Raw genomic sequence first — 115,343 nt, forward strand, 5'->3', positions numbered from 1 at the left:
CTGGTCTAACTTACTCAAAGGAATACCCCTGACGAGGAGTATTCATATTACTGGCTGTGTTTCGGCACGCTGTTGAGTTCTCAAAGAACACGCGCACACCGCAGCTCATCTCCGCGAGGAGGGAACTTCCGGGGCTGTGTCAGGCTTAGAAGTCTTTCGCCGCGCTCCGTTCCGGTGTTTTCCGGCCCGTTCCGCGCTGGCAGAGAGAAATTTACACGCCGGTCCACCGAGATCCAAATCGGGGGTCATTGACGGCGTAACCGCAGGTCAGACACCACGCGGACGGCCCAAACCAGCCGTGATCGACGCGCAGTGTGACCGGGACCACGTCGACAAGTTGCAGCCGGAGATCAACGAGGTGCGGCCGGCAGGTGCACGGTCACCGACAAACCACCCGTCGGCACGGCCACTGCCTGCGCAAACCCGCCGTGCGCCGCCACCGCGGCCCGCACGATCGAGAGACCGAGACCCGTGCCGGACTGGCTGGTGCGGTCCTTGACACCGCGGCGGAACGGCTCGAACAGCTCCTCGACGCGGTCCGGCGGGATGAGCTGACCGGACGACGACACCCGCAGCACGGACCACTGAGGCCCGGTCTCCACCACGGTCTCGATCCACCCGCCCACGTGGTTGTGGCGGACCGCGTTCTCCAGCAGGTTCCCCGCGATGCGCTCCAGCAGTGCGGGATCCCCGACCGCGAGCGCCGGCGCGCACCGGAACACCGTGCGCAGGTTCCGCGCCTCGGCTTCCGCGCGCACGGCCTTCCACGCGGACTCGACGACGGCGGAGAGATCGACCGGCTCACGCACCGCTAGCCCGACCCCATCCGTGCGCGCGAGCAGCAGCAGCGCCGACACCAGTTGCTCCGCACGCTCCCCCGCCGCACGCACGACACCGGCCATACGGCGCAGCTCTTCCACGTCGGCATCTGGGTCGGACAGAGTCACGTCCAGCTCGGTGCGCACCACCGAGAGAGGGGTACGCAGTTCGTGCGATGCGTTCGCCACGAACCGGCGTTGCGAGTCGAACGCCGCTTCGAGCCGGTCGAGCATCGCGTCGAACGTGTCCGCGAGCTCGGCGACCTCGTCACGCGGCCCTTCCAGCCGCAACCGCGACCCCAGCGACTCCGCCGACAACCGGCGCGCGGCACCCGTGACGTCATGCAACGGCTTCAGGACGCGGCCGGTGAACGTCCACGACAAGACAGCAGCGGCCACGACCATGCACGCGAACGCGATCAGCCCCGCGCGCAACAGGTCCGTACGGGCAGCGGCCGTCAACGCCTCCGTCAGCACCGCCACGTCGACGTTGACCCCGTCCACGGTGACCTGACTGCCTGAGGGGAACGACGGCGACGAGTCGAAGACCCGCCCGACCAGCGTCCACCCGAGGAACAGCAGCACAGCGCTCACCACCGCGACCAGCGCGGTGGTGAGGAGCGTGATCCGGAGGCGGAGCCCCGGCCCGCGCCGTCGCATAGGTGTCCTTAGGAATCAGACTTCAGCGGGTCCGATCGACGCGCTCGGCACCCGGTACCCGGAGCCCACCACGGTGTCGATGATGCCCGGTTCCCCGAGCTTCTTGCGCAACGTCATGACGGTGACCCGCACGGTCGTGGTGAACGGGTCCGCGTTCTCGTCCCACACCCGCTCCAGCAGCTCCTCGCTGCTCACCACGGATCCCTTGGCCGCGAGCAGGACCTCGAGCACGCCGAACTCCTTGCGGGTCAGCTCGATCGGCTGCCCACCGCGCGACACCGTGCGCCGCGCCGGGTCCAGTTCGACGTCCTGAGCCGACAGCACGGGCGGCGTCGCCGGGGTCGCACGGCGGGCCAACGCCCGTACGCGCGCGACCAGCTCGGGGAACGCGAACGGCTTCGCGAGGTAGTCGTCCGCGCCCAGCGACAGCCCGGCGACACGGTCCTCGATCGTGCCGCTGGCCGTCAGCATCATGACCCTGGTGAGCGCACCCGAGCTGAGGATCTCCTTGCACAGCTCGTCGCCGGACATCCCTGGCAGGTCGCGGTCGAGCACCACGACGTCGTACCGCGTGACGGTCGACTTCTCGTGCCCGGTCTCGCCGTCGTAGGCGACGTCCACGGCCATACCTTCACGCCTCAGGCCGCGAGCGATCGCGTCGGCCAGGGGCGCCTCGTCCTCGACTACCAGAATCCGCACGCCTCAAAGGTGCCATACCGACCTGAGAGGGCGCTTAACGGCACCTTCACGCCCGTGGGTGATGCACGAGCACATGGGTGAGCATCTGCCGGTCGTCCTCGGGCAACGGTGCGAGCAGGTCCGCGCTGCGCTGGATGCGGTGATCAGGACTTCCGCGCGGGCCGGTCCACCACGACCGTCGAGGCGGCCTGCAGTGCGCGGAGCTCCAGCAACGCCGGGTGCTCCTCCGCCAGGCGTGCGGCGTTGAGCAGCGACCGCAACGCGGCCGTCTCCCCACGCGCCCGCTCCAGCGCCGCACGTCCCTCGGACGCCGCCACCAGCTCGGCCAGCGCTGCCCGCCGCAGCTCACCTGGCATCACGACATCGCGAACAGCGACGTCGGACACCGCGACACCGAGCTCCTCGGCGCGGAGAGCAACCGCAGCCAGCACCTCGGCCGCGATGGCCTCACGCTCAGCGTCAACGGCCGTGTGTGCGCGTGGGAGCACCGCACCGCGCAGTGCCAGCTGCACGGCCGTGTAGAGCTCGTCCTCCGGTGAAGCCGACTCCACCACGAACTTCGTGGCCGACGACACCGCCCACCGGACGACGACGGTGACACGCACCAGCACGCCGTCCGCGGTCGGCACATCCTGGGCCGCAGGGGTCATCGTGCGCGGACGGATGTCGACGCGCTGCAGCACCGAACGCCGCCAGGGCAGCCGGTGCTCTCCAGGCCCGAGCTCACCCACCAGCACGCCGCGGTCGAACCGGACGCCGCGCTCCCACGGGAACAACGTGTGCTTCATCGTCTCCACACCTCCGTCCGGACAGGCCACGACCCCGGCCGGCGGAACGAAGAACGGGAGTCCACAAGGGACTCGCAAAGCTCTTCATCCCCGTGTGCGACCGGGGTCGTGGTTTCAGGGATCGAACCTGATGCTTCTGTAAAGGCACCCGCCGTCCGCTCCGATCGTGAAACCGGACCGGGAAACCTGCCGGTCACAGAAGCGGACGCGAGGTGGAGAGTAGCCGACCTACTTCTCTGCGGGCTCGTCAATATCGACGGGCAGGCACTCCAGCCGCGAGGCCCACTCCGTCACGCGTCGCGCGACGTCCTGCGCCGTGATGCCGACCAACGCCAGCACCTCGGCACGCGAGCCGTGGTCGTGGAACTGCTGCGGCAGAGCGATGTCGCGCAACGGCACGTCGACGTCGGCGTCGCGCAGCGCGGCCGCGAAGGACGAACCGAAGCCACCGTGGCGGCCACCGTCCTCAACGGTCACGACGAGCTTGTGCGCCGCGGCCATCTCCACGATGTCCACCGACATCGGGTAGATCCACCGCGGGTCGACGACCGTCACGCCGATGCCCTGGTCCTCCAGGCGTTGCGCGGCTTCGAGCCCGAGTTCGCCCAACGCGCCGACGGTCACCAACAGCACGTCCGAACCGGACCGCCGCAACACGTCGACGGAACCCACGCGCTCAAGCGCGGGCAGGTCGGGACCGACGGAAGCCTTGGGGTAGCGGATCACCGTTGGCGCGTCGGAGATCTGCACGGCCTCGCGCAGCTCCTCGGCGAGCGTGCCGGCGTCGCGTGGCGCGGCGACGTGGATGCCGGGGACGACGCCGCAGATGGACATGTCCCACATGCCGTGGTGCGACGCGCCGTCCGGGCCGGTGACGCCCGAGCGGTCCAGCACGACCGTGACGCCCTGCTTGTGCAGTGCGACGTCCATCAGCAGCTGGTCGAACGCACGGTTCAGGAACGTCGCGTAGATGGCGACGACCGGGTGCAGGCCACCGATGGCGAGACCGGCGGCGGAGGTCAGCGCGTGCTGCTCGGCGATGCCGACGTCGTAGAAGCGCTCGGGGAACGCCTTGGCGAACGCGTCCAGGCCGGTCGGTCCCTGCATCGCGGCGGTGATCGCCACGACGTCGGAGCGCTCGCGGCCGATCTCCACCAGGGAGTCGGAGAACACGTGCGTCCAGGTCCGGCCGGCCGGCTTGACGTCCTCGCCGGTGATCGGGTCGATGACACCCGTGGCGTGCATCTGGTCCGCCTGGTGGTTCTCGGCCGGCGCGAACCCCATGCCCTTGCGCGTGACCGCGTGCACGATCACCGGGCCGCCGAACGACTTCGCGCGCTGCAGCGCGGACTCCAGCGTCGTCAGGTCGTGGCCGTCGACCGGGCCGATGTACTTGAGGCCGAGGTCCTCGAACATCGCCTGCGGAGCCAGCGCGTCCTTGATGCCGCGCTTGGCGGCGTGCAGGGCGGCGTAGAGCGGCTTGCCGAAGAACGGCGTGTGCTGCAGCGCGCTCTTGCCCTTCTCCAGCACGCGCTCGTAGCCCGGACGCAGGCGCAGCGTCGAGAGGTGGTCGGCCAGACCGCCGATGGTCGGCGAGTACGAGCGGCCGTTGTCGTTGACCACGATCACGACCGGACGCGTCTTGTCCGCCGCGATGTTGTTCAACGCCTCCCAGCACATACCGCCGGTCAGCGCGCCGTCACCGACGACCGCGACCACGTGGCCGTGGGCGCCGGTGATCTGCTTCGCCTTCGCCAGACCGTCGGCGTAGGACAGTGCCGTGGAGGCGTGCGAGCTCTCCTGCACGTCGTGCTCGGACTCCGACCGCGACGGGTAGCCGGAGAGGCCTCCCTGCTGGCGCAGCCGGTCGAAGCCGTCCCGGCGACCCGTGACGATCTTGTGCACGTACGACTGGTGCCCCGTGTCGAACACGATCGGGTCCTGCGGCGAGTCGAACACGCGGTGCAGCGCCACGGTCAGCTCGACGACACCCAGGTTCGGGCCCAGGTGCCCGCCCGTCTTGGACACCTTGTCGACCAGGAAACGCCGGATCTCCTCGCACAGCTGCTTCAGCTGCGCCTCGTCCATCCGTTTCAGATCAGCCGGTCCATACACGGACTCCAGCAGGGTCACCACGCCCACCTCACTCCTGAAGACTGCGGCTCAGTCTACGGAGACTCGACTGAGACGCTTTGTCACCTCGTCTCAGGTACGAGCAGGGCGATGCACTCCACGTGGTGCGTCATCGGGAACGCGTCGAACGCCCGCAGATCCTCGAGCCGGTAGCCCTGAGCTGTGAATTCAGCCAAGTCACGAGCCAGCGCGGCGGGGTCGCAGGCCACGTACACGACGCGTTCGGGACGGCGCCGTGCGACTTCAGCCACAACGACCTTGCCCGCGCCTTTGCGCGGCGGGTCGAGCACCACGACGTGAGGGTCCTCAACGGGCAGTGCGCGCGTCACGAGACGCTCCACCTTGCCCACGACCCACTCGATCTGCGGCATGCGCCGGAGGTTGCGGCGACCGTCTTCCACGGCACCCGCGAAAGACTCCACGACCAGCACGGACCCGGTGTCGCCGACCTGCCGCGCCAGCACCGACGCGAAGAGCCCCGCGCCGCCGTAGAGATCCCATGCGCGCTGGCCCGGTCCGGCCGCTGTCCACTCCCCCACGACCGACGCGAACGTGTCCGCGGCCGCCGGGTGGACCTGCCAGAAGCCGTCCGCCGAAATTCGCCACTTTCGTTGGGCGGCGGTCTCGACGGCCGTACCGGTTCCGGCGCGTCGCACGGTGTGTCGGCCGCGCACCTCACCCACATGCAGGTTGCCGTCACCGTCCCGGGTGATCGTGAGCTCGGGGCTTCGCCACTTCCGGTTGGCCACCGCCTCGACCATGCCGGGCCGGGAGATCACACAGTGGTCGATCGGAATCACATCGTGGGAACGGGTGCCGCGGAAACCCGGCCTCCCGTCGCCGTCGACGGCCATCCGGATCCGGGTCCGCCACTCCAGCGGCCCGCCCGGCAACGCCTCCACGACGACGTCCCGTTCGATCTTGCCCAGGCGCGCGAGCTGCTCTCGGACGACCTGGGCCTTCAGCCGGCGTTGCGCGTCCCACGACACGTGCTGGAAGTCGCAGCCACCGCACATCCCCGGTCCGCTGAACGGGCACGGCGGCTCCACGCGGTCCGGTGACGGCCGCAGGATCTCCACGGCGTCCGCGCGGCAGAACGACCCGCCGTTGTCCTCGTAGACCGACACGATGACCCGCTCACCGGGCAACGCGTGCCGCACGAACAGAACGCGTCCCTCGTGCCGTGCAACGAAATGGCCCCCGTGCGCGACGGGGCTGATCTCAACCTCGAACTCTCGCCCAGTCCAGTCTTCTTTGGCCAAACTCATCGGTCGTCGAGTCCCCTTCGGACGGCACCGGGTGCGATGACGTCCTTGTCGCGCACCTTGGTGGACGACGCGAGCTGCCACGGCACGCTCGTCACCATCACACCCGGCTGGAACAGCAGCCTTCCCTTGAGCCGCAACGCACTCTGGTTGTGCAGCAGCTGCTCCCACCAGTGACCGACGACGTACTCGGGGATGAACACCGTGACGACGTCGCGCGGGTTGTCCGACTTCACCCGCTTCACGTAGTCGAGCACCGGCCGGGTGATCTCGCGGTAGGGCGACTCGATCACCTTCAGCGGGATCTTGAAGTTCTCCTTCTCCCACTGCGCGACGAGCTGGCGGGTGTCGCCGTCGTCGACGTTGACCGTGACGGCCTCCAGCACGTCCGGCCGCGTGGCTTTGGCGTAGGACAACGCGCGCAGCGTCGGCATGTGCAGTTTGGACACCAGCACCATCGCGTGGTTGCGTGCCGGCATCGTGCGCACCCGCTCCTGCTGGCGCAGCTCCTCGGCGACGGTGTCGTAGTGCTTGCGGATCGCTGTCATCAACGCGTAGATGGCGGCCATCGCGGCGATGGCGATCCACGCGCCCTTGGTGAACTTCGTGATGAGCACGATGATCAGGACGGTCGCGGTCATGACCAGACCGAACGTGTTGATCGCCTGTGAGCGGCGCATCCGGGTGCGGAGCTGGGAGTCGGTCTCGGTCTTGAGCAGCCGCTGCCAGTGCCTGATCATGCCGAGCTGGCTCAGCGTGAACGACACGAACACGCCCACGATGTAGAGCTGGATCAGCCGGGTGACCTCGGCGTCGAACGCGATCACCAGCACGACCGCGAACCCGGCCAGGAACAGGATGCCGTTGGAGAACGCCAGCCGGTCGCCGCGGGTGTGCAGCTGGCGCGGCAGGTAGCGGTCCTGGGCGAGGATCGAGCCGAGGACGGGGAAGCCGTTGAACGCGGTGTTCGCGGCGAGCACCAGGATCAGCGCGGTGACGGTCGTGATGAAGAAGAAGCCGGGCGGGAAGTTGTCGAACACCGCGTGCGCGACCTGCGCCACCATCGTCTTCTGCTCGTAACCGGCGGGGGCGCCCGCGAGCTGCTCGGCCGGGAACTCCGCCATCCGCACGCCGGTCAGCTGGGCCAGCACGATCAGGCCCATCAGCATGATCACCGCGATGAGGCCCATCATCAGCAGCGTCGTGGCGGCGTTGCGGGACTTGGGCTTGCGGAACGCGGGCACGCCGTTGCTGATGGCCTCGACACCGGTCAGCGCCGCGCAGCCCGACGAGAACGCGCGCAGCACGAGGAACACGAACGCGAGCCCCATCAGGTGGTCCTGCTCGGCGTGGATCTCGAACCCGGCACTCTCCGCGCGCATCTCGTCACCGAGCACGAACGCGCGGAACAGGCCCCACGCGATCAGGGCCATGATGCCGATCATGAACGCGTAGGTCGGGATCGCGAACGCGCTGCCGGACTCGCGGATGCCACGCAGGTTGATCGCCGTGAGGATGACGATCGCGGACACCGCGAACAGGGCCTTGTGCGTCGCGACGAACGGGATGGCCGAACCGATGTTCGCCATCGCCGCCGAGATCGACACCGCGACGGTGAGGATGTAGTCCACGAGCAGGGCGCTCGCCACTGTGAGCCCTGCTCTGCGTCCGAGGTTGACCGTCGCGACCTCGTAGTCGCCGCCGCCCGACGGGTAGGCGTGCACGTTCTGCCGGTAGCTGGCGACGACGGTGAGCATGACCACGACGACGGCGACGCCGACCCACGGCGCGATGGCGTAGGCGCTCAGGCCCGCCACCGACAACATCAGGAAGATCTCCTCCGGTGCGTACGCGACCGACGACATGGCGTCGGAGGCGAACACCGGAAGGGCTATTCGTTTGGGCAGGAGGGTGTGAGCGAGGCGATCACTGCGGAACGGCCGTCCGACCAGGAGGCGTTTGGCAGCGGTGGCGAGCTTGGACACGGCCAGAGCGTAAGGGGTCCACTCACCGGGACGGGCTAATGCTCGGTAGGTTCTGCTCAGAGTTCGCCTGAGGAGGCATGTCGTGCACGTGGTGATCATGGGATGTGGCCGGGTGGGAGCCTCCCTGGCCAGGGCCCTCGAGCGGCTCGACCACCAGGTCGCCGTGATCGACAAGGACCCGCAGTCGTTCCGCAGGCTCGGCAGCGACTTCCAGGGCCAGCAGGTCGTCGGCAACGGTTTCGACCGGCACGTCCTGATCGAGGCCGGCGTGGAACGCGCCGGCGCGTTCGCGGCGGTCTCCAGCGGCGACAACTCGAACATCATCTCGGCGCGGGTCGCGCGGGAGACGTTCGGTGTCGAGCACGTCGTCGCCCGCATCTACGACCACAAGCGGGCCGCCGTGTACGAGCGGCTGGGTATCCCGACCGTGGCGACGGTGCCGTGGACGACCGACAGGTTCCTGCGGATGCTGCTGCCCGAGGGCACGGCCACCGCGTGGCGCGACCCGTCCGGCACCGTGGCGGTGATGCCGGTCGGGGTCGCCGAGTCCTGGGTCGGCCGCCCGGTGTTCGAGCTCGAAGGGGCCATCGGCGCCCGCGTGGCGTTCCTGATGCGGTTCGGCACGGGTGTGCTGCCGGACGCGAAGACCGTCGTGCAGGCGGACGACACCATTTACGTGGCGGCGCTGTCCGGCACGGTCACCGACGTCGCGACGGCGGCGCTGCAGGCACCGGAGGAGAGCTGATGCGGATCGCGATCGCTGGTGCGGGCGCGGTGGGCAGGTCCATCGCGCAGGAGCTCGTCTCGGACGGGCACCAGGTCATGCTGATCGAGCGGGACCGGGCGCACTTCGACCCCAACTCCGTCGAGCAGGCCGAATGGGTGCAGGCCGATGCGTGCGAGCTGTCCTCTTTGGAGGACGCGGGCATGCAGCTGTGCGACGTGGTGATCGCCGCGACCGGTGACGACAAGGTCAACCTTGTCGTGTCACTGCTGGCGAAAACGGAGTTCGCGGTCCGTCGTGTCGTCGCGCGCGTGAACGACCCGACGAACGAATGGCTCTTCACCGAGTCGTGGGGTGTCGACGTGGCCGTGTCGACGCCGCGGTTGCTCGCCGCGATGGTCGAGGAGTCGGTGACGATCGGCGACGTCGTGCGGCTGCTCACGTTGCGGCAGGGGCAGGCGAACCTCGTGGAGATCACCCTCGACGAGTCCACGCCGTTCGCCGGGCGTGCCGTGTCGGAGCTGACGCTGCCGCGCGACGCCGCGCTGGTGACGATCCTGCGCGGCGGGCGGGTCATCGTGCCGCAGCCGGACGACACGTTCGAGGGCGGCGACGAGCTGTTGTTCGTCACCACCGCCGCCGTCGAGCAGGACATCAAGAAGGCCCTCGGGTACTGATGATCGGCAAACGGGGCCGGGTCACCGGCAGGGTCGGGCCTGGCCTCGTGGGCGAGGTGATGATTTCGGTGCGGGGTGGCGCGGAGGCCTTTTACGCCTATCCCGCGGACGAAGCAAGTGTGATCGAAATCGGTCAGCAAATCCTCGTCGTGGACTTCGAAGAACCCCGGACGGTCTACGTCCAGCGGTGGCGTCCGTTGTAGAGTTCTCCTTGGTGTGCCGGGAAGCCTGGTCGGCGACGTTGTTGTCGTGGGAGGCTCCCCGAGTGAGGTCTCCCTGGTGTTAGGGGGATGGCGAAATGGACGAAACTCTCTTATTCGGCATCGGTGGCGCGATTGTCGCGGTACTGATGATGTTCTTGCTCCTGCGCGCTTTGTGGCGGGTCGCGGAGCCCAACGAAGCGTTGATCATCTCTGGTCTGGGCGCCCGCGGACTGCGCGACGCCGCGGACAGCCTGACGTTCAAGATCGTCACGGGCAAGGGCGTGCTGGTGCTGCCCGGTTTCCAGACCGCGCGCCGGCTGTCGCTGGACACGCGGGTGGCCGACCTGCAGGTCTCGTGCGTGACGAGCCAGGGCATCCCGGTGCACGTCCGCGGCGTGGTGATCTACAAGGTCGGCGACGACTACGCCTCGATCGCGAACTCCGCGCGGCGGTTCCTCGACCAGCAGGACCGCATGGACGACAAGACGCACTCGCTCTTCGCCGGACACCTGCGGTCGATCGTGGGCAGCCTGACGATCGAGGACATGCTGCACAACCGCGAGGCCCTGACGGCTCAGGTGCGGCAGTCGTCCGCGGACGAGATGAGCAAGCTCGGCCTGATCGTGGACTCCCTGCAGATCCAGGAGATCGAGGACACGACCGGGTACATCACGAACCTCGGCAAGCCGCACGCCGCCGCCATCGCGGCGTCCGCGCGCATCGCCGAGGCGCAGCGCGACCAGGAGGCCACCGAAGCCGAGCAGGTCGCCAACGCCAAGAAGGCCGCGGCATGGCGCGACTCGCAGATCAAGACGGCGGCCTACCAGGCGGAGATCGACCGGGTGAAGGCCGAGTCGCAGCAGGCCGGTCCGCTGGCCATGGCGACCGCGCGGCAGCAGGTCGTCGTGCAGGAGACGCGGGCAGTCGAGCTCGAGGCCGATCTGGCCGAGCAGAAGCTGCAGGCGCAGGTCCGCAAACCCGCCGACGCCCGTGCGTACGAGACGCGGACCCTGGCCGACGCCGAACGCGACGCGCAGATCGCCCGTGCCGAGGCGCAGGCGAAGGAGATCGAACTGCGCGCCGCCGCCGACGCGACGCGGGTGAAGACCGCGGCGACGGCGGAGGCCGAGGCGACCCGCGCGACCGGTGAGGCCGAAGCGGTCGCTGCGAAAGCGCGCGGCCTGGCGATCGCGGACGCGACCAGGGCGCAGGGTCTCGCGGAGGCCGACGCGACCCAGGCGCAGGGTCTCGCCGAGGCGGAGGCGATCAAAGCGCGGTCGGCGGCGCTGGCCGAGAACCCCGACGCGGTCGTCGCGCAGCAGCTCGCGGAGAAGTGGCCGGAGATCGTGGAGGCGGCGTCGAAGGCGTTCGGGAACGTCGACCACATGGTCGTGTTCAACGGCGCCGACGGGGTGTCGGACCTGTTGACCAAGGCGTTGTCGATGGGCGGGACCGGGCTCGGGCTGGCCCGGCAGCTGATGGACGCGATGCGGTCCGACAGTTCGGGTTCCGGCATCGACAAGGCGGACAACCTGGGCAACGGCGTTCCGGCGAAGCTCACCCAGTAGGAAGCTCACCCAGTAGGAAGCTCACACCGCAGGTCCGCTGGCGCTGATATATCGCATGTTGGATGTCGGATACTGGCTGGTCAGCGGTATCCGACATCCAATACATCACATGTGATACATCGGATATCGATCATCCGCGTCCGATATATCGGATATCGGGCGTCAAGGCCGAGATGCGATATATCGGATATCAGGCTGCGGAGTTGGGCGTGGGGACGTTCCATCGCTGGTGGTTGGTACCGCCCCCGGACGCGCAGTCCCACAGCTGCACGTTCGCGCCCTGCCACCAGTTGGCACCGGAGATCTCGACGCACCGGTTGGGGTTCCGCATCGTCCGCACCCTGCCGTCCTCCTCCGGGCTCGCCCCTGGGAGGTAGAACATCTGGCTGCCCCAGTCCCGCTGGCAGTCCCACATGTGCAGGGCGGCGCCGTTGTCGCCGTTGCCCCACGCGGCGGTCAGGCACTTGTTGCTGTGCGCGTTGCGCAGGTGCAGCGGCTGCTCGGGCTCCCAGCTCCACAGCTGGCTGGCCGCGCCCTGGCAGTCGACCATGAGCACGCCCGCGCCGTTGGCCGTGTTGAAATCGGACACCGTGAGGCATCGGTTGTTGTAGCGGGACGAGATCTGGAATCGCGCCACGGCGGCCACCGCCGACGCGGTGGTGGTCGTGACGATTCCCCCGGCGATCAGCACCAGCGCGGCGCAGATCGCGGCTTTCTTGCGCATGACTTACCCCCTTTTTGTGCCGGATTTCGGCACAGGAACATCCTCGGAGGGGGGCCACAGGTCGTGGTCATGAGCATGGACATGCTCAACTTGTGGGTATCTGCGCAACGAAAGCGACCACTTACCAGCTGTGAGCGATCAGTTGCCCCTGGTCGGGCGCGAGAGTGAGCTGAGGGCCGCGCTGCGGGCGCTGGCCGCGGACGGCGCGGTGTTGCTGTCCGGTCCTCCCGGGGTCGGCAAGACGCGACTGGCCGCGGAGGCGCTCGCCGCTGTGCCTCACCCGGTGGTGCGGTGCTACGCCACGATCGCCACGTCCCGGATCCCGCTCGGCGCGATCGCGTCGCACGTGCCCACGGACCTGCCCGCCGGAGCGCCGGGGCCCGGTCTGCTGCCCGCCTCGTCGGTGCGGGCAGCCGCCGAGCACCTCGCTCGGGGCGGACGGCGGGTCCTGTCGATCGACGACGCCCATCTGCTCGATGACACGTCGCTGTTGGTGTTGCAGCACGTCGTGCGCCACAAGCTGATGCGGGTCATGTGCACGGCGCGTCCCGGCTGGAGCCTCGAAGGGCTGACCGTCGTCACCGTCGACGCGCTGGACCAGGAGCGCGCGGACGCGTTGCTCACCGCCGCGCTCGGCGGGCCCGCTGACGCGTCGACCCGGCACCTGGTGTGGGCGAACAGCCAGGGCAACCCGTTGTACCTCAAGGAACTCGTCGCGGCCGGGCTGCACTCCGGCGCGCTCACCGAGACCGACGGCGGCTGGAACTGGAGCGGGCCGCTGGAGCTGTCCGGACGGCTCGCCGAGCTCGTCGACCTGACGCTCGGGCGACTCGCCGAGCCGCAGCGGCGGACGCTGGAGCTGCTCGCGTACGGGGAGCCGCTGGAGCCGGAGCTGATGCCCGTCCCGCAGGATCTCGTCGACCTGGGGTTCGTGCGCGTCGGTGACGACGGACGCGCGCGCGTCGCGCATCCGCTCTACAGCGCGCGCCTGCGGGCCACGTGTCCGACGTTGAGATCCAGAGCCCACCGAAGAGCCCTGGCCGACCGCCTCGAGACGGAGGGCGCCGACCGGCCCGGCGACGCGGTGCGGGTCGCGACGTGGCGGCTGGACAGCGGCGCGGCCGAGTCGCCGGACATGCTGGCGCGGGCCGCCGAACAAGCACTGTCCGCACAGGACTGGGAGCTCGCCGAACGGCTCTCGCGGGCCGCCGTGGCACGTGGGGCGACATCGCGCGTGGGGCTCGTGCTCGGGCTCGTGCTGATGTACCAGCGGCAGTGCGCCCAGGCCGAGGAGGTACTCGCCGAGACGATGGCTGCGGGCGGCGACATGCTCACGTTGATCCAGGTGGGCTGCACGCGCTCGTTCAACCTGTTCTTCGGCCTTGGTGACGAAGACGCGGCCGTCGCCGTGCTGGACGAGGTCACCGCGGGAGAGCTGCCGCCGGAGCTGGAGCACGCGGTCCTGTTCTTCGCGCTGACGTTCGCGCTGGAGGCCGCGCCGCTGCGGATCGCTCGGCTCGGTGGCGAGCTGCTGATCGCCGAGGGCGGCTGGGCGGCGACGGCGGGACGGCAGCTGCTGGCGTTCGCGGACCAGTTCGCCGGCCGCTACACCGAGGCGATCACGCGGATCGAGGCCAACCACGAGGCGGTCATGGCGACCGCCGGGCGGTTCCCGTCGCTGATGAACGCGGCGAACTGGGTGCGCAACGAGAGCATGCTGCGCTGCGGTGACCTGACCGGCGCCGAGAAGCGGGCCGCGCAGGCGCTGGCCGAGGTGATCGAGGAGGACCGCTGGTCGGTCACCCAGGTGCCACCGCGGGTGCTGCTGAGCCAGAGCGCGCGGTTGCGCGGGCAGGCCGCGTCGGCCGTGCGGATCACGGCGGAGGGCATCCCGGACTCCGCCGCGCTGCCGATGATGTGGGACGTGCTGCTGCTGGCGGAGTTCGCGGCCGGTGCCGCGCTGCTCGGGCAGTCCGAGCGGGCGGAACGAGCGCTGCAGCGGGCCGAGGCGGGGTTGCGGCCGGCGTGGCGGATCGCGCGGTTCGCCGTCGGGGTCGCGCGCTCGTGGGTGCTCGCGGGCGCGGGAAACGTGAATCAAGCGATGCAGGCCGCATTGGACAACGCCGCCGCCGCACGGGCCCATGGCGCGAACTCCGAGGAGATCGTGTCGCTGCACGACGCGGCACGGTTCGGGGCGGACACCTCGCCACGGCTGCTGGAGCTCGCGAAGTCGCGCAAGGACCCGCTGACGACCGCGTACGCGTCGCATGCGCAAGCGCGCGCGTTGCGTGACCCGGCGGGGCTGGAGGAGGTGGCAGCGGCCTTCACTGCGTGCGGTGCCACGTTGTACGCGGCCGAGGCGCTCGCGGAGGCCAGCCGGTTGTCCCGGCTGCACGACCGGCCGCGGGAGGCGGAACGGCTGGAGCGGCAGGCTTCCGCGCTCGCGGAGTCGTTCGACGGCGCCACCACGCCCGGACTGGTCGTGACGAGCACACTCGCCGCGTTGACGCCGCGTCAGCTGGAGATCGCGCGGTTGGCCGTGGCGGGACTGACGAACGTGGAGATCGCCGAACGGCTCGCCATCGCCAAACGGACAGTGGACAACCATCTGCACACGACCTACGCCGCAGTGGGTGTGACAGGGCGGGGTGGGCTGCGCGCGCTGTTCGGGCGGGGCTAGCGCCCACACTTTCGTGCCCATCCTTCTCCGACTCGGACGAAACTGTGTACACGCCCGACGAAGACTTGGGCACACTGCGAGTTGTGTGGCCGTTCGTGGGCAGGACGCGAGAGCTTCAGGACGTGATGTCCGCGCTCACCGAACCGAACGGCAACGGCGCCGCGCTCGTCGGCCCCGCAGGGGTGGGCAAGTCCCGGCTCGCGGACGAGGTCGTGGCGCGGCTGGAGCAGACCGGATTCACCGTGCGGCGCTGTTACGCGACGGTGGCGACGTCGCCGATCCCGTTCGGGGCGCTGGCCGCGATGCTGCCCGCGGACATGCGCACGGCCAACCCGCTCGGTCGTGCCGTTGAGCAGCTTCTGGCCGAACCGCAGCCGTTGGCGATCGTGGTGGACGACGCGCATCTGCTCGACGACGCGTCCATCGCGTTGCTGCACCACGTGATCCGCGAGGGGCATGCGCGGGTTCTCGTGACCTCGCGGCCCGGTGAGACGACCGAGCTGTGGCAGGAGGGGTTGTTGCAGCGGTACCCGCTCGGTGACCTGTCCCGGGCCGAGTCCGACGAGCTGCTGGAACGCGCGCTGGAAGGGCCGGTGGACTCGCGGTCGTCGACGTTGCTGTGGTCCGGCAGCGCGGGAAACCCGTTGTATCTCAGGGAACTCGTGGTGTCTGGGCGCGCGCTGGGGTCGTTGCGCGCGGTCAACGGCATCTGGTCGTGGCACGGCGCGATCGAGCTGGGCGGACGGCTCGGCGAGCTCGTGCAGGAAAACCTCGGCCGGTTGGAGCCGTCGCACCGGCTGGCGCTGGAGCTGCTCGCCTACTCCGAGCCGGTGGAGCTCGACCTGCTGGCGTCGCTGGTGCGGGAGGAGGCGCTCGACGACCTCGAGACCCGCGCGCTGATCCAGGTGGAGTCGTCGGGGCGGCGGACCGTCGTGCGGCTGGGACATCCGCTGTACGGCAGCCTGCTTCGCGCGACATGCCCCGCCTTGCGTGCGCAGGCGCACCAACGGGCGTTGGCCGCCGGTCTGGAGGCGACGGGTGCGCGTCGCCGTGAAGACCTGATGCGCATCGCGACATGGCGGCTGGACGGCGGCTCGCCCATTTCGCTGGACCTGCTGGCGGCGGCGGCCGAGCAGGCGTGGGCCGCCCAGGACGTGGCGCTCGCGGAACGCCTGTGCCGGGCCGCGGTCGAGGCCGGCGGGCTGGGACGGGTCGGGCATGTGTTCGGCGAGGTGCTGATGTACGGCCGCGCGCCGCACGAAGCCGAGGCCATCCTGGCGGACGTGATGCGCGGTTCGTTGTCGCCAGCGGACCTGGGCCGCCTCGGCGCCACCCGGTCGCTGAACCTCTACTTCGGACTGGGTGACGCGGACGCCGCGGCCGCGGTGCTCGACGCCGTCGACGTCCCAGATCTCCCCGTGGACCTGCGGGACTGGCTGCGGGTGGTCCGCATCCTCGAGGCAGCACAGCGCGGTCCCGTGACCTCGGTTCTTGAGAGCAGCTATCTGCCCGTGGCCCCGCACCTGTCCGTCTCCCTGAGACGGATCAGGGCGACGTGCTTTCTGCACGCGGGCCGGTATCGCGAGGTCGAGGAGGAGACCTCCGCCTGCGAGGCCGAGGCGCTGGCGCTCGACGACGAACCGGCGGTCTGGCCCGACACCAGCGCGTCGCGCCTGCGCTGCTTCGCGCTGGCGTTCAGCGGCCGCCTCAGCGAGGCGGAAAGCCTCGCCCTGAAGATGTACGACAAGTCGTTCGACGAGCTGGACTTCACCGGCACAACATCGCTCTACAGCCTTCTGTCGTTCTGCGCGCGCATGCGCGGCCACGGCTCCCAGGCCCTGAGGCTGGCCCGCGAGGCCTGTCCGAGAACCCCCGACAACCACCTGATCTTCGACACCATCGGACTGGCGAGCCTGGCCAGCTCCGCGGCGCTCTGCGGCGACGCCGAACTGGCCTGGGACGCCCTGGCCCGTGCCGAGGAGGCCCGCCGCCCGGCGTGGCGGCTGACCGGGACGACGGTATCGCTGGCACGTTCCTGGGTGTTCGCCGCCGCGGGCGACGTGCGTGGCGCGGCCGACGCGGCGATGGCGGCCGCCGACGAGTGCGCCGAACTGGGCGTGCACAGCTGCGAGGCCATGGCGTTGCACGACGCGGCCCGTTTCGGCGTCGACACGTCACTTCGTCTGGCGGCCCTCACGTCCACGATGGACGACCCGATGACGTCGGCCTACGCGGCACACGCCACTGCCCTCGCGCACGCCTCACCGACCGTGCTGGAGGCCACGGCGACGGACTTCCTGCGCCTCGGCGCCACTCTCTACGCCGCCGAAGCCCTCGCCTCCGCCGCCCGCCTGCACCGCACGCAGGACAACGTCCGCGCGGCCTCCCAGGCCTCGGCCCGGCAGGCGCTGCTGATGCGCGACTTCGACGGTGTCCGCACCCCGGTCTTGCGCGCGGACGGCCTGACCCACCTGACCCGCCGCCAGGTGGAGGTGGCCCGCCTGGCCACCTCCGGTCTGACCAACCAGCAGATCGCCGAGAAGCTCCACACCTCGAAGCGCACGGTCGACAACCATCTGCACGCGATCTACGGCGTGCTCGGCGTGACGGGACGCGACGAACTGCGGACCGTGCTCGGCCCGCGCTGACGGCGCCTCAGCCGGCCCGCAGCGCCTCCGAGAGACGCCGCACCGTCTCCTGGGCGGCCGACGCCAGATCGACCAGCCGGGACACGAGGAAGGCCTGCCACGATGACGGCCACAGCGGCGACCACCTCGTCCGCGAAGACCTCGCTGCCCAGGCAGCCGGGGTCGCCGCCAGGCCGGCAGAGCAGCGCGCCGAGTACGTCGGCGCGCTGCTCTGCCGGCCTGGCGGCGAGGGAGTCCAGCAGGTCCTGGGCGCCGTCGCTGTCGAACGGACAGGCGCCGAAGGTCCCGACGGGTCAGTCGCGGGACTTGTCGCGGGCCTCGGCGTCGACGACTCGCTTGAGCTCGTCCATGTCCGGCGTCAACAGGTCGTCGGCCGTACGAGCGAGCACTTCCTCCGCCTCGGCTTCGGCCGCCGCGGCCTCTTCAGCCGCCTTCAGGCGCTTGTCGGCCCTGCGGACCGCCCAGACGGTCGCCAGCAGGGCGATTGCCATCAACGGATAGCCCATGCCGAGACGTGCCACCGCCAGCCAGCCGACCTGGTCCTCGTCGTAGAGCCAGCGCTGCACCACGAAGCGCGCGAAGAAGACCAGCGCCCACACGAAGGTGGCGATGTCGTAGTCGCGGACCGAGGCCTTGTCGTCGCGCCAGGAGCGGTCCCTGCCGTTGAGGAACGTCCAGATCACGCCGGCGAGCGGCCAGCGCACGATGATGGACAGCAGGAAGGCGCTGCCGTAGACGACGCTCTGCCAGATGCCGAAGAGGAAGAAACCCTTGGCCTCGCCGGTCTTGTAGGCGATGAACGCGGCGATGCCGACGCCGAACACGGCGGAGATCGCCGGTTGGATCGTGCCCTTGCGGACCGCGAGGATCACGCCGATCACGACCGCGGCGGCGAGGGCGCTGATGATCGCGGCCATGAGGTTCTTGGCGGCGAAGTTGACGATCACGAAGACGACGACGGGCAGCGACGAGTAGAGCATGCCGCTCACGCCGCCCATCTGCTCGAGGACGGTGGGCTGCTTTTCTTCGGTCTCAGCTGAAGTCATGAAGCGTTCTGCAACTCGTAATAGGGGTTGTAGAGCACCTTGCGCCCGTCGCGCACGGCGATGCGGCCACGGGCCTTGATCGTCCGACCAGGCTCGATTCCCGCGATGCGACGGCGGCCGAGCCAGACGAGGGTCACGCCCTCGGTGCCGTCGTAGAGCTCGGCTTCCAGCGTGGCGGCCGCGTCCCGGGGACAGAGTTCCACGCTGCGGAGCCTGCCGAGGACGGTGACCTCCTCACCGGACTTGCAGTCGCAGGCCTTCACCGCGCCGACGGCCTCCGCTTTTCGCGAGAGGTCGTCCGCGTCGAGCTCGGCGACGTCGCTGGTCAAGCGACGCACCAAGCGGCGCCAATAGCCGCTCATCCCCGACTCCTGCATTGCTCAAGTGGCCCCGTGGTGTGGACCGTCTGTGAGTGAGGGTACGCAGGAGGACCGACAATCTCGGGCGTGCCTGTCGAGACTGTCGTCCTCCTGCCCGGAACCGCCTCGGACGAGGTTTTTGTCCGTTCCGTGTTCGCCGAGCCGTTGTCGCAGGTCGGCGCCGTTTTCACCGCTCCACGTGTTCGCACACTCAGTGAACGGTTGACGGCTCTCGAAAATGCCTTCACAGGCCACCCGATCGTGGTGGGTGGCGTCTCACTTGGCGCGCACGTGGCCGCGTCGTGGGCCGTGCGGAATCCGGAGAAGTGCGCAGGTCTGATCCTCGCGCTGCCCGCATGGACCGGCGCACCGGACGGCGCGCCCGCAGCCCAGGCGGCCAGGGTCAGCGCGGAGATCGTCACCGGTCAGGGCCTCGACACGGCACTGAGCGGCACGACCGGCTGGCTGCGCGACGAGCTGAGCAGGGCGTGGCGCGGCTACGGCGACCAGCTCGTGCCGCACCTCGAGGAAGCCGCGGACCACCCGGCACCCACGCTCGACGAGCTGAAAACCCTCGACGTGCCAACGGGAATCGTCGGGTGCACCGATGACCCGGTGCACCCGATCGAGATCGCGCGGGAGTGGGCGGACGCCCTCCCGCGCGCAGTGCTCACCACGACGACACTCGACGCCTACCCGCGCGCACTGGGGCGCGCGGTGCGGGCGTGGCAGCAGGCACGCCAGGAGACGCGCTAGCCCTGCTGCTGGATGTGCCGGGCGATCGCTTCCGGCAGCTCGACCGGCAGCGGGGTGCGGGGCGGCATCGGCTGCTCACCGCGCACGACCACGGTGCCGCGCAGCATCTCGCGCAGCGCCTCGGAGTTCTGCTCGAAGTGCTCCTCGGGACCGGCGGCGACACCGCGCAGCATCCAGCGAGGGCCGTCGATGCCGACGAAGAGGATCTGCACGCCCTGGTTGCGCGCGGTGATCTCCTCGCCCCACTCGCCGTTCTCGCGGTTGATGCGCGCGCCGTCCTCCTTCAGGCCTGCGATCAGCTCGGCGCCGACCTCCTTCCAGAGGCCACCCGACTTCGGCGCGGCGAACGCGCTGACCGTCAGCTGACCCACGGGCGTGAGGACGTGCACCGCGCGCACGGAACCGGACTGCTGGTCCATCTCGACCTGCAGCTGGGCCTCGTCGGGCATCGGCAGCAGCACCGATCCCAGGTCGAGCCGCTGCACGTCGTCACGGGGCGCCACCGTCGAGTCCCACGGGCCCTCGACGTCGTCGAAAACCTCGTCGTGCTCCGGACCGGTGTCGACCGCCCCCGCGGAGTGACGACCGCGCTTGCGGCGCCTTCCGAACATGAACTACCCCTCCGTCTGCGTGCTGGCGAGCACCACGTGCCCGCCGGTCGAGCCATAGCCTCCCGCACCGCGTTCCGTTTCCGGCAACTCGGTGACCTCGCGGAACACCGCGTGCTCGACGCGTTGCACGACGAGCTGGGCGATCCGGTCGCCGCGCGACAGCGCGATCGGCTCCCGCAGATCATGGTTCACGAGGCAAACGCGGATCTCACCGCGGTAGCCCGAGTCGATCGTGCCGGGCGTGTTGACCACGCTCAGCCCCACTCGCGCGGCCAGTCCGGAACGAGGGTGCACGAACCCGGCGTACCCCATCGGGAGCGCGATCGCGACACCGGTGCCGACCACCGCGCGCTCACCTGGTGGAATGACCACGTCCGACGTGGTGACCAGATCGGCGCCCGCGTCGCCGGGACGGGCGTAGGCGGGCACGGGAACCCCCGGATCGAGCCGGGTCAGCAACACCTCGACGCTGGACACGGCGGCCGAGATTACCCTGACGACGTGAGTGAGACTGCCGTGACCGCCACTACGACCTTCCGCGAGCGCCTGTACGTGACGCCGTGGATCTGGCCGCTGCCGCTGCTGGCGGCCGGGCTGCTGGCCGCCGAGGTGCACATGGGCTTCCCCGGTGTGCGGTCCTGGCTGCCGTACGTGATCCTGCTGCCGCTGACGGTCGTGCTGATCGTGCGGATGGGGTCGACGAAGGTCGAGGTGTCCGGCGGTGAGCTGAAGGCCGGTGACGCCCACATCCCGCTGAACCTGCTCGGCGACGTCGAGATCATCGCGCCGGAGGACCGGCGCAAGGCCATGGGCCCGCAGCTCGATCCCGCGGCGTACGTGGTGACCCGCGGCTGGGTGAAGCCGCTCGTACGGGTGACGGTGAACGACCCTGCCGACCCGACGCCCTACTGGATGATCAGCACGCGGCGGCCGGAAGAGCTCGTCGCCGCGATCAAGTCCTGAGAACACAACTGGGCGCCACCCGTGCGGGTGAGCGCCCAGTCTTCTTGTCTGACGTTGTTCCTGACGGACTCAGGCGCAGTCGCGGCAGATGTACACGCCGTTGTTGTCCTCGGCGAGCCTGCTGCGGTGGTGCACCAGGAAGCACTTCGAGCACGTGAACTCGTCGGCCTGCTTGGGCAGGACCTTGAACGTGAGCTCCTCACCGGACAGATCGGCGCCGGGCAGCTCGAAGTTCTCCGCGCTCGCGTCCTCGTCGACGTCCACGACGCCGGACTGCGTCTCGTTCCGCCGGGCCTTCAACTCCTCGAGGGAGTCCTCAGCGAGTTCGTCCGCCTCGCTGCGACGCGGCGCGTCGTAGTCGGTCGCCATCTTCTTCACCCCTGCGGTCTACGGAGACTGTTCGTGTCGCTGGTTAACGCTCCAGCGCCCTCTTTTGTGCCCCACGTCAAGGTGACGTAGGTCTCCCTCACCCGGTGGCAAGCCAACCCCCTAGACGTGACCGTCGGCTTGATCCACATGTGTGCGGAGCGCGCAGAGGGTAGCTCATTGTCCGAGTGACTCGACATCGGGTTACCCCTTACCGACCGGACGGGTGACACAACCTTTCTACGCTGGACCGATACCCTGTGCGCGAGCACCTGAACCCCGGCGTGCAACCTGACGCCGGGCCGGTACCGTCCTGACTGTGAGCAATCAGGCCGGTGCGGTGGGTTACTCCCGCCGAGGCGCGCAACAGCCGGGCAGGGCCTAGGCTGATCACAGGGGACGAAATACGGGGAGGGCTTCGGACGTGGGACCCGCATCGGGAAGCTTGACGCCCTACAAGCGGCGTCGGCCCGTGCCCGCGCTAGTCCTGTTCGCGGTGCTGTTGGTCAGTTCCGTGTTCGTGTGGGTGAAGGTGCTCGGCGCCGCCGGCGACGTGAACGCGGCCATCAGGTGCAACACACCCAGCCATGCCACCACCTCGGCCGATCCAGCCGCCCCGTCGACCCCGGAGCCCCCAGCGCTCGGCACCGTCCTGGAGCACGACGCGCTCGACCGCACCACCCCCGTCCCTGTGGGCGACGTCAACTTCAAGGTCGTCAACGCCTCGACCCAGCGCAACCACGCCAAGGCCGTCGCGACGATGTTCACCGAGCTGGGCCTGAAGCAGGCAGCCGACCCCGGCAACGACCCGATCTACCCAGCAGGCGACATGGGCTGCCGAGGCCAGATCCGCTTCGGAGCCCCCGGCGCGGCGGCGGCCAGGACGGTGTCACTACTCGAACCGTGCCTGGAACTCGTGCGCGACGATCGCCAGGACGCCACCGTCGACATCGCGATCGGCAAGAAGTTCGACGAGGTCAAACCCAACGCCGACGCCCGCAAGGTGCTCGACCAGCTCAAGGAGTGGGCGGAGCAGCAGCCGGAGCAGCAGGGCGGCCAGGCGGCGGCGGCCAGCCCACCGACCCTGAACGCGGACTACCTGGCCGGCGCCCGCGACGTGACCTGCTGACCTACCGCTCACCCGCCACTTCGTCGCACGTGCCGGTTTGATCTTCCGCACGCACGCGACCCCGTTACAGGCAACACCCAGCCGACCGATCGGCCTTGCCGCGCGGACTGGAAGCGAATCCGGGCTTGGCCATCCATTCGCCTGCCGTGGCTTCCACGCTGCCCGCACGACCTCCACGTCGCGCCCACCCCACCGCCCACCCGACGTCATGCCCCCCACGTCAGGCCGCTGCTCACCGGCCCCCTTATGCAAAATACGTTTGCGGACGTCCGCAAACGTATTTTGCATAACCAATATATTAGCGCTGTGACCAGCGGTTATATCTCAACAGCGTTGTAGACATGTCGACAACGCTGCCAACGCAGGGTGACTCAGACCTTGCCGAACCCGGACTCGACCAGAGCGCTGTACATGGCGTCGGCAATCCCCGGCGCCGCCGCGAACGTCGCGTCCTCCCCCAGCTCGGGCGACGACCCAGGCAACCGCACGACCGCACCGGCCTCCGCGGCGATCAACCCACCGGCGGCCCAGTCCCACCGCCCCAGCGCATGCTCCGCGTAGGCGTCGAGCCGCCCGGCAGCCACCGAACAGAGGTCCAACGAGGCCGCACCGGCCCGCCGCATGTCACGCACCCGCGTCGCCATCCCGGCCCAGGTGTCGGCCTGCCGCTGACGGCGCTCCGGCCGGTACGCGAACCCGTATCCGAGCAGCGACAGCGAGAGGTCAGTGGTCGCGGACACGCGCAACGGCGAGCCGTCCAGGAAGGCGCCGTACCCGCGGGCAGCGGTCCACACGCGCCCGGTCGCCGGCTCCACCACCGCGCCCGCCACCGACTCGCCGTCGAGCTGCGCGGCGATCGACACCGAGTACCAGGGGATGCCGTAGAGGTAGTTGACCGTGCCATCGATGGGATCCACGACCCACGTCAGCCCCTCGACGACCGTGCCGCCCTCCTCCTCGCCGAGCACCGGCTCGCCGGGACGCAACTCGGACAGACGCGTCCGGACGAGTTGTTCTGAAGCACGGTCGGCGGCGGTGACCACGTCCGTCGAGGTGCTTTTGGTGTCGAACGAGACGACGGCGGAAGCGCGCATACGCTGAACAAGAGCGGCTGCTTCCTGTCCGATGGCCGTCGCGATGTCAACGAGTGGCCGGGGGTCGAACAAGACCGGTTCCCTCCTACGTCACTAGCACGGGACTATCGGACATCGTCAGGCTAATGTCTGCGCACCACGTTTTCTGAATCGAAACCAGCTGGATCTAGTAGGAAGGACCACGGGGAATGGGCATCACCCGCGGGTTCGGTGTGGACATCGGCGGCTCCGGCGTCAAGGGCGGCCTTGTCGACCTCGAGGCAGGAGCACTGGACGGCGAACGCATGCGGATCCCCACGCCTCAGCCCTCGACTCCGGACGCGGTCGCCGACGTCGTCGCCGAGATCGTCGAGAAGTTCCAGTGGGAGGGTCCTGTCGGCGTCACGCTGCCCTGCGTGGTCAAGCACGGTGTGGCACTGAGCGCGGCGAACGTGGACAAGGGCTGGATCGACTGCGACGCCCAGACGCTGTTCGCGGAGCGCCTCAAGCGCAAGCCCGAGGACATCGTCGTGATGAACGACGCGGACGCGGCCGGCATCGCGGAGATGTCGTTCGGCGCGGGCGTCGGCAAGGACGGCACGGTGGTGCTGCTGACGTTCGGCACGGGCATCGGCAGCGCCGTGTTCCTCGACGGCAAGCTGGTCCCGAACACGGAGTTCGGTCACCTGCAGGTCGACGGGCACGACGCGGAGAAGCGCGCGGCCGCGTCGGTGAAGGAGGACAAGGGCCTGTCCTGGGAGGAGTGGACGCCGCGGGTCACGCGGTACATCAACGTCCTCGAGGACCTCATCTGGCCCGACCTCATCATCGCCGGCGGCGGTGTGAGCAAGAAGGCGCAGAAGTGGTTGCCGTTGCTCAAGGTGCGTACCGAAGTGGTTGCCGCCGCACTGAAGAACGACGCGGGCATCGTGGGTGCCGCGTGGGCCGCCGCGCACGGCGTTCGCCCATAGTGCCCGTTCGACACCGAAACGTGTCCGACTCGATCTAGCTGCGATAACGCAGGTGAGAGCGCCCCGAACGACCTCGGGGCGCAACACCGAGTCACCGACGTCGTTACAATGGAACGCACACCCGCCAAGCAAGATCGGCGGGGAGATCCCCTGAACTCTGGCGACCGAGGTTTCGCGCCCTCTGGTTTGCCTTGAACGACCGTCGCGAAAGGGCGTACGTGGCAGCCGCAGAAACCGCAACCCGACGCTCCAGCTCCGCCGCGAGCGCCGCCAAGACGACCAAGGCGACCGCGGCCGGCGAGGCCGAGGAGAAGCCGAAGCGCAAGACGACCGCTGCGGCAGCGAAGAAGCCCGCCGCCAAGGCCGCCGGCGCGAAGACCCCGCGCAAGACGGCCGGCAAGGCCGATCCTGCCGCGAAGGGCGCGACCAAGAAGGCGGACGGCGAAGAGCCGGACGACATGGAAGGCGCTCCCGGTGCCGAGGACCTGACCGACGACGTCGAACTCGTCGACGAGCCTCTGGTGGACGAGCCGGAGGAGGCGGAGGACCCCAAGAACGAGGGCGACTTCGTCTGGGACGAGGAGGAGTCCGAGGCCCTGCGCCAGGCGCGCAAGGACGCGGAGCTCACCGCCTCGGCCGACTCCGTCCGCGCCTACCTCAAGCAGATCGGCAAGGTCGCCCTCCTCAACGCCGAAGAGGAGGTCGAGCTCGCCAAGCGCATCGAGGCCGGCCTCTACGCCGCCGAGCGCGTGCGCCGTGCTGAGGAGGAGCAGGAGAAGCTCACCCCGCAGCTGCGCCGCGACCTGCGCTGGATCGTCCGTGACGGCGAGCGCGCCAAGAACCACCTGCTCGAGGCGAACCTGCGTCTCGTCGTGTCGCTGGCCAAGCGCTACACCGGCCGCGGCATGGCGTTCCTGGACCTGATCCAGGAGGGCAACCTGGGTCTGATCCGCGCGGTCGAGAAGTTCGACTACACCAAGGGCTACAAGTTCTCCACGTACGCCACCTGGTGGATCCGTCAGGCGATCACCCGCGCGATGGCCGACCAGGCCCGCACCATCCGCATCCCGGTGCACATGGTCGAGGTCATCAACAAGCTGGGCCGCATCCAGCGCGAGCTGCTGCAGGACCTGGGCCGCGAGCCCACGCCGGAAGAGCTCGCCAAGGAAATGGACATCACGCCGGAGAAGGTGCTGGAGATCCAGCAGTACGCGCGTGAGCCCATCTCGCTGGACCAGACGATCGGCGACGAGGGCGACAGCCAGCTCGGCGACTTCATCGAGGACTCCGAGGCCGTCGTCGCGGTCGACGCCGTCTCGTTCACGCTGCTGCAGGACCAGCTGCAGTCCGTGCTCGCGACGCTGTCCGAGCGCGAGGCGGGCGTCGTCCGGCTGCGCTTCGGCCTCACCGACGGTCAGCCGCGCACGCTGGACGAGATCGGCCAGGTCTACGGCGTCACGCGTGAGCGCATCCGCCAGATCGAGTCCAAGACGATGTCGAAGCTGCGTCACCCGTCGCGCTCGCAGGTTCTGCGCGACTACCTCGACTAGTCCCTACTCGGGTATACGCAGAGATCCCCGCACCGGTTCGGTGCGGGGATCTTTTTGTTCCGGGAGTTTCACGCACGCCGTGACCAGGTGTGATCGGACGCATGCGAAAGATGAGTACCCCTGTACTCATGTGCCGCCTATGTATCCCGCGACACGATCAGTGTGTGGCTGTGCCGGAGGGGTGCACAGGGGCAGTTCCGGAGATCGGAACGAGGGGGCTGAAAACATGGGCAGGTCAGTACTCGAAGGGGCTTTCTCGCTGCTGGACAAGCTGATGGACGAGGGCGAGCTGGGGCTCACGCAACTCGCCGACCGCTGCGAGATGCCGAAGACGACCGTGCACCGCCTTCTGGACCAGATGGAGGTGCTGGGCGCGGTCGAGAACGTACGCGGCCGCTACCGCATCGGCGCGCAGATGTTCCGGCTCGGGCAGGCGTGGGAGCCGGCCCCCGGCATTCTGCGGGTCGCACGGCAGCCGCTGCGCGCGTTGTCCGCGACGATCAGGACGTCGACCATCCTCGCGGTGCCCCGGCGCGACCGGGTGCTCGTCGCCGCGGCGAGCATCGTGCGAGCGGAGGACGTCGCCCGGCTGCGTCCCGGCGCCACGGTTCCGGCGGGCATGGAGTTCGTCAGCGCTCCGGTGCGCACGCCGTCCAGCAGTGTTATCGGCACCGTTTCCGCGGTGCTCGACAGCGGTCGCAGCGCCACGGCAATGAGGGAGGCCGTGGGGCACGCCGCACGGGCGATCAGCGCGGCCCTCGCGAGCTGATCTCCAAGAAGCGCGGCAAAGGCGTGCGATCCGGGATTGTGATCACGGTGCCGCGTCCGAATCGTGGGACGTTCGTGACCTGTTCGCTGCGGGCGGACAAAGGCAACCGATATCACGCTCCCGGTCGCACGCAACCGACCGAACGGCCCGAAGTCGCTGCTCCACCAGCGGGTTTCCGGTTGCGCTCCGTGCGTGTCAAGACGGTGAACCGGTGGCGAACGCAGGTGTGAACCTGCTGCAGACGGGTAAATCGCATAGTGACGCGAGTCGCCACGCACACGGGAACACTGACTATCGGCGAAACGTCTGTCAGAGTGGAGCCAGCGAGCACCGCGCACCAGCCAGGGGCGCCGTGGTCGCAGCTTGGTAAGAGGGCACCGAAACAACAACGTTGCCGGTGCCGGGACGGAGGGAGATTCATCATGACTGCAGCACTCACCCGCCCCGAGTTGACCGCTGCCGACCGCTGCGACCGCTGCGGGGCTGCTGCCCAGGTTCGCGCCGTTCTCCCGTCCGGGGGCGAGCTGCTGTTCTGCGGGCACCACGCCCGCGCACACAGTGAGAAGTTGCGCGAGCTCGCCGCTGAGATTCAGCAGGGCTGATCCACCCCACCTAGCCGCTCGGGGCGGAGATCCTGTCGAGGATCTCCGCCCCCTTCGCTTTGCTAGAGGATGTCGAGCACCGGCTCGAAGGCCAGCTCGGCCGCACCGATCAGCTTCGCGTCGCGACCTAAGGGCGACGTCACGATCTGCGTGCCGCCGACAGCGCGCGACACCAGGCTGCGTTGCTGCACGACAGCGCCCACCGAGTCCACGAGTGACGGCGGCAGCGCCGTGTAGAGATCACCGAGCACGACCAGTTCGGGTCCCAGCACGTTGACGATGTTCGCGAGTCCCAGCGCCAGCCAGTCCGCGAACTCGTCCAGCAACGACGGGTCGTCCAACGCCCTCAGCGCCGCGACGACGGCTCCGCGCGGGGCGTCGTCGGGCAGCCCCAGAGCCCGGCACAGCGCCGGTTCGCCGACCTCGGTCTCCCAGCACCCGTCGCAGCCGCAGTAGCAACGCCGGCCACGCGGGTTCACCACCATGTGCCCGAGCTCGCCGACGTAGCCGCCGGTGCCGCGCAACGGTTGCCCTGACAGGATCACACCGCCGCCGACGCCGACGTCCGCGGAGATGTAGACCATGTCCGAGGACGCTCTGGCCGCGCCGCGCACGTGCTCCGCCAGCGCTCCGAGCTCCGCGTCGTTGCCGACCTGGACCGGCAGCTTCAGCACCGCCTCCAGGCGTTTGCCGAGCGCGACGCCGGTCCAGTGCAGGTTCGGCGCCTCGTGCACATGGCCGTCCGAGCGCCGCACGACACCCGGCACCGACACACCGACCCCGACCGCGGTGACGTCGAGGTCGTCGGCCATGAGGCGCGCCGACTCGACGATGTGCGTGATGACCTCTCCCGGATCACGCGTCCGGTGATGCAGGTTCCAGCTGTCCCGTCCGAGGATCTCCCCGCCGAGGCCGACGAATCCCATCGCCACCTGCTCCACCCGCACGTCGATCGCGATGACGACACCGGCGTGCGGCTGGGGAAGGACGAGCAACGAGGGGCGGCCGGCACCGCTGCGCTGAGCGGGCACGCGTTCGGCCACCACACCGGCTTGGGCGAGGCCGTCCACCAGGGCCTTGATCGTGCTGCGGTTGAGCCCGAGCTCAGCCGCGAGCGACGCCCTGGTGGACGGTCCGGCGACGTGCAGGCGACGCAGCAGCGCCGTCCTGTTGTGCCTGCGGATCTCGTCTGGACGAGTGCCGGACGTAGGTCCTGTCACCTCGTCATCGAGCCGCGTTGGCCGCCCTGCGGCGGGACAACGCGTCGACGCTCGCGGCGAGCAGCAGGACGAGACCGGTCACGATGAACACGACCGCGGCGGGCTGATGGAGCAGGCCCATGCCGTTGCGGATGATCGCGAGCACCGCACCACCGATGACGGCGTCGCGCAGCCGGCCCTTGCCGCCGAACAGCGACGTGCCACCGATGACGGCCGCACCGACCGACATCAGCAGCGTGTCGCCGCCACCGGCGTTCGGGTCGACCGAGCCGACCTTCGACGAGTACACGATCGCACCGATCGCGGCCAGGGATGACGCGATCACAAACACGCTCATGCGGATGCGCTCGACGTTGATACCGGCGCGGCGCGCGGCCTCCTTGTTGCCGCCGACGGCGTAGATGTGCCGGCCGTAGCTGGTGCGGTCGAGCACGAACGTGCCGATCACCAGCAGCACGAGCACCAGCGGCACCACGTAGGGCACGCCCTGGATCACCACGAGGTTGCTCGGCGCCCGGTTGATCGAGAGCGCGTAGGTGATGACTGCCGCCAGCAGCGCGAGGGCGCCGATCTTGATCAGCACCAGCGTCGTGGGCTGGGCCACGAGTCCCCTGCGCAGCCTGGAGAAGTGCCTCGTGAGCACGACCGCCGCGTAACCGCCGACCGCGATGACGAACAACGCCCACGAGCCCACGAAGTTCAGGTTGCCGTTGGCGACGTTGAAGATCGTGTCATCGCGCAAGCCAAGCGTGCCGCCCTGGCCGATGAACTGCAGCACAACACCGGTCCAGACCAGGAACAGCGCCAGGGTCACGACGAACGACGGGATGCCGACCCTCGCGACCAGGAAGCCGGTGATGCAGCCGATGGCCGCGCCGACGCAGACCGCGAGCAGCATCTCCAGCCAGGCGTTCGCCGGGATGCCGACCGCGGCGATGATCAGCGCTACGGCCGAGAGCGCGGTACCCGCCCAGACCTTCATCAGCGCCGAGAGCACGATCGCGAGCACCAGCAGGCCGCAGAACATGTAGAACACCGTGTCGCCCATGCCGCCGAGCAGGTTGCCGTTGTGAATGAGGTGCAGTGCCATCACCGACCCCGTCACACCGGACGCGGTACCGGCCGACAGGTCGATCTCGCCGAGCAGCAGCACGAACACCAGGCCCATCGCGATGATCGTGATGCTGGCGCCCTGCTGGAGCAGGTTGGCGAGGTTGCCGAGGGTGAAGAACGTGTCGGACAACGAGCTGAACACGATGAGCAGCACGACGAGCCCGAGCAGCGCGGGCAGCGAGCCGAGCTCGCCGCCGCGAACCCTGGCCCAGTAGTCGCGCACCGCCTCGCCGGTGGACTGCGACGTCGTGTCGATGCCGAAGTCGGAGATCGCGCCCTGCGGGGTTTCCTGCGCGGGCGTATCGGTGGTGTTGGTCATGCTCGCCTCTTCGGAACTCATCAGATCGTCGCCGCCTCGGGGCGGGCGATGCCCAGGTCACCGGAACGGCCGGCGGTGATCAGCTCGACCACCTGTCCGTGTGTGACGTCCTTCGACCCGACCACTGCCGCCATCCGGCCCAGGTACAGGCACGCGATGCGGTCGGCGACCTCGAACACGTCGTTCATGTTGTGGCTGATCAGGACGACCCCCAGGCCCTGCTCCGCGAGTCGGCGGACCAGGTCGAGCACCTGGCGCGTCTGGGCGACACCGAGTGCCGCGGTGGGCTCGTCGAGCAGCACGACCTTGCTGTTCCACAGCACGGCCTTGGCGATCGCGACGGTTTGGCGCTGACCGCCGGACAGCGAGGAGACCTGCGTTCGCACCGACTTGACCGTACGGACCGACAGCGACGCGAGCGTCTTGCGCGCCGCCTGCTCCATGTCCGTCTCGTCGAGCAGCCCGATCTTGGTGCGCTCACGGCCGAGGAACATGTTCTGGACGATGTCGAGATTGTCGGCCAGCGCGAGGTCCTGGTAGACGACCTCGATCCCGAGCTCCGCGGCGTCGCGCGGGCCCTTGATGTGCACCGGCTCGCCTTCGAACAGGATCTCGCCTGACTCGGCCGGGTGGATGCCCGCGATGCACTTGACCAGCGTCGACTTGCCCGCGCCATTGTCGCCGACGAGCGCGGTGACCTCACCGGGGTTGACGGTGAAGTCGATGTCGTGCAGGACGTGCACGGGACCGAAGCTCTTGTTGATGCCGCGCAGCTCGAGAATCGGCTCGCTCACTGGGGATTCCTCCGTGATTACCACGCGCCGAGGCGGGGTGCGCAGGTTCCGCACCCCGCCATGACGCAAGCGGTCCTACTTGATGCCGAGCTCGGTGCAGGCGGCCTGGGTGTCAGCCACGCAGATGTCCGAGGCCTTGACGAAGCCAGCGTCCACGACGGACTTCACGTTGGCCTTGGTGATCAGCTGGGGCGTCAGCAGCACGGACTTGACGTCGCGGCTGCCCTTGGGGTCCTTCTCCTTCGCGGACGCGAGCGCGTCGGCGGCGGCGGTGTCACCCTTGGCGAGCGCGGCGGCCAGCTTGGCCGCGCCCTCCGCCTCCAGGTTGATCGGCTTGAAGACCGTCATGTACTGGTCACCGCGGAGCACGGCCTGCAGACCGTCCGGGGTGGCGTCCTGACCCGTGACCGGGACCTTGCCGTTCAGGCCGACCTTCTTGAGGATCGTGATCACAGCGCCGGCGAGGCCGTCGTTGGCGGCGACGACGCCGTCGACCTTGCCACCGTTGCTGGTCAGGATCTGCTCGAAGACCTGGCCACCCTTCTGGTTGTCCCAGTTGTCGATCGGCTGGGACTGGACCAGCTTGAGCTTGCCCGAGTCGTACAGCGGCTTGAGGACCTTCTCCTGGCCCTGGTGGAACAGGGTGGCGTTGTTGTCCGTCGGCGCGCCCTCGATCTCGATGACGTTCGCGCCCTGCGGCTTCTCCTTCATCGCGTCGGCGAAGCCCTGGCCCTGCAGCTCGCCGACCTTCACGTTGTCGAACGACACGTAGTAGGACGAGGTGCCACCGAGGTTCAGGCGGTCGTAGTCGATGACCTGGATGCCCTGCGCCTGGGCCTTCTTGGCCACAGAGGCGCCGACCTCGCTGTTGGGCGTCGCGATGATCAGGACCTTGACGCCGGCGTTGATCATGCCGTCGGCCAGGGTGCTGAACTTCTGGACGTCGCCCTGTGCGTTCTGGATGTCGGGGTCGAGCCCCTCCTTCTTCAGAGCCGCCTCGAGCAGCGGCTTGTCGAAGCCCTCCCAGCGGGCGGAGGAGGCGGTCTCGGGCAGGATCACGCCAACCTTCGGGCCACCGCCGCTGCCAGAGTTCGTTTTGGTGCTTCCTCCACCGGAGGACGTGTTGGCGCCACACGCCGAGACCGCCAGGGCGAGGCCCGCGGCAACGGCGATGGAAGCGAGGCTCTTGCTGCGCATCCGCCATCCCTTTCACTGCGCTGTGTCACAGAGAATGTTGTGGCGCACAACGTATGCCCGACATATGCGTGACCGGAACCACACTGGATCGATTAAGTCGCAACGATGCGGTAACCGTGGCGAAATTTAGTCACCCAGAGTTGTGGGGACGTAACCACGGCGCAACAACGCTTGCGACCATTCGGCGTACAACGTCTATCTGCGGCGGACTCTCCCGATCGGCGAAGAGCAAGTGCCCGGTGCCGATGAGCATCGGCGCCACACTGTCGGCATCGAGATCACCCACGCGGCCCAGTTCGCGCTCACGCTCCAGGTAGTCCTTGATCATGATCGCGGCCTCGGTCAGCACCGGAACACCGGCGGGCCACGTCTCGCGCAGCCGCCGGCGCAGGTCGTCCCGGAACGTCACGAGCGCGACCATCGCGACCGCGGCCGAGCCGAAGACCGCGGCGATCGCCTCGGCGAGGTTGTCCACGACGGATCCGGTGCCCGCGGCCCGCAGGAGGGCCTCCGCCCGCGCGTCCATCTGGTCGACGCGGTCGAGGATGAATTCCGCGAGGAACGCGTCGAAGTCGTCGAAGTGCCGGTGCAGCACCCCCTTGGCCACGCCCGCCTCGGTCGTCACCGCACGGCTGGTGAGCGCACTTGGCCCACCCTCGACCAGGAGCCGCTCCGCAGCATCGAACAGCTGTTCCCGCACGTCGCGTAGGTGCACACCGGTGGGCACGCCGATTTCTCCTAGCTCAAGTGGGCGCTTGCCCACTATGGTGGGCACATGCCCACTTTAGCCAACGAACCAGAGCCGGAGAAGGTCGACAAGCAGCTCGCCGAACGGCTGGCCAAGTCGTTCGGAACGGGCGCGGCCCGCTACGACCGCACCCGGCCTCCCTACCCCGACGAGCTGGTGGAACGCGCCGTCACCGCCAGCCCAGGCCCACGCGTCGTCGAGGTCGGCTGCGGCACCGGCACGCTGTCCCGCCAGCTGATCGCCGCCGGATGCGAGGTCATCGGCGTCGAACACGACGAACTCATGGCCGGGTTCGCCCGCGAGACGGGCGTACAGGTCGAGGTGTCGAAGTTCGAGACCTGGGATCCCGCCGGCCGCGAGTTCGACGCCGTCGTCGCCGGCCAGTCCTGGCACTGGGTCGATCCCGAACAGGGCCCACGTCAGGCCGCGCGAGTGCTACGACCCGGTGGCGTGTTCATCGCGCTGTGGCACGTGTTCTCGACGCCGGACTCGGTCGCACAGGCGCTCGCCGACACCTATCAGCGAATCGCGCCCGACACGACGTTCCGCGTCGGCCACTCTCGCGAGGAAGCGCTGAAGTTCTACCAGTGGGGCTGCGAGCGCACCGCCGAGAAGTTCGTCGCCACCGGCGAGTTCTCGGAACTCGGCCAGTGGAGCACCGACTGGGACAAGACCTACACGACTGCCGAGTACGTCGACCTGATCCTCACGATGAGCCCCATCGCCCTGCTCACCAGGGAACAGACCGCCGAACTCCTGGACGGCGTCCGCACCGCGGTCGACGCAGTCGGAGGCAGTTTCACCTCGAACTACAAAACCCTCGCCGTAGCCGTCACCCGCAACTGATATATCGCATATCAGCTTGCCGCCCACCCGCCAAGGCGGATGCAAAAAACGTTTGCGGACGAAGTCAAAAGACTCATTGCAAAGGTCAGCACTTGCTCTAGCAGGGGTTTTCCATCTGGGGTGTCCTACCAGGAGCGCAGGGTGGCGATGCGTTCCTCGAGCTGCTCGATGCTGGCCATCGCGGTCGGCGGCCCTCCGCAGTACTCGCGCAGCTGGTTGTGGATCTTGCCGTGCGGCTTCTTCGTGCGGTGGTGGTGCATGGCGACGAGGGTGTTGAGCTCCTTGCGGAGTGAGGCGAGGCGTTCCTGCACGCTGGCAGGCCTCGCCTCCCGTACCGCCACCTCGGGCTTGGGCCGCTTGGCCGCGGACGCGAGCTGCTCCTCCTGCCGCTGCAGCAGCAGGGTGCGCACCTGGTCGGGCTCGAGGAGCCCCGGCAGACCCAGGTACTCCTGCTCCTCCTCCGAGCCCGCGAACGTCGGCGTGCCGAACGAGGCCCCGTCGAAGATCACCTGGTCGAGCTCGGCCGTGGTGCCCAGGGCGGTGAAGGCTCGTTCGTCCTCGCCCGGCTCGTCCTTGGCCTGGTTCGCGGCCGCGAGCAGCTCGTCGTCCCAGCCGTCCTTCTCACGGTGCGGCTTGCCCAGCACGTGGTCACGCTCGGCCTCCAGCTCGGACGCGAGCTGCAGCAGCACGGGCACCGACGGCAGGAACACCGAGGCAGTCTCGCCGGGCTTGCGGGCACGAACGAAGCGTCCGATGGCCTGGGCGAAGAAGAGCGGTGTCGACGACGACGTCGCGTACACGCCGACGGCGAGACGCGGCACGTCGACGCCCTCGGACACCATCCGGACGGCGATCATCCAGCGTTCGTTCGTCGCGGCGAACTCGGCGATCTTGCCGGAGGCCTTCGGGTCGTCCGAGAGGACGAGCGTCGGGATGTGGCCCGTGACGCGCTGGAGGACCTGTGCGTAGGCCTTCGCGGTCTCCTGGTCGGTCGCGATCACCAGGCCACCGGCATCCGGCAGGCCGTTCTCGCGCTTCTGGGTCAGTCGCTGGTCGGCGGCGCGCAGGACGGAGGCCATCCAGTCGCCCGCGGGGTCCAGGGCCGTGCGCCACGCGCGGGTGGTCTGCTCCTGGGTCAGCGGCTCACCCAGCCGCGCCGTGAACTCCTCGCCCGCGCTGGTCCGCCACGACGCCTCGCCCGAGTACGCCAGGAACAACACCGGCCGGACGACGCCGTCGCGCAACGCGTCGGAGTACCCGTAGGTGTGATCTGCCTTGGACGTCTTGAAGCCGCCGGGGCCCTCTTCATAGGTGACGAACGGGATCGGCGAGTCGTCCGAACGGAACGGCGTACCGGTGAGGCACAGCCGGCGGACCGCGGGCGTGAACGCCTCGCGGATCGCCTCACCCCACGACTTGGCGTCACCGCCGTGGTGGACCTCGTCGAGCAGCACCAGCGTCTTGCGGTTCTCGGTGCGCACCCTGTGCAGTGTCGGATGGGCGGCGACCTGCGCGTATGTCACGGCCACGCCGTGGTAGTCGCGGGAGGTCATCGCGTTGGTGTTGCGGAAGTTCGAGTCGATGTGGATGCCCTGCTCGGCGGCGGCCTTCGCCCACTGGTGCTTGAGGTGCTCGGTGGGCGTGACGATCGTGACGGCCTCGATCGTCCGGTCGGCCAGTAGCTCGGCGGCGACGCGCAGTCCGAAGGTCGTCTTACCCGCGCCCGGTGTCGCGACGGCGAGGAAGTCCTGCGGCTTGGCGGCCAGGTACTTGGTCAGCGCTCGGCGCTGCCATGCCCGCAGCGGTCGCATTGCTGCTGTCGCTGTCACGAGACGTGTTTCTCCTCATTTGTGCAGGTCGGACATGGCTTGGACATGCAACTGCCCTCAGGCAGACCGTTGCCGAGGGCACCGTGACTCTACCTGTTCACGGCGCCGATGCCGCGAAACGTGGCTGCATGCACCATGCTTGTCCCTGCGATGGGTGCGCCTACCGACAACGACGCACGCAGGTCCGGCCGCAAGGGGCCGCTGCGTCTACTCGCGCGCACGCTGTCGAAGGCGTGGCAGGGCAACATCTTCTCAGAAGCGGCCGAGGCGGCGTTCTGGCAGACGCTGTCGTTCCCGCCACTCCTGCTCGGTGTGCTGGGCGCGATGGGCTACCTCGGCGACTGGTTCGGTCCCGAGGTGGTGGAGGCCGTCCAGGAGAAGATCATCGGGTTCACCCGCACGATCTTCAGCGCGGACGTGGTCAACGGCGTGATCGCGCCCACGGTCGCGGAGATACTCAGCACCGGCAAGGGCGAGATCGTCTCCGTCGGCTTCCTGATCTCGCTGTGGGCGGGGTCGTCGGCGATGTCGTCGTTCGTCGACGCGATCACCGTGGCCCACGGTCAGTACGGCGTGCGCAACGAGCTGTGGCAGCGGATCTTCGCCCTGCTGCTCTACCTGGTCTCGCTCGTGGCCCTCGTGGTCGGTCTGCCGGTGCTGGCGCTGGGCCCGGACATCCTGCCGCAGTTCTTCCCGACGTCCTGGCAGCCCTACATCACGACGTGGGTGGGACGCTTCTACTACCCCGGCGTAGCGCTGCTGCTCGTGCTGTCGTTGTCGATGCTCTACAAGCTCGCCCTGCCGCGGAAACTGCCGTACCACCGCGTGCTGCCCGGCGCGATCCTCGCGATGGCCGTGTTCATCCTGTCGTCCATCGGCCTGCGCCTGTACATCCAGTGGATCACCACCACCGGGTACACCTACGGCGCGCTCGCGACCCCGATCGCGTTCCTGCTCTTCGTGTTCTTCATCGGCCTGGCGATCACCATCGGCGCGTACTTCAACAGCGCCATCCAGGACGAGTGGCCGGCCAAGATGACCCGGCGCCAGCGCCGCCGCTGGCGCCGTCTGGAGATGGAACGCGCCGCGTCCCGCATCCGCTCCGAGAGCGCCGCGCCCGCACAGGAGACGAACAACGACAGCTACTCGGCGTCGTCGCCCGCTGACACGCAGCTGACGGCACCGCTCAAGATCCAGGACCCGCGGCCGTCACCGGAGGAGGAAAAACAGCGGAGGTAGCCGAAGCCGCCCCCGCTGCTCGTCTCACGGCTTACTCGCCGCCACCACCGGCAGGCAGGTTGTCGTAGATCTTCTTGCACTCCGGGCACACCGGCGAACCGGGCTTCGGCGACCGCGTCACCGGGAAGACCTCGCCGCACAGCGCGACCACGTGCGTTCCCATCACGGCGCTCTCGGCGATCTTCGCCTTGCGGACGTAGTGGAACATCTTCGGGGCGTCGTCCCCGGTGTGGTCGGTGCCTTCCGGCCGTACGTCGACCTCGGGGAGAGTCTGGGTGCTCACCCGCCCAGGGTACCTGGGATGATGTCCCCTCGTGACCACGCTGCAGATCGCCGAGGAAGTAGCCGCCGCACTGGCCGAGAACCGGCCCGTCGTCGCTCTTGAGAGCACCATCCTGTCCCACGGGCTGCCCGCCCCGCGCAACCTGGCCGTCGCCGCACGCCTGGAGAAGGTCGTCCGCGAGGCAGGTGCCGTGCCCGCGACGATCGCCGTGCTCGACGGTGTTCCGCACATCGGCCTCTCCGAAGCCCAGCTCGACCGCGTCTGCACGTCGGGTGACCTGGCCAAACTGTCGTTGCGCGATCTCGGTGCCGCCTACGCCCTGCGCCGCAGCGGCGCGACGACCGTGGCGTCCACCACCGCACTCGCGCACCAGGCCGGCATCCGCGTGTTCGCGACCGGCGGCCTCGGCGGAGTGCACCGAGGCGCGCGCGAGACGTGGGACGTGTCCGCGGACCTGGACGTGGTGGCGACCACCCCGGTCCTGATCGTCTGCTCGGGCGTGAAGTCGATCCTGGACATGGGCGCGACCCTCGAGGTCCTCGAAACCCGCTCGGTGCCGGTGATCGGCTACCAGACCTCGCGCTTCCCCGCCTTCTACCGCCGCGAGTCGGAGTTCGACGTGCCGTGGCGCGTCGAGAACCCGGCGGAGGCCGCGGCGGTCTTCGCCGAGGGCGGCCGCGGCATGCTCCTGGCGAACCCGATCCCGGCCGCCTACGAGATGGACGCGGCCCTGCACGACCGCCTCCTCGCCGAGGGCCTGCAGAAGCTCGTCGACCAGGACGTCCGCGGCAAGGACGTCAGCCCGGTCCTGCTGGAGCACTTCCACACCGCGAGCGCCGGCGTGAGCCTCGACGCCAACGAGGAGCTCGTCGTCAACAACGCCTCCGTCGCCTCGAAGGTCGCCGTGGAGCTCTTCCGATGAGGCCAGTTGTCGTGGTGGGCGATGCCGGCTTGGACGTCGTCGCCCGGCACACCGGCCCCATCGCCCACGGCGGCGACGTCCGCGCCAAGGTGACGATCGAGCCAGGCGGCGCGGGCGCCAACACCGCCGTCTGGCTCGCCGCGTGCGGCGCTTCCCCGGTCCTGGTAGCCCGGGTAGGCGCCGACTCGGCCGGGCGCCAGGTGCACGCCGAGCTGACCTCCGCAGGGGTCCAGTGCGCCTTCGCCGTCGACCCGGACCTCGCGACCTGCTGCGTGGTCGTCCTGGTCGACGAGAACGGCCAGCGCTCGATGCTCCCGGACCGAGGCGCCAACGCCCGCTTCTCTCCCGCCGATCTGGATCCCGGCCTGCTTGCCGCCGCGCATGGCCACCTGCACCTCTCCGGCTATGTGCTGCTGGACTCCACCTCGCGCCCCGCGGGCCTGGCAGCCCTGGAAGCCGCCCGCAACGCCGGTTGGACGACGTCGGTGGATCCCCAGGCGGCGGTGCTGATCCACTCCGCTGAGGCCTTCATGAACGACGTGCGCGGCGTTGACATCCTCATGCCCAATGCCGACGAACTGATGGCCCTGACCGGCTCATCCGACCCCGCCGCGGCCAAGACCCTGCTGACCCACGTCGGCGCTGTCGTGGTGACCACGGGCCCCGACGGCGCATCGTGGGTGGACGCCGACGAGATCATCTCGGTTCCCGCTGAAGTCACCGAGTGTGTCGACTCAACAGGCGCCGGCGACGCCTTCGACGCCGGCTTCCTGGCGGCCTGGCTCGCAGGCGCGTCCAAGCACGACGCCCTCCTCGGCGGTGTCCGCGCCGGCTCTCGCGCCGTCAGCGTCGTAGGCGCCCAACCACCGCGCTAAACCACCCCTGAGGCCAACACCGACCGCGTTGTTAACCGGTCCCAGCGGCCACGCCGCATGCAAAAAACGTTTGCGGACGAAGTCAAAAGACTCATTGCAAAGGTGGCGAGGCACGTCGGCCTTTGCAACGAGTCTTTTGCGGACGAAGTCAAAGGAGTCATTGCTAAGGGTGAGGCATGCGGCGGCGCGGTCGGTGAGCGGGCTGGCGGCCGGTCAGCCGTCGATGACCGTGGTGCTCTTGGGTGCGATCGCGCGGCGCTCCACCTCGTAGCGGTTGGCCTTCTCGGCCTTGCGCGGCGGGCGGTCGTTGGCGATCAGGACGGCCATCCACGGCAGCGGCACGGACAGCACGATGAAGAAGAGTGCGAGCCACCACGTGTGGGCGAAGAGAGCCGCGAGGATGAGGCACGGGAAGCGCAGGCTCATCATGATCGCGTACTTGCGGCGCCGGGCGGCGTGCTGTTCCTCGTAGGACGGGGCCGCCTCGGTGATCAACACCGGGGTGTCGTTCCGGTCGGGACTGCTCACGACACCACCTCCACGTGCCAATGGTCCCACGTCCGAGTGACGGTGGGGACACCTGGTCGGCGGTTAACATCCGCAAGTGGTCGCCCTTGATCGCCTCGTGGACGTGCTCGGCAGTCTGGGCACGCATCTGGCGTGCGCACCGCGAGGTCGGGACGTCGAGCTACGTGGGGTTGCCCTCCATGATCCGGCGGAAAACACGCCGGCAGCCGCGGGAGACGTTCTGCTCGGGCTGGGCACGCCGTCGGTCGCCGCCGCGGCGCGTCTCGTGTCCTCGACGGTGGCCTCAGCTGTGGTGTTGCACGGCAAACCGCCGCTCGACGAGCGTGTTGTCGTCGCCGCGAGGAAGTCCGGCGCGGCGGTGCTGCTCGTGGACCCGTCGGTGCCGTGGGGTCAGCTCGCGAACGTCACACAGACGTTGGTCAACGGCGGCACTCGCACCGGTGACCTGTTCGGCCTTGCCGACGTGATCGCTGGTGTGGTCGGCGGGCCGGTGACGATCGAGGACCAGCAGTCGCGCGTGCTCGCGTACTCCTATCGTCAGGAGGACGTCGACCCGGTGCGCGTCCAGACCATCCTCGGCCGTCGTGTGCCGGAGGAGGCCCGGCGTGCGCTCGACGAGTTCGGTGTGTTCACGCACCTTGCTTCGTCCGACGAACCGATCTTCGTCCCCAAGCTGACGCCGCAGCTGGGCAACCGGCTCGTCGCCGCCGTGCGCGCGGGCCGTGAGCTGCTGGGAAGCGTGTGGGTGGAGGTGACGGGGCCGGTTGATGCCGCACGGTCGGCGGCGTTGGTCGACGGCGCGCGCACGGCGGCGTTGCACCTGCTCAGGTCGCGGGCGTCGACGGACCTCGAACGCCAGGCCGAGGCGGACCTGGTGATCAGGTTGCTCGAACATCCCGAGTCCTCCGACGTTGCCCGGCTCGGGCTGCCGTCCGCGGACCTGCGTGTGATCGCTGTCCAGGCCCACGCCGGCGAGGGTGAGCACGGTGCGGCGGTGCTGGCGTTCCAACGGGCGACCGCGGGGTTCGGCTGGTCGAGGCCTGGGCGGAGCGCGTTGTTCGGCAACGTCCTCTACACGGTCATCCCGGCCGCCGACGATGCCGTCGAGTGGGTGCGCTCGCTGGTTCGCGAACTGCCCGCCGAGGCCACGGTACTGGCAGGGATCGGCGGGCCGGCGGAGGCGACGCAGCTGCCGACGTCACGGCAGGAAGCCGACGAATGTCTCGCCCTTTCCACGGGTGCGCCGGTGGTGTACGACGACGCCTGGGCACGGGTTCTGCTGCATCGGCTCGCTGCCGTGGCCGACGCTGGACGTCTTCCGACGCGCGGGCCGATATCCAATATATTGCGCTACGACGCCGAGTACGGGACGCAGTATGCGGCAACGTTGAAGGCGTGGCTCGCGGCCCAAGGCGATGTGCGGGCAGCGGCACGGGAGCTCAACGTGCACCCGAACACGTTGCGGTACCGGATGCAGAAGATGGCCGAAGTGACGCCACTCCCCCTCGACGATCCCGATCAACGACTCGCCATGGCCATCGCGCTCTCGATCACGCGCACGTGAAAACATGTGCTCTCGTGCACCCCGATCTCTCCGTTGACCTGTGCGGCCGTCTGCGCGACGCCTTCCTGAACGCCGGCTACACCGCGGACGGCGTCGTCGATGCTCTCGGCCCGCAGGCCCACGCCGCACTCGGCCGTGGCGAGCCCGAGCCCGCCCGCCGCGCCAGCAGGGACGCCGGGACGCTCGGCACGTTGATCCGTCTGTTCCTGCTGGGCGACCAGGAGCCTGAACAGGACGTCCGCAAGGCACTCGACGGAGTCGACATCGACGATGCCGTCACCAACGAGATCCTCACCAAGGACCTCAGGGCGGGCCTCGACGTGCGGCCGTACGAGGACAACTGGTGGGTCATCGCCGACCTCGACTCCGACCTGCGCGGCGGAGCGGTCCCCGAGGACCACGTGCTCGGCGTCGGCCATGCCTCCATCAGCCTCGCCCGCGCCACCAGGCGCACCCCGGTCGGCACGCTCCTCGACCTCGGCACCGGTTGCGGCGTCCAGGCTCTGCACGCCAGCAAGCACGCAGAACGCATCACCGCGACCGACCTGTCCGAGCGTGCGCTGAGGCTCGCGCAGGGCACGTTCCGCATCAACGACCTCGACGTCGAGACGCTGCGGGGCGAGTGGTTCGGCCCGGTCCGCAACCGGCGGTTCGACCAGGTCGTGTGCAACCCGCCGTTCGTCGTCGGCCCGCCGCGCGTCGACTACGTCTACCGCGACTCGGGCCTCGGCGGTGACGACGCGTCGGCGCTGGTCATCCGGCAGTTGCCGGCGTTCCTCAACGAAGGTGGCGTCGGCCAGCTGCTCGCGTCGTGGCTGCACCGCAAGGGCGAGGACTGGGCCGAGCGCGTCTCGGGCTGGCTGCCGCGCGGCGGGCTGGACGCGTGGTTCGTGCAACGCGACATCGCCGAGCCCGCCCTGTACGTCGGCACGTGGCTCAAGGACGCGGGGGTCGACCCGCGCAGCCCCGAGGGTCAGCAGAAGGCGGCAGCCTGGCTCGACTGGTTCGAGGAGAACCAGGTCGAAGGCGTCGGCTTCGGGTATGTGACGCTGCGGCGCACCGACGAGATGCACTCCGAGGTCGTGTGTGAAGACCTTCGCCACGCCTACGACGACCCGCTGGGTCCGGAGGCGGCGCGGTGGCTCGACAACGTCACGTGGCTGCGTGCGAACTCCGACCTGCTGAGTCAGCGGTTCCGGGTCGCGGACACCGTGCTGCTCGAAGAGGTGTCCGAGCCGAGCGACGAGGGCTGGCGCAAGGTCGTGGCACGGCTGCACCGCACCGACGGGCCCGGCTGGCAGCACGAGGTCGACGAGGCGACCGCGAAGCTAGTGGCCGGGTGCACGGGTGCGCTGCCGTTGGAAGACCTGCTCTCACTGCTCGAGTTCGCTTACGGAGAAATCGATGCAGAAGCGGCGTTGCCCATCGTGCGTGATCTCATCCGACACGGAATGTTGATTCCGGCGTGAAAGCTGTTGTGGCGCGCGTCACAGAGGCGAGCGTAGAAGTCGAAGGGGAGATCGTCGGCGCGATCGACGAACCCGGATTGCTGGTGCTGCTCGGCGTCCACCACGACGACACGGCCGAGCACGCCCGCAAAATGGCCCAGAAGCTGCACGGGCTGCGCATCCTCGACGACGAGCAGTCATGTGAGTCGACCGGTGCTCCGCTGCTGGTCGTCAGCCAGTTCACGCTCTACGGCGACACCCGCAAGGGCCGCCGCCCGTCCTGGACGGCGGCCGCGCGCCCCGAGCACGCGGAACCCTTGGTGAACGCCGTCGTGCAGGAACTACTCCAAAAGGGCGCGCGCGTCGAAACGGGACGATTCAGGGCGATGATGAAGGTACGGAGCGTGAACGACGGCCCGTTCACCGTGCTCGTCGAGGTCTGACTAAACGGTTCTCAGCCAATCCTCAGATTAGTCGCGCAACCGCTGTGACAGCGGTGACGTCTTCAGGTCAGGAAGTCGGGAACGAATTCGGAATCGTCTTCGTTACCCAGGTATCAGCCAGCTAGCGATGGGATCCCGAGCGGGCCCGCCGCAACCGGCAACCAGGGCGCAGCGCCGCGCCGCCTTGACCGCCACGCGCGACTGTCCTGACCGACAGCAGCGTCGCCCGCAGCAGGGGGAGGGAGATCCATGACCGTCACGAGGATCTCCGACCGTGAAGTCGGAGAGAACACGCCTGTCGTCGACCACGACCTCGACGCCCAGGGGCCAGCAGCCGATCTGGTTCGAGTCTACCTGAACGGAATCGGCAAGACCGCGCTGCTCACCGCCGAGGAGGAGGTGGAGCTCGCCAAGCGCATCGAGGCCGGTGTGTTCGCGCAGTACGTCATGGAGACGGCCAAGCGCCTCACGCCCACCCGCCGCGAAGAGCTGGGGGAGCTCGTCCGCGACGGCCGCCGCGCCAAGGACCACCTGCTCAAGGCCAACCTGCGCCTCGTCGTATCGCTCGCCAAGCGCTACACCGGCCGCGGCATGCCGCTGCTGGACCTGATCCAGGAAGGCAACCTGGGTCTGATCCGCGCGGTCGAGAAGTTCGACTACACCAAGGGCTTCAAGTTCTCGACCTACGCGACGTGGTGGATCCGTCAGGCCATCACCCGTGGCATGGCCGACCAGGGCCGCACCATCCGCCTCCCCGTCCACCTCGTCGAGCAGGTGAACAAGCTCGCGCGGATCAAGCGCGACCTGCACCAGACGCTCGGCCGCGAGGCGACGAACGAGGAGCTCGCGAAGGAGTCGGGCCTGTCCGTCGACAAGGTCGCCGACCTGCTCGACCACGCTCGTGACCCGGTATCGCTCGACATGCCGGTCGGCACCGAAGAGGACGCTCCCCTCGGTGACTTCATCGAGGACTCGGACGCCACCGACGCCGAGAGCGCCGTCATCTCCGGCCTGCTGCAGGACGACCTGCGCCGCGTGCTGGCGACCCTCGAACCGCGCGAGCAGGCTGTGATCCGGCTGCGCTACGGCCTCGAGGACGGTCAGCCCCGCACGCTGGACCAGATCGGCAAGCGGTTCGGGTTGTCGCGGGAGCGGGTGCGGCAGATCGAGCGCGAGGTCATGTCGAAGCTGCGGCAGGGCGAACGCGCCGCGAAGCTGCGTGCGTACGCCTCGTAGTCACGGTCAGGTTTCACCTGTCCGGCAGTATTGACTTGTGACTCAACTCACGGCACGGTCGGGCGTTACCAGAGCCACGCGACGCCCGTCGAGAGTCGGAAGTCGCACACGAAGGAAGGTCGGGGCAGCCGGGGGCTGCCCCGGCCTTCCGTGCTTTTGACCACGGTGGTCAGGGATCACATCAGAACGCCCGATTGATGGCGGTACGGTTTTCTGATCCGAACTGCACACCGTTGGAGTTGTGTACGCCGTGCCCACCACTTTCGAGTACACCGACGTCCTTCCGCTCGCGAAGGACACCGAGACCGAGTACCGCCTCGTCACGTCGGACGGGGTGAAGCTGATCGAGGCCGGTGACCGCAAGTTCCTCGAGATCGCGCCCGAGACGCTGACGTTGCTCGCGAAGGAAGCGATCCGTGACATCCAGCACCTGCTGCGTCCATCGCACCTCGCCCAGCTGCGCAAGATCATCGACGACCCGGAGGCGTCGGGCAACGACCGCTTCGTCGCGATGGACCTGCTGCGCAACGCCGCCATCTCGTCGGGCGGTGTGCTGCCGATGTGCCAGGACACCGGCACGGCGATCATCATGGGCAAGCGCTCGGAGACCGTCCTGACCGGCGGCAACGACGAGCAGGCCCTCGCCCGCGGCGTCTTCGAGGCCTACCAGGAGCTCAACCTGCGCTACTCGCAAATGGCGCCGGTGACGTTCTGGGACGAGAAGAACACCGGCACGAACCTGCCCGCACAGATCGAGGTCTTCCACAAGCCCGGCCAGGAGCCCGTGTACGAGTTCCTGTTCATGGCCAAGGGCGGCGGCAGCGCGAACAAGACGTTCCTCTACCAGGAGACCAAGGCGCTGCTGAACCCGAAGCGCCTCGCGTCGTTCCTCGACGAGAAGCTGCGCTCGCTCGGCACCGCGGCCTGCCCGCCGTACCACCTGGCGGTCGTCGTCGGCGGTCTGTCCGCAGAGCAGAACCTCAAGGTCGCGAAGCTCGCCTCGGCCCGATACCTGGACACCCTGCCCACCGAGGGCTCGCCGCTGGGCCACGCGTTCCGCGACACGGATCTCGAGCAGCAGGTCCTGGAACTGACCCGCAACTTCGGCATCGGCGCCCAGTTCGGCGGCAAGTACTTCTGCCACGATGTCCGCGTCATCCGGCTCCCCCGCCACGGTGCCTCCTGCCCGGTCGGCGTCGCCGTGTCGTGCTCGGCGGACCGCCAGGCCAAGGCCCGCATCACGCCCGAGGGCGTGTTCCTGGAGCAACTGGAGCGCGACCCGGCCCAGTTCCTGCCCGAGGTGCAGGGCGAGGACCTGTCCGACGAGGTCGTCCGCATCGACCTGACCCGCCCGATGTCGGAGATCCGCGAGGTCCTCACCAAGCTCCCGGTGAAGACCCGCGTCTCGCTGACCGGCCCGCTGGTCGTGGCCCGCGACATCGCGCACGCCAAGATCAAGGAACGTCTCGACGCCGGCGAGGAGATGCCGCAGTACCTCAAGGACCACCCGGTCTACTACGCGGGCCCGGCCAAGACCCCGGAGGGTTACGCCTCCGGATCGTTCGGCCCGACCACCGCCGGCCGCATGGACTCCTACGTCGAGCAGTTCCAGGCCGCGGGCGGCTCGCTGGTGATGCTCGCCAAGGGCAACCGCTCCAAGCAGGTCACCAACGCCTGCGCGTCGCACGGCGGCTTCTACCTGGGCTCGATCGGCGGCCCGGCGGCGCGCCTGGCCCAGGACTGCATCCGCAAGGTCGAGGTCCTCGAGTACCCCGAGCTCGGCATGGAAGCGGTGTGGAAGATCGAGGTCGAGGACTTCCCCGCCTTCGTCGTCGTCGATGACAAGGGCAACGACTTCTTCGCCGAGACGTCCGCTCCGACGCTGCAGATCAGCTTCCGCCGCTGACCACCGACACAGCCGGGCCAGCTGATATATCGGTTGGCTCGGCTGTCGCGTTTACGGGCCTTAGCAATGACTCTTTTGACGACGTCGTCAAAAGAGTCATTGCTAAGGAGCAGGTCAGCCAGGAGCCAGTCAAGAGCGGCTGGGGCGAGGTTCAGAACTGATATGTGGCCGTCGTGCGGGGTCAGCCGGAGTTCGGCGCCGGGAATGCGGGAGGCGAGCCACCGGCTGTGGGCGGCCGGGGCCGTACCGTCGCGGTCGCCGTGCAGCAGCAGGGTGGGCGCGCTGATGGACGCCGGGTCGAAACCCCACGGCGCGACGTGGGCGAGGTCGTCGTCGATCAGTGGACCTGGGCCGTTGGCCAGCGCGGGTTCGACGACCTGATGTCCAGCGCGTCGGCGATATGCGATATATCGGCTGCTGCCGACGTCAGCGTCCGGTCAGGCACCGCGGTCGACGTACCGTAGCCGGGGCGGTCGTAGGAGAACCAGCGCACGCCCGGACGGAACAGCGGTTTCCGGTGGCAGGCCGAGGGTGGGCGTGCCGTGGTGCCAGAACACCGGCACACCGTCCCCTACGTCGTACACGTGCAGTACGCGAGCCCCCAGGCGGAGATCCATATATCAGCCGGTCTCCTCGCGGGACTCCAGGACCAGGCGGCGGTTGCCGAGGGGCGCGGACAGGCGCACGGTCAGCGGTACCTGGCGGATCTCCTGGGTGCACACCATGCCCGGAGGCTGCTTGGTGATCGTGATCAGCGTGATCTGCACGAGATCGGCGGACTGGCCGGACACCTCCGCACGTGCCTCCTTGCAGCCGCCGCCCATGCCGAAGACTTCGATGTCACGACCGTCGCCGAAGACGTAGACCTCGTCGCGGTAGGTGTCTGACAACGATGTCGTGTCGACCTTCTCCTTGGGCACCGGCGTCACGTTGGGCGGCACGACCGGCTTCTCCTCCGAGATCGAGACCGGTGGCTGGACCGGAGCGCTCGGGTTCGTGCCGGATGAAGCGGTGGAGCCGGGCGTGGACGTGCCCGTCGTGGGAACGCCGCTGGACGAGCCGGGCGCGCCGGACTGCGTGCCGGACGAGCACCCGGCGAGCACGGCGACGAGAGCAACGGCAGCGACGACGTGTCTCATGCGCACCATCCTTGCAAACCAGGCCAAGGGGCCAGATGAAGAAGATGCCCGGCCGGCGGGGCAGAAGCCGACCGGGCACCGTGGGGAGGAGGGTCTACTTCTGCTCCTGCCGCGACGTCAGCGCTACAGTCCGCTCACCAAGGGGCTCCGCGAGCTTCACCGTCAGCGGTGGGAAGCGGATGTCCATCGTGCACGCCTGCTTGCTCAGCGGGAGTGTCTCGACGAGCTCGATCTTCACCACTGATGCCGACTGCTCCAGCACGGACGCGCTGACCTTTCCGCACCCGCCCTCCTGGGCGATGACACCGACGGTCTTCCCGTCGTCCTGTGTCCACACCGTCCGGGGGTACTCCGACGACAAAGCGTTGGTGTCCAGCTTTGTCACCGGTTTGCCGTCCGGCGGGATCTCTCCAGGTGCGATACCCGGTGGCACCCCAGGAGAAGACTCAGAGGAAGAGGTGGCGGTCGGCAACGTCGGACCGCCACCTGCCCCAGTGCCTGCGTTGTGCGCACTGCCGCAAGCGGAAACCACCAGCAGCAGGACGCCAGTGCCAACTACGGTTCCAATGTGCCTCATGGTCAGAGGACGGAACCGCGCTCACAACGGGTTGCAGTGAGTTCGCTTCACAGTTACCGGCTGACCGCCGCGACCGCCTCGCGCAGCGCCTCCAGGCGAGCGGCCGACGCCAAGCCACCGTGGTAGAGGTGGAACTCCTCCACCCCGGCGTCGAGATAGGCCAGCCACTCCTTCGACAGCGCCGCGCCATCGGCGGGCTTCGGCGGCAACCCCAGCACGTAGGCCGCGATCCGCGTGTCCGGAGCAGCCGCGCGAAGTGCCTCGATCCCCGGCACCGCTGCCTCAGGACCAGGCCAGCACATCGTGGTCAGCACGTCGACGTCCGCGCCCACACCACCGGCAACGGTCGCGAACGGCCCGGTGCCCCAGGGATCTGCTGTCACGTGCATACCGATCCGAGCCGAAGGCGCTGCGGCACGAATCTCACCGACCAGCTTCTGCCGCAACGAACGCACGATCCCGGTGCGCACGGCCTGAACGTCTTCCGCGAGCGCGCCCAGCGCTTCCTCAACAGTGGGCGCGCCGCGATCGACACCGGCCCGAACCGCTGCGCGCAGGGCATCCGGGTCGGCGTACAGGGCGGTGCACGCAGAGCAGAAGCACAACGACAACAGCTTCTGCTGCACCGGATTCCAGTCCGTGCCATCGGTCTTCTCGTGGTGACCGCCGTGGGAGAACCCGAGCGGCCCGCACGCCTCCAGGATGATCCCGTCCGGCGCACCGAGCTCCAGCACCTCGGACACCAGCACAGACGTGTACTCGACGACGTCGGGCTGGGCAGTGCACAGCGCGTACGGGTACCGATCTCCGAACGCGTTCACGACCGTCACGTCCGGGTGCAGATCTCCCAGGCGCGAGTTGTGCGTCAGCACGGTCCACGCGTACACCGGAAGTCCAGCCGCACGAACCAGAGCAGCCGCTTCACCGAAGGAGTTCGGACCGTCCATCCAGGACGGCTCGGCGGGAACGAGCCGGCCGAAGTTCGCCGCACGGACCGGCAGGTAGAACGCCGCGTGCCGCGCGTCGACCAGGCGGTGCCGCGGATGCAACGGAGTCGCCGCCCGAACGGTGTGGTACGACGCGGCGAGAGCGATCGCGTCCACCCCGAGACCCTGGTATCGCGCAACGGCTTCAGGGTCTCCGATCAGGTCCCACGGGTAAGCGTGGACAACCGACTTCACCACCGGGGACGCTTCCTCTCGTAGCTCGGGTCGAACTTCTGCATGTAACCCGTGTCGTCACGCGAGGTGATGCCACACCGAACGTAGTTCTCCGCCAGACGCGCCAACGCGTCGCGGTCCAGCGACACACCGAGACCCGGCGTGGTCGGCACTGGCACCGCACCATCCACAAAGGACAGAACGCCCGGCTCCACAACCTCGTCGGCCGCGTTCCACGGGTAGTGCGTGTCGCAGGCGTAGCTCAGGTTCGGCGTCGCGGCGGCCAGATGCGTCATCGCGGCCAGCGAAATCCCCAGGTGGGAGTTCGAGTGCATCGACAGCCCGATGCCGAACGTCTGGCAGATCATGCCGAGCTGACGCGACCGCTGCAGACCGCCCCAGTAGTGGTGGTCGGACAGGAGCACCTGCACAGCGTCCTGCTCCACGGACGGCTTGAGGTGCTCGAACGCGACCACGCACATGTTGGTGGCCAACGGCATCGGCGCCTTCGCGGCCACCTCGGCCATCCCGGAGATCTCCGGCGTCGGGTCCTCCAGGTACTCCAGCACGCCGTCCAGTTCCGCCGCGACCTTCAGCGACGTCGCGACCGACCAGGCCGCATTGGGGTCCAGCCGCAGCGGATGTTCCGGGAACGCCTCGCGCAACGCGCGGATCGCCTCGATCTCCTGCTCCGGGGGAAAAACGCCGCCCTTGAGCTTGATCGAGCCGACGCCGTACTCGGAGATCATCTTGGTCGCCTGCGCCACGATGCCGGCGGGGTCGACCGCCTCGCCCCACTCGTCCGGCTCGGCGCCGGGGTGGCCGTCCCACTTGTAGAACAGGTAGGCGGAGTACGGCACCGCGGAACGAACCGCGCCGCCCAGCAGGTCGTGCACCGGACGTCCCAGCGCCTTGCCCTGGATGTCCAGGCACGCGACCTCGAACGGCGAGTAGACGCGGTCGACCGTGCTCTCCGCGGTGATGTTCCCGGTGAGCCCGTGCTTGTCCAGCCCGGTCCTGCCACCGAGAACAGCGGCGACTCGCGCGTGCATCTCGTTCAGCGCGAAGACATCGAGGCCGATCAATGAGTCCACAACGGACCGCGAGCGCTCGAGGTGCCCGAGGTCGCCGTAGGTCTCCCCCAGCCCGGAGATGCCTTCGTCGGTGTGCACTTCGACGATCGTGCGCAGCGCCCAGGGCTCGTGCACGCCGGCCGCGTTGAGCAGCGGCGGGTCGCGGAACGCGATCGGTGTCAGGACGATCTCGGTGATCTTCATGCCAGCAGAGCCTTGCCCGCGGCGATGATCTTGTCCAGTGCGGCGAGGTGCTCGTCCGTCGGGTCGATCAAAGGAGGACGCACGCCACCGACGTCGAGACCGTTCGCACGCACGGCGGCCTTCACCAGGGCTACCGCGTAGCCGGGAACCTTGTCCCGCAGCTCGACCAGCGGCTTGTAGAACTCGAGCAGGAAGCGGTTCACCAGCTCGGAGTCTCCCACCTGCACGGCGTTGTAGAAGCCGATCGAGATCTCCGGCGCGAAGCAGAACACCGCCGACGAGTACAGCTCGACGCCGATCCCCCGGTACGCGAGCTGGGTCATCTCCGCGGTCGGCAAGCCGTTGAAGAACTGGAACGGCTTGTCCACGCTCGCACGCACCGACAACACGATGCGCTGCATCTGGTCGAGATCGCCGATGCCGTCCTTGAAGCCCACCACGTTCGGGATTCGCGCGACCTCGACGGCGGTCTCCGGCGTGAACCGCGCGTTGTTGCGCTGGTACACGATGATCGGCAGCTCGGTGGCGCCCGCGACCTCGGCCACGTACCGCACGAGGCCTGCCGCCGGGTTGGTCACCAGGTACGGAGGCAGCAGCAGGATGCCCTGCGCGCCAGCGCGTTCCGCCGCCTGGACGAACTGCTTGGTCGCGACGACCGAGCCGCCCGCCCCGGCGAACACCGGCACCTTGCCCGCGGTCGCCTCGACCGCGACGGCCACCGCACGCTCGAACTCCTCCAGCCCCAACGCGTGGAACTCGCCGGTGCCGCAGGCGACGAACACCGCGCCCGGCCCGGCGGAGACACCGTGCTTGACGTGCTCAGCCAGCACGTCGAACGCGATGTTGCCCTCGGTGTCGAACGGGGTCACCGGAAAGAACAGCACACCATCGAGTTGCATACCAGACACTCATCCCTTGATCGCTCCGGTGGTGATCCCACGCAGGAAGGACTTCTGCAGCGACAGGTACACGATCAGGCTCGGCACCAGCGCCAGCAACGCTCCGGCCAGCACGATGCCCGTCCCGACCTGGTCGTCGGATCTGAGGGCGAGAAGCGCGACCGTGAGCGTGTAATCGGAGGGGTCAGCGGCGACGATCAGGGGGAGCAGGTACTGCTCCCAGATCATGTTGAAGCCGAACACGGCGATGACACCGAGTGCGGGCCTGCACAGGGGGAGGATGATCTGCGCGAACAGCCGCAGCTCCCCGGCACCGTCCACTTTGGCCGCTTCCTCGAGTTCGGCGGGGATCTCCCTCATGAACTCCGTCATGACGAAGATGGAGAAACCCCACGCCCCCAGGGGAAGGATGACACCGAGCAGGGTGCCCTTGAGACTCACGTGCACCAGCGGAAGGTCTCCGATCACCAGCGACAGCGGGATCGCGATGACCTCCTCCGGCAACATCATCGTGGCAAGGATGACCAGCAACGCGATGGCCTGCCCGCGGAACTTCTTGCGCGCCAACGCGTAGGCGGCGAACACGCTCACCGCCAGCTGCAACAGCAGGGCACCACCGGCGATGACCAGAGAGTTCGCCAGGTAGTGCCAGATCTTGTTCTCGCCCGCCACGTGGAAGTTGATCAGCGACGGGTGGTCGGGGATGACCGACAGCTGGGTCGGGTCCGGGTTGTGGTCGAACGCACCGGAGAAGATGACCAGCAGCGGCCCGCAGAAAAGGATTACAGCGAGGCCGCTCAGAACGACCCGGATGCCCTTGCCGACCCACGCGTCCGGGCGGGTGGACCAGCCGATGGCGCTGTCGAAGCGGCTCGAGTTGACGCTCACCGCGCCTCCTTCCTTCGGCGGTACCACTGCACGCTGACCGTCAGAATCAAGGTAACCAGGAACAACAGCACGGAACCAGCCGACGCGAGGCCGGCTTCCGACTGTTCGAACGCCGTCGTGTAGACGCGCGTCATCCAGACGTCGGTCGATCCCGCGGGACCGCCGCCGGTCAGGACGTAGACCTCGGTGAAGACGCGCAGGCCGCGGATCGCCGCGAGCGTCAGGAGAATCGTGACCACGGGCCGCAACGCCGGCAGCGTGACGTTCCAGATACGTTGCGGCGTCGAGGCCCCGTCGATGGCGGCGGCCTCGTACTGCTGACGGTCGATCCCGGCCAGCCCGGCGAGGATCAGCACCATGTCGTACGGCGCGTGCTTCCAGATGCCGACGAACATCACGGACACGAGCGAGGTGTCCGTGTCGTGGATGTACTCCCACGGCCCGAGGCCGACCCAGGAGATGATCTCGTTGAGGAAGCCTTCCGGTGCCGGGTAGAAGAACAGCCGCCAGATCTCGCCGATGACGGCGGTCGCCGCGACCACGGGCAGGAACACCGCGGACCGCACGAACCACAGCGACTTGGCGTGGCCTTCCAGCAGCAGGGCCAGGAAGAAGCCGATGAGCATCGCTCCGAGCGTCTGCCCACCGGCCAGGACCAGGGTGTGCCACGAAGCCGTCAGGAACTTCTCGTCCTGCAGGATCGTGGCGTAGTTCTTGAAGCCGACGAAGATGTCGCCGAGGAAGGGCCGGACCTCGAACAGCGAGAGCCGGATTCCCTCCGCCATCGGGATGAACTTGAAGACCAGGAAGATCAGCGCGGCGGGAAGCAGGAACAGCCACGGGACGAAGCTGGCTCCCGTGAGGCGGCGCCGGCGGCGCCGCCTCACGGGGTGGGTTTCGACGGCACCGCCGCCACTAGCCGTCGAGCCCACGTCTCGGGTGTCGCTGACCGGTTGAACTGCGGTCACTGCGACGCCTTCTGGTTCTCGAGTTCCTTCTTCAGCGCCTCCGCCAGCGTCTTAAGCTCGGCCGAGGAGTCAGCGGGGCACTTCGCGAAGATCGAGTTCAGGGTCTCCGAGGTCTTCTGCCGGAAGGGCGTGAAGTTCGGAACGCTCGGGAACGGCCGCGCCTCGCTCTTATACACGCCCGCCACGGTCGCCCACCGCGGGTCGTTGTACGTCGCGTTGACGTCGACGTTCTTGTTGACGGGAAGGCGGACCACCGGCTGGGGGTCGCCCTTCATGCCGGCCTGCTGCGCCTCCGGCGTGATCAGGTACTCGGCGAGCTTCTTCTGGTCGGCGGCCTTCGCGGAGCCGGCCATCAGGTAGATGTCCTCGCCCTCACCGAGCACCGTGGCACCGGCCGGGCCGCGCGGCGACGCGATGACCTCGTACTTGTCCTTGCCGACCGACTTGTCGAAGCGGCCGATCATGTACGGGCCGGTCAGGTAGATGCCGCTCTTGCCCGACTCGAACAGCGGGTGGGCGTCGTTCGTGCTCAACGTGAGCGAGCCCGGCTGCACGACCTTGTCCTCGCAGAAGAGCTTGCGCAGCCGTTCGACCGCCTTGGTCGACTCCGGCGAGTCGATGCCGACGGAGAACTTGCCGTTGCCCTCTTCCTCGAGGATGTCGCCGCCGCCCTGCCAGATGTAGCTGGAGGCCCACCACGCGAGGTAGCCGCGGTCGACCGTGCCCGGCACGAGCATGCCGTACGTGTCGTTCTGCCCGTTGCCGTCAGGGTCGTTCTTGGTGAAGGCCCGCGCGAGGTCGTCGAGCTCCTCCCACGTCGTGGGGACGGGCTTGCCGAGCTTCTCGCGCCAGTCCTTGCGGATCAGCGTGACCATCGCCTGCGTCGAGTACGGGATGGCGTAGAACTTGCCGTCCGCGCCCTTGCCGTTGTTCCAGGCCCTGTCGACGATGTCGCCGCCGCCCGCGACGTCCTCGCGCTTGATCTCGGTCGTCCAGCCCTGCTTGACGAAGTTGCCGAGCGAGCCGGTGTCGGTGATGACGACATCCGGGAGGTCCTTGGACGCGGCGCGCTGCTGCACCTGCTTGTCGAAGTCGTTGAAGATCGGCTTGTAGTCGACCTGCACACCGGTCTTCTCGGTGAAGGACTTGAAGATCTTCTCGTAGACCTTCGCGGTCGCCTCCGTCGAGCGGGTCCACACCTCGAGGGGCTTGTTCGGGTCCTTGTTCGATGCGGCCGGAGTGGAACTTCCACAGCCCGTGAGCAGGGCAGCCACGCTGAGCATGGCGATTGTTGTGGCGGTTCTACGGCGCATCGTTGCAGCCCTTCGTTTTCACGTATGTGAACCGGGGTCGTACTTGTGAACCTGGTGCAGGACTGTAAGAATCAGCACAGCAACGTGTCAAGGGCAAGTTGCTTACCGGTTTCCAGAAACGGGCCGAGGAGGCCAAGTGGCGTCGCCGATCGACAAGGGCACGGCTCGTCCGGGCGCGGTCAAGTCCGCGGACCGAACGGTGGAGCTACTGGAAGTGCTCTCCGCCTCAGACCGCAGGCTGACGCTGACCGAGCTGCACCGCGAGCTCAGCTACCCCAAGTCCAGCCTGTACATGCTGCTGCAGACGCTCGTCGCGCGCGGCTGGGTGGAGGTCGACTCGGACCGCGGCACGTACGGCATCGGCGTGCGCGCACTACTCGTCGGTACGTCCTATTTGGACCACGACCCTGTGGTGCGCGCGGCGATCCGCGTGATGGAGCAGGTGCGGCAGGAGATCAACGAGACCGTGCACCTTGCCCGTTTGGACGGCGCCGACGTCGTCTACCTGGCGAGCCGCGAGTCCGAGCACCACCTGCGCGTGGTGTCCCGTGTCGGCCGCCGGTTGCCCGCGCACTCCACGTCGCTGGGCAAGGCGGTGCTCTCGACCCGCACGCCGGAGGAGGTCGACATGATCCTTCCCGACGTACTGGCCCCCCTGACCCCCAACACCGTGACCGACCGGGCGGCGTTGCACGAGCAGCTCGCCGGGTTCCGCAACGTCGGCTACGCCCACGAACGCGAGGAGAACACGCCGGGGCTCGGCTGTTTCGCGGTGGCGTTGCCTTATCGGAACCCTGTTCTGGACGCTATGAGTTGTTCGGTCCCCCTGGGCAGACTGGACCCCGAGCACGAGCGGCAGGTCGTGGCCGCTCTGCTGGACGCTGCCCGGACGATCACGGAGCTCCTCCGCCAGTTCGGGCGCTGACCCGAGGTTTGCCGAGTACCTGCACATGACGGAGGGGTCCAACCCGTGACCGCACGCATCCTGATCACCGGCGCCGGTGGTGGGGTGGGAACGCTCATGCGTTCTCGCCTCGCGGCGGAAGGCCGCGTCCTGCGGCTGCTGGACATCGCGGAGCTACCCGCGGCCGCCGACGGCGAGAACGTCGAGCTCGTTCAGGCGTCTGTGACCGACATGGCCGCGATGGAAGCGGCGATGAAGGACGTCGACGCCGTGATCCACCTCGGCGGCCACAGCCTCGAGGAGGCGTGGGAGAAGATCCTCAAGGTCAATATCGACGGCACGCACACGGTGCTGGAAGCCGCGCGGCGCCAGGGAGTTCGCCGGGTGATCCTGGCCAGCTCCAACCACGCCGTCGGGTACGTCGAACGCGCCAACGGCGAGGCCGGTGACTACCTCTTTCCACGCCCGGACACCTACTACGGTGTGTCGAAGGTGGCGCTGGAGGCGTTGGGGTCGCTGTACGCCGACCGCTACGGCATGGACGTGATCGCGATCCGCATCGGCTCGTGCTTCGAGAAGCCGCGGGACGTGCGGATGCTGTCGACGTGGATGTCGCCTGACGACGGCGCGCGTCTGTTCGAGGCGTGTCTTTCCGTTGCGTCACCGGGGTTCCGGATCGTATGGGGCGTTTCGGACAACAAGCGCGGCTGGTTCTCGCTCGACGAGGCCCGCGCGCTGGGTTACGAGCCGCAGGACGACTCCGAGGTGTACGCCGCCGAGGTGCTCGAGAAGCACGGCGGCGAGCTCGATCCCTCGTCGTACGCGGCGAAGTACGTGGGCGGGGCCTGGTGCGGTCCCGATTTCGACACGGCAGTCAAGGAGGCAGGGCGTTGAGCCACGTCGTTCAGGGATACAACCCGCGCACCGGTGAGCCGTTCGGCGAGCCTGTTGCGAAGACCCCCGACAGCGAGGTGGACCGGATCGCCTCCGCGGCGGCAGTCGCGTTCTCCGCCTGGTCGGCGGTTCCGGCGGCGGATCGCGCTGTGGTGCTGGAGAAGGTCGCGGACGCCCTGGACTCGGAGTCCTCGTTGCTGGTGGAGACCGCGGACGGCGAGACGGCGCTGGGTGTGCCGCGGCTGACGACGGAACTGAAGCGCACGACGAACCAGCTGCGGCTGTTCGCGGAGGTGTTGCGCGAGGGCAGCTACGTCGAGGCCACTTTGGACTCGGCGAACCCGGACATCATTCCGCCGCGTCCCGTGCTGCGGCGCGTTCTCCGTCCACTCGGGACGGTCGCGGTGTTCTCCGCGTCGAACTTCCCGTTCGCGTTCTCGGTGGCCGGTGGTGACACGGCTTCCGCTTTGGCGTCCGGTTGTCCCGTTGTGGTGAAGGCGCATTCGGCACACCCGTCGACGTCGCGCGAGACCGCTCGGGTCGTCGTGGACGCGCTGCGGGACGCCGGTGCGCCCGAGGGCGTGTTCGGCATCGTGTACGGCACCGAGGCCGGTGTGGCCCTGGTGAAGCACCCGGCGGTGCGTGCCGTCGGCTTCACCGGGTCGACCGGTGGTGGCCGGGCGCTGTTCGACCTGGCGCAGGGCCGGCCGGACCCGATCCCGTTCTACGGCGAGCTGGGCAGCGTGAACCCGACCGTGATCCTGCCGGGTGCGGCGGAACGTGAGGACATCGCCGCCGGGTTCGCGCAGTCGCTGACGATGGGCGTGGGCCAGTTCTGCACGAACCCCGGCCTGGTGTTCGCGCCGGAGTCGATCGTGCCCGCGCTGGGCGAGGCGGTCGCGGCATCGTCCGGTGGCGCGATGCTGAACGAGCGGATGTGCGACTCCTACAAGTCGGGCACGGACGCGCTCGCGGCGTCGGACCTCGTCTCGGTGGTGTCGACCGGTGTGCGCCCGGACGAGGCGTGGGCGGTCGCGCCGCTGCTGTTCAGCACGCCGGTGAAGACGTTCGAGGAGAACCTCGAGAAGCTGACCGAGGAGCACTTCGGTCCCGCGGCGCTGATCGTGACGTACTCGTCGCCGTCCGAGCTGCACTCGGTACTGGCGAAGCTGCCGGGCACCCTGACCGGCACGGTGCACGCGGCCGACTCGGACCACGCGGAGGCCGCGCAGATCGCGGAGATCCTGCGGCACGTCGCGGGTCGGCTGATCTTCAACGCCTGGCCGACCGGTGTCGCGGTGGCGTGGGGTCAGCACCACGGTGGCCCGTGGCCGGCGACGACGAACCCGCTGCACACGTCGGTGGGCGCGACGTCGATCCGCCGCTGGATCGCCCCGGTGACGTACCAGTCGTGGCCGGACGCGTTGCTGCCCGCCGAGCTGCAGGACGCGAACCCGCTGGGGATTCCGCGCCGGGTGGACGGCGTGCTGGGCGTGCACTGATCGTGTTGTGCCGAGCGGGGTTGCCGGCGTCGGCAACCCCGCTTTTGCTTGACCTTGGAGTGCACTCACAGGTTTAACGTGGGATGCATGAGAGTCGCCGAGCTCGCACGTCAGGTCGGGGTCCGGCCCGACACGGTCCGGTACTACGAGCGCGCCGGGTTGCTCGCACCGCCGCCGCGCACGTCGTCGGGGTACCGGCAGTACCCGAAGTCGGCCGCCGACCGGATCCGCTTCATCCGCGACTGTCAGCGCCTCGGCCTGACGTTGCGCGAGATCTCGTCGTTGCTCGCCGTGCGCGACACCGGCGAGTGCCCGTGCGAACCGGCCGAGCTGCTCCTCCAGCGCCACATCGCCGAGATCGACGCGGAGATGGCACGGCTCGCGCGACTCCGTTCGGACCTGGTGGACATGGTCGAGACCGACTGTCCACCGTGGTGCCCGCCAGAGGGGAGGTGACCGGGATGGAGGACGACTGCTGCATCGGTTGCGACTGCTGCTGACTGGGGATTGATTAGGCAGTCAGCACCAATCCGGCGAGGCGCCCGCCGGATTCGTGTCGGAAACATGTCATCAGTCCAACATCAGCCCGATGTTTCATCGAATTCGACAGCTCCATTCGCGACTCGCCGGGGCAAGATGGTTGTTGCACGGCGACGTCCAGGGGAGCGGTACATGACCGACCTGCGTTTCGCATGGCTCGAGATCACCGGTAAATGCCAGCTGAGCTGCACGCACTGCTACGCGGACTCGGGACCGCGCGGCACACATGGCGCGATGAGAACACGGGATTGGTCACGAGCCATCTCCCAGCTCGCCGAACTCGGCGTGCAATCGGTACAGTTCATCGGCGGCGAACCGACATTGCATCCCGATTTGCCGTCATTGGTGGACCACACCCTCGATGCCGGACTTTCGGTCGAGATCTTCACGAATCTCGTCGACATCGGCCCGCGCCTGTGGGACACCTTCTCCCGCCCCGGTGTGCGCCTGGCGACCAGCTACTACTCGGACACCGCGTCCCAGCATGACGCCGTCACGCGCCGCCGGGGCAGCCACGCCCGCACCCAGGCCAACATCGTCGAGGCCCGAACCCGCGACATCCCACTGCGCGCCGGTGTCATCGATGTCAGCTCGTCCACCTTCATCGGCCAGCAACGAACCCGCGCCGCCCGTGACGAACTCTCCCGACTCGGCGTCTCCCACGTCGGCTCCGATCGCCTGCGCGGCGTCGGCCGGGGCGCAGCCTCTTCACCTTCGCCGGACGAGCTGTGCGGCCGGTGCGGCCACGGCGCCGTGGCCATCTCCGCTACGGGCGAAGTCTGGCCGTGCGTGTTCGCCCGCTGGATCTCGCTGGGCAATATATTGGATACGGATCTATCGGTGATCCTGTCGAAGGTGGCCGCGGCCACCCCGGCCTCGGGCTCGTCCTGCTGGCCCCAAGGCGGCGGCTCGTGCGCCCCGAACGACCCACCACGCGCTTAGCCGCTCTTGACCCTTTCGGCGATGACGTGCGCACACTCGATTGCCTCGGTACGCGTCGTGTCGACGTCGACGTCGTAGCTCATCCCCCGATGCACCAGCTCGGCCTGCACGGCCGCCATCCCGGAAACCCGATCCCCGCGCGCAAGCTCCCGTCCTGCCGCCACGGCAGCGTCACACCGCACGCCGACCCACAACACCTCAAGCCCGTCGAGCACCTTCTCCCACCGCTGCCGTGACTCGATCCCGCCAAGGAACACGTCGTCCACGATGACCCGCGCCCCCGCGTGCACCATCGCGGCAACGCCCTGCATCCACGCGTCCTCGAGCAGCCGGAACTCCGCCCCGATGGTGATCTCTCCACCTTCCGTGAACCCGATCCCGTCAGCGCCGAGCTGCAACCGCGGCGGCATCACGTCGATCAACGTGTCGACCCCGATCGCCAGCCACGCCTCGGACAACACGGCCTGCAGACACCGCGCGATCCCCGACTTGCCGGAGCTGGAACCACCGTTGAGAACGATCACCCGCACACTCGACGCCACGCCCGGAACGTACCCCGCCCCACCGGCCCCTCACGCCTCATTTCCCCTGCCGCCCTCGCCGTCGTCCCGCTACCCAACGCGAACCCGAACCGCCCTAGCAATGACTCTCTTGCGGACGTCGTCAAAAGACTCATTGCTAGGCCACAGCTCAGGGCGCTCGCACCACTGATATATCGCAGCGCCAGTCCGCCGGATGCAAAAGACGTTTGCGGGCGTCGTCAAAAGAGTCATTGCAAAGGTCAACAACAGGAGCCGGACGGTGGCGTGCGAGGGCAGGTCAGCCCAGCCGGACGTCGCGCAGTGTGGTGGCGCACCGGCGTAGCTGGGCGAGCACCGGGCCGTCGGTGTTCGGGTGATCGCAAGCCCAACAGATCGGGCGATGGTGTCGGCGACCTGGGCGACCGTCCGGTGGTCGGTCGCGATGTGCTCGCCGAACTCCGGTTCCCGGAGCGGGTCAAGCAGTGGTCGATCCGGTCGACGGCCCCAGCCCTCACGTTTCAGGCCGGGCCACATCCCGCGGTTGCGCAGCCGCCTCAGCACGGTGACGGGCTCGGCCATCAGCGCGAAGTGGTGCACCTGTGGCCGTCGTCGCGCAGCCTGCCGACGATGTCCGCGAAGTAGCCGGAGTCGACCAATGTAATGGGCACGATGATCGGTGTCGTGCCCGCGCAACGCCAGGTCCAGCATCGAGTGCACGCCGTGCCGCCAGGCCGGGAGGTCCTGGAAGTCACCGCGCAGGGCCGGCGGCAGCATCCGGTGCAGTCCGAACCCGACGTGTTCGGGATCGGACTCGACACTGCCGGCCAGGCGCCGGTGAAGTTCGAAGGCCGTCGCGGTCTTCCCGCCACCAAACGGGCCGTTGATCCAGATCAGCACTGCGCCGACACTAGCGACGGGCGGCGCCTGCCCGCCGTTCCTCCGCCAGTTCCCGCTGGTAGCCGAGGAAGTCGACCTCCAGCGTGTGCCGCTTCGACTTCACGTACCGGCCCCGCAGCGACGCCCGGTAAGCGGTGATCTCCGCCTTCATCTCCGGCACCGGCGGCAGCACCGCGCGACCGGACACGAGGTCGGCGATCCATTCGGCCTGGGCCTCCGCCAGCGGCATGATCGCCCCGAGCGGCTGGATCAACCCGAGGAAGTACAGCCCGGGATGCGCAGGGTCGACGACCCGCCGGTACAGGGCCACCTCGTTGTCCGGCGACGACACCGCGGAGAACTCGGCCGGGTCCAGGAACGGGAAGTCGACCTTGTATCCGGTGCAGTAGACGATGACGTCGACGTCCTCGCGACTGCCATCAGCGAAAACGACCCCGGATCCGTCCAGGCGGGCGAGGTTCGGCTTCACCGTGATGTCGCCGTGCCCGAGCCGGGTCAGCAGGTCGTCGGACACCGTCGGGTGCGCGGCCAGGATCCCGTGCGAGGGCTCGGGCAACCCGTAGTCGGAGAGCTTGCCGCGGGCCAGCCGCAGCATCGCGCGCAGAGACAGCGCCTGCAGCCATGCGGGCGCGAACCGGGCGAGCGGCGAGGTCGTCAGGTGATCGGTGGGCATCCCGAACAGGTATTTCGGCATGATGTGCGCCCCGCGCCGCATCGCCAGAAACGTCCGGGCCGAGACACGGGACGACTCGACAGCGATGTCGCATGCAGAATTCCCGATGCCGAGAACCAGCACCTTCTTGTCGGCGAAACGCTCCGGCGTCTTGTAGAAGTGCGCGTGCAGCTCCTCCCCGTCGAACGATCCGGGAAACGCGGGTTCCGGCATCCTTGGCGACCAGTGGTGCCCGTTCGCGACGATTACTGAACGATAAGTTCCCGCAATCTCCTCTCCCGTGTCGCGATCGCGAGTCGTGACCGAATAGCCGCCCGGTGCGACAGAAACCGAGACGACTTCGGTCCGGAATCGGATGCGGTCGCGGAATCCGTGGTGCTTCACGAAGTCGTCGAAGTACTCGGCGATCTGGAAGTGCGAGGGGTAGGCCGGAAGGTGCGCGGGCATCGGGAAGGACCTGAACTCCATCATCTGCCGCGAGGTGTTGATGTGGAGCGACCGATAGGCGGAGGACATGCCGTTGTCGTTGAGGTAACGCCAGTTGCCGCCGACCTCGGATCCGGTCTCGAAGCAGTCGTACTCGATGCCGCGGGCGCTGAGCACCTGACATGCGGCGATGCCCGAAGAGCCTGCTCCGATGACGCACACGCGGTCCATGACCCTGAAGTATTTTCACGTTCAAACCGGCTGTCAATCACCCGATGCACGGACCGAAAACCGGACGAAATTGTCAGACCGGGACGACATGATGCCCGCATGACAGACGCGATCGTGGCCGAAGGCCTGGTCAAACGCTACGGGTCGGTCGTCGCACTCAACGGCCTGGACCTCACCGTCCCCGAAGGCACCATCATGGGTCTGCTCGGCCCCAACGGAGCAGGCAAGACGACAGCGGTGCGGGTGTTCACCACCCTGCTCGACGCCGACGAGGGATCAGCGCGTGTCGCCGGCCTCGACGTCCGCACGCAGGCAGACGCACTCCGCAGGCGCATCGGTCTATCCGGCCAGTACGCCGCGGTCGACGACAACCTCACGGGGTTCGAGAACCTCGACATGGTCGGCCGCCTCTACCACCTCGGGCGCGCCAGGAGCCGCGACCGCGCCCGCGAGCTGCTCGAACGGTTCGACCTCGTGGACGCCGCAGACCGCCCCGTGAAGGGATACTCCGGCGGCATGCGCCGCCGGCTCGACCTCGCCGGCGCGCTCGTCGCGAAACCGAGCGTCCTGTTCCTCGACGAACCCACGACCGGCCTCGATCCGAGGTCGCGCCTCGGCATGTGGGACGTGATCGAGGAGCTCGTCAAAGGCGGCACCACTCTCCTGCTCACCACCCAGTACCTCGAGGAGGCCGACCGCCTCGCCGACCAGATCGCCGTCATCGACCACGGGAAGGTGATCGCCGAAGGCACGGCCGACCAGCTCAAGGACCAGGTCGGCGGCGAACGCCTCGAACTCTCCTTCGCCACTTCCGCTGAGCTCACCACGGCGAGGTCAGCGCTCGCCGACCTCGCCGTCGGCCCGATGGAGTCCGACGAACGCCAGCACCACCTCACCGTGCCGGTCGCGGGCGGGTCCGCGGTGTTGATGGAGGCGATCCGGCGCATGGACGCCGAGTCGGTCAAGGTCCTCGACGTCGGTCTGCGCCGGCCGACGCTCGACGACGTGTTCCTGACACTGACCGGTCACCACGCCGAGGGAGAGGACGAGAAGTGAAGCTGCTGCAAGCACTCGCCGACGGCTCGGTCGTCGCCAAGCGCAACCTCATCAAGATCAAGCGCGTGCCGGACCTGCTGGTGTTCTCCACCGCTGCGCCGATCATGTTCGTGCTGCTGTTCGCCTACGTCTTCGGCGGCTCGATCGAGATCCCCGGCATGGACTACCGCGAGTTCCTGATGGCAGGAATCTTCGCGCAGACAGTGCTGTTCGGCGCCACCATCACCGGCAGCGGTCTCGCCGAGGACATCACGAAGGGCATCATCGACAGGTTCCGCTCGCTGCCGATGGCGCGCTCGGCCGTCCTGATCGGCCGCACCACGTCCGACCTGGTGAACAACGCGCTGGTCATCGTCATCATGATGATCACCGGCCTGATCGTCGGCTGGCGCATCCACTCCTCGCCGCTCGAGGCCCTCGCCGCGGTCGGGATCCTGCTGCTGTTCGCCTACGCGTTCTCGTGGGCGATGGCGTGGATCGGGTTGCTGGTGCGCAGTCCCGAGGTGTTCAACAACGCCAGCTTCATCTTCATCTTCCCCATCACCTACATCGCGAACACGTTCGTGCAGTCGGAGAGGCTGCCGTCGGTGCTGCGGCACATCGCGGAGTGGAACCCCGTGTCGGCGGTGACACTGGCCGCTCGCGAGCTCTTCGGCAACACTTCTCCGCTGCAAACGCCCCCGGACGTCTGGCCGCTGCAGCACCCCGTGCTCGCGTCACTCGGCTGGGTGGTGATCTTCCTGCTGATCTTCGTGCCGCTGGCCAACTACCAGTACAAACGCGCTGTGGCCCGCTGAACGGAATTGGGCGTGCCCCATGAAGCCACGACCAATACGTTGTGCCACATGCGAAAGCTTCTCGTGGCAGTCACGTCGGTACTGGCGATCACGGTCTCCACGGGTACGGCGACGGGCGCGCCGCTGCCGTACCCGGAGATCTTCGCGACCAACAACACCGCGATCATCACCGACCCCAACGACCCGCGGCTGAAGGACAGGCTGGTCGAGTTCGACCGCGAGGTCCGCGGCATCGTGCTCGCCAACGGCGGCGTCACCACCCGCTCCACGCTGCTCGACGGCGTGTTCTGGTCGAGCGATCTGCAGCAGACGACGTTCGAGCGCTCCCGCAAGTTCGACGTCACGCTCAACGAGGAAAGCCTGCGCCACACGGCTTCGACGATCGGCAAGCAGTTCAGGCAGGAGTCGGTGCTGACGTTCCGTTTCCTGCCCGCGAACTCGCCGAAGGTCGACGCCGTTCAGGTGGAGGTCGACGGCATCACCGCGCAACAGGTTCGGGACGGCCTCGTCAAGGACGCGGTCGCGCGCGAGAAGCTCGGCGGCGGCAGCGTCACGTTGCGGAACAAGGCGATCCTCATCGCGAACGTCAACGACCTGCCGACGGTACGCACGTTCGTCACGAACCTCGGCGGCGACATGAGCAAGGCCACGGTGCGCAAGGGTGCCTTGGAGTTCGTGAGCGCTGAAGCCGCTCGTGAAACTCCTTTGTGGATAACGCAAAGCGCCGCCTAACCTCGTTGTCATGGCAGCAACCGTCGTCCGCGGTCAGAACGTGGACATCCGCATGTGGACTCGGCCCGACGAGGTCGAGGAGTTCGCCATGCGACAGCTTCAGAACATCTCCGCGCTGCCGTGGGCCGTCAAGCACATCGCGGTCATGCCCGATGTTCACTACGGGAAGGGCGCCACGGTGGGCTCGGTGATCGCGCTGCGCGACGCCGTGTCCCCCGCGGCCGTCGGCGTGGACATCGGCTGCGGCATGACCGCCCTGTGCACCTCGCTCACGGCGAGCGATCTGCCGGCGACGCTGCGCGGTCTGCGATCCCGCATGGAGGCCGCTGTGCCCGTCGGTTTCGCGCAGCACAAGGCGACCGCGTTCACCGACACGGACGCGTCCGACTGGACGTCGTTCTGGAAGAGGTTCAACGACCTGACGCCTGCTGTGAAGGCGCGCGCCGACAAGGCGATGCACCAGATGGGCACGCTCGGCGGCGGCAACCACTTCCTCGAGGTCTGCCTGGACACCGACCAGCGCGTGTGGGTCATGCTGCACTCCGGGTCGCGCGGTATCGGCAACGAGCTGGCACAGCACCACATCTCGGTGGCGCGCACGCTCGCGCACAACGCCGAACTGCCGGACCCTGACCTCGCCGTGTTCCTCTCGGGTACGCCCGAGATGACGGCGTACCGGCACGATTTGTACTGGGCGCAGGACTACGCACGACGTAACCGCGCGGTCATGCTGCGTCTGGTGTGCGACGTGCTGCGCGCCGAGTTTCCCCACATCACGTTCGAGGAGCCGATCTCCTGCCATCACAACTACGTTGCCGAGGAGACGCACTTCGGTGAGGACGTACTGGTGACCCGCAAGGGTGCGATCCGGGCGGGACGTGGCGAGCTGGGCATCATCCCGGGCTCGATGGGCACCGGCTCGTACATCGTGCGCGGTCTCGGGAACCCGGACTCGTTCGAGTCGGCGTCGCACGGCGCCGGCCGGAGGATGTCGCGCACCAAGGCCCGCAAGACGTTCACCGAGCAGGATCTCGCTGCCCAGACAAGTGGTGTCGAGTGCCGCAAGGACGCCGGTGTGGTGGACGAGATTCCGAGCGCCTACAAGGACATCGACACCGTGATGGCGGACCAGTCCGACCTGGTCGAGGTGGTCGCCAAGCTCAAGCAGGTGGTTTGCATCAAGGGTTGATGTTTTTCGTTCGGAGCAGGCGGCAAGCCTCCAGGACAGCAGAGAATTGCCTGTCTTGGAGGTTTTCCATGTCAACGGGCGCCATCATCGGCCTGGTGGTCGCGGTTCTCGTGGTGCTGGTTGTCCTCGCGTTCGTGCTGAGGCCCGCCATGCAGCGCAAGAGGTTGCGCGATCGTTTCGGCCCCGAGTATGACCGTGTGGTCTCCGACAGCGACAGCAGAACCGCGGCGGAGAAGGAGCTCGCGGAGCGGGAGCACCGCCACAGCGAGTTCGACCTGAAGCCGATTTCCCCTTCGGCACAAGAGAGTTACCGGCGGCACTGGGCGGGTGTGCAGGCGAAGTTCGTGGACTCGCCGGACAAGGCGATCGCGGACGCCGACCGGTTGGTCACGGACCTGATGGCCGAACGCGGCTATCCCACCGAGGGTTACGAGGCGCAACTCAGCGTCCTGTCGGTGGAACACGCCAGGACCCTCGAGCACTACCGCAAGGCGCACGACATCTCCGAGCGCCAGGAGATCGGCGAGGCGAGCACCGAGGACCTGCGCACCGCGATGGTGCACTACCGCGAGCTGTTCACCGACCTGCTCGAGCGCGGTGCGGCTCCCAGCAAGGACCGTGAGGCCACGCGGAAGGAGAAGACGGATGTCTGAGGCACCTGCGAGGAAGGCTCCGGTGACGAACGACCCCGCGTCGGCTCCGCCGCAGCCTCAGCAGCGGCAGGGTGAGCACGACCAGCGCCAGGACGTGCGACAAGACCCACGCCAGGAACAGCGCCACGAACAGCAGCCGATTCCCTCGCAACACCAACAGCAGGGACAGGAACGGCAGGAGCGGCCGGCCGGGCGGCTCGAGGACGAGTGGCAGGCCGTGCAGTACGAGTTCGTCGACGACCCGAAAGCGGCCGTCCGCAAGGCGGACGACCTCGTGACGCGGGCGATCGAGGAACTCACCGCCCGTCACCGTTCACTCTCGAAGCAGCTTGCGGGAAACGGTGATCCGCAGACCGAGGACTTGCGACTGGCTCTGCACCGCTACCGGGAACTGTTCAAGACGCTCGTTGCCGCGAAGTGAGTTGGTAGCCCCGGCGCCGTGGCCGTAACAGGTGGCGGCGCCGGCCGGCATCTTCAGCGATGTCGATCAGCTGGGCAGCTCGCGGATCTCCATCTCCAACACGTCGATCTCGTCACTGATGGCTTCGTCGAGCATGTCGTCCAGCAGTTTCCTGCACTCAGCCGAGCCGCAACGCGGCAGCCCCGCGCCGAACCTCGGCACCTGCTCCCACCACACCGCCGGGTTGTTCCAGAAGGAACCGGATCCCTGGTCGACGCCTTCGAGACAGCGCAGCCTCTGGTCGCTCGCCGGAAGAGCTCGCACGAACTCGATGAACAGCGCGAGGGCGTCGGGATTGCTCACCGGGACCGCGCCGTAGCCGCGCAGACAGTCCTCGAGTTCAGCGAGGAACTCCGCCTTGAAGGACACGGCACACCCCCGCTCCTCCGCACCGTTGCGGACATCCAGAGTTCGTACTGTCAACAGTACCTCCGCGACTTGATCGGGGAACGAGTGCGAACGGGCGGTATCTTCCCGCGCGCAACCGAGGATCTGGTGACCCGCAGTCACTTCCCGGATCCGCCGCACCCTCGCGCGTGACGTATCGTGACCTGAGGAAACCGTTGTCCAGCTTGACGATCCGATCCGCGACCAGCTCGTCAGCCGGATCTGGTCGTACACGCCGGACAGGACGAACGTCAGCCTCCCGGACGCGCACGGGAAGTCACGCAAAGTGCACGATGTGTCCGTTGGGGCCCGAAAGATGAGCTTTCGCGAGTTCCTCCACTTTGGACAGAGACGACGTTCCTAACGATCGGCGTGCAGCCGTGCGACGAAGCTGAACCGGTCGCCCCGGTACAGCGATCGGGCGCGTTCGATCGGGTGGCCGTCGACGTCGTAGGAGACGCGGTGCAGCAACAGCATCGGCAGTGCCGGGTTCGTGCCGATCAACAGTGCTTCACGTGGCGTGGCAAGCACTGTCTCGACTCGTTCCTCGGCTTCGGCGAAGCGCACGCCGAGCCGTTCGGTGAGACACGCGTAGAGCGATCCGGCGGGGTCGAGCTTGTCCAACAGGTCCGGGAAGCGGCGGCTGCTCAGGTAAGTCGATTCGAGACCGATGCGTTCGTCGTCGGCGAGCAGTACCCGTTCTAGGTGCACCACCGGATCGCCCGGCTCGAGCACCAAGTCGCGGGCTAACCCCTCGTCGGAGGTAATCTCCTCCATCGTGATCACCGTGCGGGTCGGCTCGACGCCCTGGCGGCGCATACCCTCGGTGTAGCTGACCAGTGACAGCGGCTGGACGAGCTTCGGTGGCGCGACGAACGTGCCACTGCCCTGGCGACGGATGAGCTTGCCCTCGAGCACCAGTTCACTGACGGCTTGGCGGAGCGTGACGCGCGAGACGGAGAACCGTTCGGCGAGCTCGCGTTCAGAGGGCAGGACGGTGCCTTCGCCGAGGGTTTCGACGAGGTCGAAGAGTTCTGCCTTGACGGCGTAGTAGCGCGGGACTCGGCCGTGTTCGGGAATGCCCGCGCGAACGGGTCGATCAGCGCGGTGCGACGGGACGCGGTTCACGTGGCGTGAGCATACGTCACCTTCTGTGTGATCAGGGCGCGAGCTTCGGCGGATCGGGGATCTTGTAGCCGGAAGATCCGATGTTGGCTTCCAGCGACTTGCGCCAGGCCCCCGAGTCGATCATCTTCTGCAGCGCTGCCTGGACCTTCGCCTTGCTGGTGGGATCGTTGCGGTGCAGGCCGACGCCGTACTCCTCCTTGCTGAACGGGTCGCCGACGACCCGCAGGAGCTCGGGGTTCTGGGCGGCGTAACCGGCGAGCAGGACGTCGTCGGTGGTGACGGCGTCGACGTTCTCCGCGAGCAGGGCCGTGACGCAGTCGCTGAACTTCGCGTACTCGACCATTTTCACGTCGTTCGCGAACTGGTCGCGGACGTACGCGGCGGACGTGGAACCTGCGGTGGAGCACAGGCGCAGGCTGGCGTTGAGCGACTTCGGACCCTCGATGCGGCGCTCGTTCATGCGTACCAGCAGGTCCTGGCCTGCGACGAAGTACGGGCCGACGAAGTCGACGAGTTCCTTGCGCTTGTCCGTGATCGAGTAGGTGGAGACGACCATGTCGGCCTCACCGCTGGTCAGCAGCGTCTCCCGGTTGCCGGGCTGCGCTTCCTTCCAGGTGATGTTCTGCTCCTTGACGCCCAGCTCGTTCGCGATGAACTTGGCGACGTCGACGTCGAAACCGCGGTAGCTGCCGTCGAGCCTGCGCACCCCTAGGCCCGGCTGGTCGTACGACACGGCGATGGTCATGCGGTCATTGGCGCTGACCTTCCCCACCATCGTGGACTCGTCGCCACCCGCGCACGAGGCGAGGAGAAGCACGGCCGCACATGTTGTCGCTACCAGTCGGAGGAGCGCTCTCGGCGTCATTCGTCCCTCTTACAGCGTTATTCCACGGGCATGCGCCGATGCACCTTGGCAACGTTGCTCGGCGATGCCGGAAACCTAAGCGGCGATCCGGCGCATGTCCATACCTCGGAGCGAATGACACATCCGAATCGTTGCGGTGGCCAGGTCAGCGCAAGCGGCGTGGACCCACGTCGTGCAGCGACGGCGGCGGGCCGATGACAATGCGTGCGCTGCTGACAAAAGCGCCTGCGGCAGAAGCAAGAACAGGTTCGAGTTTGAGCGAACGCACCTCCGGAAGGTCCTCCGCCAATGCCGCCAAACGGAGTACCAGGTCCTGAAGTGCTTTCAGGTCCGCGGGTTCGTCGCCGCGGTAACCGGTGAGCAGCGGCGCGGCTTTCGGCGCGGCTACGAGTTCCGCCGCGTCGGTGTCGGTGAGGGGTACCGCCCGGTAGGCACGGTCGCCGAGAAGATCGCTGACGAGACCGGACAGTCCGAACCAGACCAGCGTGCCAAAGCTCGGGTCGTCCTGCAGGCCGAGCACGCAGCTGACTCCCTTGGGCGCCATGCGTTGCACGTACACGCCCGGTTTGCCGCTCAGCTCGGCGAGGTCGTGGTAGGCCGCCTTGACTGACTCCTGCTGTGCTATGTCGAGCCGTACGCCGACGAGGTCGGTGCGGTGGCGGAGCCGTTCACTGGTGGCCTTCATCGCGACCGGGTAGCCGAGTTCGTCGGCGGCTTCCGCTGCTTCCTCGGCGCTGTTGGCGATGCGGAACGGGACGACGTCGATGCCGTAGCAGTTCAGGAGTTCGACGGCTTTGTCGTCGTCCAGCAGGCTTTCGGTCTCCGCGTTGTCCACAATGGACCTTGCTCGTACGGCGTCGATGCCGTCGGGGCGGGTGAAGTGGCCCTGGGGTGCGGCGCGCCAGCGGGCATAGCGGATCACGCGGGCCAGCGCGAGAACCGCGCGTTCCGGACTCGCGTAACTGGGCACGGAACCTTTGCCGGGAACCCTCAGCTCGTCCGGAATTCCTTCGACCGCGAGGAACGTGGAGACGATCGGCTTAGCGCCGTGCACGGCTTCCTTGAGCGCGCGGGCATAAGCCGTGCCGGGGACGGCGATCGGCGGCACGAACACGACGACGAGGGCGTCGGTGTCGGGACGGTTGAGCGCTTCCTGGACGGCCTTCGCGAACTCCTCCGGCGTGGCCTGGGCGCCGACGTCGACGGGGTCGCCCGCGAGGTCGAGGTCCTGGGCGAGCAGCGTGTCGGCGGCGAGCAGGCCGATGGCGGTGGAGTTGCCGACGACGGCGACGCGCTTGCCCTTGGGCAGCGGCTGGTGGGCCAGCAGGAGCGCGGTGTCGAACATCTGGGCCAGCGAGTCGACCCTGATCACCCCGGCCTGCTCGAACAACGCCTGGACGCTCGCCTCGTCGACCTTCGCGCCGGTGGCGGCGAGGCCGGGGACGACGGCGTGGCGTCCCGACTTCACCGCCACGATGGGCTTGGTGCGGCCGAGCCGCCGCGCGAGCCTCGCGAACTTGCGCGGGTTGCCGAACGACTCCAGGTAGAGCAGCACGACGTCGGTCGCGGGGTCGGTCTCCCAGTATTGCAGCAGGTCGTTGCCGGAGACGTCGGCGCGGTTGCCCGCCGAGACGAACGTGGACAGGCCAAGGCCCCAGCCGGCGGCGTTGGCGAGGATGGCCGTGCCGAGGGCGCCTGACTGACAGAAGAAGCCCGCACGGCCGCGTGCCGGGAGCTTCGGGGCGAGGCTCGCGTTGAGCCTGACCTTGGGATCGAGGTTGACCACGCCCAATGCGTTCGGACCGACGACACGCATGCCGTGCGCTCTCGCCTCGGCCGCGAGCCTGCGTTCGGCCGACAGACCGTCCGGCCCCGTCTCCCCGTAACCCGAGCTGACGACGACGAGTGCCTTCACGCCCTTGGCGAGACACGCGTCCATGACCTCGTCGACGCTGGCCGCAGGCACGGCGACAACGGCGAGATCGACGTCGTCGGGGATGTCGAGCACGGTCGGATAGGCCCGGACGCCCCGGACCGCGCGATGCTCGGCGTTGACCGGGTAGACGGGCCCGTTGAAGTCGGCTTCGAGGAGGTTCTTGAGGACCGCGTGCCCGATCTTGGTCGGGTCCGTGGAGGCGCCGATGACGGCCACCGACCTCGGGTGCAGCAGGTTGTGCACGCTGCGGGCCTCCGCGGCCTGCTCACGGGCCCTGGCGACGGCGACGGACTCGTCGGTGGGGTCGATCGCGAACTCCAGGTGCAGGACCCCCTCCTCGAACGCCCTGCTGACCTGGTAGCCGGCGTCGCGGAACACCCGGACCATCTGCCCGTTCTCGGCCAGCACCTCGGCCTCGAACCGCGCGAGCCCGACCTCCCTGGCCGCCGCGGCGAGGTGTTCGAGGAGGATGCTGCCCAGCCCACGCCCCTGATGCCCGTCCTCGACGACGAACGCGACCTCGGCCGACTCACCGCTGTGCAACCGGTCGAACCGGCCGACCGCGACGATGTCGTCGCCGAGCAACGCGATGAGCGCCACCCGGTCGTGGTGGTCGACCGTGCTGAACCGTTCGAGGTCCCTCTGCGGGATCCTCGGGTAGGGCCCGAAGTAGCGGAAATACCGCGTCCGCTCCGAGAGCCTTCCGTGGAACTCCCTGAGCTTCTCGCCGTCGTCGGGTGTGATCGGTCGCAGGTGGACGGTGCCGCCGTCGCTGAGGACGACGTCCGCCTCCCAGTGCCGCGGGAAGTCGAACGGATCTCTGGCAGCGCCCACTGGTCTTCAGTCCCTGGGGTCGTCGGGATCAAGCCCGTGCAACGGGAACACCGCGCGACGCGTGTCCCGGATCGCCTTGTCCACCGGCTCCCCCGCGTCCCCGCCCCACGGCTGGTGCACAGGGTCGCATTCATCCGTCATCGACGCAGGCAAAGGCCAGTCAGGTGCGATGCGTGTCGCATGCGCCACCCACTCCGCCGGCAACGGCCGGTTCGGGTCCACATCGCGGTCCAGCACCGTCGCGAGCAGGTGAGTCCAGGACCGCGGCACGACCCTGAGCAGCTCGTATCCACCGCCCCCGAGCGCCAGCCACTTGAACCCGTGCTCGTTCACCAACTCCCGGAACGCCTGGTAGATCGCCCGATGCCCGTCCACGCTCAACGCCAGGTCCGCGAGCGGATCCTCGCGGTGGGTGTCCACACCGCACTGCGTGACCAGCACCTGCGGCCTGAACGCCCGCAGCAACGCCGGCACGGTCGCGTGAAACGCCCGCAACCACCCGCCGTCCCGCGTCCCCGCCGGCAACGGCACGTTGACCGCACTCCCCTCGGCCCCGGCACCGCCGACCTCACCGGCCCACCCGGTCCCCGGCCACAGGCTCATCGGATGCTGGTGCAGCGAGATCGTCAGCACCCGCGGGTCGTCCCAGAACGCTGTCTGCACCCCGTCACCGTGATGCACGTCGACATCCACATACGCGATGCGCTCCACGCCGTTGCGCAACAACCACTCGATGGCCACCGCACAGTCGTTGTAAACGCAAAACCCAGCGGCGCTGTCCGGCATCGCGTGATGCAGCCCACCGGCGATGTTGACAGCCCGATCCGCCTCACCCGACGCAATGGCCCGAGCTGCCGCCAACGACCCACCGACCACCAACGCCGACGCCTCGTGCATCCGCTCGAAGACCGGGTTGTCCGGCGTCCCGAGACCGTGCCCGACATCCCACCCGGCCGTGGGCGCCGCCTGCACAGCGCTCAGATACCCCGGCAGATGCACCAGCTCGATCTCTTCCTCCGTGGCCGCTTCGGGCACCCGCAGCTCAACGCCCTCAAGCACCCCGAGCGCCGTGGCGAGCCGAACGGTCAGGTCGAGCCGGACAGGATTCAGCGGATGGTCGCCACCGAGGTCGTACCCGAGGAAGGACCGATCCCAGACAACAGCGGCTGGCTTACCCATGGCCAGCAACCTACCCACCGATCGGCCCATCCGGTGATCACGTGTTGGTCGCCGCGCGTGCTGACCGCTTCCGAGCCGCCTACAGTCGCACCCCGCCGGTACCAAGCAAGGACACCGGCACTCGGAACCAATCCACCTGAACAGGGGTCAGAGGCGACATGCACCTGCGACCAGCGGCCACTCTCCCAGCGCTGTGCCTGTCCCTGGGCCTGACCCTCGCCGCCCTCACAGGCTGCAGCGAACAGGTCAAGGGCTCAGCCGCGGCCGACCCCAACGCGGCCCCCGCCACCGTGCCCGCGACCTCGAAGAAGCCCTCCACCAGCACCTCGGCGTCCAAGCCGGCGGACCCCACAGCCCCGAAACAACAGGGCGACATCAGGATCACCACCAAGAAGAAGGTCACCGGCCTCGAAACCTGCGGTGTCCTCAAGGCCGCGGACATCGAAGCCGCCACCGGCGGCAAGTCCTCGGCGGACGGCGGCTGCATCCACAGCACCACCGGCCCCTCGACCGTCATCACCCAGATGGTCACCGTTCCCGAGGTGGTGGACCAGGACGGAGAGAAGAAGCAGATCGAGATCGGCGGCAACACTGCATGGCAGGTCAGCGCGTCCAAGGAGGACTGCCAGGTCACCGTCATACTGACCGACGACCCGGCCGCCATCACCTCGGCCTTCTCGGTGAGCGTCCTCGCCATCGAGGAGCTGGACACCTGCGCCACCGCGCTGAAGCTCGCCACCAAGGGCTTCGAACGCATCCCGAACGCCTGACCCGACCGGGCCCTGCACATCAGCCGCCGGTAGCGACCTCCCGGTCCAACGCACACCAGTTGGACCACGACCCGGCGTAGAGCGCCGCCGGCTTCTCGGCCGACGTGATCCCCGCGACCTCCAGCGCCAGCACGACCGACGAGGCGGTCACCCCAGACCCGCAGTAGGCGCCAACGGCCACGTCGCTCGACACGCCGATGCCCGCGAACCGCTCCGCCAGCTCCGCCGCACCGAGCCAGCGCCCATCAGCGCCGACGTGCCCGGTCGTCGGCGCGTTGAGCGCGCCCGGGATGTGCCCGGCCTTGGGATCCACGGGCTCCGTGTCCCCGCGGTAGCGCACCGCGGCCCGCGCGTCGAGCAGCACGCCCTCCTGGGCGAGCGCCGCCGCCTCGTCCGCGTCGAGCACAGGCATCTGGCCGGGCCGCACCACCACGTCCCCTGCCGCGTCACCCGTCAGGGGCGCCGGCTCCTCCGCCGTGACCGGCAGCCCGGCGGCCTCCCACGCCGCGAACCCGCCGTCCAGCACCGCGACCTCGTCATGGCCCGCCCACCGCAGCAGCCACCACACCCGCGCGGCGACCGAACCATCACCCGCGTCATACGCCACGACCTGGCTGCCCTCGCGCACGCCCGCGCGTCGCAGCACCTCCTGCAACCGCTCCGGATCCGGCAGCGGATGCCGGCCGCCGACGCCCGCAGGCGCGGACAACTCTGTGTCGAGATCCACGTACACCGCACCGGGCACGTGGCTGACCTCGTAGTCTTGGCGTCCGGGTGGTCCGCCGAGACGCCACCGGACGTCCAGCACGACGGTGACCGATCGCGCACTCAGCGCGTCGGCGAGGGCCTCAGGAGTGATCAAGGGATGCACGACTCACATCCTGCACCCGCGCGGACACCTCTGTCCCCCGGCACGACTACCATCGACACCATACGAAGGGGAGCGGGTGTGAACGACCTCATCGACACCACGGAGATGTATCTCCGCACGATCTACGAGCTCGAAGAAGAGGGCGTCGTGCCACTGCGCGCCCGCATCGCCGAGCGTCTCGGCCAAAGTGGACCGACGGTGAGCCAGACCGTCGGCCGCATGGAGCGCGACGGCTTGGTCGTCGTGGCGGAGGACCGCCACCTCGAGCTCACCGAGCAGGGCCGCAACCTCGCGATCGCCGTCATGCGCAAGCACCGGCTCGCCGAGCGCCTCCTCGTGGACATCATCGGGCTCGAATGGGAGCACGTGCACAGCGAGGCATGCCGCTGGGAGCACGTGATGAGCGAGGCGGTGGAGCGCAAGCTCGTCAAGCTGCTCGGCAACCCCACTACCTCTCCCTACGGGAACCCGATTCCCGGCCTCGACAAGCTGGGCGACGGCGAACCCGCCCCGCCCGCCGAGGCCGACCTGGTGCGCGTCGACGAGGTGGCTCGCCGCGGTGGCGGGCGCGTCGAGGTGCGCCGCATCGCCGAACACGTCCAGCTCGACCCGGACCTCATGGCCGAGCTGAAGGACGCCGGTGTGGTGCCGGGCGGCACCGTGGACGTCGAGGCGCTCGGTGGCGCCAAGGTCGTCCAGGTGCGCGGCGGCAACGGCAACGTGGCGGAACTCGACCCCGCGGTCGCCCACGCCGTCCTGGTGCTCGCCCGGTGACCCAGGCGACGACTCCCGCGGCGAAGGCGGCCGAGGCGTTCCAGCGCCTGCACGGACGCGCTCCCGAGGGGGTCTGGTCGGCGCCGGGCCGTGTCAACCTCATCGGTGAGCACACCGACTACAACGACGGCTTCGTGCTGCCGTTCGCGTTGCCCCACCGCATCGCGGTCGCGGCATCGCCCCGTGCGGACGGCGTGCTGACCGTCAGCACGCTCGGCGACGACGGCGGGGTGCAGGACGCGGACCCGGTCGTGGTGGCGGACCTAGTCCCCGGCATCGTCACGGGGTGGGCCGCGTACCCCAGCGGCGTCGCCTGGGCCCTGCGTGAGCAGGGGATCGGTGTCAGCGGCGGAGCGGATCTCGTCATCGCGGGCGACGTGCCCGCCGGGGCGGGCCTCTCCTCGTCGCACGCCTTGGAGTGCGCCGTCGCGCTGGCGCTGCTGGACCTTGCGGGCGTCGACGCCGAGCGGCCCGACATCGCGCGCTGGGTGCAGCGCTCCGAGAACGCCTTCGTGGGTGCGCCAACAGGCATTCTGGACCAGACGGCATCGTTGTGCTGCGTCGAAGCGCACGCCCTGTTTTACGACGTGCGCTCCGGCAAGTCGGAGCAGATCCCGTTCGACGCGGCTGCCAGCGGCCTGGAGGTGCTGGTGATCGACACCCGCGCCAGCCACTCCCACGTCGACGGCGGCTACGGCGCCCGGCGGGCCGGCTGTGAGCGCGCCGCGGGCATCCTCGGTGTCCCCGCGTTGCGCGACGTCGACATCGCCGAGCTCGACGACGCACTCGTCCGGCTGCCCGAAGAGCTGCGTCCGCTGGTGCGGCACGTCGTGACCGAGAACGACAGGGTCCTGCGCACCGTCGACCTGCTCCGCGCCGGCAAACTCGCCGACATCGGTCCCCTCGTCTCCGCCTCCCACGCGAGCCTGCGGGACGACTACCGGGTCTCCTGCCTGGAACTCGACGTCGCCGTCGACTCCGCGATGGCGGCCGGCGCTCTCGGCGCCAGGATGATCGGCGGCGGCTTCGGCGGCTCGGCCATCGCCCTCGTGCCCGTCGAACGGCACGACGCGGTCGAACAGTCCGTCCTCGCCGGCTTCTCCTCGCGCTCGCTCACGCGGCCGAGGCTCTTCACGGCGGTTCCGTCCGCGGGCGCGGGCAGGGACCGGTAGCGAACAACGATCCTGATCAGGAATGCGAGGACTGTGGTGAAGCTGCTCGTCACGGGCGGGGCCGGATACGTCGGCAGCGTGTGCGCTGCGCGGCTGCTCGAAGCCGGACATGAGGTCGTCGTCCTCGACGACCTCTCGACCGGGCACGAGGACGCCGTCCCCTCGGGAGCGCGCTTCATCCGGGGTGACATCGCCGAGGTGATCGGCGACGTCCTCGCGGAAGGGTTCGACGGCGTTCTGCACTTCGCGGCGAAGTCGCTCGTGGGCGAGTCCATGCAGGACCCCGGCAAGTACTGGACGGGCAACGTCCTCACCGCGATTCGCCTGCTCGATGCGATGAAGGATCACGGCACGCCGAAGCTCGTCTTCTCCTCGACTGCCGCGACGTACGGCGAGCCGCGGGAGGTGCCGATCCCCGAGACCGCGCCGACCGCGCCGACCAACACCTACGGCGCCACCAAGCTGGCCATCGACCACGCCATCACGTCGTACGCCGCGGCGCACGGCCTGGCGGCGACGAGCCTGCGGTACTTCAACGTCGCCGGCGCCTACGGCAGCATCGGCGAGCGGCACGCGACCGAGACCCACCTCATCCCGCTCGTTCTCCAGGTCGCCCTCGGGCAGCGGGAGCACATCTCGATCTACGGCGAGGACTGGCCCACCGAGGACGGCACCTGCATCCGCGACTACATCCACGTCACGGACCTTGCCGACGCCCACCTCCTCGCCCTCGACCACGCCACCGCCGGCGAGCACCGGATCTACAACCTCGGCAACGGCACCGGCTTCTCGGTCAAGCAGGTCATCGACACGTGCCGCGAGGTCACGGGCCACCCGATCCCCGCCGTCGTCGCCCCCAGGCGCGCCGGCGACCCCGCCGTCCTCGTCGCCTCGTCCGAGCGGGCCCGCACCGAACTCGGCTGGAAGCCCGAGCGCGCCGACCTCGCCGGCATCGTCCGCGACGCGTGGGAGTTCACCCGTGCCCGGCACGGAGCCTGAGCCGGCATGACCGACTTCACCTCTTTCGAGAGCTACAACGCCACACCGAGGCTCACATCGCTCGCGCTGTCCCCGGACGGCACGCGACTCGTCACCGTCGTCTCCACGCTCGCCGCTGACGGCAAGACGTGGCAGGGCGCTCTCTGGGAGGTCGACCCCACCGGCGAGCGGGACGCCGTCCGGCTCACCCGCTCCGCCAAGGGAGACTCCTCCCCCGTCTTCGCACCGGACGGGTCGCTGCTGTTCCTGTCGGCACGCCCGAACCCGCTCGCGAAGCCGGGCGAGACCAAGGAGCAGAAGGCGCTGTGGCGGCTTCCGGTCCACGGTGAGGCCGCCGAGGTCCTGCGGCCAGGCGGCGGAGTCGGTCACGTCCGCGCCGAGGGCGAGACGCTGCTGTTCACCTCGTCGACGTACCGCTTCACGGAATTCGGCGACCAGGACGACGCCAAGCGCAAGGCCCGCGAGGACGCCGGCGTGACAGCGATCCTGCACGAGTCGTACCCGATCCGGTACTGGGACGCGGACCTCGGCCCGAGCTACCCGCGCTTGTTCTCGGTTCCCCTGGGGGACATCACCACCGAGAAGGTCACGACCCTCAGCGAGGACGCCGAGAGCCGGCTCAGCGACGAGGACATCGCGCTGAGCCCTGACGGGAAGTGGGCCGTCCACGGCCACGGCGTCGACGTCAGCGCCTCCTACGGCCGCAGGACCGAACTGCGACTCGTGGCGACGGACGGCGGCACGTCGCGCGCCATCGCCTCCGAGGACGGTTTCTCCTTCTTCGACGCGGCATTCACCCCGGACGGCACCGCCGTGATCGCGATCCGGTTCCGTGAGTCCACTGCGGACACTCCATATCGGCGCGACCTGGTGCGCATCGATCTGGCCGACGACTCGATCACGCCACTGGCGCCCGGCTTCCAGGAGGAACCGGACCATCCCGTGGTGAGCCCGGACGGGTCGGCGGTCTTCTTCACCGCCAGCCATCTCGGGCACCAGCCGGTGTGGCGGCTGGACCTCGCGACCGGCGACATCACGAAGCTGACGGTCTCGGGTTACTACAGCGACGTGGTCGTGAGCCCGGACAGCAAGACGCTGTACGCACTGCGCAATTCGATCGACCACCCGCCACAGCCAGTGCGGTTCGCCGCCACCGGAGCCGACCAGGATCCGGAACGCCTGCGCGCGCCCGGCGCACTCACCTCCGTGCCCGGCACTCTCACCGAGATCTCCACCGTCGTCGCCGACGGCAGGACCGTCCGGTCCTGGCTGGTGCTGCCGGAAGGTGCCTCGGCCGACTCGCCCGCGCCGCTGGTGCTGTGGGTCCACGGCGGTCCGGTCATGAGCTGGAACGGCTGGACCTGGCGCTGGAACCCCTGGCTGATGGCCGCTCGCGGCTACGCCATCCTGCTGCCCGACCCCGCCCTGTCCACCGGGTACGGACCGGACTTCATCAAGGCCGGTTGGGGCCGCTGGGGCGCCGAGCCCTACACCGACCTCATGGCCATCACCGACGTCGCGGTCGAGCGAGCCGACATCGACGCTTCCCGGACCGCCGCCATGGGTGGTTCGTTCGGCGGCTACATGGCCAACTGGATCGCCACCCAGACCGACAGGTTCCGCGCGATCGTCACGCACGCATCGCTGTGGCACCTCGACGCGTTCTCCGGTGGCACCGACAGCTCCTACTTCTGGATGCGGGAGATGGGCGATCCCCTCACCCAACCGGAGCGGATCGCTGCCAACTCCCCTCATCTGCGGGTCGCCGACATCAAGACCCCGATGCTCGTCATCCACGGGGACAAGGACTACCGGGTTCCCATCGGCGAGGGGCATCGGCTGTACTTCGACCTCGTTCGGCACGGGGTCACCGCGAAATATCTTTACTACCCAACCGAAAACCACTGGATCCTCACCCCCGGAAACTCTCGGGTCTGGTACGAGACGGTGTGGGCGTTCCTGGCGGAGCACGTCCTGGATCAGGACTGGGAAAGGCCCGAACTGCTCTGAGCGGTGGCGAGCAACCTGCGGGCGTCGTCCAGGTATTCAATGGACAGCGCCCGCAGCTCTTCCGGCGGGAGCGCGGCACTCATCGCCGCGCGGAGGATCCTGGTCAACGAGTGGCCGGGACACGCTGCCTCCGCCGCTTCGATCGCGACGGACGCCATCCCTCCGTCGCCGCGCTGGTAGGCGTAGAAGGCGAGCAGGCACGCAGGCTCAGCGCGTTCCGGGGCCGGGCACGACCGGGTGAGATCGAGCCACAAACGCTCGGCCAGCCTGGACCTCGGCTGCGCCGCGAAGGCCAGGCTCGCGTCGCGGACCTCGGGAGTCGCCAAGGCCCTAGCCAACGCGACGACCTCCGCATCGGGCAGTGGTTCCTCGCGTTCTTCCACGGCGTCGATCGCATCGCGCACGCGGCGGAGTTCGGTGCCCGGATCAGGATCGCCGGAGTGTGTCATGAGGTCGTCGAGCAACGCTGATCTGCGTTCCAACGCCTCGGGTGGGTCCAGTGCTGCGATCGCGGCCATCGCGGCGCGCGACTCGAACGTCACGTTGCCCTCGTGCGCAGACGCGGCGGCCACTGCGGACAGTTGGGGATCCGGCAGGGTTCCGTAGCAGTCGATGTCGAGGTAACAGAGCCAGGGCGCGTCCTTCTGGCACGACGGCAGCCACACGGCTTCCACGACCTCGATGCCCACGCCGCCCAGTTTGTGCCTGAGCGCGGAGACCAGCGGCTCATGCGGCAGTTCCTCGGGCATGTGCTCGGACGGAGCGCACACGATCGCGAGGATCACGTCGGTCGCGCCGTGTTCGAGGAGCGGCGCTTCCAGTTGCGCCGCAAGCATTCCCCTATGTCGTGGGCGCGGTAGGTCGACGCGCATGGTCATGCTGACCACGCAGTCCTTCAGCACCAGCACGACGAGCGAATCGGACGGGTGGAACCCCATCAGGTGCGGGATCGCTGCGTAGAGGTCGCTGGCGCCGCGAACGCGGATCGGTTTCGGGAGGGTTGTGGGCATGGGGCCCACTGTGGCGGGTGGGAATGGGTGGGATTTCGGGTTCGGGCGAAGCTGTGGACAACTCGGCGGGTGTGGACAGGTTGAGATCTTGAAGCGCTTGGGAACGGGGTTTTGTCGGGCGTGGGTGGTAGGTTGCCGCGCTTCGGTCTCCGGTGTTCAGGGACCGAAGCGCGGCATCAGGTCAGAACGTCTGGAACACCGCGCGCCAGCCGCCGACGACAGGCAGTTCGACGGACGTCCTGGCGAGGTCCAGCGACAGGCCGACGCCCGGCTTCGGGCGCAACGTGTAGTCGTAGTCGCTGGAGATCAGCACGAACTCGAGCCGGTGGCCGGCCTGCAGGATGTAGTCGTCCGGCACGATCGGCACGCTGACGTCGTAGAACTTGCCCGGCTTGATCGGCGACGTCCTGTCCGGCCGCACCCGGTTCTGCGGGTCGGTCGAACCGCGGGTGATGACGCTCGACTTGCCGTCGGGAGCACGGTCGACGAGCAGCGTCGTCACGTTGGCCGCAGGCCGGTCGAAGGCGATGCGCAGGTGCGCGGTCGACTTGCCTGAGAGCCGCAACGGCTTCCGCGTCGGCTCCGACGTGTAGGAAAGCCGGTTCGGCGAGATCGCCTGGTCGATCAACGACTCTGCCGTCTTCGTCGCGTCGTCGGTCAGCTTTTCCACGCCGTGGCCCGGCAGAATCCCGAGGCCGCCCTTGGCAGATCCGCCTGGGGACAGCCGCAGCCGCACGTCGGACGTGCCGGGAGCCGGCCAGTCCTTCTCGTCGACCCATGTCTTGTCCTCACGCTGCAGCGTCGCCTTCGGCTCCTTGTCGATGCCGTTGCGGTGTCCCCAGAGGTACTGGGTGAACCAGCGGTTCAGCGTGCGCCGCCACTCGACCGAACGCAGCGTGTCGGCGTCGGTGTGCCCGGACTGATGCAGCCAGATCTTGTGCGGGACACCGACCTTCTTCAACGCCGAGTACCACTGCTCGACGTGCGTCATCTTGACGTTCCAGTCGTTGAGCCCGTGCACCGCCAGCACGGCCGCACGGACCTTGTGGACGTCGTTCAGGTAGTTCCGCTTGTCCCAGAACTTGCTGTAGTCGCCGGTGATGCGGTCCTGGTCCTTCGCGATCTCGGCGATGATCGGCTTGCAGATCTCCTTGTCCGCTCGGGTGTAGACGTACTCCGCCAGCACGTCGGCGTCCTCACCCTGGAACGTGCCGGGTGCCACCACAGCCCCATCGGCGCGGTAGTAGTCGTACCAGCTGGAGATCGCGGCGATCGGCACGATGGCTTCCAACCCGCGCACGCCCGTGGAGGCAACGGCGTTGGGCAACGTTCCGTTGTAGGAGACGCCCATCATGCCGGTCTTACCGGTCGACCAGGTCGCCTTGATGGGCTCGCCGGTGGCGGTACGCGCCGTCGCACGGCCGTTGAGCCAGTCGACGACGACACGCGCGCCGATCGTCTCGTTGACGTCGCCCGTCGTCGGGCAGCCGGTCGACTTGCCGGTGCCGAGCGATTCGGCGTAGACGACGGCGTACCCGCGCGCGATGAAGTAGGCCTCGTAACGGCCCGAGGTGATCGGGTTCGGCCCGAGGGCGGCGGTGACGCGTTCGTCGGCGGAGGCCTTCAGCAAACGGCCGTCGCGCTTGTCGGGCACGTACAGCTCGACGTCGACGTTGTGGTTGGCGACATCGTTGCCGCCCGAGAAGTACGGGCTCACCATGTAGACGACCGGGACCTTGAGACCGCGTTCGGTGGCGCGCGGCCGGACGACCTCGGTGTAGACCTCGTCGTCCTTGCCGTCGCGGTCGCTGTCGACCGGCGCCCGGACCCAGAGGCTCTCCTTCACCACGTCCTTCGGGTCGAAGACGGGTTGCGCCTCGCCGTCCTTGAACACGGGTCCTTCGGCGGCGTGGGCCGTGGTCGGCAGAAAAGGCAGGACAAGCACCGCTGTCAGCAGTGCGACTCTTCGTGCGCCCCTCACGAGGCACCCCCTATGCAACGCCAGGTACAGGGATCCGCCCTGCACCCTTCCCGTTGACTGCAAGACATGCCACCCGTCGATCGGCCCTTGACCTGAGAGCATGGGCCGTGCACATTTCCGACTTCGTCCACGCATTGCCGAAGGCCGAGTTGCATGTCCACCTCGTGGGCGCGGCTTCCCTCGACACCGTCCTCGCACTCGCCCGCAACCACCCCGATGGGCCGGTGCCCACCGACGAGGCGGCGCTGCGGAAGTTCTACGAGTTCACGGACTTTCGGCATTTCATCAACGTGTACGGCGTCGTCAACGACCTCGTCACGACCGGAGAAGACATCCGCACCCTCGTCGTCGGATACGCCCGCGACGCCGCGCGAACCAATATCCGATATGCGGAGCTGACGATCAGTGCGACGAGCCATCTGCGGGAGGGCATCGCGTCCGACGAACTCGTCGAGGCACTCGAGGCAGGACGCAAAGAAGCGCTCGCAGTACACGGCGTGGCGTTGCAGTGGATCTTCGACGTGCCCGGCATCTGGGACCGCGACTGGGGGATGACGAGCGCGCGGTTCGCGGCCGAGTACCGGCCGGAAGGGCTCGTCGGGTTCGGGCTGGGCGGTTTCGAATCGGATTCGCCGAGGGCGAAGTTCCGCGAGGCGTTCGCCCTCGCGCGCGACGCCGGGCTGCACATGGTGCCGCACGCGGGCGAGACGACGCCGCCCAGCGAAATCTGGGCCGCACTGCGTGATCTTCGTGCCGAGCGGATCGGGCACGGCGTCAGCGCGGTGCAGGATCCGGAGCTGCTGCGGCATCTCGCCGACGAGGGAGTCGTCGTGGAGGTGTGCCCGACGTCGAACATCCGCACCGGCGCGGTGAAGTCGCTCGACGAACACCACCTGCCGCGGCTCGTCGAGGCCGGGGTGCCGGTGACGATCAGCACCGACGACCCCGGCATGTTCCACACCGACCTCGACCACGAGTACCTGGTGTGCCACGAGCGGTTCGGGTTCGGCCGCAGCGAACTCGCCGGCCTCGCACGGGCGGCGGTGCAGGCGTCGTTCGCTCCGGCCGAGCTCAAGGATCAGTTGCTGAAGGAGATCGACGCCCTATGAGTGGTGCGTGTGTGGTGACGACGACCGTTGACTCCGAGGAAGCCGCGGAGTCGTTGGCGAGAGGAATCGTCGGGGCACGGCTTGGCGCGTGCGTGCAGATCGTGCCGATTCGCAGCGTCTACCGGTGGGAGGGTGAGGTGCGCGTCGACGCGGAATGGCAATGCGTCGTCAAGACGTCCGCCATCCGCGCCGACGAACTCGTCGCGCACATCAAGGCGCACCACACCTATGACGTGCCCGAGGTCGTAGTCACCCCCGTCGTCGGGGGTAACGACGACTACCTCGCATGGGTCTCAGAGGAGACTTCTTAGGTGGCGCGGCAGCGGCTCGGTGTGCAGGACGCCGAGCCGTTGCGTCGCCCTCGTCAGCGCCACGTACAGCTCGCTGGGCAACATGCGTTGCGGTTCGACGACGAGGACGACGTCGAACTCCAATCCCTTCGACGCACGCGGCGACATCCAACGATCGCCGATGACGGCGATCGTGCGGCCGTTGCGTGCGATGGCGTGTGCGTCGAGTTCGTCGCGCACAGCCGCCGATAGATCTGTGACGCGTCGCGCCCACGGCCGGACGCCCGTCTTGCGCACCGACACGGGTGCTGAGGCGTCGGGGTCGACGAGCTTCAGAACCGGGGTGGCGACGGCCATGATCTCGCCGGGCGTGCGGTAGTTGACCTCCAGCCGTCGGTAGGAGAACCGGTCGAACACCGAGCCCCAGCTCCGGACACCACCTGCGGCCTGGCGCTGGGCCAGGTCGCCGACGACGGTCATGGACCTGTTGGGGCAGCGGCGCAGCAGCACGCGCCAGTCCATTGCAGACAGTTCCTGTGCTTCGTCGACGACAACGTGGCCGTATGTCCACGTGCGGTCGTCGGCGGCTCGTTCGGCGAGAGAGCGGTGGTCGCGCACCTCGTGCCGGACGGCCAGCACCGCGGCATCGACGAAATCCGTGACGATGTACTCGTCGTCGTCCGCGCGTTCGTCGATCGACAGGACGTCCATGACGCCGCGCGCGTATTCGAGCTGTTCCTCCTCTTCACGCTTTGCCGCGCGTTCCGCGGCGCCGTCGGACCCGAGCAGTTCGGCGAGCTCGTCGAGCAAAGGCACATCGGACACCGTCCACGCGTCGGCGTCCTCCCGGTACAGCTCCGGCACCCCGATCCGGAAACAGCGGCCCGCGTACAGGTCGGCGAGCAGCTGCTCCGGCGTGAGCTGCGGCCACAACCTCTCGACGGCGTCGCGCAACGCGATGCTGTGGCGCAGCTCGTGGCGCACGTCCTCCTCGATCTCCGGCCAGTCGACGCCGATGAGCCGCATCGCCGGCGCGACCAGCTCCTCGGCGAGCGCGAGGAAGAAGTACCTGCGGGCGGCGTTGTGCGGCAGCCCGTAGTAGCGCGTTTTCTCGCGTGCGACGGCGGCGACATGCGCGTCGAGCGGGACGACGACGTCCTCCAGCTCGATCTCGATGGGCTCGTCGGGAAGTTCCTGCCGGTCGGCGACGGCGATGGCCAACAGGTCCAGAACTGATATATCGCCTTTCAGTCGTTGCAACGGCGGGGTGTCTTCCACGTCGGTGCGGACACCGGGATAGAGCTCGCCGGGCGTCGCGAACACGACGTCTGTCTCCCCCAGCGACGGGAGGACGTCGCCGACGTAGCGGAGAAAGCCCGTGTTCGGACCGACGATCAGCACACCATGCCGCGACAGGCGTTCACGACGCGTGTACAGCAGGTATGCCACTCGGTGGAGGGCCACGGCGGTCTTGCCGGTACCGGGGCCGCCCTCGATCACCAGCACGCCGGGGCCCGAGTAGCGGATGATCTCGTCCTGTTCGGCCTGGATGGTCGCGACAATGTCGCGCATCGTCGCGGTCCGCGGCGCGTTGAGGGCGTCGAGCAGTGCTGTCGTGTCGGTCAGCAGTTCGTCGTCGTGGAAATCGCACAGCTCCCGGTCGCGGACGCGGAAGTGGCGGCGCAGCACCAGGCCTTCCGGATTCGCCGCGGTCGCGGTGTAGAACGGCCGCGCCGCCGGTGCCCGCCAGTCCAGCAGCTGCGGTTCGAAGTCGTCGCCGAACAAGCCGACGCGGCCGATGTAGGTACGTTCGCCTTTCTCCGAGTCGATGCGACCGAAGACCAGCCCCTCCTCCGCCGCCCGGTACTTCCCGACCTCCTTGGTCAGCACGTCGACGGCGGCTTCGCGATCCAACCGCTGGGTGACGGTGTCCCGCAGCGCGGCCGCAAGGTCTGCAGCCGCTTTGTTCCGTTCCTGGTCGAGCTTTTCATACAGAGAGGTGATTCGTGCCTGTTCGCTCGCCAACACCTTGCCCCCTGTGATACAATAATTCTGTCTTCCCGGAAAATTGATTCCGAAAATGCAAAGCCATTCTTTGTATCACAGATCAGCGGCGTGCGACACCCCTTGTGAAGTCGGGTGCGCCGTCACTGACAATGATCGCCGAGGTGCCGCTCCGCAGGCGTCTGAGCTGCATGGTCCATCCGGCAGCTTCGCCTCGGCACAGAAGTGCTCGCTCCGCTGACCGATCAGCCACCGCCGCTCGCATGACCTTCGGTAATTCGTCGCGCGACACCGGGAAAGGTACGATTCAGCCACGTGCTGGCAGTGCACGAAAGCGGAGTAGACGCAGTGCAAGCATAAGGCTGGTCATCCTGGGCAACGACGGTTTCCACTGGTATGTCGCGCATTGCTCGCCGACCGGTCGCCCGCCCGCGTCACCGAGGTCGCACTTCACGACCTGGACCCCACGGCTCGCGGCGATCAGCGGTGTCCTGGCTGAGCTCGCCGCTGATATATCGGATGCGCCAGCCATCAGGACCTCGACGGACCTCGGCGAGACACCACGGTGCCGTCTTCGTGCACTCCGCGATTCGGGTGGGAGGGCTCGACGGGCGCGCGACCGACGAGAGCGTCCGGCGTTCCTGGCCTTGTACGCGCCTGAGCTGATCCGCGCCGGAGGGCCGACGAAGCAGGTGCCGGGGTTGGCGGAGTACTCGGACCTGATCGAGAGCTGGCTCGCCGAGCTCGCGGACCGCGGCAGCTCGGTGAGCATCGTGTTCCGGTTCGTCGAGCGCATCGCTTCGTCGGACCTCGCGAGCGAGCGGGGCATCTTCCAGATCGTGTCGAAACGTTCCGAGAGCGACGAGCGCACGTTCTACGGCCGCTTCCACACATGTGCGCGACGCACCGACGGACGGTGGCGCATCTGCATCGACTACGACACTGACGAACGGTCAGCGACGTTGGGGGAGGAGTTCCTCGCGGCGGTCGATGTCGACGACGTCGACGCGTTCAGCGCACCGGACACAGTTAGGGCTTGATGTTGGGGCCTGATGCCGAGTGGCGTCGTCCTTAACTACGCTCGTCCACAAATGGACACCACCACCTCTCGCCGCGTGCCGCTCGTCATGGGCATCGCCGTGCTCGTGCTGCTGCTGGACCAGGCCACGAAGTTCTGGGCCGAGAGCGCGCTGACCGGTCGCGCACCTATTCCCGTGCTCGGGGAGTTCCTGCAGCTCAGGCTCCTCTACAACCCCGGTGCCGCGTTCTCCATCGGCGCTGGGTCGACGTGGGTCTTCACCATCGTCGCGGCGGTCGCGGTCGTGCTGCTCGCGCGGTACGGCCTGCAGCCGCAGACCAAGCTGAGGGCGGCCGCGCTCGCGTTGATGCTGGGTGGCGCGACGACGCACCTGCTCGACCGGCTGTTCCGGCCGCCGGGTTTCGCGCGTGGGCACGTCGTCGACTTCATCGACTACAACGGCTGGTTCGTCGGCAACGTCGCGGACATCGCGCTGGTGTGCGGCGCGATCCTGCTCGTGCTGCTCAGCTTCACGCCGACGAAGCAGCCTGCTTCGTGAGCGTGTCCGCGCGGCGGGTGGTCTCGGGCAGGCGGTAGCGCGGGGCGAGACGCAGGACCTCTGCGCACGCCCGGTCCAGGTCGATCTTGTGGCCGACTGACACGAACACCGGCTTCACGCCGTCCTGCGTTCGCAACGCCCTGCCGACGACCTCGTCGTCCATGACGAGGTCGCTCATCGACCCGCGGGCATGGCCGGGCTGCTCGAACTGGCCCATCGCGTTCTTCGCGACGCCGACACTCGGGATGCCCGTGTGCACCCCGAGATGGCACGCAAGCCCGAACCGGCGCGGGTGTGCGAGGCCCTGACCGTCCGCGACCAAGAGGTCCGGCGTGACCGTCACCCGATCGAGAGCGCGCAACAGCACCGGCATCTCCCGGAACGCGAAGAGCCCGGCGATATATGGGAAGTCCGTCGTGTCCTCGACAACCACCTCGTCGAGGACGACCAGCGTCTTTGCATCGAACACCACGCAGACGCCCGCAACTGTGTCGTTGCTACGGTAGCCGACGTCTAGGCCTGCGACGGTGGCTATGTGCAGGTCAGGAGCGCTGATGGTGATCACCTGGGTGCGCAGACGCTCTTGCAGTGCGATGGCGTCGTCAACCGTTCTGGGCCACTCCACGGGCGACAGTGTGCCGTGACGTGTCGTAGTGGGCGGCGAGGAGGTCGTCGCCGAAGTCACCCGAATGGCGACGCCAGACGGTGTGGACGTGGTTGGCCTCGTTGGCGGTGTTGTCGTACTCGATGAGCAGTTCCGGGCCCTGGATCCGGTAGTAGTGGCCCTCGCCGCGGCGCAGCGAGCCTTCCCACGAGAAGTGGAGGCGTTCCGGGTCGATTCGGGCGAACTCCTCGTCGGCCAGTTCGAAGGCGAGCCGGTCGAGGTAGAAGCGGACGATGTCGACGAGCATCTCTCCCGCTGACTTGCCGAGCTGCGCGGGCGTCACGCCGACCGGTTCGGACGGGCTGACGCGCGGGGAGTTGCCGCTGCGGATGTCGTGGGGTGCGGTGTCCGACACGACGGCCAGGCGGCGTGCGGTCGGGCCCATGCGGTCGAGCAGTTCGCGGGCCAGTTCTTCTTCGAGTCGCAGCGGCTGGCCGACCACGCGGCCGCGGTAGGTGACGCGGGCCGGGTTCGCGCCGAGGAAGAACGGTGTCGCGGAGACGCGGCCGTCGGCGACGACGACGCTCACGGACAGGTGGTGTCCCTCGACGCGCCATCCCCACGGCTCGTCGCCGCCGGGCGTGCCGAAGAGAACCGTCCAGAAGTCGCCGTTGTGGCGGTCACGATGGCCGCCCTCACGGTGGTCGAGCACGTCCTCGAGCGCCATCACGGCTGCGGCCTGCGCATAGGCATGTGGGCTGAGCACGGTCGCGAGCATGCCGTGTACGGCTTTGCGCTGATCGCGTCGTAGTTCGCCGAGCACCAGGCCCGGTCGTGTGCCGGGCGTGTACGCCCAGCGGTGTCGGAGGTCGTCGTCGGTGACCGCGCGAATGGCGTGTTCGCGCTGGTCACCTTCGAGCAAACCAATATATTGGTGCGTGGCGTCGCCGACGTCGTGCAGCATCATTCGAACTTATAGGCCTTGAGGTTGCGCAGCAGCAGGTAGCAGTTCTGCAGTGAGCCAGAGGTGTCGCCGAGCGAGCGGTAGATGCCCCACTTCGGGCGCAGCCGGTCGTCGAGCCACGTGTCGACGTTGGTCTTCGTCGCGTCGAGCACGGTGCGGCCACCTTCGCGGACGACCCAGCGGACGCGACCGGTGCCGTTGCCGACCTTGATCTCCACCTCGGTGTCGATCCACTTGTTGTGCAACGGCTCAAGGTCGACGCTGCCGACGACCACGTTGCCCTCGGTGACCTTGAACTCGATCTTCTGCACGCCGCCGGTGCGGCGCAGCGACATGACCGTCACGGGCGCGGAGCCGAGGCCTGGCATCTTCGTCTGCATGATGTGGGTGAACGAGGTCGTCGACTTCAACGAGCTCGGGATGAACATGGAGTAGGTCCACTTCCACGTCTCACCGTTGCCGATGTCGATGTTCTGCCCGCCGGCCTTCATGCCGCGAACCTCGTTGCGTTGCCGGTCCGTCGACGTGTCGCGGTCGCGGGTGTGCATGTCGAACCGGTAGTCGTTGCCCGACACGTAGATGTGCTTCGTGCCGGGATGCGACCCGGCACGGTCGTCCTCGACGCCCTCGAAGGCGCCGAGCCCGTCCTTGTTCGCCTGCGGACTCCACTTGAGCTTCCAGGTGGCCGCCTGCGCGAGCCCGGAACCGCCCACGAGCAGCGGGACAGCCGCCACGCCACCGATCAACGCCGAACGCCGAGTGATCTCCACGCCCGTTCCTCCCAGCATCCATGGCGGCGGATTGAGGGAAATGGTCTGCACCAGTGCGGGCGTGATCACATCACCGACTGACCCGAGAGTCAACATTGAGTGACCCGCCGGGTCAGCCGGTTGAACGTTTCACCCGATCAAGCGTGGTCAGGCCGGGCGGTCAGCCTTGGACGATGTAGGCCTGGAGCTGGTCCTGCGACTGTTCCAGCTGTCCGATGCGGCTCTTCACGACGTCACCGATGCTGACGATCCCGACGAGCTCCCCGTCGGAGACCACGGGTACGTGACGGAAACGCCGTTCGGTCATCACGACCGTGAGGCTGTCCACCGTGTCCGACGGCGAGCACGTGAACACGTCGGTCGTCATGATCGCGGATACCGGGGAAGACAGCAGGTCCGCACCTGATTCGTGCAGACGGCGGACCACGTCGCGCTCGGACACGATCCCCGTGACGCCGGACGGGCCGACCACGACGATCGCGCCGACGTTGTGTTCGGCGAGCGCTCTGAGCAGTTCGGTGACCGGTACGTCCGGGTCGATCGTCGCGACCGTCGATCCCTTGGTGCGCAAAACGTCAGCGATCCTCATCTGGCGCCTCCGATCCTGTCGGTCCGGTAGCACCTCAGGCTAGATCGGATCCGGACAGAACGGGAGATCACACCCCGAAGGGAGCAGGGGACGCATTCGAGCGAATGCGTCCCCTGCGGTGTCGCGCCTGGTTCGGCGTCGGCTACGCGGTTCCTCCGCGGCGACGGGTCGCGAACTGGCGCGGCTGGACTACCGGAACACGCTGTTGTGGCAGCTGGAAGTGCGTGTTCTGGTCCTGCTTACCGCGCTTGCTCGCACGACGTGCGGCGCGGTTGGACGGCTCGGGCGGAGTGGTGGCAGGCATGCGAAAGCCTCCTCGCGAAGAGGGCGTGCAAGGACACGGCGGAACAAGGGCCGTGAGAGAAGGACCCGCGGAAGGGTCACCGAGACGACAGCGAGGTCGCGAGAGCGGCGTCAAGAGCGCCGCGGGGCTTCATCAGATGAAGTACATGCCGCAACGGTAGCGACGCCGTCACGGCGCGCCAACTGATTTATCCGCGGGCTCGAGCCGCTGCCGCTCCGGCGCCCAGCATCACCAGGATGATCGTGACCATCGCCCACTTGCGGGACTTCGTGAGCGGCGTGGTCTCGGCGACCAACGGAAGGTCCTTGCGGGGCGCGGGTTTCTGTCGCGCGGCCCGCACGGGCGCGGGCTGCGGTGGCACAAGCGGCGGAGGCGTCGTCGTGACGGGAGGCGGCACGACGACGGGGGTGTGCGCCGGAGTCGGTTTCGGGGCAGGAGGCGGCGGGGGCGGCGGGACCTCGGGTCTGGGCGCGGGAGGTTCGACGTGGGGCGGCATCGGGTTCGGCAGGCATCCCGCCGCGTCGATCATGCCCATCTGCGGGCCTTCCGACACTTCCGTCGCAGCGGTACCGGTGATCCGGTACAGGCGGCTGCGGCCCTTATAGCCGTTGTTGGTCGCGTAGACGGTGCCTGCGGAGTCGATCACCACGGCGCCATACGTGGACCTGCCGGGCAGGTCCTCGATCTCCGTCCTGCCCAGCACCCGTCCTGAAGCCGGATCGAACGACACGACCTCGCCCGGCCCCCAGCCCGCCGCCGACACGCCGGTCAGCTTCCCTGCCGCGTCGACCGTGAAGTCGTCGAGCGCGAGAGCGGGCCAGTCCAGCACGACGGTGCGCACGATCTCGAGGTACGAGGCGCTGCCAGGGTCGATGTCGATCGCGTGCAGGCGGGCGTTGTCCCGGACGTAGAACGTGGTGCCGATGACCGCGCCGGCGGACACGTCGTCGGTGCGGAACCAGTGCGCGTCAACGGGTCCGAGGTCGCTGACCCCGCCCTTCGGGTCGATCAGGACGACGTGCGACGGGTTCTTCCACCAGTGGTGCCCCTTGGAGGTAAGACCAACCAAACGGCCCAACGCCTCCGAGTACCCCAGCGCGTTCACCGCGTAGTCGAGATGGGCCACTTCCGTCACCCCACCGGATGACACGTCGAGTTTCGTGAACGTCGAGAGCGCGCCTCGGTGGGACGAACGGACTTGAAACGCGTCACAGTTCGGCGGTGCGGCATGGGCAACAGTGCTGGTGAACGGCGCGGAAAGCACCAAAAGAGCCGAGACGGTGCTCAACGCAAGCATATTCCGGCGCCACCGGAATGGAGTAGCCCAATACGACAACTGGGTATTCCTGCTGTTGCCGCGCATTCCCACCTGACCATTACTCGTTAACCAGACCGTGCTGTACCGGTCACAGTAGACCGTGGTCTAATCCCACACCAGAAAGGAGCCGAATTGAGCATTTACGTCTCCGGCCTGCTCTGGGTCCTCGGTGCGGCCGCCCTGTCCGCCATCGTCGTCGTCATCACACGGCGGCTCGGCTCGGAGGAAGTCGGCGAGAAGAATCTCGGCGCCGGCGGTTCGGTGTTCAGCATCGTCGCGGGCCTGCACGCAGTCCTGGTCGCCTTCATCCTCATCTCCCTGTTCGACGCGTCCAACACCGCCGCGGAACAGGTGCAGAAGGAAGCCAACGCGCTCGTCGCCGTCGACTGGTCGTCCGACTCGCTGCCGGAACCCGCGAAGTCCAAGGTGGAGCAGCTGATCCGCGCCTACGTCTCTACGGTCGTCGACGAGGAATGGCCGCGCATGCGCGCAGGAGAGGACGTGGACAACAAGGGCTGGACCACGTTGAACCAGCTCAGGGAGACGATCGCGACGGCGGCGCCGGACGGCGACTGGCAGGAGGACCGCAAGACCGAGGCCGCGAACCAACTGTGGGAGGTCTACCAGGCGAGGCAGGAGCGGCTGGACGCGGCGGGCAACGGCGTGAACCCGGTCGTGTGGCTCGCGCTGCTGATCGGCACCGCGCTGTCGCTGCTGTTCCCGTACCTGTTCGGCGGGCCGAACCTGATCTCGCAGTTGCTGATCACGATAACGCTGAGTTCGACGCTGGTTCTGCTGTTGTTCGCCATCTATCAGATGCAGAACCCGTTCAGCGGTGGTGTGCACATCCCGCCGGACGCGTTCAGTTCCGCACTGGATCGGCTGAGCTAGCGCGAATCGGCCGTTCCGTCCGCTTCTTCGATCTCCACGGACAGGACCTCGCCGTCGATGACGTTCGGCAACGGGTCCGCGTGGGTGAAGTAGCGGTTCGCGAATGCGCCGACCGCTCTGGTGGACGCGGCGTCGACGCCACCGCCGATGACGCCGCCCAGGATCGGAACGCCCTTCACCACGACCGTGCCGAGCTTTTTTGTACCGTATTTTGTGATGAGTGCCGACGCGGCCTTCTTGGTGAACTGCTTGATGCCGACTTTTTTGAACAGCTCGGTTCCGGCATTGCCGAGCAGGCACAGCAGGATGGCCGTCTGCACCTCTTCGCTGTCCACGTCGTGGCCGCGCACCGACGCGATGGACGCGATGAGGTGCGTCTGGATCACGTAGGCCGCGGCGACGTTGGACGGCAGCGAGATGGGCAGCGTGATCAGGCCGCCGAGGTTCGTGATGAAACCCTGCGCGCCGGCCAGCGCCACGTGGGTGCGGATGAGGTGCTTGATCGCGTCGGTCTCGCTGCCCTTCTTGACCAGCGCGTCGGACGCGGCCTCGCGTGCGCTCTTGAACGGGCCGAACCCGTCCACTCCGGCCCGCAGCAGGTAGTCGGCGATGCCCTGCTGGACCTTGTTCAGCTCGCCCTTGGACTCAGCCACAAACCCGACATTACGCGTCCGGCCGCCGCTATGAGACCTCAACCGGTGAGTCGGCGATCGTGGTGATCGCACCCGTGCTGCCGTCCACGGTGATCCGCTCGCCGGTCTTGATCCGCGTCACTGCCTCACGGACACCTACCACCGCGGGGATGCCGTACTCGCGGGCGACGACCGCGCCGTGCGAGTTCGCGCCGCCCATCTCCATCACGAGTCCGCCCGCCGTCAGGAACAACGGCGTCCAGCCCGGATCCGTCGACGGGGCGACGAGGATCTCGCCGGGTTCGAGGTGGGCGCCGACCGGGTCCATCACGACTCGGGCGATGCCGGTGATCGTGCCCGCCGACGCCGGTGTGCCGACGAGGTCGCCCTCTGCGGCGACACCGTTGTGCACCGCTTCCGGTTCCGTGCCGTCCGACAGCAGCACGCGCGGGATGTGCCGGCGCCGCATCTCGCGGTCGTAGACCTCGCGGCGCCCCGCCACGAGCGAGCGCAGATCTCCTTGCGTGGAGCGCATTTCCTCGAAGTTCAGGAAGAACACGTCGTCGGCGTTGTCGAGGCGTCCATCCGCGACGAGCTGGGCGCCGACCTCGGTGATGCGCTTCCGCAGGGCACCGAACAGAGTGATGATCAGGTACTTCGGGTACTCCCGCAGACCGGCGAGCAACCTGGTGCGGCGCAACGCGAAGCGCACGAACCAGCCGCGGCCCCAGGCGCGCCGCGCCAGGGCCTCGATCATCACTTCGGCTTCGGCGGCGCCGCGGGCGAACACCACGTCCGGATGCGCGTTTTCATCGTCCAGGCGCAGGAAGTTCCGCACGACACCGATGACGTACGTCGGGTCGTCGGACCACCTGGGCAGGCCGAGGTCGATCTCCGCCACGGCCCGGTGGCCCCACTTCGCGAGGAACTCGTCCAGGGCTGCGGGACGTTCACCGTTCTGGAACTGCTGCAGCGCAAAGGGATCGCGCTTGATCTCCTGCGCGAGGTCCCACATCGCCATGTCCATCTCGGTGGTGATGTTGTTCGGCAGGCCGCGCAGGATGGTCTGCAACTCCCCCGGCTTGGTCTTCACGACCTTGCTGACGAGCCCGAGCAGCGCGAACCCGACCAGTGCGGTCGGCGCGAGCCTCGGCAGCACCGGGACGGTGCATTGCCGCAGCGCCTGCTCGATCGAGAGGGTCGCGGCCTTGCCGAGGATCTCCTGTTCCATCCCGAACGCGTTCCGCGCGGCCTTCTCCGGATCGGCCAGCGCCTTCATCACGGTGACCGGGGCGTGGAACCTCCGGGCGAGGCGCAGCACGCGCTTGATCGCAGGGGTCGGCGAGGAGGTCCTGATCGCGAAGCGCGGGTCGTCGAACAGGCCGCGCAGCACCTCCGACGAACGAGCCTCCATCACCCCGAGCAGTCGCGTGACGAACTCGCGGCCGACCTTGCTCTGCAGAACTTTGGTGGCGTCGAAGAAAATCCTCTCACCAGCCTCCACATAGGACCTGCTCTTCGGGTCGCCGATCACGATCTCGAAGGCCGCCTTGGAGATCTCACGGAACGCCGCGCGTCCCATCGGCGTGATCGGGCGTTCGAGCCCCTGTGCGAGGCTGAAGCAGAAGTAGACGTGCGGGCCGCCGTCGTGGTTGTCCGGCAACGGGAACAGCGTCGTGATCGGCCGCGCCTGGGTGAGGTGCAGCTCGCCGTCGGCGTCGATCGCCCACTCGGTGTCCTGTGGCGTGCCGTAGTGCTGCTGCACCTTGCGGCCGAGGACGGCGAGCGCGTGGATCTGCCCGTCGGTCAGGCACGGTTCCTCGTTCTCGCCCACCTCGACGTGCTCGGTGCCGCCGCCGGGCAGCGAGCGGATGACGAACTTCTTGTCCCCCAGCCGCCTTTCGACGATCTCTGGCCCGTCGACGACGAAGTGGTCGGGGTTGACCGCACCTGACACGACCGCCTCGCCGAGGCCGGGGCTCGCGTCGATGACGATCTGGTCGCGCTTACCGGTGACCGGGTTCGCCGTGAACATCACCCCGGAAACCGCGGACTGCACCATCCGTTGCACGACAACGGCGAGGTACGTCGTGGTGTGGTCGATGCCGTTCGTTTCGCGGTAGCTGACCGCGCGGTCGGTCCACAGCGACGCCCAGCAACGCCGTACGGCGTCGACCACGGCGTCCTCACCGACAACGTTGAGGAACGTGTCCTGCTGGCCCGCGAAGCTCGCGAACGGCAGGTCCTCGGCCGTCGCGCTGGACCGCACCGCGACCGGGGTGCCGTCGCCGAGCTTGTGGTACTCGGCGACGATCGCGTCCCGGATCTCCTGTGGCACAGCGGTTTCGAGCAACGTCCTGCGAGCGTTCTCCGGAGTCGTGCTCGCCAGCTCGTCGGCCGCCGCTACGGCGCGGTAGGCGTCCGTGGTGACGCAGAAGCCCTGCGGCACCGGCAGTCCCGCCCTGGTGAGCTCCCCCAGGTTCGCGGCCTTGCCTCCCACGATGGCGAGCATCGTGCCGTCGATGGCCTCGAAATCCACACAGTAGGCGTCCATGAAGCTGAGGCTACGACCGTCCGGCCAAAAACTCAACACGTGATGAATAAATCACTCGCGTGGGGTGAACGCCCTGATCAGCGCGGCGATCTCGACGAGGTCCTCCTCCAGCGCGAAGTGGCCGGTGTCGAACAGGCACAGCTGGGCGTCGGGCAGGTCCCGCAGGTAGGCCTTGGCCCCGGCCTCGATGAAGAACGGGTCGCCGCGCCCCCACGTGATCAGCGTCGGCGGCTGGTGTTCACGCAGGTAGGCCTGCCATTCCGGGTACTTGGCGACGTTGGTGTGGTAGTCGAGGGCGAGGTCGATCTGCGGTTGTGGGCGCAGGTCGAGGTAGTGCTGGTCGAGGGTCCACGTGTCGGGCGAGATCGCCTCGGGGTCCCGGACGCCCTCGAGGTAGCCGAACTTCGTGTACTCCAGCGCGAGCATGTCGCGGGCGGCCTGCGGGTCGCGGTTGGCGATGAAGCCCTTGGCGAGCCCCGACAGGCCGTCCTCGTAGGCGTTGCCGTTCTGGACGATCAGCCCCTTGATCCACTCGGGGTGGCGCGTCGCGATGCGGAAGCCGACCGGGGCGCCGAAGTCGAAGACGTACATCGAGAAACCCGTGAAGCCGATGGTTTCCAGGAACTTCTCGATCGTGTCCGCGAGGAAGTCGAACGTGTAGTGCGGGTTGCCGGGAACCTCGGTGTGGCCCGAGCCGGGATTGTCGGGCGCGACGATGTGGAAGTCGTCCTTGAGCTCCTCGATGAGCCGCGCGTACTGGTGCGAGGCGGACGGGAAGCCGTGCAGCAGCAGGAGTTTGGGCGCGTCCGGGTCGCCCGCCTCCCGGTAGAAGACCTTGATCCCGTCCACGTCCGCGTGCCGATGCCTGGTCACATGTGTCTTTGACGTCATGACGCATTAGACTAATGGGTACTTCGCGTGATGTACAGTTAGTTCGTGCTCGCGATCGACTTCGTCAACACGCTGACGTCCGAGGGCGACCGCTTGGAGGAGTGGTCGTCGTCGCAGGGTTTGCCCTGGTCGGAGAACTTGAGAGAGCTGCGCGGCCACGTCGAGGCAGCGGTGCTCGCAGCGCGGGACGGCCTCGAACCGGACCTGGCGCCGTTGAACGCGGCGTTGCGCGGCGCCCCGGCGTACGACGTGCTGACCTGGTCCGGTGCCGTGGAGGTGTCGCGGGAGCGGGAGGGTGACGAGGTCGCGCGGGCGCTCGCGGTCCTGGCGGGCGCGGCGGCGGAGCTGCTGGCGTCACCGGCCGTGCGGAAGGTGAAGACGTGTGAGGCGCCGGGGTGCCGGCTGCTGTTCCTGCCCGCGCATCCGCGACGCCGGTGGTGTGATCCCGCGACGTGCGGGAACCGGGTGCGGGTGGCGCGGTACTACCAGCGGCACAAGGACTAGCGGCGCACCCAGTCCGGGAGCTTGATCGTGACGCCTGCGGTGCGTCCACTCGCGTCGCGGCACCCCAAGCTGCGGATCGACATGAGACGACCAGGTCGAGGTCATCCACAATGGACGCGTCGACGTCAGCTACGTGAGGCTGCCGGTCCCCACGGCGGGACGGCGCTGTTCACCGAGCCGCGCGTGGCCGTGCTGCCGGCGACACATCGCTGGCGTGGGCCGAACACCGGCACACGCCATTCATCACCGAGTTCAGCGCGATTGCCCAGCAGGTGTGAAGACGAAGCTGTCGCGGAACCCGCCATCGCCCCGCCGCGTCGCCATCAGCCGCAGCTCCGGCATGAAGTGGAAGAACACGAGCGACCCCGACCGGTCCGGATAGCCGAGCGTCTTCGAGTACTTGGGATTGGTGCCGCCCAACCACAACGGCGGCTCGCCGTACTCCGCGATCACGTCGTCCAGCACGCAGTCCGACTCCCCCAGCACACCGGGAATCCGGCTGTCCGCGTCCAGCGACAACCAGCCCTGCCGATGCGCCAGATCCGCGTACACCGACGCCATGACGTCCTCGCTGCGGTGGCCGAGCACGTCGTGCACGGCGCCGCTCACCATCGCCGCGTTGGCCGCGCCCCGCTTCACCAGCGCGTCGAGCTCGGCCTGCCAGCGGTCCGTGCGGTCGTCGGCGAACGCCAGCGCGTCGAGGAGGGTGAGGATCACCGGCTCGCCGCCGTACATGCCGGGACGGCGGACAGCGGCGTTGAGCTGGCCGAGCAGGTAACCGCGTAAGTCGTCGAACGAGCGCATCTCTCTCCCTGCGGCAACAAGAAAGGAGCGGCCAGGAGATGGCCGCTCCTTTCCCGTTGTTCTATCAGCTGCAGCCGGACGTGCTGCCGCAGCCCTCGCACAGGTAGCAGGACCCGGCCGGACGCATCTTCGTGCCGCAGGTCATGCACAGCGGCGCGTCAGCGGCCTTGCCCAGGTGCAGCTCCAGCAGCTCCGTCGAGCTGCCGACCTGCTTCGGCGCGGCGGCGGCCTCGGCCTGAGCCGGAGCGGCCTCCACCGACCCGCGCAGGCCCTCGATGTCCACTTCGGACGACGTGGGCGCGCCGTACTCACCGGCCACCTGGGCGGAACGCTCGTCGGCGGTGAAGATACCGAGCTGCGCGCGCTTGTCGTACGGCAGGTAGTCGAGCGCCAGGCGACGGAACAGGTAGTCCAGCACCGACGTCGCGATGCGCACGTCCGGGTCGTCGGTCATGCCCGCCGGCTCGAAGCGCAGGTTCTGGAACTTCGAGACGTAGAACTCGAGCGGGATGCCGTACTGCAGACCCACCGAGATGGACATCGAGAACGCGTCCATCACACCGGCCAGCGTCGAGCCCTGCTTGCCCAGCTTGACGAAGATCTCGCCGAGGCCGTTGTCCGGGTAGGAACCGGCGTGCAGGTAGCCCTCGGCGCCACCGACCGTGAACGACACGGTCTGCGACGGGCGCTTCTTCGGCAGGCGCTTGCGGACCGGGCGGTACTCGACGACCGTCTCGGACTTCTTCTCCTCGGTGGCCTTCGCGGACTTGCCCGCCGACAGCGGCTGGCCGACCTTGCAGTTGTCGCGGTAGATCGCGAGCGCCTTCAGGCCGAGCTTCCAGCCCTGGTAGTAGATCTCCTCGACGTCCTCGACGGTCGCCGTCTCCGGCATGTTGACCGTCTTGGAGATCGCGCCGGACAGGAACGGCTGCGTGGCCGCCATCATCCGCACGTGGCCCATCGGCGCGATGGAACGCTCGCCCATCGCGCAGTCGAAGACCTCGTAGTGCTCGCGGCGCAGGCCCGGCGCGTCGACGACGTGGCCGTGCTCGCCGATGAACTCGACGATCGCCTCGATCTGCTCTTCCTGGTAGCCCAACGCCTTCAGCGCGCGCGGCACCGTCTGGTTGACGATCTGCATCGAGCCGCCGCCGACGAGCTTCTTGAACTTGACCAGGGCCAGGTCCGGCTCGATACCGGTGGTGTCGCAGTCCATCATCAGGCCGATGGTGCCGGTCGGCGCCAGCACGGACGCCTGGGCGTTGCGCCAGCCGTTCTTCGCGCCGATCTCCAGCGCCTGCTGCCACGCCTCGGTCGCGACCTTGTGCACCGACGAGTCGTTCGCGTGGTAGGTGCGGATCAGGTCGTTGGCGGCAGCGTGCTTGCGCATGACGCGCTGGTGCGCGGTGGCGTTGCGCTTGTAGCCGTCGTACGCGCCGACGATGCCCGCGAGCTCCGCGGAACGGCGGTACGAAACACCGGTCATCAACGAGGTGATGGTCGCGGCGAGCGCGCGGCCGCCCTCGGAGTCGTAGGCGTGGCCGGTCGCCATCAGCAGCGCGCCGAGGTTGGCGTAGCCGATGCCGAGCTGGCGGAACTTGCGGGTGGTGTCCGCGATCGGCTCGGTCGGGAAGTCCGCGAAGCAGATCGAGATGTCCATCGCGGTGATGATCAGCTCGACGGCCTTGGCGAACGTGACGGCGTCGAACTTGCCGTCGTCACCGAGGAACTTCATCAGGTTCAGCGACGCGAGGTTGCAGCTCGAGTTGTCGAGGTGCATGTACTCCGAGCACGGGTTGGACGCGGTGATGCGGCCCGACTCGGGGCAGGTGTGCCAGTCGTTGATCGTGTCGTCGTACTGGATGCCGGGGTCGGCGCACTCCCACGCGGCCTTCGCGAGCTTGCCGAAGAGCGTCCGCGCGTCGACGCGCTCGATGACCTCACCGGTCTGACGCGCGCGCAGGCCGAACTCGCCGCCGCTCTCGTAGGCGTGCATGAACTCGTCCGAGACGCGGATCGAGTTGTTCGCGTTCTGGTACTGCACCGACACGATGTCCGCGCCACCGAGGTCCATGTCGAACCCGGCGTCGCGCAGCGCGCGGATCTTGTCTTCCTCGCGCGCCTTGGTCTCGATGAACTCCTCGACGTCCGGGTGGTCGACGTCGAGCACGACCATCTTCGCGGCACGGCGGGTGGCGCCACCGGACTTGATGGTGCCCGCGGACGCGTCGGCGCCGCGCATGAACGACACCGGGCCGGACGCGGTGCCGCCGGAGGACAGCAGCTCCTTGGAGGAACGGATGCGCGAGAGGTTCAGGCCGGCACCGGAGCCGCCCTTGAAGATCAGCCCCTCCTCGCGGTACCAGTTGAGGATCGACTCCATCGTGTCGTCGACCGCGAGGATGAAGCACGCGCTGACCTGCTGCGGCGAGGTGGTGCCGACGTTGAACCACACCGGCGAGTTGAAGCTGAACACCTGGTGCAGAAGCATGTAGGTGAGCTCGTGCTCGAAGATCTCCGCGTCCTGCTCGGAAGCGAAGTAGCCGTGCTCCTTGCCCGCACCCACGTAGGTCTTCACGACGCGGTCGATCAGCTGACGCAGCGACTGCTCGCGCTTCTCGCTGCCGACGGCACCGCGGAAGTACTTGCTGGTGACGATGTTGGTGGCGTTCACCGACCAGAACTCGGGGAACTCGACACCGCGCTGCTCGAAGTTCACCGACCCGTCACGCCAGTTCGTCATGACGACGTCGCGGCGCTCCCAGGTGACCTCGTCGTAGGGGTGGCGGCCTTCGGTGGTGTAGACGCGCTGGACCTTCAGCGCGGCAGGCTTGGCAGCCGCCCGTGCGGCAGTCTTCTTGGCTGAACCGCCGACCGTCTCGGTCACGGTGGATCTCCCTCGTGCTGGTGCGTAGACAAAAGGCTGGTTCGCGCGCGTCAGTGCGCGCGCATCATTGCTCTGGCTGTTCGGAGGCCGCTCGAGCCCGAGCAGTGCGAAGATCAAGAATTTCCTTCTCGAAGTCCTCGACGGACGAGAAGGACCTGTAGACGCTCGCGAAGCGCAGGTAGGCGACTTCGTCGAGCTCGCGCAGGGGGCCGAGAATGGCGAGGCCCACCTCGTGACTCGGGATTTCCGCACATCCCGTCGACCGGATCGACTCTTCCACTCGCTGGGCGAGCTGCTGGAACGCGTCCTCGTCGACCGGGCGGCCCTGGCACGCCCTGCGCACCCCGACAACGACCTTGTCGCGGCTGAACGGCTCCGTCACCCCGGAGCGCTTGACCACGGCGAGGACCGCCTCCTCGACCGTGGTGAACCGGCGGCTGCAGCTGTTGCAGGAGCGACGACGACGGATCACCTGTCCCTCGTCGACCTCACGGGAGTCGACCACCCGTGAGTCCGAATGACGGCAAAACGGACACCGCACGCCTGTTCACCCCTCCCCGGCGCAGCACCCGCCGCAGCAGCCACACGAGGTCGGGTTACCCACAACCTGTGGACTACTTACAACGGTGTAACCACTAGATGTAGGGGTAGAACCTAGATCGCAACGCAAGAGGTTGCAACTCGACACGGCGTGTCGGGCGACACTCGGATGGAGGAATCGGAGGTGAACTGCGAGTACTACGCACCGACACCAGCGCGTGACCGATGAGCAACCTCAGCGACCCCCATCCGCGTGATATTCCTGTGACACGTCACTCGGGTGGCGCAACGAGATGAGGGAGATCGTCTTGGGGTCTGGGGTGAAGAGGGCTGCGCTGCTGGCCCTGCTGGTGGCCGCGAGCGGCGCACCGGCACCTGCGGCACAAGCCGTCACGGCAACGGCGACCGCGAAGTGTACTGAGGGAACCTTCAGCGGCAGGTTCACGCTGACCTACGACATGGGCACCGACTACCGGCTGCGCAAGGGCAGGGGTGCGGCCGGTCCGTACATCGCCGACACCGGAGCGATGCACGTCCAGGTCCACCACCGCGTCGGCACGGCGCAGACCACGCTGCTCACGCGGTCGAAGTCCGGGCTGAGGTCGGACGAGGCCGCCGAGGTGCCGGTCGAGGGCACGAGGGTGCCGCGTTCGGGTCGTGCCTGGGTCGAGGTGACGTTCGCCGACCGCGGCGGCGAGAAGTGCACGGCTGAGGCGGACCTGCGCTGAGGTACCTCCTGCTCGGACCGGTCACGGTCCTCGGTCCGGCCGGGCCGGTGCGCCCGGCCGGGCAGAAGCAGGCGTCGGTGCTGGCGGCGTTGCTGCTCAGCCCCGGCCGGGTCGTGCCGGAGGACCGGCTGATAGACCTGACCTGGGGCGAGCAGGCGCCGCGCAGCGCCCGCGGACGGCTGCAGGTGCACGTGTCCGACCTGCGCAAGCTGCTCGGCGCCGACGTGATCACGCGCGCCGCGTCCGGCTACTCGATCGAGGTCGCGCCCGGCGAACGCGACGTCGACCTGTTCGACGACGCCGTCGCCCACGCCAGGACGCTGACCGGTGAGGCCGCCATCGCGCGGCTGCGCGAGGCACTCGCGTTGTGGACAGGCACGCCGCTGGACGGCGTGAGCGACGAGCTGGCCGAGCTGGAACGCCCGGCGCTGGTCGAACGACGGCTCGCGGTCGTCGAGGAGCTGCACGAGCTCCAGATCGCCGAGGGGCACCACGCGGAAGCGGTCGGCGGCCTGCGCAAGCTCGTCGACGAGCACCCGTATCGCGAACGGCTGCGCGCGGCGCTGATGCTCGCGCTGCACCGGTGTGGACGGACCGCGGAGGCGCTGGAGGTCTACTCGCAGGGACACGAACTGCTGGTGTCCGAGCTCGGCATCGAGCCGGGACAGGCGCTGCGGGACGCGCAGCAGCGCGTGCTGCGTGGCGAGGACCGGGCACCCGCCCTGGCGTTCACCGAGATCCGTCCCGCCGAACTCCCTTTGGCCGCACGGGGTTTCGCTGGGCGCGCCGCCGAGCTCGCCGCGCTGGAGGACGGCGAGGACGGCGTGTGGCTGATCACCGGCACCGCCGGTGTCGGGAAGACCGCGCTCGCCGTGCGGTGGGCGCACGCGGCTCGCGACCGCTATCCCGACGGGCAGCTGTACGTGAACCTGCGCGGGTTCGACGCCGACGACGAACCGCTCAGCCCGACCGCCGCGCTGGCGCAGCTGTTGCGCGCACTCGGTGCCGCACCGTCCGAATCGGACGACCAAAGTGGACTGTTCCGGTCGTTGCTGGCGGACCGGAAGGCGTTGGTGGTGCTGGACAACGCACGGGACGCCGCCCAGGTGCTGCCGCTCCTGCCGTCGTCCGGACGCGTGCTGGTGACCAGCAGGCATCGGCTGAGCGACCTGGTCGCCCGCACCGGTGCGCGCACGATCACCCTGGCTCAGCTCCCGGAACAGGACTCGCACGCGCTGCTCGTCTCGGCGCTCGGCGCGGATCGCGTGGCCGCCGAACCCGCTGCCGCCGCCGAGCTGGCCGAGGTGTGCGGGCACCACCCGCTGGCGTTGCGGATCGCCGCGGCCAACGTGGGCACGAGCATCGCCTCAGCGGTCGCGGAGCTGCGCGCCGATCCGCTGCTGGCTTTCGACGGCGCGGAGCAAAGCGCGGTCGCCACGGCGTTCTCCGTGTCCTACCAAGCACTTCCTGCCGATCAGCAGCGGCTGTTCCGGCTGCTCGGGGTCGTGCCTGGTCCGGACTTCACACCGCACGACGCGGCCGCGCTGCTCGGCTCCGACGCCGGCGTGGCGACGCGGTTGCTGCGCGGTCTGAGTGCCGCGAACCTGGTCGAGGCGCATGCGCCGGGCCGCTACCGGTTCCACGACCTGGTGCGCCGCTACGCCGAGGAACGCTCGGAGAGCGAGGAGACCACGCCCGCGTGGGAGAGGTTGTTCGCCGGCTACCTCGCGACCGCCGACGCGGCCGTGGCGGAGCTGGGCAAGCGGGTCGTGTCGCTGCCTCGCGACGACGAACCGGCTCAGAGCCCTGTGCGGTTCGCGACCAGCGCGGAAGCCGTGGCGTGGCTGGACCTCGAGGCGCCCAACCTGGTCGCGGCGTTGCGGCGGGCCGCGGTGACGGGCCCGCGCCCGCAGGTCTGGTACCTGGCCGACGCGGTGCGGCGGTTCTTCCACGACCACGGCAGGCGCGCGGAGTGGCTGGAGCTCGCGTCGGTGCTGTTGCCTGCGGCCAGGCGGCACGGGGCACACGCCGCGGAAGCGTTGCTGCGCCTGACGATGGGCGGCGCCGCCTTCCGCGAGGGACGGCACACCGACGGCGTCGCGCACACCGAGGAGGCGGCGCGGGCCAGCAGAACGTGCGGCTGGCGCGAGTGCGAGGCGACGGCCGTGTCGAACCTCGGGTCGATGCTGGACTGGACGGGCAGGCTCGCCGAGGCGGTCGAGCACAGCCAGCGCGCGATCGAGCTGTTCCGCGAGCTCGGCAACCCGTCGGGCGAGAGTCATGCGCTGAACTCATTGAGCTGTCACTACCGGCAGCTCGGCAGGCTGACCGAGGCCAGGAAGTGCCTCGACGAGTCGGTCCGGTTGTGTCGCAAGGATTCTCTCGCTTTCTGGGAGGCCGCCAACCTGGCGGACCTGGGGGCGGTGCTGCTGGCGCTCGGCGACGTCGCGGACGCCGAGTACACGCTGCTGCTCGCGCTGGAGTCGTTCCGCGAACAGGGTTCCCGCTTCGGTGAGGCGACCGCGCTCAGCGGGCTGTGCGCCGTGCACCTGACCCGTGACGACCACGACACGGCCCGCCGGACCGCCGCCGAAGCGCTGGAGTGCGCCCGGCAGGACGGCGACCAGCAGGCCGAGGCGGTCGCGTTGATCTGGCTGGGCCGCGCGACATCCGAACGCGAACACCTGGTGCGAGCGTTGGAGATCGCCACGCGGTCCGGCCTGCGCGGCCTGGAGGCGGAAGCGTCCGCCGCGCTCGCCCACGTCCTCGCCGGGACCGATCCGGCGGCGGCGCGACCGCACGCGACCGCTGCCCTCGACGTGGCACGAGCAGGCGGGTTCCGGCTCCTGGAGGCGGAGGCCCTGCTCGCCGTCGCCGCCGTGGAGGCTGCCTCTGGTGAAGGCGCGCAGGCCGGACACGCGGCGCGGGAGGCCCTGCACATCTGGCGCGACACCGGACACGTCACCGGCGCCGCACGCGCGACGCGCACTCTGGAAGGCCTCTCCGCGCGGTCCTGAGCGGGGTTGACCGGCACCCGCTCACGACCGGAGCTCAGGCCATGCCGTCCTTGGGATCAGGGTCGTCGGTGCAGACGTCGACGTGATGGGAGGCGGCGCTCGCGGCCGGTGCCATCGACACCACGGTGCCCATGGCGATCGCCGCAGCGGCGACGATTCGTCCGATCGTCATTCTTGTTCGCCTCTCGGTGTTTTCCTGCGAGAGATGGCACGTGGAGAACTCCGGCGATGCGCAGGCTTGCTGCCGTCGTCCGAGCCCAACCCCAGAGGGCTCGCAGCGACGTCAGCTGGTTACCGGGGTGGTGGGTCTGTCTCCATGGTGCCTTCACAGGTGGTCTCTGCTGTCACACCGCATGGTGGACAGGGACACTTCCGCGAGGCTTCGGTTTCGCTTCGGTCCTACGGGGTGACGCCGACCTGCTGGAGGTAGAGCACACCGAGAGCGATGATCGTCAGCGCGCTGAGCACACCGACGGCGAGGAGTTCGAGCGTGGACTCGCGCTTGGACCGCACCTCGCACGAGCTCGAGTCGCGCGAAGCAGGCACCGCGACCGGGCGCGGCTTGGTGGCCGGGCGCCGTGGCATGACGCGGGGACCCGAACGGAGGGGACGACCCGCTGCGACGTCCGCGTCCTCGACAACGCGAAGCCGCTTTTCGACGAGTACCGCCATGACGCCCTCCATCGCAGGTCAAGCACCATGATCGAACACGGGTTCGATCGAACGTCCGTGCGAATTTCTACCAGACCGACCCGCCGGACGCCACAACACGCACTCAAATAACTCGAACAGGTGTTTGATCTGTGCGGCAAACACGACTACCGTCGACCACGAAGATCGACGGAGGCCGAAATCCCATTCGAACTGGGGGCGGCGAGGAGGACAGCGACCGTGGCAGGCAAGACGATCGACCCGGACCCCGCTCTTGTGGAAGCAGAAGTGAGCGAGATCGCGGGAAACGCCGGCCTGACCCTGCGTCAGCGCAAGGTGCTCGACGTGATTCGCGACTGGGTCGACCGCTTCGGCTACCCGCCGAGCGTGCGCGAGATCGGCGAGGCCGTGGGCCTCACCTCGACCTCTTCGGTCGCGTACCAGCTGCGCGCGCTGGAGCGGAAGGGCTTCCTGCGGCGCGACCCGAACCGCCCGCGCGCGGTAGGCATGCTGCCCGCCGAGATCGACCCCGGTCTCGACCCGATGTCCAAGCCGACCCCCGCGTACGTGCCGATGGTCGGCCGGATCGCGGCCGGTGGCCCGATCCTGGCGGAGGAGTCGATCGAGGACGTGTTCCCGCTGCCGCGCGAGATCGTTGGCGAGGGCGAGCTGTTCCTGTTGCGCGTCGTCGGTGACTCGATGATCGACGCCGCCATCACGGACGGCGACTGGGTCGTCATCCGCAAGCAGCCGACCGCCGACCAGGGCGAGATCGTCGCCGCCATGATCGACGGCGAGGCGACCGTGAAGACGTTCAAGCGCAAGGACGGCCACGTGTGGCTGATGCCGCACAACCCGGCCTACCAGCCGATCAACGGCGACGAGGCCACCATCCTCGGCAAGGTCGTCACCGTGCTGAGGCGTCTGCCGTAGTCGCCTTCCGGGCCTTCTCGCGTTCGGCCTTCTTCTTCTCGAAGAAGTCGAGCCACTTCTTCCTGGTGGACTCCATGTCCACCACGACGAACGCGAAGAACTGCCCCATGTCCTTGAGACGCGCGCCGACGGGGGTGTCGACACCGAAGATCTCGGCACCCTCGAGCGCGGTGTTCGCCCACACGGAGTTGCGCTGAGCGCTGCTCAGCCACGCCCGGTACCAGAGATCGTCGTCGAGGAAGTAGCGCATGCGCTTGCCGTCGCGCTCGCTGCGCAACAGACCGAGCTCCTGCAGGTAGCTCGTGGACCGCGACACCGTGCCGGGGCTCACCGACAGCCGCAGCACCAGCTCGGTCGCCGACAGGCTGCCCTGGTCGACCATGAAGATCTCGGCCAGGATCCGCGCCGCCGTCTTCGGGATGCCCGTCTGCACGAACGACGCGACCAACCTCAGGTGGAACTCTTGCACCTCCCCCGGACTCCGCCCGAACGAGTACGCCTCGCCGTCGACGTCGAGGTCGTCCACCGCGGGCATCCGACGCATCGCCCGCTCACCCGCTGCCCGGTGCGCGGCCCCCGGCCGGTAGTTGTTGTGGCCGCCGTTGCGCGCCACTTCCCGCTGGATCGTCGAGGCGGGCCTTTGCAACCGCCTCCCGATTTCCGAGTACCCCAGGCCGTCCCACAGCCACTGGGCGATGAGCTGCCGTTCTTCTTCATCTAGCCGCTTACCAGGCACAACCCCATCGTGCCTTGCGCTCCAAGCCATTGCAATGAGTCTTTTGACTTCGTCCGCAAACGTTTTTAGCTTGCAAGAAGGGGAAAGACCTCATTGCAAGGGGGAGGCAATGCCACTCAGCCCGATGACGTACCCGGACGGGCACGTCGGCTGGCGAGCCCACGACCACGCGACCGTGCGCGCCGTACTCGCCGACAACCGCTTCAGCGTCCGCCCGGACCTGATGCACAACCCGTTCGGCCCAGGCAGCCCCGGCGACGCGCCGCCGTCACCACCCGGCGCGTTCAGCGACCACGACCCGCCGGACCACACCCGCTACCGCAGTAAGTTGACTGGTCAGTTCACGGTTCGCCGGATGCGACTGCTTGCCGAGCGCCTCGAAGCCATCACGGCCGAGCACCTGGAAGAGCTCGCAGCCCAGGGCTCGCCCGCAGATCTGGTCGAACACTTCGCCGTGCCCGTCCCGGCCTTGATGATCTGCGAGCTGCTGGGCGTGCCGTACGAACGCCGCATGGAGTTCCAGCAGGACGCCGTGCTGCTGGCCGGCGGCAGTGGCGCGGAAGCCGGCGAGGCCGAGGCGATGTACACCGCGTTCGGCAGCCTCCAGCAGTTCATGCTGGAAATGGTCGCGGCGAAGCGGGCGCAACCGACCGACGACATGTTGAGCGACCTCGTCAACACGGACAGCGATCTCACCGACGACGAGATGGCGGCCATGGGCATGTCGTTGCTCGGCGGCGGCCTCGACACGACGACGAACATGCTGTCGCTCGGCACGCTCGAACTGCTCCGCGCCCCGGCGCGGGTGGACGCGATGCTCGCGGATCCCGACGCCGCCGTCGAAGAGCTCCTGCGATATATCAGTCTGACGCCCGCCACCGTCCGCACAGCGTTGGAAGACGCCGAGGTCGGCGGCGTCCTCGTGCACAAGGGCGACACGGTCCTCGTCGAGTTGCGATCCGCGAACCACGACCCGGCCCGCTACGCCGATTCGGAACTTCTCAACCTGGCCCGCGGCACGGCCGGGCATCTCGCATTCGGCCACGGCATCCACCAGTGCATCGGCCAACACCTCGCCCGGATCGAGCTGAAGATCGCCTTCCCCAGCCTCTTCACCCGCTTCCCAAAGCTGCGCCTCGCCGTTCCTGAGGACGAACTCCCCCGCCGCACGAGCCTCGTTATTCGCGGCCTGGAACGCATGCCGGTCGCCTGGGACTGACCGCCCACAACCGATATATCAGCGCCCTAGCAATGAGTCTTTTGACGACGAAGTCAAAAGACTCATTGCTAAGGCCAGGGTAGGACTCGGATCGCCGACGGCACGTCGGCATCACCATGACGGCGGCGTTGTCGTGTGCCCCAGGCAGCGCGGGTCATCGGGTTGGCAGGTCTTCGCCGCTGTGGTCCCAGCCCAGCGCGGGTTGATCAGTGGTCAGGAGCGACGGCGACGGAGGCGCAAGCCGATGAGGAGGGCGGCGATGAGGACGATGCCGCCGAGGGTCAGGGCCAGGGGCCAGTTCTGCCAGGCATTCGACGAGGCCTGCTGCGGCGCGGCTTGCGGCCGGTCGGCTGCCGGTGGCGGAGTCGTGGTCGTCGGCGCCGGCGGTTGGGCCAGCGCGGCTGCTCCGGCTACGGCGCGGATTGGGGTGCCTGCGCCTTCCGAGGCGGAGAGCAGGGTGCCGTCCGGATCGAAGGCGATGGCCTCGCCTTGCGGCTCGTTGGGTAGCGGGACGCGGACCGGGTCGCCGGACAGGGCCTTCACGATGTCGCCGTCGGGGACCGGGTAGAGGTAGGCGTCGGTGTAGGTGCGCAGGGCGATGACGGAGCCGTCCGCCATGGAGGCGGCGCCGGTCACCAGGCGCGAGTCGAGCGTGCCTTCCAGGGGGCCGCCTGGGGTGTCTGTGGTGGACAGCGTCACGCGCGCTACCTGCTCCAACGGGACTGATATGTCGGTTCGGAGCGGGGCCGTGGGGCGATATACCAGTGCGGAGCCGATGGGTTCCTTGGTGACGATGTACGGGATGCCGGACTTGTCGATGAGCAAGGCCTCGGCGTCGTGTTTGCCGTCCGGGTAGGTGACGCGGAACCGCTCCACGGCGCCCGAAGGTGAGACCTTGTGGAGGGCGACCGTGGAGCGGGTCTTGTTGTTGTCGCCGGTGTCGGAGGCCCAGAGGGTGCCGTCCGGCGTCATCGCCAGGTCTTCAACGTCGAACGGGTCGACGGGCGCGGTGATCGTGCGTTTGACGACGCAGTCGCGGCCGAGGACCTGGATGCGCAGCGTGCCGTCGTCGCTGTCGCTGACGGCGTAGAACTGCTTGCCGTCGGACGTGAGCCCGGAGAGCTCCTGCATGGCTACCGGGCACACGTCCACCGGTGGAGGCGGGATCAAGCAGGCGTTCCGTTCGTCGCGAATTCCTCCAGGATGCCGGCGAGGTCCGGGCGCACGCGGGCGCTGAGCAGCGTGCCCGACTCCGTGTGCTTCTCGGACAGCACCTCGCCGTCGCGGTGCACGCGGGCGACGACCTCGCCGCGCGCGTACGGCACGAGAGCCTCGACCATGACCTCGGGGCGTGGCATGAGCTCGGCGATGCGGACACGCAGTTCCTCGATGCCGAGGCCGGCGTGCGCAGACACGAACGACGCGTCCGGGAACAGGTGCCGCAGCCGGGCCAGGCCCAGGTCGCCCACGGCGTCGATCTTGTTCACGACGAGCAGCTCGCGCGGCATCGGCGTGCCGGTCTCCTCGTTGATCTCCGCGAGAACCTCGCGCACGGCGCTGACCTGCTTCTCCGGCATGCCGTCGGAGCCGTCGACCACGTGCACGAGCAGGTCGGCCTGGCCGACCTCCTCCAACGTCGAGCGGAACGCCTCGACCAGCTGGTGCGGCAGGTGCCGGACGAAGCCGACCGTGTCCGTCAGCGTGTACGGCAGGCCCTCCGGCGTCACCGCACGGCGCGTCGTCGGGTCGAGGGTGGCGAACAGCGCGTCCTCCACCAGGACACCGGCGCCCGTCAGCGCGTTGAGCAACGAGGACTTGCCCGCGTTCGTGTAGCCCGCGATCGCGACGCTCGGGATCTCGTTCGCCGTGCGGCGGCCCCGCTTGGTCTCGCGGATCACCTTGATCGAGCCGAGCTCACGACGCAGCTTGGCGATGCGCGCGCGGATCCGGCGCCGGTCGGTCTCGATCTTCGTTTCACCTGGACCGCGCAGACCCACACCACCGTTGCCGCCACCGGCACGACCACCGGCCTGCCGCGACAACGTCTCACCCCAACCGCGCAGGCGCGGCATCAGGTACTGCAGCTGGGCCAGCTCGACCTGCGCCTTGCCCTCCTTGGACCGCGCGTGCTGCGCGAAGATGTCCAGGATGAGCGCGGTCCGGTCGATGACCTTGACCTTCAGCCTCTCCTCCAGCTGACGCAGCTGACCCGGCGAGAGCTCACCGTCGCAGATCACCGTGTCCGCGCCGGTCGCCTGCACCACGTCGCGCAGCTCGGCCACCTTGCCGGAGCCGATGTACGTCGCGGGGTCTGGCTTGTCACGCCGCTGCACGACGCCCTCGAGCACCTCGGAACCAGCGGTTTCGGCGAGGCGGGCGAGTTCGGCGAGTGATGCGTCGGAGTCCGCGGCCGTGCCCTCGGTCCACACCCCGACGAGCACGACCCGCTCCAGGCGAAGCTGCCGGTACTCGACCTCGGTGATGTCCTCGAGCTCGGTGGACAACCCGGCGACACGGCGCAGTGCGGCGCGTTCGGCGAGTTCGTAGTCACCCGTCGAGAAGTCGTCGTCCCACGTGGGGTCGTCGAGCTGCGGGTCGAACTCTGTGCTCTGGATGTTTTCCGTCATTTGCCCTTCATCGTCCCATGGACCGTCAGTCCCCCGGATACACCGCGAGGTAGATCGCCACACGGGGAACGTCCGGCTTGACCGGTTGCGCGGCCAGCTCATCCATCAACGTCGCGAGCCGCTGCTTTAGTTCCTCCGGGTCGACGGTGACGACCAGGCGGCTCTGATCCACGTCCTCGAGCCCGATGTCGGCAACCTCGCCGAGAAAAGCGTGCAGCATCGCCTCGCCGACGGCGACCATATTTTCGGTGTTGTCGAGCTGCCATGACAGGCCTGTCGACCGATAGGGGATTTCCTTGGCGCCCCGATTGCCCGCGCGGGGCGGCATGGCTTCGAGGAACCCGGCGGCGACGAGTTTGCGCACGTGGTGCAGCGTCGTGGCCGGGTCCTTGCCGAGCCGCTGCGCCAGCTCCTTGTTCGTCAACGGCCGGTCGAACGTCATGCGGATCATGCGCAGCCGCAGGTCGGAGCTGAGTGCGGCGGCTTCTTCCTTGGTCGCGGGACGTCGTTTGCTGGAGAGGGGCACGGACCCAGTCTAAGTGATTGACAGTTTCCAATCACTCAGCGCAGACTCGTCGGCATGGCGCTTTGGGGGCACCCCGACTTCCGCAGACTCTGGATGGGCGACACCATCAGCCAGTTCGGCTCGAGTGTCGGTATGACGGTGATCCCGCTGCTCGCGGCGGGTGTGCTGAACGCGACGCCCTTCGAGATGGGTCTGCTCGCCGCGGCGAGCATGATCGCGTTCCTGGTGATCGGACTGCCCGCGGGCGTGTGGGTCGACCGGATGCGGCGCAAGCCGTTGATGATCGCCATGGACGTCACCCGCGCCGCACTGCTGCTGAGCGTGCCGGTCGCGTGGTGGATGGGCGTGCTCGGCCTGCCGCAACTGATCGTGGTGAGCCTCGCGGTGGGCGTGTGCACCGTGTTCTTCGACGTCGCCTACCAGTCGTACCTGCCGTCTCTGGTCGGACGCGGCCAGCTCGTCGAGGGCAACTCGAAGCTGCAGGCCAGCCTGTCGGTCGCGGAGGTGTCGGGACCCGCGATCGGGGGCTACGCGGCACAGTTCCTCGGCGCGGCCAACGGTGTTCTCGCGACCGGTCTGGGCTACCTCAGCTCGGCGTTGTTCCTGCTGCGGATCAGGACGGTGGAGCCGGTGCCCGAACGCCACGCCGATCCGCACCTGCGTCGCGAGGTCATGGAGGGACTGCGGTTCGTCTTCGGCAACGTCACCCTGCGCAAGATCGTGGCCTGCACCGGCACGTCGAACTTCTTCCACGGCATCCAGCAGGCCGTGATGGTGCTGTTCCTGCTGCAGACCGTGCGGCTGAGCGAGGGAACGGCGGGCTTGGTGCTCAGCGCGGGCGGTGTCGGCGGTGTGCTCGGCGCCGCGTTCGCGAACAAGATCGGCCTCGCTGTCGGGCAGGCCAGGATGATCTGGCTCGTCCCGCTGCTGACCTGGCCGCTCACCCTGACGCTGCCGTTCATCTCGAACGGCTGGGGCCTGGTGCTTCCGATGATCGGCCTCGCGGTGAACCTGTTCGGGATCGTCGTCTACAACATCGGCCAGGTGAGCTATCGGCAGGCGATCTGCCCCGACCACCTGCTCGGCAGGATGAACGCCTCGATCCGCTGGGTGGTGTGGGGCACGACGCCGCTGGGCGCGCTGCTGGGCGGCGGGCTCGGCTCGTGGATCGGGATCGTGCCGACGCTGTGGGTGGCGCTCGTCGGCTCCATCGCCGGTGTGGCGTGGGTGCTGTTCTCACCGTTGCGGACGATGCGTGACCTGCCGACCGTAACTAGCGTCGACGTCCATGGCTGATACGAAGGTTTTTCGCGACGGTCTCCACTTCGGTGAAGGACCTCGGCGCGGTCCTGACGGCCGGCTCTACTACTCCGACTTCTACGCGGGCGAGGTGCACGCGCTCGATCTGACGACGGGCGACGACGAGGTCGTCGTCGACTTCGACGGCCAGCCGTCCGGACTCGGCTGGCTGCCCGATGGACGCATGCTCGTCGTGTCGATGCTCGACCGCACGGTGCGCCGCCTCGAAGGCGACGACCTCGTCCTCCACGCTGATATATCGGATGTCGCGACGTACCACGCGAACGACATGCTCGTCGGCGGCGACGGCCGCGCGTATGTCGGCAACTTCGGCTTCGACCTGCATGGTCTCATCACCGAGGTCGGCATCCCCCGGCTGCTGGAGCCGGACTTCGAACCGCAGGGCACGGCGCTCGCACTCGTACAGGCTGACGGCTCCGTCAGCGTTGCCGCCGAGGACCTCAAGTTCCCCAACGGCATGGCCCTGCTGCCCGACCCGACGGGCGAGTCGGAGAGCGGCAGCATCCTGGTCGTCGCCGAGACCCTTGCATTCAAACTCACTTCGTTTTCGGTCGACCGAAACGGATCGTTGCAAAACCGCAGGATGTGGGCCGATGTGAAGGAGTTCGGGATCGCGCCCGACGGGATCGCGGGCGACGGCGACGGGGTGTGGGTGGCGCCGGCGTTGCAGGCGGCGGCCTTCCGGGTGACCGAGGGCGGCAAGATCACGCACCGGGTGGAGACGACGCAGATCTGCTTCGCCGTCGCGGTCGTCGGCGACAAACTGGTGTGCCTGACGGCGCCGGACTCGCATCCGGACGTGGTCAAGGCCGAGCGGCTCGGAAAGATCGAGATTTACGACCTGACCTGATATATCGGCTGCGATATATCAGTTAGGCGAGGGCGTCCCACCAGGACTTGTCGAGCTCGCCGCGCGCGACGAGCACGGCAGGTCCGGTGAGCGTCGACGTCGTCGGCTCGATCGTGACGAAGACCTGACCCCCGAGGACGTCGACGGTCGCGGAACCCGTCGTCTTGCCCTGGCCCGCGAGCCACGAGGCGACGGACGCGACGGTGCCGGTGCCGCACGAGCGGGTCTCGCCGACGCCGCGCTCGTACACGCGCATCTTGAGAGCGCCACCCCGCGGCGTGTCGGCGTCGAGGACGTTGATCAGCTCGACGTTCACGCCGTGCGGGAACATCACCGGGTCGAAGCCGGGCGGCACGGTGAGGTCGAAGCCGTCGACCGGGGTGTCGGTGACGCAGGCGAGGTGCGGGTTGCCGACGTCGACAGCGAAGCCGCCGATGCCCTGGCCGTCGACCGCGGCGATGGACGTGCCGGTGACCCGCGCGGGGCCCATGTCGTTCGTGACGGAGCCGTCCGGGTGTGTCGTGACGGTCTTGTCGCCGGCTCGCGTTCCCACCACGAACTCACCCTGCGGCTGATGGCCCGCGTCGACGAGGTAGCGGGCGAAGACCCGCAGACCGTTGCCGCACATCTCGGCGATGGAGCCGTCGGCGTTGCGGTAGTCCATGAACCACTT

Annotated in this window: 112 protein-coding genes (1 of these 112 running past the window's edge); 51 read left to right on the forward strand and 61 right to left on the reverse strand. The window is 68.3% G+C overall.

What is annotated here, in order from left to right:
* Positions 1-350: 350 nt before the first annotated feature.
* The 6 genes from JOD27_RS28355 to JOD27_RS28380 all read right to left on the reverse strand — a co-directional run bounded on the left by JOD27_RS28355 (position 351) and on the right by JOD27_RS28380 (position 8,348).
* Entirely contained in the window at positions 351-1,478 is a 1,128-nt protein-coding gene (locus JOD27_RS28355) for a sensor histidine kinase (RefSeq protein WP_204765352.1), read from the reverse strand.
* 15 nt (positions 1,479-1,493) lie between these two features.
* Positions 1,494-2,177 (reverse strand): response regulator transcription factor, encoded by a 684-nt coding sequence (locus JOD27_RS28360; protein ID WP_204765353.1) that lies wholly within the window; start codon positions 2,175-2,177, stop codon positions 1,494-1,496.
* Between the two features lie 143 nt (positions 2,178-2,320).
* A complete protein-coding gene (locus JOD27_RS28365) occupies positions 2,321-2,965 on the reverse strand; it encodes an SPFH domain-containing protein (RefSeq protein ID WP_204765354.1) in 645 nt (214 codons plus the stop codon).
* 228 nt (positions 2,966-3,193) lie between these two features.
* Positions 3,194-5,098 (reverse strand): 1-deoxy-D-xylulose-5-phosphate synthase, encoded by a 1,905-nt coding sequence (gene dxs, locus JOD27_RS28370; protein ID WP_204765355.1) that lies wholly within the window; start codon positions 5,096-5,098, stop codon positions 3,194-3,196.
* A gap of 62 nt (positions 5,099-5,160) precedes the next feature.
* Entirely contained in the window at positions 5,161-6,366 is a 1,206-nt protein-coding gene (locus JOD27_RS28375) for a class I SAM-dependent RNA methyltransferase (RefSeq protein ID WP_204765356.1), read from the reverse strand.
* Positions 6,363-8,348, reverse strand: coding sequence for an APC family permease (locus JOD27_RS28380; protein WP_204765357.1), 1,986 nt, complete (start codon positions 8,346-8,348; stop codon positions 6,363-6,365). Before JOD27_RS28380 ends, JOD27_RS28375 begins: the two co-directional genes overlap by 4 nt.
* Before the next feature lie 82 nt (positions 8,349-8,430).
* Here JOD27_RS28380 and JOD27_RS28385 point away from each other — a divergent pair, with 82 nt between their 5' ends.
* The 4 genes from JOD27_RS28385 to JOD27_RS28400 all read left to right on the forward strand — a co-directional run bounded on the left by JOD27_RS28385 (position 8,431) and on the right by JOD27_RS28400 (position 11,520).
* Positions 8,431-9,093, forward strand: a complete 663-nt coding sequence (locus JOD27_RS28385) for a potassium channel family protein (RefSeq protein ID WP_204765358.1) — start codon at positions 8,431-8,433, stop codon at positions 9,091-9,093.
* Positions 9,093-9,749 (forward strand): potassium channel family protein, encoded by a 657-nt coding sequence (locus JOD27_RS28390; protein ID WP_204765359.1) that lies wholly within the window; start codon positions 9,093-9,095, stop codon positions 9,747-9,749. Before JOD27_RS28385 ends, JOD27_RS28390 begins: the two co-directional genes overlap by 1 nt.
* Entirely contained in the window at positions 9,749-9,952 is a 204-nt protein-coding gene (locus tag JOD27_RS28395) for an NfeD C-terminal domain-containing protein (protein ID WP_204765360.1), read from the forward strand. The genes JOD27_RS28390 and JOD27_RS28395 overlap by 1 nt, the downstream gene beginning before the upstream one ends.
* 95 nt (positions 9,953-10,047) lie before the next feature.
* The gene (locus tag JOD27_RS28400) at positions 10,048-11,520 is read left to right on the forward strand and encodes a flotillin family protein (protein WP_204765361.1); all 1,473 of its coding nucleotides are present in this window, start codon (positions 10,048-10,050) and stop codon (positions 11,518-11,520) included.
* 190 nt (positions 11,521-11,710) lie between these two features.
* Here JOD27_RS28400 and JOD27_RS28405 read toward each other — a convergent pair whose 3' ends face one another.
* Positions 11,711-12,244 carry an RICIN domain-containing protein gene (locus JOD27_RS28405; RefSeq protein WP_204765362.1) on the reverse strand — a complete coding sequence of 178 codons (534 nt, stop codon included), beginning with the start codon at positions 12,242-12,244 and terminating at the stop codon, positions 11,711-11,713.
* A gap of 130 nt (positions 12,245-12,374) precedes the next feature.
* Here JOD27_RS28405 and JOD27_RS28410 point away from each other — a divergent pair, with 130 nt between their 5' ends.
* On the forward strand, positions 12,375-14,924 hold the full coding sequence (locus JOD27_RS28410) for an AAA family ATPase (RefSeq protein ID WP_204765363.1): 2,550 nt from the start codon (positions 12,375-12,377) through the stop codon (positions 14,922-14,924).
* An 83-nt stretch (positions 14,925-15,007) separates the two neighbouring features.
* On the forward strand, positions 15,008-17,572 hold the full coding sequence (locus tag JOD27_RS28415; RefSeq protein ID WP_204765364.1) for a helix-turn-helix transcriptional regulator: 2,565 nt from the start codon (positions 15,008-15,010) through the stop codon (positions 17,570-17,572).
* Here the strand turns inward: JOD27_RS28415 and JOD27_RS47250 are convergent.
* From JOD27_RS47250 to JOD27_RS28430, 3 genes are read right to left on the reverse strand one after another with little or no spacing between them, the layout of a single operon-like run.
* A complete protein-coding gene (locus JOD27_RS47250; RefSeq protein WP_204765627.1) occupies positions 17,512-17,814 on the reverse strand; it encodes a hypothetical protein in 303 nt (100 codons plus the stop codon). The two genes, JOD27_RS28415 and JOD27_RS47250, sit on opposite strands and share 61 nt — an antisense overlap.
* Before the next feature lie 51 nt (positions 17,815-17,865).
* Entirely contained in the window at positions 17,866-18,618 is a 753-nt protein-coding gene (locus JOD27_RS28425) for a DUF3159 domain-containing protein (RefSeq protein ID WP_204765365.1), read from the reverse strand.
* Positions 18,615-18,995 (reverse strand): OB-fold nucleic acid binding domain-containing protein, encoded by a 381-nt coding sequence (locus JOD27_RS28430; protein WP_030464824.1) that lies wholly within the window; start codon positions 18,993-18,995, stop codon positions 18,615-18,617. Before JOD27_RS28430 ends, JOD27_RS28425 begins: the two co-directional genes overlap by 4 nt.
* Positions 18,996-19,064: 69 nt before the next feature.
* Here JOD27_RS28430 and JOD27_RS28435 point away from each other — a divergent pair, with 69 nt between their 5' ends.
* Complete coding sequence (locus tag JOD27_RS28435; protein WP_204765366.1) at positions 19,065-19,733, forward strand: alpha/beta fold hydrolase; 669 nt, start codon at positions 19,065-19,067, stop codon at positions 19,731-19,733.
* Here JOD27_RS28435 and JOD27_RS28440 read toward each other — a convergent pair.
* Positions 19,730-20,344 carry a DUF3710 domain-containing protein gene (locus JOD27_RS28440; RefSeq protein ID WP_204765367.1) on the reverse strand — a complete coding sequence of 205 codons (615 nt, stop codon included), beginning with the start codon at positions 20,342-20,344 and terminating at the stop codon, positions 19,730-19,732. The two genes, JOD27_RS28435 and JOD27_RS28440, sit on opposite strands and share 4 nt — an antisense overlap.
* Before the next feature lie 3 nt (positions 20,345-20,347).
* Entirely contained in the window at positions 20,348-20,821 is a 474-nt protein-coding gene (gene dut / locus JOD27_RS28445) for a dUTP diphosphatase (RefSeq protein WP_204765368.1), read from the reverse strand.
* Positions 20,822-20,845: 24 nt separating this feature from the next.
* On the opposite strand from dut, the gene JOD27_RS28450 reads away from it, so the two are divergent.
* Positions 20,846-21,307 carry a DUF3093 domain-containing protein gene (locus JOD27_RS28450; RefSeq protein WP_307830368.1) on the forward strand — a complete coding sequence of 154 codons (462 nt, stop codon included), beginning with the start codon at positions 20,846-20,848 and terminating at the stop codon, positions 21,305-21,307.
* Positions 21,308-21,376: 69 nt separating this feature from the next.
* On the opposite strand, the gene JOD27_RS28455 is transcribed toward JOD27_RS28450, so the two are convergent.
* Positions 21,377-21,676, reverse strand: a complete 300-nt coding sequence (locus tag JOD27_RS28455) for a DUF4193 domain-containing protein (protein WP_030464829.1) — start codon at positions 21,674-21,676, stop codon at positions 21,377-21,379.
* 421 nt (positions 21,677-22,097) lie between these two features.
* On the opposite strand from JOD27_RS28455, the gene cei reads away from it, so the two are divergent.
* The gene (cei, locus tag JOD27_RS28460) at positions 22,098-22,802 is read left to right on the forward strand and encodes an envelope integrity protein Cei (protein WP_204765369.1); all 705 of its coding nucleotides are present in this window, start codon (positions 22,098-22,100) and stop codon (positions 22,800-22,802) included.
* A gap of 371 nt (positions 22,803-23,173) precedes the next feature.
* Here the strand turns inward: cei and JOD27_RS28465 are convergent, their stop codons facing one another.
* Positions 23,174-23,968: an inositol monophosphatase family protein gene (locus JOD27_RS28465; protein ID WP_204765370.1), complete on the reverse strand. Its 795-nt coding sequence runs from the start codon at positions 23,966-23,968 to the stop codon at positions 23,174-23,176.
* 116 nt (positions 23,969-24,084) lie between these two features.
* Between JOD27_RS28465 and ppgK the strand changes: the two genes are divergently transcribed.
* The 4 genes from ppgK (at position 24,085) to JOD27_RS28485 (ending at position 27,767) form a co-directional block, all read left to right on the forward strand.
* Positions 24,085-24,846, forward strand: coding sequence for a polyphosphate--glucose phosphotransferase (gene ppgK, locus JOD27_RS28470; RefSeq protein WP_239569352.1), 762 nt, complete (start codon positions 24,085-24,087; stop codon positions 24,844-24,846).
* 191 nt (positions 24,847-25,037) lie between these two features.
* Entirely contained in the window at positions 25,038-26,396 is a 1,359-nt protein-coding gene (locus JOD27_RS28475; RefSeq protein ID WP_204765371.1) for an RNA polymerase sigma factor, read from the forward strand.
* Positions 26,397-26,622: 226 nt separating this feature from the next.
* Complete coding sequence (locus JOD27_RS28480) at positions 26,623-27,165, forward strand: helix-turn-helix domain-containing protein (protein ID WP_204765372.1); 543 nt, start codon at positions 26,623-26,625, stop codon at positions 27,163-27,165.
* 422 nt (positions 27,166-27,587) lie between these two features.
* On the forward strand, positions 27,588-27,767 hold the full coding sequence (locus JOD27_RS28485) for a DUF7455 domain-containing protein (RefSeq protein ID WP_239569355.1): 180 nt from the start codon (positions 27,588-27,590) through the stop codon (positions 27,765-27,767).
* A 62-nt stretch (positions 27,768-27,829) separates the two neighbouring features.
* Here JOD27_RS28485 and JOD27_RS28490 read toward each other — a convergent pair whose 3' ends face one another.
* The 5 genes from JOD27_RS28490 to JOD27_RS28510 form a co-directional block, all read right to left on the reverse strand.
* The gene (locus JOD27_RS28490; protein WP_204765373.1) at positions 27,830-28,987 is read right to left on the reverse strand and encodes an ROK family transcriptional regulator; all 1,158 of its coding nucleotides are present in this window, start codon (positions 28,985-28,987) and stop codon (positions 27,830-27,832) included.
* 4 nt (positions 28,988-28,991) lie between these two features.
* On the reverse strand, positions 28,992-30,419 hold the full coding sequence (locus JOD27_RS28495; protein ID WP_204765374.1) for a sugar ABC transporter permease: 1,428 nt from the start codon (positions 30,417-30,419) through the stop codon (positions 28,992-28,994).
* Between the two features lie 20 nt (positions 30,420-30,439).
* Complete coding sequence (locus JOD27_RS28500) at positions 30,440-31,213, reverse strand: ATP-binding cassette domain-containing protein (protein WP_204765375.1); 774 nt, start codon at positions 31,211-31,213, stop codon at positions 30,440-30,442.
* A gap of 75 nt (positions 31,214-31,288) precedes the next feature.
* Positions 31,289-32,410: a sugar ABC transporter substrate-binding protein gene (locus JOD27_RS28505; RefSeq protein ID WP_204765376.1), complete on the reverse strand. Its 1,122-nt coding sequence runs from the start codon at positions 32,408-32,410 to the stop codon at positions 31,289-31,291.
* A gap of 130 nt (positions 32,411-32,540) precedes the next feature.
* A complete protein-coding gene (locus JOD27_RS28510) occupies positions 32,541-33,137 on the reverse strand; it encodes a TetR/AcrR family transcriptional regulator (protein ID WP_204765377.1) in 597 nt (198 codons plus the stop codon).
* Positions 33,138-33,185: 48 nt separating this feature from the next.
* On the opposite strand from JOD27_RS28510, the gene JOD27_RS28515 reads away from it, so the two are divergent.
* A complete protein-coding gene (locus JOD27_RS28515) occupies positions 33,186-34,004 on the forward strand; it encodes a class I SAM-dependent methyltransferase (protein WP_204765378.1) in 819 nt (272 codons plus the stop codon).
* A gap of 125 nt (positions 34,005-34,129) precedes the next feature.
* On the opposite strand, the gene JOD27_RS28520 is transcribed toward JOD27_RS28515, so the two are convergent.
* Entirely contained in the window at positions 34,130-35,815 is a 1,686-nt protein-coding gene (locus JOD27_RS28520) for a DEAD/DEAH box helicase (protein WP_204765630.1), read from the reverse strand.
* A gap of 168 nt (positions 35,816-35,983) precedes the next feature.
* Between JOD27_RS28520 and JOD27_RS28525 the strand changes: the two genes are divergently transcribed.
* Positions 35,984-37,072, forward strand: a complete 1,089-nt coding sequence (locus JOD27_RS28525; RefSeq protein ID WP_372441752.1) for a YihY/virulence factor BrkB family protein — start codon at positions 35,984-35,986, stop codon at positions 37,070-37,072.
* 31 nt (positions 37,073-37,103) lie between these two features.
* On the opposite strand, the gene JOD27_RS28530 is transcribed toward JOD27_RS28525, so the two are convergent.
* Positions 37,104-37,355: a DUF3039 domain-containing protein gene (locus JOD27_RS28530; RefSeq protein ID WP_204765380.1), complete on the reverse strand. Its 252-nt coding sequence runs from the start codon at positions 37,353-37,355 to the stop codon at positions 37,104-37,106.
* Between the two features lie 31 nt (positions 37,356-37,386).
* Here JOD27_RS28530 and JOD27_RS28535 point away from each other — a divergent pair, with 31 nt between their 5' ends.
* On the forward strand, positions 37,387-38,277 hold the full coding sequence (locus tag JOD27_RS28535) for a pseudouridine-5'-phosphate glycosidase (RefSeq protein WP_204765381.1): 891 nt from the start codon (positions 37,387-37,389) through the stop codon (positions 38,275-38,277).
* The gene (locus JOD27_RS28540; protein WP_204765382.1) at positions 38,274-39,152 is read left to right on the forward strand and encodes a carbohydrate kinase family protein; all 879 of its coding nucleotides are present in this window, start codon (positions 38,274-38,276) and stop codon (positions 39,150-39,152) included. Before JOD27_RS28535 ends, JOD27_RS28540 begins: the two co-directional genes overlap by 4 nt.
* 213 nt (positions 39,153-39,365) lie before the next feature.
* Here JOD27_RS28540 and JOD27_RS28545 read toward each other — a convergent pair whose 3' ends face one another.
* Positions 39,366-39,680: a DUF3099 domain-containing protein gene (locus JOD27_RS28545; RefSeq protein WP_204765383.1), complete on the reverse strand. Its 315-nt coding sequence runs from the start codon at positions 39,678-39,680 to the stop codon at positions 39,366-39,368.
* 76 nt (positions 39,681-39,756) lie between these two features.
* On the opposite strand from JOD27_RS28545, the gene JOD27_RS28550 reads away from it, so the two are divergent.
* The 6 genes from JOD27_RS28550 (at position 39,757) to JOD27_RS28575 (ending at position 46,741) form a co-directional block, all read left to right on the forward strand.
* Positions 39,757-41,244 (forward strand): PucR family transcriptional regulator, encoded by a 1,488-nt coding sequence (locus JOD27_RS28550; RefSeq protein WP_204765384.1) that lies wholly within the window; start codon positions 39,757-39,759, stop codon positions 41,242-41,244.
* Positions 41,245-41,258: 14 nt separating this feature from the next.
* Entirely contained in the window at positions 41,259-42,713 is a 1,455-nt protein-coding gene (locus JOD27_RS28555) for a DUF7782 domain-containing protein (RefSeq protein ID WP_307830370.1), read from the forward strand.
* The gene (dtd, locus tag JOD27_RS28560) at positions 42,710-43,135 is read left to right on the forward strand and encodes a D-aminoacyl-tRNA deacylase (protein ID WP_204765386.1); all 426 of its coding nucleotides are present in this window, start codon (positions 42,710-42,712) and stop codon (positions 43,133-43,135) included. The genes JOD27_RS28555 and dtd overlap by 4 nt, the downstream gene beginning before the upstream one ends.
* Before the next feature lie 249 nt (positions 43,136-43,384).
* Positions 43,385-44,371, forward strand: coding sequence for a sigma-70 family RNA polymerase sigma factor (locus JOD27_RS28565; protein WP_204765387.1), 987 nt, complete (start codon positions 43,385-43,387; stop codon positions 44,369-44,371).
* A gap of 241 nt (positions 44,372-44,612) precedes the next feature.
* Entirely contained in the window at positions 44,613-46,277 is a 1,665-nt protein-coding gene (locus JOD27_RS28570; RefSeq protein ID WP_372441753.1) for a fumarate hydratase, read from the forward strand.
* A 164-nt stretch (positions 46,278-46,441) separates the two neighbouring features.
* On the forward strand, positions 46,442-46,741 hold the full coding sequence (locus tag JOD27_RS28575; protein WP_204765388.1) for a hypothetical protein: 300 nt from the start codon (positions 46,442-46,444) through the stop codon (positions 46,739-46,741).
* Between the two features lie 156 nt (positions 46,742-46,897).
* Here JOD27_RS28575 and JOD27_RS28580 read toward each other — a convergent pair whose 3' ends face one another.
* The 8 genes from JOD27_RS28580 to JOD27_RS28615 all read right to left on the reverse strand — a co-directional run bounded on the left by JOD27_RS28580 (position 46,898) and on the right by JOD27_RS28615 (position 54,468).
* Complete coding sequence (locus JOD27_RS28580) at positions 46,898-47,416, reverse strand: hypothetical protein (RefSeq protein WP_204765389.1); 519 nt, start codon at positions 47,414-47,416, stop codon at positions 46,898-46,900.
* 94 nt (positions 47,417-47,510) lie between these two features.
* Positions 47,511-47,801 carry a hypothetical protein gene (locus JOD27_RS45315; protein ID WP_239569361.1) on the reverse strand — a complete coding sequence of 97 codons (291 nt, stop codon included), beginning with the start codon at positions 47,799-47,801 and terminating at the stop codon, positions 47,511-47,513.
* A 245-nt stretch (positions 47,802-48,046) separates the two neighbouring features.
* Positions 48,047-49,096 (reverse strand): hypothetical protein, encoded by a 1,050-nt coding sequence (locus tag JOD27_RS28590; RefSeq protein ID WP_307830371.1) that lies wholly within the window; start codon positions 49,094-49,096, stop codon positions 48,047-48,049.
* A gap of 74 nt (positions 49,097-49,170) precedes the next feature.
* A complete protein-coding gene (locus JOD27_RS28595; RefSeq protein WP_204765392.1) occupies positions 49,171-50,430 on the reverse strand; it encodes a glucarate dehydratase family protein in 1,260 nt (419 codons plus the stop codon).
* A complete protein-coding gene (locus JOD27_RS28600; RefSeq protein ID WP_204765393.1) occupies positions 50,427-51,329 on the reverse strand; it encodes a 5-dehydro-4-deoxyglucarate dehydratase in 903 nt (300 codons plus the stop codon). The genes JOD27_RS28595 and JOD27_RS28600 overlap by 4 nt, the downstream gene beginning before the upstream one ends.
* A 9-nt stretch (positions 51,330-51,338) precedes the next feature.
* Complete coding sequence (locus JOD27_RS45320) at positions 51,339-52,217, reverse strand: carbohydrate ABC transporter permease (RefSeq protein ID WP_307830372.1); 879 nt, start codon at positions 52,215-52,217, stop codon at positions 51,339-51,341.
* On the reverse strand, positions 52,214-53,104 hold the full coding sequence (locus JOD27_RS28610) for a carbohydrate ABC transporter permease (protein ID WP_204765394.1): 891 nt from the start codon (positions 53,102-53,104) through the stop codon (positions 52,214-52,216). Before JOD27_RS28610 ends, JOD27_RS45320 begins: the two co-directional genes overlap by 4 nt.
* A 77-nt stretch (positions 53,105-53,181) precedes the next feature.
* On the reverse strand, positions 53,182-54,468 hold the full coding sequence (locus JOD27_RS28615; protein WP_204765395.1) for an ABC transporter substrate-binding protein: 1,287 nt from the start codon (positions 54,466-54,468) through the stop codon (positions 53,182-53,184).
* Positions 54,469-54,634: 166 nt separating this feature from the next.
* Here JOD27_RS28615 and JOD27_RS46840 point away from each other — a divergent pair, with 166 nt between their 5' ends.
* From JOD27_RS46840 to JOD27_RS28640, 5 genes are all read left to right on the forward strand, one after another.
* Entirely contained in the window at positions 54,635-55,423 is a 789-nt protein-coding gene (locus JOD27_RS46840; RefSeq protein WP_307830373.1) for an IclR family transcriptional regulator, read from the forward strand.
* 45 nt (positions 55,424-55,468) lie between these two features.
* A complete protein-coding gene (locus tag JOD27_RS28625) occupies positions 55,469-56,296 on the forward strand; it encodes an NAD-dependent epimerase/dehydratase family protein (protein ID WP_204765396.1) in 828 nt (275 codons plus the stop codon).
* Positions 56,293-57,798, forward strand: coding sequence for an aldehyde dehydrogenase (NADP(+)) (locus JOD27_RS28630; protein ID WP_204765397.1), 1,506 nt, complete (start codon positions 56,293-56,295; stop codon positions 57,796-57,798). The genes JOD27_RS28625 and JOD27_RS28630 overlap by 4 nt, the downstream gene beginning before the upstream one ends.
* 87 nt (positions 57,799-57,885) lie before the next feature.
* Positions 57,886-58,254, forward strand: coding sequence for a heavy metal-responsive transcriptional regulator (locus tag JOD27_RS28635; RefSeq protein WP_204765398.1), 369 nt, complete (start codon positions 57,886-57,888; stop codon positions 58,252-58,254).
* Between the two features lie 216 nt (positions 58,255-58,470).
* The gene (locus JOD27_RS28640) at positions 58,471-59,280 is read left to right on the forward strand and encodes a radical SAM/SPASM domain-containing protein (RefSeq protein WP_204765399.1); all 810 of its coding nucleotides are present in this window, start codon (positions 58,471-58,473) and stop codon (positions 59,278-59,280) included.
* On the opposite strand, the gene cpt is transcribed toward JOD27_RS28640, so the two are convergent.
* From cpt to JOD27_RS28655, 3 genes are all read right to left on the reverse strand, one after another.
* Positions 59,277-59,822 carry a chloramphenicol phosphotransferase CPT gene (gene cpt / locus JOD27_RS28645; protein WP_307830374.1) on the reverse strand — a complete coding sequence of 182 codons (546 nt, stop codon included), beginning with the start codon at positions 59,820-59,822 and terminating at the stop codon, positions 59,277-59,279. The two genes, JOD27_RS28640 and cpt, sit on opposite strands and share 4 nt — an antisense overlap.
* A 69-nt stretch (positions 59,823-59,891) precedes the next feature.
* Complete coding sequence (locus tag JOD27_RS28650) at positions 59,892-60,698, reverse strand: AAA family ATPase (protein ID WP_239569363.1); 807 nt, start codon at positions 60,696-60,698, stop codon at positions 59,892-59,894.
* A gap of 10 nt (positions 60,699-60,708) precedes the next feature.
* Complete coding sequence (locus JOD27_RS28655; RefSeq protein WP_204765400.1) at positions 60,709-62,028, reverse strand: NAD(P)-binding domain-containing protein; 1,320 nt, start codon at positions 62,026-62,028, stop codon at positions 60,709-60,711.
* A gap of 99 nt (positions 62,029-62,127) precedes the next feature.
* On the opposite strand from JOD27_RS28655, the gene JOD27_RS28660 reads away from it, so the two are divergent.
* The 6 genes from JOD27_RS28660 to JOD27_RS28685 all read left to right on the forward strand — a co-directional run bounded on the left by JOD27_RS28660 (position 62,128) and on the right by JOD27_RS28685 (position 66,876).
* The gene (locus JOD27_RS28660; RefSeq protein ID WP_204765401.1) at positions 62,128-63,084 is read left to right on the forward strand and encodes an ATP-binding cassette domain-containing protein; all 957 of its coding nucleotides are present in this window, start codon (positions 62,128-62,130) and stop codon (positions 63,082-63,084) included.
* Positions 63,081-63,881, forward strand: a complete 801-nt coding sequence (locus JOD27_RS28665) for an ABC transporter permease (protein ID WP_204765402.1) — start codon at positions 63,081-63,083, stop codon at positions 63,879-63,881. The genes JOD27_RS28660 and JOD27_RS28665 overlap by 4 nt, the downstream gene beginning before the upstream one ends.
* A gap of 48 nt (positions 63,882-63,929) precedes the next feature.
* Positions 63,930-64,613 (forward strand): hypothetical protein, encoded by a 684-nt coding sequence (locus JOD27_RS28670; RefSeq protein WP_204765403.1) that lies wholly within the window; start codon positions 63,930-63,932, stop codon positions 64,611-64,613.
* Between the two features lie 10 nt (positions 64,614-64,623).
* A complete protein-coding gene (locus JOD27_RS28675) occupies positions 64,624-65,802 on the forward strand; it encodes an RtcB family protein (RefSeq protein ID WP_204765404.1) in 1,179 nt (392 codons plus the stop codon).
* Between the two features lie 68 nt (positions 65,803-65,870).
* Entirely contained in the window at positions 65,871-66,455 is a 585-nt protein-coding gene (locus tag JOD27_RS28680) for a hypothetical protein (RefSeq protein ID WP_204765405.1), read from the forward strand.
* Complete coding sequence (locus JOD27_RS28685) at positions 66,448-66,876, forward strand: hypothetical protein (protein WP_204765406.1); 429 nt, start codon at positions 66,448-66,450, stop codon at positions 66,874-66,876. The genes JOD27_RS28680 and JOD27_RS28685 overlap by 8 nt, the downstream gene beginning before the upstream one ends.
* Positions 66,877-66,942: 66 nt before the next feature.
* Here the strand turns inward: JOD27_RS28685 and JOD27_RS45325 are convergent, their stop codons facing one another.
* The 5 genes from JOD27_RS45325 to JOD27_RS28710 all read right to left on the reverse strand — a co-directional run bounded on the left by JOD27_RS45325 (position 66,943) and on the right by JOD27_RS28710 (position 73,244).
* Positions 66,943-67,536, reverse strand: coding sequence for a hypothetical protein (locus tag JOD27_RS45325; protein WP_239569366.1), 594 nt, complete (start codon positions 67,534-67,536; stop codon positions 66,943-66,945).
* 126 nt (positions 67,537-67,662) lie between these two features.
* Positions 67,663-68,430, reverse strand: a complete 768-nt coding sequence (locus JOD27_RS28695; RefSeq protein WP_204765407.1) for a GntR family transcriptional regulator — start codon at positions 68,428-68,430, stop codon at positions 67,663-67,665.
* A gap of 31 nt (positions 68,431-68,461) precedes the next feature.
* Positions 68,462-69,295, reverse strand: a complete 834-nt coding sequence (locus tag JOD27_RS28700) for a glutamate ABC transporter substrate-binding protein (RefSeq protein WP_204765408.1) — start codon at positions 69,293-69,295, stop codon at positions 68,462-68,464.
* A 145-nt stretch (positions 69,296-69,440) separates the two neighbouring features.
* On the reverse strand, positions 69,441-72,065 hold the full coding sequence (locus tag JOD27_RS28705; RefSeq protein WP_204765409.1) for a bifunctional acetate--CoA ligase family protein/GNAT family N-acetyltransferase: 2,625 nt from the start codon (positions 72,063-72,065) through the stop codon (positions 69,441-69,443).
* A gap of 6 nt (positions 72,066-72,071) precedes the next feature.
* Complete coding sequence (locus tag JOD27_RS28710) at positions 72,072-73,244, reverse strand: acetoin utilization protein AcuC (RefSeq protein WP_204765410.1); 1,173 nt, start codon at positions 73,242-73,244, stop codon at positions 72,072-72,074.
* Positions 73,245-73,402: 158 nt separating this feature from the next.
* On the opposite strand from JOD27_RS28710, the gene JOD27_RS28715 reads away from it, so the two are divergent.
* Positions 73,403-74,014, forward strand: coding sequence for a DUF3558 domain-containing protein (locus tag JOD27_RS28715; RefSeq protein ID WP_204765411.1), 612 nt, complete (start codon positions 73,403-73,405; stop codon positions 74,012-74,014).
* Between the two features lie 19 nt (positions 74,015-74,033).
* On the opposite strand, the gene JOD27_RS28720 is transcribed toward JOD27_RS28715, so the two are convergent.
* Positions 74,034-74,885: a sulfurtransferase gene (locus tag JOD27_RS28720; protein WP_204765412.1), complete on the reverse strand. Its 852-nt coding sequence runs from the start codon at positions 74,883-74,885 to the stop codon at positions 74,034-74,036.
* A 78-nt stretch (positions 74,886-74,963) separates the two neighbouring features.
* Here JOD27_RS28720 and JOD27_RS28725 point away from each other — a divergent pair, with 78 nt between their 5' ends.
* Genes JOD27_RS28725 through JOD27_RS28740 form a run of 4 tightly spaced genes read left to right on the forward strand, consistent with a single transcriptional unit; the run spans position 74,964 to position 79,840 of the window.
* The gene (locus JOD27_RS28725) at positions 74,964-75,659 is read left to right on the forward strand and encodes an iron-dependent transcriptional repressor DtxR (protein ID WP_204765413.1); all 696 of its coding nucleotides are present in this window, start codon (positions 74,964-74,966) and stop codon (positions 75,657-75,659) included.
* On the forward strand, positions 75,656-76,831 hold the full coding sequence (gene galK / locus JOD27_RS28730; protein WP_204765414.1) for a galactokinase: 1,176 nt from the start codon (positions 75,656-75,658) through the stop codon (positions 76,829-76,831). The genes JOD27_RS28725 and galK overlap by 4 nt, the downstream gene beginning before the upstream one ends.
* A gap of 36 nt (positions 76,832-76,867) precedes the next feature.
* Positions 76,868-77,830: a UDP-glucose 4-epimerase GalE gene (gene galE, locus JOD27_RS28735; RefSeq protein ID WP_204765415.1), complete on the forward strand. Its 963-nt coding sequence runs from the start codon at positions 76,868-76,870 to the stop codon at positions 77,828-77,830.
* Positions 77,831-77,836: 6 nt separating this feature from the next.
* Entirely contained in the window at positions 77,837-79,840 is a 2,004-nt protein-coding gene (locus JOD27_RS28740) for a S9 family peptidase (protein ID WP_204765416.1), read from the forward strand.
* Here JOD27_RS28740 and JOD27_RS28745 read toward each other — a convergent pair.
* Together JOD27_RS28745 and JOD27_RS28750 are read right to left on the reverse strand one after the other, a co-directional pair.
* A complete protein-coding gene (locus JOD27_RS28745) occupies positions 79,810-80,850 on the reverse strand; it encodes a DUF4192 domain-containing protein (protein WP_204765417.1) in 1,041 nt (346 codons plus the stop codon). The two genes, JOD27_RS28740 and JOD27_RS28745, sit on opposite strands and share 31 nt — an antisense overlap.
* 181 nt (positions 80,851-81,031) lie before the next feature.
* Positions 81,032-82,831 carry a Xaa-Pro dipeptidyl-peptidase gene (locus tag JOD27_RS28750; RefSeq protein WP_204765418.1) on the reverse strand — a complete coding sequence of 600 codons (1,800 nt, stop codon included), beginning with the start codon at positions 82,829-82,831 and terminating at the stop codon, positions 81,032-81,034.
* Positions 82,832-82,938: 107 nt separating this feature from the next.
* Between JOD27_RS28750 and add the strand changes: the two genes are divergently transcribed.
* Positions 82,939-83,940 carry an adenosine deaminase gene (gene add, locus JOD27_RS28755; protein ID WP_307830376.1) on the forward strand — a complete coding sequence of 334 codons (1,002 nt, stop codon included), beginning with the start codon at positions 82,939-82,941 and terminating at the stop codon, positions 83,938-83,940.
* Between the two features lie 14 nt (positions 83,941-83,954).
* Positions 83,955-84,251 (forward strand): divalent-cation tolerance protein CutA, encoded by a 297-nt coding sequence (gene cutA / locus JOD27_RS28760; RefSeq protein WP_372441755.1) that lies wholly within the window; start codon positions 83,955-83,957, stop codon positions 84,249-84,251.
* Here cutA and JOD27_RS28765 read toward each other — a convergent pair.
* Positions 84,234-86,258: a helicase gene (locus JOD27_RS28765; RefSeq protein WP_307830377.1), complete on the reverse strand. Its 2,025-nt coding sequence runs from the start codon at positions 86,256-86,258 to the stop codon at positions 84,234-84,236. The two genes, cutA and JOD27_RS28765, sit on opposite strands and share 18 nt — an antisense overlap.
* A gap of 623 nt (positions 86,259-86,881) precedes the next feature.
* On the opposite strand from JOD27_RS28765, the gene JOD27_RS28770 reads away from it, so the two are divergent.
* Together JOD27_RS28770 and lspA are read left to right on the forward strand one after the other, a co-directional pair.
* Positions 86,882-87,274 carry a YybH family protein gene (locus tag JOD27_RS28770; protein ID WP_204765421.1) on the forward strand — a complete coding sequence of 131 codons (393 nt, stop codon included), beginning with the start codon at positions 86,882-86,884 and terminating at the stop codon, positions 87,272-87,274.
* Positions 87,275-87,325: 51 nt separating this feature from the next.
* Positions 87,326-87,811: a signal peptidase II gene (lspA, locus tag JOD27_RS28775; RefSeq protein WP_204765422.1), complete on the forward strand. Its 486-nt coding sequence runs from the start codon at positions 87,326-87,328 to the stop codon at positions 87,809-87,811.
* Here the strand turns inward: lspA and JOD27_RS28780 are convergent.
* The 6 genes from JOD27_RS28780 to JOD27_RS28805 form a co-directional block, all read right to left on the reverse strand.
* Positions 87,783-88,496: an endonuclease V gene (locus JOD27_RS28780; protein WP_307830378.1), complete on the reverse strand. Its 714-nt coding sequence runs from the start codon at positions 88,494-88,496 to the stop codon at positions 87,783-87,785. The genes lspA and JOD27_RS28780 overlap by 29 nt on opposite strands.
* On the reverse strand, positions 88,414-89,379 hold the full coding sequence (locus JOD27_RS28785; RefSeq protein WP_204765423.1) for a DUF3500 domain-containing protein: 966 nt from the start codon (positions 89,377-89,379) through the stop codon (positions 88,414-88,416). The genes JOD27_RS28780 and JOD27_RS28785 overlap by 83 nt, the downstream gene beginning before the upstream one ends.
* Complete coding sequence (locus JOD27_RS28790; protein WP_204765424.1) at positions 89,379-90,149, reverse strand: Tat pathway signal sequence domain protein; 771 nt, start codon at positions 90,147-90,149, stop codon at positions 89,379-89,381. The genes JOD27_RS28785 and JOD27_RS28790 overlap by 1 nt, the downstream gene beginning before the upstream one ends.
* Before the next feature lie 160 nt (positions 90,150-90,309).
* The gene (locus tag JOD27_RS28795) at positions 90,310-90,738 is read right to left on the reverse strand and encodes a CBS domain-containing protein (RefSeq protein ID WP_204765425.1); all 429 of its coding nucleotides are present in this window, start codon (positions 90,736-90,738) and stop codon (positions 90,310-90,312) included.
* A gap of 142 nt (positions 90,739-90,880) precedes the next feature.
* On the reverse strand, positions 90,881-91,042 hold the full coding sequence (locus JOD27_RS28800) for a hypothetical protein (RefSeq protein WP_204765426.1): 162 nt from the start codon (positions 91,040-91,042) through the stop codon (positions 90,881-90,883).
* Positions 91,043-91,229: 187 nt separating this feature from the next.
* Positions 91,230-92,168, reverse strand: a complete 939-nt coding sequence (locus JOD27_RS28805; protein ID WP_204765427.1) for a DUF6923 family protein — start codon at positions 92,166-92,168, stop codon at positions 91,230-91,232.
* Positions 92,169-92,492: 324 nt separating this feature from the next.
* Between JOD27_RS28805 and JOD27_RS28810 the strand changes: the two genes are divergently transcribed.
* Entirely contained in the window at positions 92,493-93,251 is a 759-nt protein-coding gene (locus JOD27_RS28810; protein ID WP_204765428.1) for a bestrophin-like domain, read from the forward strand.
* On the opposite strand, the gene JOD27_RS28815 is transcribed toward JOD27_RS28810, so the two are convergent.
* The 3 genes from JOD27_RS28815 to JOD27_RS28825 are packed head-to-tail and all read right to left on the reverse strand — an operon-like array spanning position 93,248 to position 97,328.
* Positions 93,248-93,904 (reverse strand): EcsC family protein, encoded by a 657-nt coding sequence (locus tag JOD27_RS28815; protein WP_204765429.1) that lies wholly within the window; start codon positions 93,902-93,904, stop codon positions 93,248-93,250. The genes JOD27_RS28810 and JOD27_RS28815 overlap by 4 nt on opposite strands.
* Before the next feature lie 28 nt (positions 93,905-93,932).
* Positions 93,933-96,437, reverse strand: a complete 2,505-nt coding sequence (locus tag JOD27_RS28820; protein ID WP_204765430.1) for a PEP/pyruvate-binding domain-containing protein — start codon at positions 96,435-96,437, stop codon at positions 93,933-93,935.
* 51 nt (positions 96,438-96,488) lie between these two features.
* Complete coding sequence (locus JOD27_RS28825) at positions 96,489-97,328, reverse strand: alpha/beta fold hydrolase (protein ID WP_204765431.1); 840 nt, start codon at positions 97,326-97,328, stop codon at positions 96,489-96,491.
* A gap of 45 nt (positions 97,329-97,373) precedes the next feature.
* On the opposite strand from JOD27_RS28825, the gene JOD27_RS46845 reads away from it, so the two are divergent.
* Positions 97,374-97,832, forward strand: coding sequence for a CGNR zinc finger domain-containing protein (locus tag JOD27_RS46845; protein ID WP_204765432.1), 459 nt, complete (start codon positions 97,374-97,376; stop codon positions 97,830-97,832).
* Positions 97,833-98,084: 252 nt separating this feature from the next.
* Here the strand turns inward: JOD27_RS46845 and JOD27_RS28835 are convergent, their stop codons facing one another.
* From JOD27_RS28835 to nrdR, 3 genes are all read right to left on the reverse strand, one after another.
* Positions 98,085-98,636, reverse strand: a complete 552-nt coding sequence (locus JOD27_RS28835; RefSeq protein WP_204765433.1) for a hypothetical protein — start codon at positions 98,634-98,636, stop codon at positions 98,085-98,087.
* Positions 98,637-98,700: 64 nt separating this feature from the next.
* On the reverse strand, positions 98,701-101,523 hold the full coding sequence (locus JOD27_RS28840; protein WP_204765434.1) for a vitamin B12-dependent ribonucleotide reductase: 2,823 nt from the start codon (positions 101,521-101,523) through the stop codon (positions 98,701-98,703).
* A gap of 64 nt (positions 101,524-101,587) precedes the next feature.
* Positions 101,588-102,064, reverse strand: coding sequence for a transcriptional regulator NrdR (nrdR, locus tag JOD27_RS28845; protein ID WP_189256230.1), 477 nt, complete (start codon positions 102,062-102,064; stop codon positions 101,588-101,590).
* A gap of 307 nt (positions 102,065-102,371) precedes the next feature.
* On the opposite strand from nrdR, the gene JOD27_RS28850 reads away from it, so the two are divergent.
* Together JOD27_RS28850 and JOD27_RS28855 are read left to right on the forward strand one after the other, a co-directional pair.
* Complete coding sequence (locus tag JOD27_RS28850; protein WP_204765435.1) at positions 102,372-102,791, forward strand: hypothetical protein; 420 nt, start codon at positions 102,372-102,374, stop codon at positions 102,789-102,791.
* A 47-nt stretch (positions 102,792-102,838) separates the two neighbouring features.
* Positions 102,839-105,808, forward strand: coding sequence for an AfsR/SARP family transcriptional regulator (locus tag JOD27_RS28855; RefSeq protein WP_307830379.1), 2,970 nt, complete (start codon positions 102,839-102,841; stop codon positions 105,806-105,808).
* Between the two features lie 34 nt (positions 105,809-105,842).
* Here JOD27_RS28855 and JOD27_RS28860 read toward each other — a convergent pair whose 3' ends face one another.
* Both JOD27_RS28860 and JOD27_RS28865 read right to left on the reverse strand, forming a co-directional pair.
* Positions 105,843-105,980 (reverse strand): hypothetical protein, encoded by a 138-nt coding sequence (locus JOD27_RS28860; protein ID WP_204765436.1) that lies wholly within the window; start codon positions 105,978-105,980, stop codon positions 105,843-105,845.
* Between the two features lie 227 nt (positions 105,981-106,207).
* Positions 106,208-106,480, reverse strand: a complete 273-nt coding sequence (locus JOD27_RS28865; RefSeq protein WP_204765437.1) for a hypothetical protein — start codon at positions 106,478-106,480, stop codon at positions 106,208-106,210.
* A gap of 234 nt (positions 106,481-106,714) precedes the next feature.
* Here JOD27_RS28865 and lexA point away from each other — a divergent pair, with 234 nt between their 5' ends.
* The gene (gene lexA / locus JOD27_RS28870) at positions 106,715-107,392 is read left to right on the forward strand and encodes a transcriptional repressor LexA (protein ID WP_372441758.1); all 678 of its coding nucleotides are present in this window, start codon (positions 106,715-106,717) and stop codon (positions 107,390-107,392) included.
* Here the strand turns inward: lexA and JOD27_RS28875 are convergent.
* Complete coding sequence (locus JOD27_RS28875; protein ID WP_204765439.1) at positions 107,367-108,128, reverse strand: GbsR/MarR family transcriptional regulator; 762 nt, start codon at positions 108,126-108,128, stop codon at positions 107,367-107,369. The two genes, lexA and JOD27_RS28875, sit on opposite strands and share 26 nt — an antisense overlap.
* A gap of 109 nt (positions 108,129-108,237) precedes the next feature.
* Between JOD27_RS28875 and JOD27_RS28880 the strand changes: the two genes are divergently transcribed.
* Entirely contained in the window at positions 108,238-109,347 is a 1,110-nt protein-coding gene (locus JOD27_RS28880) for a cytochrome P450 (protein ID WP_239569371.1), read from the forward strand.
* A gap of 213 nt (positions 109,348-109,560) precedes the next feature.
* Here the strand turns inward: JOD27_RS28880 and JOD27_RS28885 are convergent, their stop codons facing one another.
* The 3 genes from JOD27_RS28885 to JOD27_RS28895 are packed head-to-tail and all read right to left on the reverse strand — an operon-like array spanning position 109,561 to position 112,500.
* Positions 109,561-110,478 (reverse strand): SdiA-regulated/phytase-like domain-containing protein, encoded by a 918-nt coding sequence (locus JOD27_RS28885; RefSeq protein WP_204765440.1) that lies wholly within the window; start codon positions 110,476-110,478, stop codon positions 109,561-109,563.
* Between the two features lie 35 nt (positions 110,479-110,513).
* On the reverse strand, positions 110,514-111,974 hold the full coding sequence (gene hflX, locus JOD27_RS28890; RefSeq protein WP_204765441.1) for a GTPase HflX: 1,461 nt from the start codon (positions 111,972-111,974) through the stop codon (positions 110,514-110,516).
* A 25-nt stretch (positions 111,975-111,999) separates the two neighbouring features.
* Positions 112,000-112,500, reverse strand: coding sequence for an ArsR/SmtB family transcription factor (locus JOD27_RS28895; protein WP_307830380.1), 501 nt, complete (start codon positions 112,498-112,500; stop codon positions 112,000-112,002).
* 54 nt (positions 112,501-112,554) lie between these two features.
* Between JOD27_RS28895 and JOD27_RS28900 the strand changes: the two genes are divergently transcribed.
* Positions 112,555-113,796 carry an MFS transporter gene (locus JOD27_RS28900; RefSeq protein WP_204765442.1) on the forward strand — a complete coding sequence of 414 codons (1,242 nt, stop codon included), beginning with the start codon at positions 112,555-112,557 and terminating at the stop codon, positions 113,794-113,796.
* A complete protein-coding gene (locus tag JOD27_RS28905; protein WP_204765443.1) occupies positions 113,789-114,670 on the forward strand; it encodes an SMP-30/gluconolactonase/LRE family protein in 882 nt (293 codons plus the stop codon). The genes JOD27_RS28900 and JOD27_RS28905 overlap by 8 nt, the downstream gene beginning before the upstream one ends.
* Positions 114,671-114,692: 22 nt before the next feature.
* On the opposite strand, the gene dapF is transcribed toward JOD27_RS28905, so the two are convergent.
* On the reverse strand, positions 114,693-115,343 hold the 3' portion of the coding sequence (gene dapF / locus JOD27_RS28910) for a diaminopimelate epimerase (RefSeq protein ID WP_204765444.1). 183 nt of this gene lie beyond the right edge of the window; 651 of the gene's 834 nt are visible here — the last part of the coding sequence; its start codon lies off the right edge, out of view — the gene reads right to left on this strand; its stop codon occupies positions 114,693-114,695.

The organism is Lentzea nigeriaca (assembly GCF_016907955.1).
Taxonomy (GTDB): Bacteria; Actinomycetota; Actinomycetes; order Mycobacteriales; family Pseudonocardiaceae; genus Lentzea; species Lentzea nigeriaca.

Excerpts from the sequence above, each read along its gene's own strand:
- JOD27_RS28355 (WP_204765352.1), bottom strand. The coding sequence starts at position 1,478 with ATGCGACGGCGCGGGCCGGGGCTCCGCCTCCGGATCACGCTCCTCACC.
- JOD27_RS28365 (WP_204765354.1), bottom strand. The coding sequence starts at position 2,965 with ATGAAGCACACGTTGTTCCCGTGGGAGCGCGGCGTCCGGTTCGACCGC.
- JOD27_RS28375 (WP_204765356.1), bottom strand. The coding sequence starts at position 6,366 with ATGAGTTTGGCCAAAGAAGACTGGACTGGGCGAGAGTTCGAGGTTGAG.
- JOD27_RS28390 (WP_204765359.1), top strand. The coding sequence starts at position 9,093 with ATGCGGATCGCGATCGCTGGTGCGGGCGCGGTGGGCAGGTCCATCGCG.
- JOD27_RS28395 (WP_204765360.1), top strand. The coding sequence starts at position 9,749 with ATGATCGGCAAACGGGGCCGGGTCACCGGCAGGGTCGGGCCTGGCCTC.
- JOD27_RS28400 (WP_204765361.1), top strand. The coding sequence starts at position 10,048 with ATGGACGAAACTCTCTTATTCGGCATCGGTGGCGCGATTGTCGCGGTA.
- JOD27_RS28405 (WP_204765362.1), bottom strand. The coding sequence starts at position 12,244 with ATGCGCAAGAAAGCCGCGATCTGCGCCGCGCTGGTGCTGATCGCCGGG.
- JOD27_RS28425 (WP_204765365.1), bottom strand. The coding sequence starts at position 18,618 with ATGACTTCAGCTGAGACCGAAGAAAAGCAGCCCACCGTCCTCGAGCAG.
- JOD27_RS28430 (WP_030464824.1), bottom strand. The coding sequence starts at position 18,995 with ATGCAGGAGTCGGGGATGAGCGGCTATTGGCGCCGCTTGGTGCGTCGC.
- JOD27_RS28440 (WP_204765367.1), bottom strand. The coding sequence starts at position 20,344 with ATGTTCGGAAGGCGCCGCAAGCGCGGTCGTCACTCCGCGGGGGCGGTC.
- JOD27_RS28455 (WP_030464829.1), bottom strand. The coding sequence starts at position 21,676 with ATGGCGACCGACTACGACGCGCCGCGTCGCAGCGAGGCGGACGAACTC.
- ppgK (WP_239569352.1), top strand. The coding sequence starts at position 24,085 with ATGGGCATCACCCGCGGGTTCGGTGTGGACATCGGCGGCTCCGGCGTC.
- JOD27_RS28480 (WP_204765372.1), top strand. The coding sequence starts at position 26,623 with ATGGGCAGGTCAGTACTCGAAGGGGCTTTCTCGCTGCTGGACAAGCTG.
- JOD27_RS28485 (WP_239569355.1), top strand. The coding sequence starts at position 27,588 with ATGACTGCAGCACTCACCCGCCCCGAGTTGACCGCTGCCGACCGCTGC.
- JOD27_RS28495 (WP_204765374.1), bottom strand. The coding sequence starts at position 30,419 with ATGACCAACACCACCGATACGCCCGCGCAGGAAACCCCGCAGGGCGCG.
- JOD27_RS28505 (WP_204765376.1), bottom strand. The coding sequence starts at position 32,410 with ATGCGCAGCAAGAGCCTCGCTTCCATCGCCGTTGCCGCGGGCCTCGCC.
- JOD27_RS28515 (WP_204765378.1), top strand. The coding sequence starts at position 33,186 with ATGCCCACTTTAGCCAACGAACCAGAGCCGGAGAAGGTCGACAAGCAG.
- JOD27_RS28520 (WP_204765630.1), bottom strand. The coding sequence starts at position 35,815 with ATGCGACCGCTGCGGGCATGGCAGCGCCGAGCGCTGACCAAGTACCTG.
- JOD27_RS28525 (WP_372441752.1), top strand. The coding sequence starts at position 35,984 with ATGGGTGCGCCTACCGACAACGACGCACGCAGGTCCGGCCGCAAGGGG.
- JOD27_RS28540 (WP_204765382.1), top strand. The coding sequence starts at position 38,274 with ATGAGGCCAGTTGTCGTGGTGGGCGATGCCGGCTTGGACGTCGTCGCC.
- JOD27_RS28565 (WP_204765387.1), top strand. The coding sequence starts at position 43,385 with ATGACCGTCACGAGGATCTCCGACCGTGAAGTCGGAGAGAACACGCCT.
- JOD27_RS28580 (WP_204765389.1), bottom strand. The coding sequence starts at position 47,416 with ATGAGACACGTCGTCGCTGCCGTTGCTCTCGTCGCCGTGCTCGCCGGG.
- JOD27_RS28595 (WP_204765392.1), bottom strand. The coding sequence starts at position 50,430 with ATGAAGATCACCGAGATCGTCCTGACACCGATCGCGTTCCGCGACCCG.
- JOD27_RS28600 (WP_204765393.1), bottom strand. The coding sequence starts at position 51,329 with ATGCAACTCGATGGTGTGCTGTTCTTTCCGGTGACCCCGTTCGACACC.
- JOD27_RS28615 (WP_204765395.1), bottom strand. The coding sequence starts at position 54,468 with ATGCTCAGCGTGGCTGCCCTGCTCACGGGCTGTGGAAGTTCCACTCCG.
- JOD27_RS28635 (WP_204765398.1), top strand. The coding sequence starts at position 57,886 with ATGAGAGTCGCCGAGCTCGCACGTCAGGTCGGGGTCCGGCCCGACACG.
- JOD27_RS28640 (WP_204765399.1), top strand. The coding sequence starts at position 58,471 with ATGACCGACCTGCGTTTCGCATGGCTCGAGATCACCGGTAAATGCCAG.
- JOD27_RS28655 (WP_204765400.1), bottom strand. The coding sequence starts at position 62,028 with ATGGACCGCGTGTGCGTCATCGGAGCAGGCTCTTCGGGCATCGCCGCA.
- JOD27_RS28660 (WP_204765401.1), top strand. The coding sequence starts at position 62,128 with ATGACAGACGCGATCGTGGCCGAAGGCCTGGTCAAACGCTACGGGTCG.
- JOD27_RS28670 (WP_204765403.1), top strand. The coding sequence starts at position 63,930 with ATGCGAAAGCTTCTCGTGGCAGTCACGTCGGTACTGGCGATCACGGTC.
- JOD27_RS28675 (WP_204765404.1), top strand. The coding sequence starts at position 64,624 with ATGGCAGCAACCGTCGTCCGCGGTCAGAACGTGGACATCCGCATGTGG.
- JOD27_RS28680 (WP_204765405.1), top strand. The coding sequence starts at position 65,871 with ATGTCAACGGGCGCCATCATCGGCCTGGTGGTCGCGGTTCTCGTGGTG.
- JOD27_RS28685 (WP_204765406.1), top strand. The coding sequence starts at position 66,448 with ATGTCTGAGGCACCTGCGAGGAAGGCTCCGGTGACGAACGACCCCGCG.
- JOD27_RS28700 (WP_204765408.1), bottom strand. The coding sequence starts at position 69,295 with ATGACGCCGAGAGCGCTCCTCCGACTGGTAGCGACAACATGTGCGGCC.
- JOD27_RS28710 (WP_204765410.1), bottom strand. The coding sequence starts at position 73,244 with ATGGGTAAGCCAGCCGCTGTTGTCTGGGATCGGTCCTTCCTCGGGTAC.
- JOD27_RS28715 (WP_204765411.1), top strand. The coding sequence starts at position 73,403 with ATGCACCTGCGACCAGCGGCCACTCTCCCAGCGCTGTGCCTGTCCCTG.
- JOD27_RS28740 (WP_204765416.1), top strand. The coding sequence starts at position 77,837 with ATGACCGACTTCACCTCTTTCGAGAGCTACAACGCCACACCGAGGCTC.
- JOD27_RS28745 (WP_204765417.1), bottom strand. The coding sequence starts at position 80,850 with ATGCCCACAACCCTCCCGAAACCGATCCGCGTTCGCGGCGCCAGCGAC.
- lspA (WP_204765422.1), top strand. The coding sequence starts at position 87,326 with ATGGACACCACCACCTCTCGCCGCGTGCCGCTCGTCATGGGCATCGCC.
- JOD27_RS28785 (WP_204765423.1), bottom strand. The coding sequence starts at position 89,379 with ATGCTGCACGACGTCGGCGACGCCACGCACCAATATATTGGTTTGCTC.
- JOD27_RS28795 (WP_204765425.1), bottom strand. The coding sequence starts at position 90,738 with ATGAGGATCGCTGACGTTTTGCGCACCAAGGGATCGACGGTCGCGACG.
- JOD27_RS28800 (WP_204765426.1), bottom strand. The coding sequence starts at position 91,042 with ATGCCTGCCACCACTCCGCCCGAGCCGTCCAACCGCGCCGCACGTCGT.
- JOD27_RS28820 (WP_204765430.1), bottom strand. The coding sequence starts at position 96,437 with ATGGACGCCTACTGTGTGGATTTCGAGGCCATCGACGGCACGATGCTC.
- JOD27_RS28825 (WP_204765431.1), bottom strand. The coding sequence starts at position 97,328 with ATGACGTCAAAGACACATGTGACCAGGCATCGGCACGCGGACGTGGAC.
- JOD27_RS28835 (WP_204765433.1), bottom strand. The coding sequence starts at position 98,636 with ATGCGCTCGTTCGACGACTTACGCGGTTACCTGCTCGGCCAGCTCAAC.
- JOD27_RS28860 (WP_204765436.1), bottom strand. The coding sequence starts at position 105,980 with ATGACGATCGGACGAATCGTCGCCGCTGCGGCGATCGCCATGGGCACC.
- JOD27_RS28865 (WP_204765437.1), bottom strand. The coding sequence starts at position 106,480 with ATGGCGGTACTCGTCGAAAAGCGGCTTCGCGTTGTCGAGGACGCGGAC.
- JOD27_RS28880 (WP_239569371.1), top strand. The coding sequence starts at position 108,238 with ATGCCACTCAGCCCGATGACGTACCCGGACGGGCACGTCGGCTGGCGA.
- JOD27_RS28885 (WP_204765440.1), bottom strand. The coding sequence starts at position 110,478 with ATGCAGGAGCTCTCCGGGCTCACGTCCGACGGCAAGCAGTTCTACGCC.
- hflX (WP_204765441.1), bottom strand. The coding sequence starts at position 111,974 with ATGACGGAAAACATCCAGAGCACAGAGTTCGACCCGCAGCTCGACGAC.
- JOD27_RS28900 (WP_204765442.1), top strand. The coding sequence starts at position 112,555 with ATGGCGCTTTGGGGGCACCCCGACTTCCGCAGACTCTGGATGGGCGAC.
- JOD27_RS28905 (WP_204765443.1), top strand. The coding sequence starts at position 113,789 with ATGGCTGATACGAAGGTTTTTCGCGACGGTCTCCACTTCGGTGAAGGA.